The sequence below is a fragment of the Anabaena sp. FACHB-1391 genome, assembly GCF_014696755.1.
Taxonomy (GTDB): domain Bacteria; phylum Cyanobacteriota; class Cyanobacteriia; order Cyanobacteriales; family Nostocaceae; genus Dolichospermum; species Dolichospermum planctonicum.
The window spans coordinates 1-115,343 of sequence record NZ_JACJQS010000007.1 but is presented as its reverse complement, the minus strand read 5'-3'; the positions used below and the strand labels follow the sequence as shown (position 1 = coordinate 115,343).

Here is a 115,343-nt window from a genome sequence, read left to right as displayed (position 1 = left end):
TCTCAAAAATGTGCGGTTAGAAATTCGGGCTTTACAACCGCAATTAGTCGAGTGGAGACGACAAATTCACCAAAAACCAGAATTAGGTTTTCAGGAAAAAATCACCGCTGAATTTATTTCCCAAAAGTTGCAAAATTGGGGAATTGAACATCAAGTGGGAATTGCTCAAACGGGAATTGTGGCTATTATTAAAGGGGAAAAATCTACCCATGGTAAAGTATTAGCAATTCGGGCTGATATGGATGCTTTACCTATTCAAGAACTCAATGAAGTTCCCTATTGTTCTCAACGGGATGGGATAATGCACGCTTGTGGACATGATGGACATACAGCGATCGCTCTCGGTACAGCCTATTATCTCCATCAGCACCGTCAAGAATTGAACGGAACTGTAAAAATTATCTTCCAACCCGCAGAAGAAGGTCCAGGTGGAGCAAAACCCATGATAGCAGCGGGTGTACTGAATAACCCTAACGTTGATGCTATCATCGGTTTACACTTATGGAATAATCTGCCTTTAGGGACGGTGGGAGTCCGCCCTGGGGCATTAATGGCCGCTGTGGAATTATTCCGCTGTACCATTTTCGGTAAAGGTGGACATGGAGCAATTCCCCATCAAACCGTAGATTCTTTAGTGGTAGCGGCGCAAATAGTCAGTGCTTTACAAACCATTGTCTCCCGTAATATTAACCCCCTTGATTCGGCAGTTGTGACAGTAGGAGAACTCCACGCAGGGACGGCAGTTAATGTAATTGCTGATACCGCAAAAATGGGCGGAACCGTGAGGTATTTTAATCCTGATTTAGCAGGTTTTTTTAAAGAACGCATAGAAAAAATTATTGCAGGAATTTGTCAAAGTCACGGTGCAAATTATGACTTAGATTATATCCATCTTTATCCACCTGTGATCAATGATGCAGACATAGCTGCATTAGTGCGTTCAGTAGCCCAGGAAGTGATAGAAATCCCCATTGGTGTATTCAGTGAATGTCAAACCATGGGCGGGGAAGATATGTCATTTTTCTTACAAGAAGTTCCTGGTTGTTACTTTTTTCTGGGTTCTGCAAATGCAGAGAAAAAATTAGATTATCCTCATCATCATCCCCGATTTGATTTTGATGAAACCGCTTTACCTATAGGTGTGGAAATGTTTGTGCGTTGTGTAGAAAAGTTTTTTGCTTGAAAACTCCCAGAAGAAAAGAAGGTTTCTCTAGATATTTTACGTAAGTCCTAATTCATACTAAGTTCTGGAAGCAGAGCCAAAAGAATACCATTCCCAGTCTCCGACTGGGAACGAGAATAGTGTAAATATGTAAATATTTTATAAATTGCTAGTATTATAATTCACTTGTTACCTTAAAATACAAAAAAGTCTCATTTTAAAAGAGATAAGATGGCTGCTGGCTTTTATTTTGACAATTTTGAACCATTTATGCAATATCAATGGACAAGTGGTACAAGTAGTAATAGACTGGGAGACAATTCTTTAGGTAGCTTTTTATCAGATTTTCAACGGCAGATGCTGTTAAAATCATTACAAGAAAACTGCTCTCAATCCCAGCGTCAACGGATTCAAATTATGTTACTAGCGGACGAAGGGATAACTCAAGCAGAAATTTGTCAAATTTTGGGGTGTTGTCCCGCAACTGCTAGACATTGGATACACATAGCTCGTCAGGGAATGGCGCATCAATGGCAAGATAGTCGGATTGGTCGCCCTAAATCAGTTAGTGATGAGTATTTACGACGTTTAAAAGAATTATTATACAGTAATCCTCGTGATTATGGTTATATTTCTCAACACTGGACATTAAATCGCTTACATAAACATCTCTACCAAGAATTTGGCTTTAAAGTCAGCGATCGCCATTTTAAGCGAATTTTCAAACAAATGGGCTTATCTACTCGGACAAAATCCAGCCATAATCAACAAAATAGCCCAAAATCAGCCGCAGAACCCAAAATAGCCATTGCTGACCTTAAAAAAGCAAATACCGCCGATTCCTCCGAAATTATACTTATTAATTTTCACAAAGCAGTAAAAGATTCAGACATTTATGGCGCACAATATCTCCGCTCAATTAGTATCTCTGGAACAAATCAACAATACCTTGGGGTATTCACTGACCGCAGAAGAATTTTATCACTATCTTCCTGAACTTCAACCTATCAACCCTAAAGTCGGCAAATTCTGGACAGGAAAGAATGTTGAACCGGGTATTTACATTATCATTACAGGCAAAGTCAGACTACTAGATGATAACGACGAATTAATTACTACCCTAGAACCTGGAGCATCCTTTGGTGAATTTACCTTATTTCCCCAATCTCAATTTGCACCTTATGCAGCCAGAGCTTCAGCAAATTTACAGTTATGTTTCTTGCCAGAAAAGTTACTATTGCCCTTAATAGCCAAGTATCCCCAAATTCGAGAACATTTATGGCAGAAAGCATACTCCCCAGAAACGCAGATTATACAAGCAGATTATACACCGCTCAAACCAAACCCACCAGAGAACGACAATTCAAATTCAGATTCAACCCCCTATTTCACCTCACAATCAAAAGAATCAAAAATTAATAAAGCTTATTTTCCCAGTCCCAGACAACGGGTGGGGCATTTATGGCAAAGAGTGACAGGACGCTATCCATTCTTTGCTCAACAGAGTGGTTCTGACTGTGGAGCAGCTTGTTTAGTCATGGTATCCCGGTATTGGGGGAAACGTTTTAGTGTAAATCGTCTCCGTGATATTGCCAATGTAGACCGCAATGGTGCATCCTTACGAGGGTTATTAACAGCAGCAGAAAGTCTAGGTTTTGCGACTAGACCCGTCAAAGCTAGTTTAAAGCAGTTAGCAAAGCAAAAATTACCCGCCATTGTTCACTGGGAAGGCAAACATTACATAGTTGTCTACGAAATTACCCCTAAATATGTAATTGTGGCCGACCCCGCTATTGGTCAACGTACCCTCACCCATAAGGAATTTAACCGCGACTGGACTGGTTATACATTGTTGTTACAACCGACAGCAATGCTCAAAGAAACGAAAGAGACATCTACACCTTTTTGGCAGTTTTTCGAGTTAATAAAACCCCATTCCTTAGTCATGTTGGAAGTATTTATCGCTTCCATATTTATCCAGATATTTGGCTTAATTACCCCCCTATTTACCCAATTAATTTTAGATCGGGTAGTGGTGCAACGGTCAGAACTGACCCTGACAACAGTAGGAATAGGATTGTTAATTTTTAGCCTTTTTCGGGTAGCCATGACCGGTTTAAGGCAATATCTTTTAGATCATACAGCAAATCGCATAGACTTAGCATTAATTGTCGGTTTTATTCGTCATACCTTGCGTTTACCCCTGAGCTTCTTCGAGACTCGTTATGTGGGTGATATTATTTCTCGTGTGCAGGAAAACCGCAAAATTCAACGCTTTTTATCGGGTGAAGCATTATCAATTCTCCTAGATTTATTCACCGTCTTTATCTATGTAGGCTTGATGTTTTGGTACAGTTGGAAAATGGCATTATTAGCTTTAATAATTGTCCCACCCTTTGCCTTATTAGCCTTAATTGCCACACCCTTTTTACAAAGGATTTCCAGAGAAATATTTAATGCAGTTAACCAAGAAAGTAGTTACTTAATAGAAGCTTTAACTGGTGTGCGAACAGTCAAAGCCACAGCAGTAGAACAAACAGTAAGATGGCATTGGGAAGAGTTATTAAATAAAGAGATAAAAACCAACTTTTCCGGGCAAGTTATCGGCAATCGTTTACAAATTTTTAGTAACACAATTGAAGCAATAGCTACCACAGCTTTATTATGGTTTGGGGCATATTTAGTAATTCATAATCAGTTAACTGTGGGACAACTAGTAGCATTTAATATGCTGCTGGGAAATATTATTAATCCCTTCCAACGGTTAATTGTCCTCTGGAATGAATTGCAGGAAGTTGTGATTGCAGTAGAAAGAATTAACGATGTTTTAGACACAGAACCAGAAGAAGATTTACAAAATCAATCACGGCAGAATTTACCACCAATTCAGGGGCATATTCGCTTTGAAAACGTCACATTTCGCTATCATCCAGAAAGCGATATTAATATATTAGAAAACCTCAATTTTGAAATCAAACCCGGACAAATGGTAGCCTTAGTGGGACGCAGTGGCTCAGGAAAAACCACCATTTCTAAATTAGTTATCGGCTTATATCCCCCCACAGACGGTAAAGTTTTAATTGACGGACAAGATATTACCAGTCTTTCCTTGCGTTCTTTTCGACAACAAATTGGTGTAGTTGACCAGGACACATTTTTATTTGGTGGGACAATTCGAGAAAATATCAGTTTAGGACATCCAGGAATACCTTTATCAGAAGTAATTGCAGCAGCAAAAATGGCTGGTGCTGATGAATTTATCAAAAAATTACCCATGGGTTATGAAAGCCAAATTGGTGAAGGTGGAGGTTTATTATCTGGTGGACAAAGACAGAGAATAGCCATTGCTAGAGCATTATTAGGTAATCCCAAATTATTGGTTTTAGATGAGGCAACTTCTCACCTAGATACCGAATCAGAAAGAATAATTCAACAGAATTTTAACACAATTCTCAAAGGAAAAACTACTTTAATAATTGCCCATCGTCTTTCCACCGTGCGAAATGCTGATTTAATTTTGGTACTAGATAGAGGTGTGTTAATTGAAAGTGGTACTCATGAAGAATTAATGGCTAAAAAAGGACATTATTTCTATCTAAATCAACAGCAATTACAAACATTAACGTAGGTTGGGTTGAGCCATAGCGAAACCCAACAATGATTTAATAATGATTATAGTTGGGTTTCTTTAACCCAACCTACAATAAATTCATACTAAGAAAAAGGTGCATCATGACAAGTACATTAAATGGGAATATCACAAAATCTGATGATAATTTATCACCAGAATTACCAGAAATTACCAATGAAGATTGGTCGGAAATTACCAAAGAATCACTTGATAGTTTACCCCAGGTTTGGACGCGAGGACTATTATATCTTTTAGTCTTAATTGTCTCCATAGTTTTACCTTGGTCTTTGCTATCTAAAGTAGATGAAACAGGTACAGGAAGAGGACGTATTGAACCTAAAGATAAAACCGTGAAATTAGATGCGGCTGTAGGGGGAACAGTTGCCGAAATTCAAGTTAAAGAAGGTGAAACAGTCAAAGCCGGACAAACTCTATTATTATTAGAATCGGCATTAGTCAAATCAGAATTACGTCAAGTTCAAGATAAATTGGAAGGACAATTAAACCGACTTTCTCAGTTAAAATCCTCCAAAAATCAGTTAATTGTCTCCTTAGCAACCCAACAACAACAAAATCAATCTCAACAATTAGAAAAACAAGCACAAATTGAGCAAGCACAACAGAATATTAATACCCTAAAAAATGCCTATCAATTTCAGAAAGAAGAAAGATTATCTCAACTTAATCAAGCGCGACAAACCCTAACTAATAGTCAAACTACTAATCAATTAGCAGAGAGTAGTTTATTAAGTAGTCAGCGAGAAGTAAAACGCTATAGTCAACTCAGACAACAGGGAGTAATTCCAGAAATTAATTTAGTAGAAAAGCAAGATATCGCTAAGGAAAAGCAAAAATTATATGCACAAAGCCAATCAGATATTCAACAAGCTAAGTTACGTTTAGCAGAACAACAAAGCAGTTATGAGCGAAATTTGCGCCAATCTCATGCCGATATTGAACAGGCCAAATTGCGACTGGGAGAACAGCAAAGAAGCTATCAAACTTTAACCCTTTCTGGTCAGTCAGCAGTGTTAAAAATTGCCGAACAGCAGAAAAGTTTAGATACAGATATTAGTTCCCTCAAATCAGATATTTCTCAAACTAAACGCCAAATTGATGCCTTAAAATTTCAGTTAGGACAGCGAGAAATTAAAGCTTCTGTCAATGGTATATTATTTCAACTACCAATTCAAAAACCCGGCTCAGTTGTGCAAATAGGGACAATGGTGGCCGAAATTGCTCAAGATAATTCACCCTTAATAATTCGAGCGCAAATGGCAACTACAGATAGTGGTTTTTTGCGGTTAGGATTACCAGTAAAGCTCAAATTTGATGCTTATCCGTTTCAGGATTATGGTATTATCTCAGGAGAGTTAATTAAAATTTCTCCTAATACGATAGAGATAGATACAGCTAATGGCAAAGTAGCCGCTTATAACTTAGAAATTTCTCTCAAAAAAAGTTGTATTCCCACTGCTAATAAATGTATTCCTTTGCGTCCAGGGGATACAGCAACCGCTGAGGTAATTGTCCGTCAGCGACGAATTATTGATTTTCTACTTGACCCCTTTAAAAAATTGCAACAAGGAGGAGTAAAATTGTAGAAAATTCATAGTAGTTAGTTAATAACACGAAAAACAAAATGAGGTATTATTACTGATGGACGATAAAATCAAACGTTCCCAAGGAAAGTTTGACCCTGTAAATGAGTCAAGGTACTGGCTACCAACCGCGTCTGAGGAACGCTGCAAAAAGATAGGAAAAAAAAGAGGCCTGAGATTAGTCGAAGTCATTGACACTCAAGCAGAAATTTTGCCAATAATTTGTATTTTTGAGGGATACCCAGATGAGTGAAGCAACACTTTCCATATCAATTACTGAATTAATCCCAATGTTGACTGCGATAGCGGAACGTAACTGGGAAAAATTCAAGGAAGTTGAGAAACAATTTGTCTTACGACACGGTATAGAGGAATGGGAAGAATTTTTTGCTTTCCGTCTCAAACCATCACTAGACAAGGATTCTGACCAATGGTTATTAGCGCATTGGTGTAGTGAGGGTATTATCTCGGTAAAAAATGTAGCTTGATTATCTCCTGTTCCAATACTCTGTATGGGAACAAGAAGGGGAAAAACAATTAATTCAGTCCCCTCCCCTTAATAAAGGGAGGGTTAGGGTGGGGTACAATTTATGTATTTAAGGAGCAAATTATGTCAGAAAGCATCACCATTACCCAATCAGATATTTTACAACAAATTAAATTATCCTGTAAAATACCTGAGTTAGTTGAGCAAATTATCAGCCGAAAAGTGATTATAAATGCTGCGGAAGAAGCAGGGATAAAAGTAGAAGTTGAAGAATTACAAAAAGCAGCGGATTTTCTGCGATTAAATAATGACATGACCAGTGCTAATGACACTTGGAAATGGTTAGAAAAACATAGTTTATCTATAGATGATTTTGAAGATATAGTCTATACTGGTGTAGTTAGTGCTAAGTTAAGCAAACATTTATTTTCTGATCAAATCGAACCTTTCTTCTTTGAAAATCAGCTAAATTATGCTGGTGTGGTTATGTATGAAGTTGTATTTAATGATGAGGATCTAGCAATAGAACTTTTTTATGCAGTCAAAGAAGGAGAAATGAGTTTTTATGATGTAGCTCACCAATATATTCAAGATGTAGAATTACGTCGTCAGGGAGGATATTTAGGAGTATTAAATCGTCGGGATTTAAAGCCAGAAATATCTGCTGCTGTCTTTGGTGCGAAACCCCCACAGGTAATTAAACCGATAATTACTTCTAAAGGGGTACATTTAATTTTTGTTGAGGAGATTATTCAGCCGGAATTGAATGATACATTGCGTCAGCAAATTGTTAGCGATTTACTATTAAGTTGGATCAAAAAACAAGTTAATCAAACAGAGATTAATGTGAATTTCGAGTGATTTAATCACAAAAATGAAAAATGTTCTCGTTCCCATACTCTGTATTTCTCGTTCCCATACTCTGTATGGGAATGAATTACGGAAGGCTCTGCCTTCATTGATACTAAGTCACGGAGGCAGAGCCTCTAGGTAGCATTCCCAGTCGGAGACTGGGAACGAGGGAACGAGAAAAAAATCCTTTTTTACACAGCAACAGACTTTCTTGATAAATTAGCACTAATTTCATCGCTACTGGGTAATGAAACTAAAGGACAACCTAATGTTTCAAAATCAAGGGTTTCAATTCCACGAACCCAAGGAGCAAAACGCCCTGGTATAAGTTTAAGCTGACCATCTGGCTGTAAAGTACCAACGTCATTACGTTCATCTGTAAGCGCTACTGTACATTTATTAACTTTTCCGTTAGCACGAATAACTAAAGAGTTAGGACGTGCAGCATAACAAACATATTCCGCTGTTGGACTACCATCCTGTGGTGATTTTAAATCATCACCAAATAATTTAGATTGAAGTATTTTATTAGCTGCTTCCTTCTCAGCTTCTGAAAAAATTTTGATTGAACTATCATTAGGTCCACCAAGATGCTCAATACTTTTAAAGAACATAGAGAACCTGGAATCAGGTAAAAATTCTCTTTTAATATCTTCCAACAAAGGATCAAAAAAGTTAAATGTATCTGGATTAAAATGAAGACGTAACAAGATAGAAACTGGTAATGAACTATCCCGTATTGCTAGTAAATTATTCCAAATTCGCTCAAATGTACTTTTACCATCTGCCCGAATCCGGCTCTGATCATGAATTTCCTTTGGTCCATCAAGGGAAATTTGGTAATGTGTAACCCCTACATTAGCTAAAGCAGAAGCAGTATTAATATCTAGTAAATAACCATTGGTTGTCATAGATCCTGAATAATGCAAATGAGAATTTTTCGCTGCTAAAGATGTAGCATATTCAGAGATTTCTAAAACAATATCCTTAGCAACCAGGGGTTCACCACCAAACCAGGATAGGTTTAAAAAATTCAACTTTGAAGATCGTTTGTCTAAAAGAGCTTTGATACCGGAAATTACTTCAGGTTTCATTCTCCCTATAGAAAAATCTTCATAGCAATAAATACAACGAAAGTTACATTGTTCTGTTGGTAAAATAATTAATTCAAAAGCTTTATCAGATATTAATCCCGCACGCACCAAGTTAGCTTGTTTTACAGTTTCTATTGTTGTCATTTGACAAATTCCTTATACAGCACTTTGCAATTTATTTTAGGTTGGGTTAAGCAACAGCGTAACCCAACAAATGCCTTGGGTTTTATGCTATTATTATTACCCTTTTTGTAGTACAATTACCGATGTTAAGACCGCTAGAACCAGAGTCACATTTACCGATGTTAACACCTCTACCACCAGTTATCATGTTAAGTTCTTCAGGCGTTAACTCTTGAAGCGCCCCTGCTAATGCTGGATCATTTACTAGTAATTCTCCATCTTCATTAATTTCAAAGATTTGAATATTAGCCATCTTCGTATTCTCCTTGGTTTTAAAAAGTCAAAAAATCTAGAAAACAGGAAATGTTGTACTTTTTTCATTTCCCGACTACATCCTATTCAAAATAAAAACCTCTGTCTAGAGATTTAGACAAAATAAAAGTGACATAATTGTTTTAGTTTTGTCACCTTCAATAGCTTGATGATAACAGCATTTTACGCACAAAAATCCGTAAATTTGGACTTTTAAGTTGAAAACATTACTAAAAAATAGACAATTACGGATTAAAAATAGCTAAAAAAAGGGACATAATTGTTGCACTACTGTAGGAATTTTGTCACTTTTGCCTATTAAATTAAATATAAACAAATCTCTAACTTATTTAATAATTTAGATATATGTATTAGCTCTTATAAGCACAAATTATATAAAATATGTAATTTATTTAACATAACTACTTAATCAGATGGTGGGTTACGCTGTCGCTAACCCACCCTACATATATTTTAAGACTTCAACAAGAGGATTAATTTAATTGCAACCAATTAAGTAAATCCGCCATACTGCTAAAATCTAGTAAAGCCTCGCTTAGATTTTCCAACTGATTAACAGAAAGAGATTGAATCCGCTGTGTTGTTTCCGGTGATAATTCACCCAATCGCTTTTTAAGCAGTTTTAAAATAACCAACCGTTCTCCTTCCTGTCTACCTTCCTGTCTACCTTCCTGTCTACCTTCTTGTCTACCTTCAAGTCGTCCTTCTTCTATTCCCCGCTCGTAACCTATGCGCTCACCAGTGGTAATATATCTCATAGTTCGCTCCTGCTCGAATTGTTTATACTCCGACCACAATTGATTTTCCAATGGTTTTGGTAAAATCATTACCCAGTCTATAAAGCGATACAGGTTACGAATATCTTGCTCTTGTAAGCCTAAATCGTATAACCTGCGAATTAAACTGAATTTCCAGATTTTGCGTTCTTGGGGATATGAGCGCGTTTGCTGGGTTTTCAAATGCGCCATAACCACTGTAGCAAAAGGATTCTTACTATTTTCTAACTCTTGCCACCGTTGTTCATAATCTAACAGTTTAATGCTACCAAATTCAAAATTTAACTTTGTCTGGGGATAATTGTAACCGTAATTACTCGGTCGCAATTCACGGTTGGTGTCACATAAAATCGCCAAGCTGATTGCGGGTTGACCAAAACTGTCAAAAATGCGAAAATTGTAGGTAAATATCCGTTGACCGAAATTATCTTCTTTTTTTCCCTGAATTTCTACATGGACTAATAACCACAATTGTTCACCCTGAATTTGCCAAACTTTGACTAATTGATCAGCATATCTCTTTCCTTGTTCGGCTTCACGGGTAATTTGTTGAAATTCTTTATCGAGAAATTCATAAGGACGTTCCCAGTTAATTAGTGCTTCGGTTTCGGGAAAAAAGAATTGCATTGCTTGGGGAAAATATGCGGTGAGAATTTCTTTCCATGGACTATCAAAATCAGCCCGTTTATGAATAATATTGGTCATGAATTAATGGCAGATGATTATTTATCTTACCTGAAATTCTTAGTTACTGAATAAAAGTTATATAATCTGAATTATAGATATGGCTATTCTCCCTGGTTTGTGAAGGGATTTTTTGGAACGAACCACAGAGGACACAGAGGACTCAGAGGTAGAGAAAAGGAGGTATTTATGTCTTATTTAGGATGGGTATATAAATAAAATAAACCTGAAAATTTAAAGATTCAGGTTTGTGGTAAAATTAAAGTGCTGTAAATTTAATCAGCTTTCACTCCTGACAATACCCGCTTCTTTCTCAATTCGGTCTAAAGCTCTTTTAGCCCTAAAAATAAGTCGCAAATAAGTAATCTGATTATCCCAACTCAAGCGAGGTAATAAGGGTTGTGAAATATCTGAATCAGTTTCAGATTTTGCAAAGGTATTTGAATCTTCTAATGCAATAGAATCGGGGGAAATATTGTTCATGATTCTCAACAGAATTTTAGTGGGAATTAACTAAAGATTTGCCTAACTCTGGTTCTTTTTCCCACCCTTTTGGCCATTGAATTAACTCAGCCGTAAAATGCAGTGGGTCATTTTCTATCCAAGGGGCATTAATAGATTCCTCAATTAGTGCAAATTCGCCATTATCAAAGGGATTTCCATTGGCTTGACGTTGCAGAAAAACACGCTCTCTAATGCCATTTTTTTCTTGGGTTAAGGCGCGATGATGACAGTAAGGATTATTACCTCTCTTATCAAAGAAAACATGGGCAGTCCAACTACAACCACCACGACAAAGTTCCGCAAATTCACAAGTTTTGCAAAAACCCCATAGGTGTTCTGTTCCCTTGGGAGTACCAGCACCAAGATTAAATCTCAGTTCCTCTGTTTCTTCAATAATTGTCCGCAGTGAATGGTCGCGGATATTACCTCCTGTATAAGCTGTTGTCGGTAAAGATGGGCAACCTTTGATAGCACCGTCCGCTTCAATACCTAAAGCCGAGAGTCCGGCGCTACATCCCTGCCAAAATGACCACGCATCCCCCCCGCGCAATAATCGCTCATAGGGTCCGTAGTAGCCAATATTATTTCCCGGTTGCACTTGTACACCTTCCTGCTTGGCTCGTTTTGCAACACGAGCAATCATTGGATATACATCCAAAAGTTCATAAGGTTGTAATAAAATCTCGCTATTATCCGCTGCATTCCCCATAGGTACGGTTAGTTGAATTTGCCAAGCGAAAATACCCGCGTCGCGGAGATGTTCGTAAATTTGGGGAAATTCTGGGGCTGAGAGCCGATTAATTTGAGTATTACAACCAAAGGGAATACCCGCTTCTTTGAGGTTACTCATGGTCTGAAATGCCCATTTCCATGAGCCTTGTTTACCGCGAATTTGGTCATGGGTAGCTTCTAAACCATCAACGGACACAGAAACTACTTGAATCCCTGCTGCTTTCATGCGGTGGGCTGTCTCTAAGGTGATACCATAACCCCCGGTGGTCATACCACAAATCATACCAGCTTGAGTAATTGCTTGGGCAATTTCTAACCAATCGGGACGAAGAAATGCTTCACCTCCAATAATAGTAACTTCTGTAATTCCTACTTCGGCCATTTGCTGGACTAAGTTAAGAGCTTCTGCTGTAGAAAGTTCATTTGTCCTGGTATGTCCAGCGCGAGAACCACAATGTTGACAAGCTAGATTACATTTAAGGGTAATTTCCCACACTGCATAGCTAATTCGGTGATAAGTCATGGAAATATCCTCAATCAATTTTGTGAGTAAAGGATGGATAAATTGGCTTTTTATCCATCCCTAAAAACTTAATTTTTCAGTTCAAAAATGGACATTTACCCTCACAAAGACCAAGTTTGAGGTTTACCAATAACAACTCCATACGCCGGCTGTCTAGGTGGCCATTTTTGTGGTGGCCACACGACTCCATATAATGGTTGAATTATTGGTCTAATTTTTTGCTTATTTCCAGTTATTCCCCCAAAAACGGCTGCTAATTCTTTTTCACTTAAATCTTGAATTTCATCTTCAGAATTAGCTGATTCTAAAAGTTGATAAGTGTATTCTTCGTATTCTTCTAAGGTAAAATCAAAGCCGGCTGCTTTAACTATTCGGCTACACTCTTCTTTATTCTCAGCAGCTTTGATTTGTTCACGAAAAGCTTCATTATCTGCCAGATATTCATAGAAAGACTTGACGTTTTCTAAAGACATATTTTTCTCCTTTGAGATATTGGTAAAATTCCTTAATTCAGATATTAAATTCATATCTTACACCTTCTCAAGCAGGGTAGGTAGAAAATCCCCATACTAGCCAATAATCAGCTTTTTAGGATCTTATTTTTCCCAATCAGATTATGGTGCAAAATATTCAGTTAACGAGCCGCTGGTGTGGCCACTTGAATTGACAATTCAGAAGCATTGTAATTATCCGTAATTACTTGCGGACAACGCATACAAGCCGCTTTCCCTTCCTGTTGCCACCAACGACAATCACGACGGATAGAACAGGGAGGTAATTCCTCTCCTACTGTCGGTAAATTTTCGACAATTCGTGTAGCTAAACCACAATTTTTCCCATCAAAATGTTGACAACCATTTGTGGCACAAGTTGAAGCTGTACGAAACACTTCCGCAGGTGTCACAGGACTAACTTTAGCTATTAATTCATCTGTGATAGGTTGAGGCTGTTTCAGATAAGCTACGCGAGGTTCTGCTACTGTTCCACCAATGATACCGAAAACAAAACTTTCCCCTGGTTCTGGTCTAGCACTAGGGCAAAGTGTAGTTTTTTCAGCAATTTCCTTCATCCATTTAGCCTCCAAATAAGAGTATTTTTATACCCGTCTTTTTGTTGGGACTGCGGTTTTCATACCCATCCAAGTAGGAAGGGGTAGCATACCCGCAATAATAGGAATAAGAATACCTTCACCCCTTCTCTTAACCTTACCAGTAGCTGTACCACCAGAAACGTTTTTAGCTTCTTCATCAGATACAGATGCTAGAGCCTCATTACGACGCGCTACTGCATTATTAACAGCACTATCAATTAGGTCGTTGATTTCAAGACGATGATTATTCATGTTAATTTGCCTCAGAGGTCTGTAGGTGAATTAATTTATTAAGGTTGTTATTTTTTATCCGCCTACTACATCTTATTAAAAATAAAAACATCCGTCTAGTGGTTTCCATGAAAATAAAAGTGACATAATTGTTTCAGTTTTTTCACCTTCAATAGCTTGATGATAACAGCATTTTCCGCACAAATATCCGTAATTTTGACCTTTAATGTTAATAAAATTACTCTAAATACAGATATTTACTGATCGAAATAGCCAAAAAAGTGAAATAATTGTTGCAATTTTGTCACTTTTGCCTATTAACTTAAATATAAACAAATGCCCGACTTATTGTAAGGATTCAGGCATTTCATTAGACTGGGAAAAGGTATAAATATCAAAAATTAAAAAATATTGATCAAAACTGGATTATCGCCTAAATTTATTTATACTTAGAAGGAAAAAAATAACCTTTATGCGGCCAACTACCATACCAAAAACCAATCTTCAGCCATCATTGTTAGACAAAGCCCTGAATCACTTTCAAGCTTGGGCAATAGAGAACCCTCAAAACCCAGTCAGCCGTACCTTTCTGCCTATAATCAGTTTTGTAGAGGGAACAATTGCCAATGATCCACCTTACCTGGATAGGAAAAGGCAAGTGCTGGGGGAGGCTTTTTGTTGTGCAGGGGAAGTAGTCTTAGGAGACTTTAAAACCCTAGAGACCGCCTTAACCTCACCCCAAGCCCGTGACTGGAGACTAGGAACTTCCATGCTTAGTTCTAGTCATGGTCCGGGAGTTGATCAAGGAGGTCGCAATGTTCTTTTAATTACTCTCTCAGACGCAGCCGCCGGCGGGGAAAATCATGATGCTTTCCGTAAGTGTGTTGATAATTACTTCTTTAATGAAGGCATGGTAATGCGTCAAAATGATCAAGTAGCACAACGGTTGTTCAATAAGTTAGCGGCTGATTATGTAGATAGAATTACCAATAATACTTTAGAAGAATTTTTCAATAATGATCAACGGGATTGGATGGGCTTTTTAGTCCGGTATCTTCACTACGTTATTTTTGGCATTAATCCTGATGATCAAGCAACAATAAGAATTATTACAACCCTACACTATACAAAAAGGGGAACATTATATTATTTTGCTGGCAGCAGTAGTTTAGAAAAGTTAAATATATGGGGATTTCGTCAAGTTCCTGAACTGGTAGAGCAAGTAGCGACGATTTACGAAAATTCTCCAGCCTTAGCTAATTTTCAAGAGAACGACCCTAAATATCATAAAATGACGCGGCGAGAACTTGCAAAACTGATGGTGTCTTTAATGAGTATTGCCGGGTTGCAAGGGCCGCTACACTTGGGAAAAACAGCCATGGGTTATCAACCCCTTCCTGCTTACCAAGGTCGTCAAACTGATAAAATTGATATTAAGAGTTATTGGGACAGGCTCGATCTTAATGATCGTCCTAGTATTCAACTTTTTCTGTTAGAATGCGCCCGTCTGTTTATGCCTGTAAGTGCCTCTCACCGAGTAGCGACAGAACCATTTACGGTGACATTGGCGGGTAAGGCGCGAACTTTTCCGAAAGGAACTAAAATTTTAATTCCTATGCTTTTGGGGATGTTAAGTGAAGATTTTTGGGGAAAAACTGCTTATGAATTTAATGCAAACAGAGAAAATCTTTGCCCTTTTCACATGGGTTTTAATTCCGTTGGTTCTCGTCATGCAGGCCGCATTTGTCCGGGGAAAGACTTAGCATTAGAAATGCTGACCAATGTTATTATTAGCGTGGGTAAAGCTCGTCGCTCTTACTTAAGCCAAATATCCTAGTCCATATCATAAATAAATATCATGCAGCCATTTCTACCTCAAAATGACCCAAACCCCGCACAACGCCAATCTTGTCTAGAGAAAGGCCGCAAAGAGTATCAATTCATGTATGATTTTTTGCCGCCTATGGCGATGCTCAAAAGCGTACCTCCCGCAGAGAATTTTTCTACTAAGTATATTGCTGAACGGACATTAGAGGCAGCAGAACTTCCTCTAAATATGATGGCTGTTAAAACTCATGCTATGTGGGATCCTTTAGATGAATTGCAAGATTATGAGGACTTTTTCCCAGTTTTGCAAAAACCTAATGTGATGAAAACCTATGAAACCGATGATTCCTTCGCCGAACAACGGCTTTGTGGGGTGAATCCGATGGTTTTACGTCAAATTAAGCAAATGCCAGCTAACTTTGCCTTTACCATCGAAGAATTACAGGATAAGTTTGGCAATTCTATTAATTTAATCGAAAGATTGGCAACAGGAAATCTATATGTCGCTGATTATAGATCCTTGGCGTTCATTCAAGGTGGCACTTATGCCAAAGGAAAAAAGTACCTACCAGCACCTCTAGCTTTTTTCTGTTGGCGCAGTTCGGGCTTTCAAGATCGAGGCCAATTAGTCCCTGTAGCCATTCAAATCAATCCCAAAGCAGGTAAAGCCAGCCCCTTGCTAACTCCTTTTGATGACCCTTTAACCTGGTTTTATGCTAAGTCCTGTGTGCAAATTGCTGATGCTAATCATCATGAAATGAGCAGCCATTTATGCCGGACTCACCTGGTAATGGAACCCTTTGCTGTTGTCACCCCGCGTCAACTGGCTGAAAATCATCCTCTGAGAATATTACTCAGACCCCATTTCCGGTTTATGTTGGCTAATAATGATTTAGCTCGCAAGCGTCTGGTTAGTAGGGGCGGTTTTGTGGATGAATTATTAGCAGGAACTCTGCAAGAATCATTGCAAATTGTGGTAGATGCCTATAAAAGTTGGAGTCTAGACCAGTTTGCTCTACCTAGGGAACTTAAAAATCGCGGTGTAGATGATGTGAAAAACTTGCCACATTATCCTTATCGGGATGATGGAATTTTGTTATGGAATGCGATTAATAAGTTTGTATTTAACTATTTGCAGCTTTATTACAAGAGTCCAGCAGACTTGAAAGCAGACGGAGAACTGCAAGCTTGGGCGCGGGAATTAGTGGCTCAGGATGGTGGTAGGGTTAAGGGTATGAGCGATCGCATTGATACCTTAGAACAATTAGTTGAGATTGTTACTACTATCATATATATTTGTGGTCCGCAGCATTCGGCGGTTAATTTCTCCCAATATGAATACATGGGTTTTATTCCTAATATGCCCCTAGCTGCTTATCAAGCAATTCAAGAAAAGGGTGATATTAAAGACCGTCAAGCCCTCATAGATTTTCTACCACCTGCCAAACCCACAAATACCCAATTATCAACTGTGTACATACTTTCAGACTATCGTTATGACAGACTGGGATATTATGAAGAGGAAGAATTTACAGATCCAAATGCTGACCAAGTTGTGAATAAATTTCAGCAAGAATTGAGTGTAGTACAGAGAAAAATTGAATTGAATAATAAGGGACGTTTAGTAAATTACGAATATCTCCAACCAAGACTTATTCTCAACAGTATTAGTATTTAACTAATTGCAGAATAGACAAAACCCCATCTTGAATAATTAATTTTTAATAATATTAAAATGGGGTGTTTTATTCTTCATCATTCACTATTTCATCTTCCATATTAAACTCAATTCGATTTTGCAAAACAATTTCTTCAATTACTTGAATACCTCTTTTAAATTCCAAAACTTGATTAAATCGAAGCATTAGTTCGGGAATATTGATCACTTCTTCTATACATTTCATATATCTGCTAACTTAACATCTAAATCCAAATCTAATTTTTTACCATTTTTATTCTTAATATTATAGCTCTTGTCTGGTGATAAAAGTTTTTCTCCCTGATATTCTTGCATTCCCAAAACTCGTCTTAACCCAATTTTTAAATATTCTGCTTGAGATTCAATACTAATAGATTGTCTGCCTAAGCGTTTAGCTACAGCAGCAGTGGTAAAAGTTCCCGCAAAAGGATCAAGTATTAAGCTACCTTCATGACTACTGGCCAAAATAATTCTTTCTAACAATGACTCCGGTTTTTGTGAAGGATGATTTTCATACTCTTCCATGCGATATCTCACCCGAGGAAAATACCAAGCATTACCAGGGACTTTTTCTGTATTATAGGGAGTTGGTACTGATTTTCTGTAATCAATTAATTTACGTTCTGCGCCAGTTTTTGCGGCAATTTTGATATCGTCTGCATTAAAAATATAATTATTTTTATCTTTTACACAATGAAGAATAGGTTCATACATTGAACCAAAATATTTTGTAGCTTGCACTCCAGAGCTATCGTAATGCCAGATTATACGACTGAGAATAGTTAATTTTTTTCTCAGGTAAATGTCAAAATAAGGCATTGCTTGTGTACTTGTCATTACATAGATTGTGCCATTTGGTTTTAATGTGCGGATACATTCATCAAGCCATTTATATGACCAATTTACATACTCTTCTTCTGAATCCCATTTGTCATGAAAATTAGCAAATTTTTTACCTATATTATATGGAGGATCAACAAAAATTAAATCAATTGATTCTGAGGGAATATGATTTGATATAATGCTGACAGCATCACCGTGAAATATTCTATTTCCTTGATTTTCATAGAGTTGAAACATTATTTTTTTTAATGATGAAAATTCAGTGTTTAATCACGAAATTATATCATATATGGAAGGCAGAGCCTTCTTGATTTCATCCCCATACAGAGCATGGGAACGAGATAAAAGGAGATAAACAACCTTTAAGACTCCATTTCCGCTAATTCTAACCAACGTTCCGTGGCTACATCAATATTTTTCTTGAGGGTTTCCACCTGTTCATAAAGTTTTTGCACTTCGCTATAATTCCCCGCCATAGTTGCTAATTTCTTTTCTAATGCTGTTTTTTCCGCTTCTAATTTGGCAATTTTTCCTTCTAATTCTGCAAATTCCCGTCTTTCCCAATTAGATAACCTGCGGCGTTTTTTAGTCTCTATAACTGGAGATGTCACCTTTTCCACAATGACAGCCTTTGGTGTTTCCTGTGGTTGGGCTTCTTCAGCTTTTTTATAATCTAAATAAATAGAATAATTCCCTGGATATTGACGTAAACTTCCCCCTGCTTCCAAAGCGAAAATTGTATCTACTGTCCGATCTAAAAAGTAACGATCATGGGAAACTACAATTACACAACCATTAAAATCTTCCAGATAATCTTCTAATACTGCTAATGTTTGGACATCTAAATCATTAGTCGGTTCATCTAAAATCAAGACATTGGGCGCACTAATAAGAATACGCAATAGGAATAAACGACGTTTTTCTCCGCCAGAAAGTTTATGAATGGGTGCATATTGTTGATTTCCCGGAAACAAAAATCTCTCTAACATTTGGGAAGCAGTGATTTTAGTTCCGTCGGATATTTCAATAAATTCTCCTTCTTCTTTAATATAATCAATCACGCGCTGATCTTCATTCACAGCCGTTAACAATTCTTCTGAATGTTGGTTAAAATAACCAATATGAATTGTAGTCCCAATTTCTACAATACCAGAATCTGGTTTAACTCTGGCGGTAATAATATCCATTAAGGTAGATTTTCCTGCACCATTTCCACCAATAATACCAATTCTATCTTCTGGACTAAATTCATAGGTAAAATCCTTAATTAAGGTTCTACCATTGTAGGCTTTACTAACATTTTTGAGGTCAATAACTTTCTTACCAATACGACGACCAATGGTAGAAATATCAACCTTACCATTAAGTTGTTTAAACTCAGTATCTCGCAGAGCATGAGCGCGTTCAATTCTGGCTTTTTGCTTTGTACTTCTAGCTTTTGGTCCTTTTTTTAACCATTCTAATTCTCGTCGTAAAATACCTTGATGTTTCCGTTGAGTGCTAATAGCGGACTCTTCAGCTAAGGCCTTCTTTTCTAGATAATAGGAATAATTACCAGTATAAGTGTAAATATCACCGCGATCAATTTCGATAATTTTATTAGTAACTCTATCTAGAAAATAACGATCATGGGTAATTAATAAAAGTGCGCCACGATAGCGATTTAAATAACTTTGTAACCATTCTACAGACAGGGCATCAAGATGGTTTGTCGGTTCATCCATTAATAATAAATCAGGTTCTGATATTAAGGCTGCGGCTAAAGCAATGCGCTTGCGATATCCCCCTGATAATGTGCCAACTTTCACATCAAAATCAGCAATTCCTAGTTTTGTTAAAATGATTTTAGCGTTGGTTTCTACTTCCCATGCACCTGTGGCATCCATGCGCTGCATTACACTGGAAAGACGAGACATTAATTGACTATCATCGGGATAATGTGCCAATTTATCAGACAATTCTTCGTACTCTTTAACTAGGTGGATTTGTTCACCACTGTCAGCAAATACCTGTTCTAAAACTGTGTGATTTTCGTCTATATCTGGCTGTTGGGGTAAGTAAACAATTTTCGCACCGGAATTAACTAAAATTTGGCCGCTATCAATTGATTCTAAGCCGGCGATCATTTTTAATAAAGTTGATTTACCAGAACCATTAGTACCAATCAAACCAACTTTGTCATTAGTATCAAGACTAAAATTAGCATCTTTTAAGAGTTCTTTAATGCCAAAATCTTTTTTAACTGACTGTAATGTAACAATGCTCATATTATCTGGTAATTAGTGATTAAGAATGAGGTGGGCATTGCCCACCCTAAAGACGATTGTAAACGAAATTCTAGACAAATAAATCGAGGGGTAAATGTCCATACATTTCGTTAACTCCTCCCTCTTGATAGGACTGACAAGATACTAGCACTCCCCGATGATGACCAGAATAGGAATCGAGATAACACAAGCCATTTTTGCCATTTAATTTGATGTAAACTGGTCCTTCTGGTTGCGGTAAATCAGTTGGTGGTTGATAACCCAAAGCGCGAGAATAGGTTTTCATGGCTAAAATTCCCTCTTCGGCTGTATCAGCACAAATACCTAAAATTTGATAATCAGTCAGACTGGTGACAAAAATTAATGCCTCACGGGTGGGAATTTTCTCCGACGGTTTCAGAATGGGGGCGATATCCAGACAGTTGAATTTGTTGAGTATTTTCCTGGCTTCTGGCAGTGAGAGTTGCTGATAATTGGGAGTAGACATAATATGATTTGTCTAGTTTTACGTCTGGTTTAGGTTGTGGGAGTGAGATTTGATCACATTACTAGCATTTTTGAACAAAATCAAGATTGATATGACATATTCCGCTCTAAAAAAGCTAATAATTGCCGGTAAAATTAGCACATCTTGTTTCTAGGCAATGTCATTATACCGTTGATTAACGCTCTGGTTTTACTTGAGAATAATTTTGGCGATAATATTTTTCTAATATAATTGCTAAAACTGGAGTTTGCCAAATTAGTAGTTAACAATAATCGTCAAGGTTCGATGACGATAGATGCCAATTTATTCCTGAAGGAAGATAACTGTATCTATTATTTCAATTTTCATAACTGATTAACTTGATTATGTGGTAATATTAATTGTAAGTAATTAGCAATTAATAATTAGCAATTAATGTGAATATACCATTAAAATCTCCCCGCTTATCACAAAGACGTACAAATTCTGTACATCCTCTCCAGCGTTTATTTAAGTATGGACATAAGTATACTAAACAAATTCGGCTGGCCATTGGCGCTTCTATCTTGAATAAATTTTTTGATTTAGCACCACCTGTATTAATTGGGATTGCGGTGGATGTGGTAGTCAAGCAAGATAATTCTATCATTGCTGGGTTAGGTGTCAAGGATATTTATGGGCAATTCTTAATTTTATCCTTGTTGACGGTGATTACTTGGGTGTTGGAATCATTGTTTGAATATGCCTATAAATTATTATGGCGCAATTTGGGGCAGAATATTCAGCATAACTTAAGATTGTCCGCATATAAACACCTGCAAGAATTAGAATTAGCTTATTTTGAAGAACGTAGTACGGGGGGTTTAATGTCTATCCTCAGTGATGATATTAACCAATTAGAGCGGTTTTTAGATGTGGGTGCAAATGATATTATTCAAGTCACGACAACTATTATCATCGTTGGTGGTGCATTTTTTATTTTAGCTCCTAGTGTGGCTGGGATGGCAATTTTACCCATGCCTTTTATTCTCGGTGGTTCGATAGTTTTTCAGAAATTTCTCGCCCCTCGTTATGCTGATGTTCGGGAAAAAGTAGGTTTATTAAATAGCAGATTGTCTAATAATTTGAGCGGAATTACTACCATTAAAAGTTTTACTGCCGAAGATTATGAATCTGCTCGTGTAGAATTAGAAAGTAATGCTTATCGTCACAGTAATGCAGTAGCGATCGCCTTATCTGCGGCTTATATTCCCATCATTCGGATGTTCATTTTAATAGCTTTTACAATATTGCTATTATTCGGCGGTATGGAAACAGTAGCCGGAAGGTTGGCTGTCGGTGCTTATAGTTCTTTGGTGTTTTTAGTGCAGCTTTTATTATGGCCATTAACCAGATTAGGAGATACTTTTGATTTATATCAAAGAGCTATGGCTTCTACTAATCGAGTCATGGATTTATTAGATACTCCTATGACAATTCCTACGGGAAATATTGATTTACCTATAGATATGATTCGGGGAGCTTTAGAATTTAAAAATGTCAGCTTTGCTTATCAGAATAGAAACCCAGTTATCAAAAACTTATCTTTAGAAATTCCAGCGGGAAATACAATTGCTATTGTCGGTTCAACAGGTTCAGGTAAAAGCACTTTAGTTAAGTTATTACTGCGTTTTTATGAAGTACAAAATGGTAAAATCACTCTGGATGGAATTGATTTACAACAGTTAAATTTACGAGATTTACGCCGCGCTATTGGTTTAGTCAGTCAAGATGTCTTTCTATTTCATGGTACAGTGGGAGAAAATATTGCCTATGGTACTTTCACTGCTACTAATGAAGAGATCATCATGGCCGCGAAAATAGCAGAAGCTCATGATTTTATTATGAATTTACCCCAAGGTTATGAGACAATAGTAGGGGAAAGAGGACAAAAATTATCTGGAGGACAAAGACAACGAATTGCGATCGCTCGCGCAGTATTAAAAAATCCACCAATTCTGATTTTAGATGAAGCTACTTCAGCAGTAGACAATGAAACCGAGGCCGCAATTCAACGTTCCCTAGAACGAATTACGGTCAATAGAACTACTATAGCTATAGCTCATCGTCTTTCGACAATTCGCAACGCTGATTGTATTTATGTCATGGAACATGGTAAATTAGTAGAAGCAGGAACTCATGAACAACTGTTAGAAAAAAATGGCATTTACACCAGTCTCTGGCTGGTGCAATCTGGGTTAAAATAGAGAAAATTATCATAAAATAAAATTACCAATTAACGATCATGTTTAGTATTCCCCAACCAGAAACAGAAGACAATAAATGGCGCAGACAATTAGATAAATTTGTCAAAAAAAATCAGCCAGAGCTAGCTGCACTTTTTTGGGGGTTGTGGTTAGAAAATGGCAATAGTCAGGGAACTATCGGTATTGATTTCCAACCAACTCCCCATTTTGTCTATTGTCCCCAATCCGAAATAGAAAAGTTGAATGATAGAGTTGAAAATCGTCTCCAAGAAATTTTGGGAATTATTGATAATCATAAACCCGAAACAGAGGTAGTCATGATTGGAATTGGTAAAGGAGAAATTAAACTAATCCAATTCGCACCCAAATCATCACCAGAAGCCTGTTTTCATGAAATAGGAAAAGATGTAGATGGATTATTGGATTTACTAGAACAGCGATTAATTGAGCAAATTAGCGATCGCTAGAAGCATTGATTGTGCTATAATAGGTCAGAAAAAATACACAATAATTGAATTAATTTATGATTCACCATTTTTCTATTGCTGCTGAAAATCCCCAACATACAGCCGCAGTTCTCGCCGAAATCATGAACGGAAACGTCCTTCCCTTCGCTCCTCATTCAGGTAGTTACATGATGCTATCCCCCGACAAATACGGAACAGGAATTGAAGTTTATCCATTAAAAATTGTCATCCAACCTGGTGAAGGAGAACAAAGTTGTCAGTTTCAAGAAACTTCTCACCCCAACAATTTTACAGCTACTCATGCAGCCATTTCCGTTGATTCTACCCAAGAACAAATAGAAGCAATTGGTCATAGAGAAGGTTGGAGAGTTATCCGTTGTCGTCGTGCTTTCTTTGATGTGATGGAATTTTGGGTAGAAAATAGAGTCATGATAGAATTTCTCACACCAGAAATGACAGATCAATATTTAAAACTCACACAGTCAGACAACTTGCTTTAATTCAGAAAAAGTGCTACTACTAGAAAAATGATGATTTTGGCTCAAAGCTTAACTATTGACTCGGTTTTAGTAAATAACTGTATCCAGTTCACAACCTGGGGATTTTCCTCCCTCCTACTCGCGGAAATTGTCAGAGATGCTTATCATGCTTTGTGTCATCAAATAACATGGTTAGCGAAATGGCATAATAAACATCATGCTGTATATAAACGGGATTTAACTTTAATTTCCCAACAAGCCTACGTAGACTCCCAATTGTATCACGATATCGTCGAATCGGTGATACTAGTAATCATCTTAACAATAATTGCCTTAGTAGCCCATCAATGGGGGTTATGGTTAGGAGTTGCTTATGCTGTTACTTTTTTATACGGTGCATCCCTGCGATATTTCCAAGGAACAATAGATACAGACTACAATCATTTACCCGGACCATTAGACGCAATTCCCTCCGTTTGGTGGGTAAATAGAAGCTATCATTGGCGACATCATTTTGATGATGTTAATGCTTACTATAGTGGTGTTTTTCCCCTAGTAGATAAAATTCTGGGAACAGGGCTTTCTCTCAAAGGAAAAACCGTAGCTTTAACAGGTGCTTCTGGTGCATTAGGACAAGCACTAGTAGGCGAATTATTAAAGCATAACGCCAAAGTGGTGGCATTAACAACCAACCCGGAAAAAATTACAATTCAACCGCGGGTTAAAGTTATCAAATGGGAATTGGGTAATGAAGCACAACTACAGGAAAGTTTAGAAAAAGTTGATATTCTCATTATCAATCATGGGGTAAATGTCTATGGAAATAGAGATTCTACTGCCATTTATAACTCCTATCAAATTAACACATTTTCCGCCTTAGAATTGATAGATATTTTTTCTGCAACCGTCAGAGGACCCCAAGACAAAGCCACCAAAGAAATTTGGGTAAATACATCAGAAGCAGAAGTTTCCCCAGCCTTCAGCCCTTTGTATGAACTGAGTAAAAGAGCATTAGGGGATATTGTCACCCTCAAAAGATTAGAACAAAATTGTGTAATTCGCAAATTAATTTGCGGACCATTCAAAAGTCAATTAAACCCCTATGGTATCATGTCAGCGTCCCAAGTAGCAAAGGGAATTTTATTTTTCGCCAAACGAGATTTTAGAAATATTATCGTCACAGTCAACCCCTTGACCTATATACTATTTCCCCTCAAAGAATTTAGCACCTGGTTATACTATCGGATTTTTAGTAAAAGGATGAAAAGCGAATAATTATAAAAATAACATTGCTAAATAAAATCTAACAGTCTCCTTTCTCTCCACCTCTGTGTCCTCTGTGCCTGGAGTGGTTCGTATCAAATAAGATAACTAATGATTTGTGAAAATGATCTAATCTCAAAATAACATAGTATACTGGGGTTAGTCGTATTTAACCCCAGTTGGATGAGCGAAAACAATTGCACTTTCCGGTGTTATGAGGTACATATCTAGCGGGCAAGATGCCCGCACCACAAGAGTTTCATGATTCAACTTTGTACCTCATCAGAGCGGAAAACGCTGTAATTCCCTGGCTTCCTTGGAGATTTTCTGTGAATATTTAATGATTATAAATTATGATTCAGAGAAAAATATATTTTCTATCATTCACAAAAACCTATATTTCATAAAAAAACATCCTGTTAATCCTCTAATTCTGGATATCCTGATTCTGACCATTATTTCTCTTGAAAATCTTGACCATTCTCAACCATCTTCTTCCCCTGAATTACCTGCAAACTCCCACCAGCATATAAACTAGGTTGACCGACATCAAAACCATAATCTGTTAATAAACCGGGTAAATCTGTTTTCAACAATTCCCAAGCTGTCTCCGTTTCAAATAACCAGAAAAATACCGCTAACCCCGGCCAAAATAGGGGATTTGTTGGGGGGTGAAAATCTATCAAAGTAAAAACTCCTCCCGGTTTTAACACTCGATAAACCTCCGTAATGATTTTTCGCAGTTGTTCCGGCTGCATTTCGTGTAAAGCCGCGCTAGTATGTACTACATCAAATAAATTATCTGCAAAAGGCATATCTTCCGCAAAAGCTTGGATATATGTAGCCTTTGGTACATTTTTCTGCGATCGCTGTATAGATAATGGAGAAGCATCTAAACCGGTGACATGATTGGAAAAATTCACCAAAAATCTGGTAACATGACCACTACCACAACACAAGTCTAAAATCTGGGTATCTGCTTTTAGTTCTAAATTTTCTAAAGCTAGACGACGAAACCGGGCTTCACCCCCCACAGTGACAGCGGCTAACCGGGAGATGCTATCATATAACCATTGGTATCTGTAACTCAAATCTCGAAAAATTGTCGCCATTGTATTTTTCCTGCCGATAAAGCTTTATATTTAATTAAAGATATATTGTTAACAACTTTAGTAAAAAATCTGTAAAGATTGGGGGAAAGTAATTGCTATGGGTCGTATAGGGGTATTATTACTTAATCTTGGTGGTCCAGATAAACTCGAAGATGTCGGACCGTTTTTGTATAACCTGTTTTCAGATCCAGAAATTATCCGTTTACCGTTTCGCTGGATGCAAAAACCCCTAGCTTGGTTTATTGCTACCCGCAGACAAGAAACATCTCAAGAAAATTATAAGCAAATTGGTGGCGGTTCTCCATTGCGACGGATTACAGAAGAACAGGGAGAAGCTATTAAATGTCAGCTAGGTAAATTAGGACAGGAGGCTAATATCTATGTAGGAATGCGTTATTGGCATCCTTACACAGAAGAAGCTATTGCCCAACTTACCCAGGATAACATTGATAAGTTGGTAATTCTCCCCCTTTACCCGCAATTTTCCATCAGCACTAGCGGTTCTAGTTTTCGGTTATTAGAACAATTATGGAAGGAAAACCCCAAACTCCAAGGTCTTGAATATACGGTGATTCCTTCTTGGTACAAAGCATCAGGTTATTTGCAAGCCATGTCAGAACTGATCATTGGGGAACTGGAGAAGTTTCCTGATCCTGATCATGTGCATATATTCTTCAGCGCCCACGGTGTCCCTAAAAGCTACGTCAAGGAAGCAGGTGATCCCTACCAGCAGGAGATTGAAGAATGCACTTACTTAATTATGCAAACCCTCAACCGTCCTAATCCCCACACTCTGGCTTATCAAAGTCGTGTTGGTCCTGTAGAATGGCTACAACCTTATACAGAAGATGCACTGAAGGAACTAGGCGGAAAAGGGGTGAAAAATCTCGTAGTTGTTCCCATTAGTTTTGTTTCCGAACATATTGAAACACTACAAGAAATTGACATTGAATACCGAGAAATAGCTGAAGAAGCAGGAATACACAACTTTGGACGGGTCCCAGCACCCAATACCAATCCGGTGTTTATTCAAGCTTTATCTGACTTGATTATTGATGCCCTTAAACAACCCAACTTGAAACTCTCTCAAGTTACCCAAATGAAAAAAAGGGTGAGAATGTATCCTCAAGAACGTTGGGAATGGGGAATAACCACCAGTGCCGAAGTTTGGAATGGTCGAATCGCCATGTTAGGATTTATTGGGTTGATGATCGAGTTAGTTACAGGTAAGGGCTTACTGCACGTGATCGGACTGTTACATTAAACATCTTCAAAAAAAAGATTGTAGAGAAGTTCCATGGGACTTCTCTACCAGGGTTTTAGGAAACGCACATTTAATTTTCACCCCCATCTATAATCAATTCTAAATACCCAGTCGTTGATAAACTTGTTCTAAATGCTGGAGATGATGTTGCGGATCAAAACAAGCTTCTATCTCAGCAGTTGACAAGTTTTTAATGACGCGCGGATCTTTGGTAATTAAATCACGGAAGTTCCCTTCTGGTTTGTTCCAAGCGGTGTGGGCGCTTTCCTGAACTATGGAGTATGCTTCTTCGCGGTTCAGTCCTTTGTCAATTAAAGTCAATAATACTCTTTGACTAAAAACTACTCCACCATAACAGTTGAGATTCCGTGTCATGTTTTCAGGATAAACCAGGAGGTTATTCACCAGGTTAGTGATTTCGTGTAGCATGAAATGGGTTAAAATGCAAGCATCTGGTAAAATCACCCGTTCTACAGAACTGTGGGAAATATCCCGTTCATGCCATAAAGCGACGTTTTCTAAAGCTGCACCAGCATAACTCCTGACTAGTCGTGCCATTCCTGTTAACCGTTCAGAACGGATAGGATTACGCTTGTGAGGCATAGCACTAGAACCCTTTTGTCCCTTGGCAAAAAATTCCTCAACCTCTAAAACGTCTGTTTTTTGCAGGTTACGAATTTCTACAGCAAACCGTTCTATAGAGGCAGCGAGTAGCGCTAATTGTTGCACAAAGTCAGCATGAAGATCACGGGAAATTACTTGTGTAGAAGCAGTATCTGGTTTCAGTCCGAGTTTTTCACAAGCGATCGCTTCCACACGCGGTTCTATATTAGCATAAGTTCCCACTGCACCAGATATTTTCCCGACCGCGATGGTTTTCTTGAGAATTTGCAGCCGTTCTTGGTGTCGTAATACTTCCGCTAACCAGCCAGCCAACTTAAAACCAAAGGTAATTGGTTCAGCGTGGATACCATGCGATCGCCCAATCATCACCGTATACCGATGGGTTGTAGCTTTTTTGCGAATTGCTGCAATTACATCTTCTAAGCGTTTTAACAACAAGTCCAGACTAGCCACTAATTGTAAAGCTAAAGCAGTATCTAATACATCTGAACTAGTTAGACCTAAATGAATATAGCGACCAGCATCACCTACATATTCATTAACATTTGTCAAGAAGGCAATAACATCATGACGAACTTCCGCTTCAATTTCTAGCACCCGTTTGGGGTCAAAATTCGCCTTAGCCTTAATTTCCTCAACTGCTGCTGCTGGAATATAACCCAGTTCTGCCTGTGCTTCGCATACCGCGATTTCTACATCTAGCCAGGTTTTCAGCTTATAGGTTTCACTCCACAGATTGCCCATTTCCGGCAAAGTATAACGCTCAATCACATTTACAGGATCTAATACAACTGTCATATTTTACATTGTAAATTACCCCTTGTGGAAAATAGACAAGAGGGTTAATCAACAGAAGAATTTTGATCAGATGTTTCTTGGGGAAGTTCCTTAAATCCCAATATCTGTATGAGACTAAAGGAAGAAAAACATCTTGATTTTTATTCAAGTCTAGGAGGATTTATGCGTGCAGTGTTAATGGCAGGTGGGTCGGGAACGCGGTTGCGTCCTTTGACTTGTGATTTACCCAAACCCATGGTTCCGATCTTAAATCGTCCTATTGCTGAACATATTATCAATCTTCTTAAAGGACACCGGATTTATGAAGTAATTGCTACATTACATTATTTACCAGATGTTCTCCGTGATTACTTCCAAGATGGCAGTGATTTTGGTGTACAAATGACCTATGCTATTGAAGAAGACCAGCCTTTAGGAACGGCAGGTTGTGTAAAAAATATTGCTGAACTTTTGGATGAAACCTTTTTAGTGATTAGTGGTGATAGTATCACAGATTTTGATTTGACTGCGGCCATTGAATTTCATCAACAAAAACAATCAAAAGCGACTTTAATATTAACCCGTGTGCCTAACCCCATCGAATTTGGTGTGGTAATTACAGATACAGAAGGACGCATTAACCGATTTTTAGAAAAACCTTCCACCAGTGAAATTTTTTCTGATACCGTCAATACTGGAACTTATATTTTAGAACCAGAAGTTTTAGATTATTTACCAGAACACACTGAATGCGACTTTTCTAAAGATTTATTTCCCTTACTACTAGCTAAAAATGAGCCAATTTACGGTTATGTTGCCGAGGGATATTGGTGTGATGTAGGTCACTTAGATGCCTACCGTGAAGCCCAGTATAATGCTCTAGAAAGGAAAGTTTTGCTCAAAGTAAGTTATCCAGAAATTTCCCCTGGTTTATGGGTAGGACAAAATACTTATATTGATCCTACAGCCAAAATTGACACTCCAGCGGTAATTGGTAATAATTGCCGAATTGGTGCAAGAGTACAAATTGAAAATGGAACAGTGATTGGTGATAATGTGACAATTGGTGCTGATGCCCATCTAAAAAGACCAATTATTTGGAATGGAGCAATCATTGGCGATGAAGCCCATTTGTCAGCTTGTGTAATCGCTCGTGGTACTCGTGTAGACAAACGCGCCCACGTTTTAGAAGCGGCTGTAGTGGGTTCATTATCCACCGTGGGAGAAGAAGCGCAAATTAGTCCTGGTGTGCGAGTTTGGCCGAGTAAAAAAATTGAGTCCGGTGCTATTCTCAATATTAATCTGATTTGGGGAAATACTGCCCAACGGAACTTATTTGGACAGCGGGGAGTACAGGGATTAGCCAATATTGATATTACCCCAGAGTTTGCGGTCAAATTGGGTGCTGCCTATGGTTCAACCTTAAAACCGGGTTCAATAGTCACCGTTTCCCGTGATCAACGCAATGTTTCCCGCATGGTGACACGCTCTTTAATTGCTGGTTTAATGTCTGTAGGTGTAGATGTGCAAAACCTGGATACTACAGCTATTCCCATCGCCCGGACGGTGATCCCCACAATGTCCGTAGCGGGGGGTATTCATGTGCGAGTACACCCAGAACGCCGTGATTATATCTTAATTGAATTTATGGATTTTAAGGGCATTAATATCTCTAAAGCCCAAGAAAAGAAAATTGAGGGGGCCTATTTTAAAGAAGATATGCGTCGTTCCCAAAGTCATGAAATTGGTGATGTGATATATTCTAGCCAATTGATGGATCGCTACTGCAAGGCCTTTGAGAAATTATTGAATGTGGACACTCTGCGTAACAGTCGGGCAAAAGTGGTCATTGACTATGTTTACGCCGTGTCTGGGGCAATTTTACCGCAAATGCTAGATAAATTTGGGGCTGATGCGGTGGTATTAAATGCTAGTTTGAATAAAACGGCCATTTCTAACGCTGATCGAGAATTACTATTAACTCAATTAGGCCACGTTGTCGAGGCCGTAAACGCTAACTTTGGGGTACAAGTATCAGCTAATGGGGAACAACTAATTTTAGTTGATGAATCGGGTTTTCCCATTCGCGGTGAAATGTTAACCGCTTTAATGGTTGATATGATGTTAACTGCTAACCCTAGAAGTTCCGTCGTTGTTCCCGTTCATGCTTCTAGTGCGGTGGAATTAGTTGCCCATCGTCATGATGGTAATGTAATTAGAACTAAAGCGAATCCGACGGCTTTAATGGAAGCTTGTCAAAAAAATTCTCACGTGGTTTTAGGTGGTAGTGGGGAAACTGGGTTTATTTTCCCCCAATTACACCCAGGGTTTGATTCCATGTTCTGTATAGCCAAGCTGATTGAAATGTTAACCATTCAAGAGCGATCGCTGGCAACCGTACGTTCTGAATTACCCCGTGTGATTAATAGAAATTACACCCTTCGCTGTCCCTGGACTGCTAAAGGGGCGTTAATGCGTTATTTGGTCGAAACCCACCCCGCTCAAAATTTGGAATTAATTGACGGTGTGAAAATTCGTCAACCCTATGATGACAATTGGCTTTTGATTTTACCAGATGCCAGTGAGCCTTTGGTTCATCTTTATGTTAACAGCAGCGATCGGGATTGGGTTGATGAAACCCTCAGAGATTACCGTTCCCGTATTCAATATTTTGTCGAACGTGAACAGGAGAATTACAGATTGGATATGTAAGCGGTGGGATAATTTACAGCAAGTAGCTTTGAGTGAAGTACACCTTGTGCGGGCAAGATGCCCGCACCACAAGAGTTTTATTATTAATATCTGTACTTCATAATATCGGGAACTGCTGTATGTTCCGTGTCCAGACACAAAGGAGCAAAAACCCAAAGTTTGAGATTTTAAATCTTCTCATGGTTATTCCCTATTTCCTGGAATGATTTCGGCTTGGGAATACATGGACGGGAACAGAATATTTACTAGTTACGTCAAAATAGACGAGTTTCATCTAAAAATTACTTTTACACAACTATTGTCTGAAAAACTATAGTTGTTTTTTTTTGGCATCTATCTACAGTTATCAGGACATCTCCCCCTATGATCAATCATGTAATGTTCCGATATGGAACCTTAACGCTTTTTTCGATATTTACCCTGATGGGGACAATTGGCGTTAAGACTGTACTTGCATCATCAGCAGAAGAAGCAGCCAATCGCGTTTGTACTCAAGGCAGTGCCGCCGTTGTCACAGTTAAAATTGGTAACGCCCATGGTAGCGGTTTTTTAGTCAGTCAAGATGGTTTAATTATTACCAACGCTCATGTCGTAGATGGTAGTCCTAGCGTTGTTACTGTGGTATTTCAGGATGGTAAACAAGTACCCGCCGATGTGATCGGTTTTGCTAGGGGTGGAGTGGATTTAGCAGCCTTAAAAATCCAAAACCGCAGAAACTTACCATATCTAAGTTTAGCTCGTCCTGGGACTGCTAAAATAGGTTATCGAGTATTTGCGATTGGTAGTCCTCTTGATGCTGATAACCGTGATACCTGCACCCAAGGTAATATTAGCCGCATTCGTCCCGACGGAACTATTCAACATACCGCACCTTTAAATCCTGGTAATTCTGGTGGCCCCTTATTAAACAGCCTAGGGGGAGTTATTGGTGTCAATACTAGTGTAGCTTTAGCTCCCGTTATTGTTGGTGGTATACCAGTGGGTGGTATACCTGCTGGAACTGGTATTAACTTTTCTCAACCAGGAGAAAAAGTCAAATCTTTTTTAGCAGATATCAAACAACAAAAAGTTTCTCCTATCTCGACCCTCCCTAAAGCCGAAGAACCATCTATAAAAACTATTTCCCTTGACGGTCAAGTAATTAATAGTAGTTTAAATGGTAGTCCTGATTATTATATATTTTCAGGTCGAGGAGGTCAAACGGTTGTGATTGAAATGGATAGTCAAAAGATTAATCCTTTCTTAACCTTATCTCAAGTTATCGAATCTGATGCTGGGAAGAAGATTGAAAAAATTGTTGAAAATGATGACAAAGGAGCAGGTAATTTTAATGCTAGAATTGTGATCACATTACCAGCAGATGGGAATTATTTAATAACTGCCACTTCTTCCGAAAAGGGGGAAACTGGTAATTATAGTTTACGGGCTATTTCCAAATATGAGTAGGTTGGGTTGACGAAGGAAACCCAACATCCTTAAACAAACACCCTCTAACTGTGTTGGGTTTCGCTGTTGCTCTACCCAACCTACATTTTCACAATCAACATCATTTTTTTATTTTGTTGACGAAGGAAACCCAACATCCATTTTAATAATCAACATCATTTTTTTTATTCAGGGGAATCAAAAATCATGAAATTACAATCACTTTCCACCTTTTTAGGATTAACAACATTGACCTTAACCATGAGCATAAATCCTGGTTTTAGTCAAGATAATACGTCTGAAAATCAACCTAATCAAGTCACATTTTTGTGTCAAGAAATATTTGATCCAGCCAGTGGTGAAAAAGTTCCCGCTACCATTGCTTGGGTTCCTGAACGTCAAGGTCACGTACGGTTTATTGGTTGGAAATCTGAGTATTTTGCCAAAGGTGGCTGGGCTCCTCAAAAACGTTGCCAAGAAGTATCTAAAAAATTCCAGAATTTTTATGAAGCAGGTCGTTTAAACCGCTTGACAACGGGTAAAAACAATGGTTATTCTGTGGTTTGTGCTGTGGCAATTGATGAACAAAGTTGTAATGGTAACAATCAATTATTTACCCTAAAAAATAATAGTGACCCAGGATTAGTTCTGGAGCAACTTGTGAATATAGCCCAGGGTAAAAGTTCAGAACCACTTTGGCAAAGTTCAGGAAATAGTAAGTATTTGAATGTGCGTAAATATTTGCAAAATGCCCCACTTGTGAATATTAAAAAATAGCCATTTAGAAAATAGCTATTCTTGACACAAATAAAAACGATATCAACGGTGCGTTACGAATAAAGCTAACGCACCCTACAAATTACAAATCATCTACTAATCAATAAGTAACATGAACCGCAATCTTGCCATTATTTCCTCCTTATTATTCCTATCTTTCCCTCCCTTGACATTAGCAAATGTTCCCCATTCCTTAGCTCAAACAATTACCCCGGCTACCTGTAATATAAAACCCGATAACCCCGAAAGTGGAGAATATGATTCACCACAAAAACTCCAAACCCTTGCTAAACAAATTACAGTTAGAGTCATGGGTGATAATAACAGTGGTTCAGGAACAATATTGGCTAAAAAGGGCAATTCTTATTTAGTTGTTACCAACTCTCATGTTTTACTGGGAGTTAATAAAGTTCAAATTAAAACACCTGATAATCAAATCTATTCAGCCCAAATTTTGCCTAATACTAATTTTGGTAAACTAGATTTAGCTGTCTTGCAATTTACATCTAATCAAAATTATTGTCTACCTAAAGAAATTGCTAGTTTTGATATTAATACAGATACACCAGTTATAGCCGCCGGCTATTCTAGCAGCAAAGGGGAAATAGTATTTAGAACTGGAACAGTAAAACAAATAATTTCTCAACCTAGTTTAAAAGCTGGATATGAAATTGGTTATACCAGCGATATTGAACAGGGAATGAGTGGCGGTCCAATTATTAGTAGTCAAGGGTATTTTCTGGGAATTAATGGGATTAGTTCCTATCCTTTAGTCAATTCTGGTTATGTTTATACCAACGGAAAACGCCCCACAAATACAGAAATTCAAGAATTTAGAAAACTCAGTTGGGGAATACCCATTAAAACCGTTTTAGCTCAGGTAAGACCAGAAGTTCTCACCGCTTATAATTTACCTATACCAGATATTAAACAGCAAATAGCAGAAGTACCATTAACAGGGTGGTTAGGAGAATTAGAAGCAAAAGCTAAACAAATTACCGTCAGAATTGATAGCAGTAGCGGTAGTAATGGTTCAGGAATTATTATCGCTAAACAAGGAGATATTTACACCGTTTTAACTGCTGCTCATGTAGTTTGTAAACCACCAGATAAACCGGGAAAATGTGAGCCAAATACTTATAAAATCCTCACAGTAGATGGTAAACAATATCCCGTAGAACCCAGCACGATTAAATTAGAAGAGGGGGTAGATTTAGCAGTAGTTAAATTCACCAGTCGGGAAAATTATCAAGTTGCGACTTTAGCAAATTATCCCATAAAAGATGATGAATATATGTTCACTGCGGGTTATCCCAGGTTAGGAGAAAAATCACCTTGGCGGTTCACATTGGGACAGATTTATAGTAAGGAAACAGGATTATTACGAACTACCCAATCAGATTTTAACAATAACAGTTCGGGTACAGCCCAAAGTGCAGTTTCTTTAACAGGAGGATATGAATTAGTTTATAGTAGTATCACCTTTGGCGGTATGAGTGGGGGACCTGTTTTAGATTCCCAAGGGCGAGTCATTGGTATTCATGGCAGAACTGAGGGACAAGCTGCTATTGATAATAATAGTAGTAGTCAAGAAACTATCCAATTAGGTAATAGTTTGGGTATTCCGGTGAGTACATTTTTGGCATTAGCTACCCGACTGAATACCCAAGCCCAAAAGATAGAAACCACCCCAACACCAGAACTAAATCAACAAAAAGTTAAGTCTATTCAAACAGCGATTTTATCAGTAGATGTTTCCCAAGGCAATACTACCGCCAGTCAATGGTTAGAAAGAGGAAATCAACTGTGGCGGTTACGTCGTTATCCAGAAGCAATACAGGCTTTTGACGCAGCAATTAACCAAAAACCAAAGTTTATTCACCTGGCTTATTATGGTAAGGGTTTGGCTTTAGGTTCAAGTGGAAAATATCCAGAGGCTATAACTGCATTGCAGCAAGCGGTGCAATCTCAACCTGATTTTGTGCCGGCTTGGTATAATTTAAGTGTAGGCTATGCAATATCAAACCAACTGGACAAAGCCTTAGCAGCCATAAATCAAGCCATTCAACTCCAGCCCAATAATCCTAAGTTGTATAATGAGAAGTATGCAGTTTTAAGTGATTTAAAAAAATATAAAGAAGCAGCAGCAGCGATAAATAAAGCCATTGAAATCAGTCCCCGTGCAGCATTTTACAGCAACCGGGGAGTTGTCCGTGCTGATTTAGGAGATAAGCAAGGAGCTATAGATGATTACAACCTAGCTATCAAGATTAATCCTAACTATGCCAAAGCCTACTACAACCGGGGATATGTCCGTAAGGATTTAGGAGATAAGCAAGGAGCAATAGATGATTTCAACCTAGCTATCAAGTTTAATCCTAACTCTGCCTATGCCTACTACAACCGGGGATATGTCCGTAATGAATTAGGAGATAAGCAAGGAGCAATAGATGATTACAACCAAGTGATCAGGATCAATCCTAACTATGCTGATGCCTACTACAACCGGGGAAATGCCCGTAATCAATTAGGAGATAAGCAGGGTGCAATAGAAGATTACAACCAAGCTATCAAGATTAATCCTAACCTTGACCTAGCCTACAACAACCGGGGACTTCTCCGTTATGAATTAGGAGATAAGCAAGGAGCAATAGATGATTACAACCAAGTGATCAGGATCAATCCTAACTATGCTGATGCCTACTACAACCGGGGAAATGCCCGTTCTGATTTAGGAGATAAGCAAGGTGCAATAGATGATTACACCCTAGCTATCAAGATTAATTCTAACGATGCCCAAGCCTACAACAACCGGGGAATTGTCCGTAATCAATTAGGAGATAAGCAAGGTGCAATAGATGATTTCAACCAAGCTATCAAGATTAATCCTAACGATGCCTATGCCTACGTCGGACGGGGAAATGCCCGTTATGAATTAGGAGATAAGCAGGGTGCAATAGCAGATTACAACCAAGCTATCAAGATTAATCCTAACTATGCCCTAGCCTACAACAACCGGGGACTTGTCCGTAATGAATTAGGAGATAAGCAGGGTGCAATAGATGATTACAACCAAGCTATCAAGATTAATCCTAACTATGCCGAAGCCTACGGCAACCGGGGACTTGTTTATTATCAACTTGGTGACAAACAAAAAGCCAGAGAAGACCTGCAACGAGCAGCGCAATTGTTCATGGCTCAAGGGAATACTGCTCTTTATGAACAAATAATGGCTTTATTAAAACAGTTGTAGGGAGTTTCTTTGGTGATGTTAATTGTGATTTTGTCAGAATCAGGATGTCCAGGATTTAAGGATTAACAGGATGTGATTGTGAGATTTTCCCTCGTTCCCTGGCTCTGCTGGGGAATGTTCACGGGAGGCTTTGGATGATAACAATAATATTTTGTCAGAATCAGGATACCCAGGATTTAAGGATTAACAGGATGTAATTGTGAGATTTTCCCTCGTTCCCTGGCTCTGCTGGGGAATGCTCACAGGAGGCTTTGGATGATAACAATAATATTTTGTCAGAATCAGGATGTCCAGGATTTAAGGATTAACAGGATGTGATTGTGAGATTTTTGGTTTGTCTTTGCGTTTTTGGGTGAGATAAAAAGGCCAGCAGAATTGATTGTATAAAAGATTTGGATTTGATGTAGGGGTAGCGCCCCCGTGCCTACCGGTGTTTTTGGGGCAACTACGGGGGGTTTGCCCCTGCGGAATTTTGTCAGAATCAGGATGTCCAGGATTTGAGGATTAACAGGATGTGATTTTTTGATTGTCCGGGACTTACGCAAAATATCTCTCAAACCCTCTTAACTTCCTGTCCTTTGCGTGCTTCGTGGTTCATTCTTCCGTAATTTATGCGTAAGTCCTGAAATAGTATAACATAAGTCCCAAAGGGGATTTATCCCCTCTTGTAGCTTTCATCCCCGACTTAAAAGACCACCTCGAAAACTTTGAGGATTTTTAGGTGTCAATTCCGGGGTTTTCGGCTTATTTTCTTGATTTTCTTATAAAAATTTTCAGGAGGTGCGGTAGTGAGTATCCAAAATCTAGTAGAGCAGCCTACAATCTCTTCAGACATCCCCTTTAGTGCAGATAACTTCAATCAAGTCGTCATGTCCACTTATGGACGCTTTCCCTTGGCTTTAGAACGGGGTGCGGGTTGTCGTGTTTGGGATAGTCAGGGTAACGAGTATCTGGATTTTGTCGCGGGAATAGCCACTTGTACTCTAGGACACGCCCATCCAGCAATGGTAGAGGCTGTAACTAGACAAATTCAAAAACTGCATCATGTCTCTAATTTGTACTATATTCCCGAACAGGGTGCATTAGCTCAATGGATTGTTGATCATTCTTGTGCAGATAGAGTATTTTTCTGCAATTCTGGTGCTGAAGCTAATGAAGCAGCCATTAAACTAGCTCGTAAATATGGACATACGGTGTTAGAGATTGCTAACCCGATTATTTTAACTGCCCATGCGAGTTTTCACGGGCGGACTTTAGCAACCGTTACCGCTACCGGACAACCAAAGTATCAAAAGCACTTTGATCCTTTAGTTCCTGGTTTCCACTATGTCAATTATAACGATATTAGAGCAGTTGAGGCTGCTGTGACTGAGTTAGATGAAGGTAATTATCGTGTTGCAGCTATTTTAATTGAACCTTTACAAGGTGAGGGTGGAGTTCGTCCCGGAGATATTGCCTATTTTAAGCGATTGCGGGAGATTTGTGATGAAACCGGTATTTTGTTGATTTTCGACGAAGTGCAGGTGGGTATGGGACGCAGTGGTAAACTATGGGGTTATGAACATTTGGGAGTAGAACCAGATATTTTCACCAGCGCCAAAGGTTTGGGCGGTGGTATTCCCATCGGTGCGATGATGAGTAAGAAGTTCTGTGATATTTTCCAACCGGGAGAACACGCAAGTACCTTTGGTGGTAATCCCTTTGCTTGTGGTGTGGCACTGAGTGTTTGTGAGACCTTGGCAAAAGAGAATATTTTACAGAATGTCACAGAACAGGGAGCGCATTTACGAGAGGGATTAAAAGCGATCGCTCTTAAATATCCCCAGTATATCACAGAAGTGCGCGGTTGGGGTTTAATCAACGGCATGGAAATCAAAGCGGATATTCCCTTAACTGCTGCTGAAGTTGTGAAAGCTGCTATGGAAGCAGGTTTATTACTTGTTCCCGCAGGTCCCAAGGTTGTGCGGTTTGTGCCTCCCCTAATTGTCACAGAAGCAGAAATCAACCAAGCATTAAAAGCTGTAGAAAAAGCATTAGCTAAAGTAACAGCATAGGTAATTAAAAATTCGTAATTTGTAATTTTAAGAATTATCAATTACGAATTTTTCATCTTGTAAATTACAACAGATCAATTTGGAATAAATTAATCAAAAAAGGTAATAGGCAATATAATAAAGTATTATATGTTATATAACAATATACAGCAAGTAGCTTTGAGTGAGGTACACCTTATGCGGGCAAGATGCCCGCACCACAAGAGTTTTATCATTTTACCCATTACCAGCCTCAACAGATATGATAAGTGTTCAACCGGACATAATATGATCTCATAAACTTGCGGTATTTTACTGTAAAACAGTATAACTAGGTTTATTAACTACAAAAAATGCCGCAAGATCTAACTTTGATTCATAGCTTACTTCTCTTGAGTACGTCCTTTATTGCTGGTGGACTAAATGCTGTAGCGGGTGGTGGTAGTTTTATTACATTTCCGACTCTGATATTTACAGGTGTCGCACCAATTACTGCTAATGCTACTAATAATACTGCTCTGTGGATAGCAGCTATAGCCAGTGCAGGGGCTTATCGTCGAGATTTGAGTATCGAAAAACGACAATTATTACTACTGACTGGCACAAGTATAGTTGGTGGTGTTATTGGTTCAGTGGCTTTATTATATACATCACCGGATGTATTTAAAAAGATGCTACCCTATTTGTTACTATCAGCAACCTTAATATTTACATTTAGTGATTCTTTGAAAAGCTGGCTGCAACTTAGGACTAGAAATGATTTTTCTGCAACCCCACCTTTGTTTATTCTGCTAATTTCTCAATTGCTAATCTCTATTTATGGTGGTTTTTTTGGTGCTGGTATAGGCATTTTAATGTTAGCAACTTTAACCTTTTTAGGTATTAAAAATATTCACGCTATTAATGCTTTTAAAAGCTGGTTAGGAAGTTGTATTAATGGTGTGGCAATTATTCCCTTTATGTTCGCTAATTTGATTGCTTGGCATCAAGTTATTATCATGGCAGTCGGAGGTTCTTTAGGTGGTTATTTATGCGCTCATTTTGCTCGCAAACTAGAACCCGGTTTAGTACGAAAATTTGTCATAGTGGTAGCTTTTGCCATGACTACCTACTTTTTTATTCATGGTTAAGTAGGTAGGCATCATTAAATACAAATCATTAAATACAAGATGAGTAACCCCACAATAACTGTATAACTTGTGGGATAGACATCTTGCCTGTGCAAATATTAATTAAATATAAAACTACTAATTTTGTGGCTTTGATTACAGTTTTTTCCATCTGGTAACGCTTGAATACAAAAATAACCTATTTTTCCCAGATAATAAACAAGACTATCTCAAGGATTACACCATAGGGATCACCGCTAATCTAAAGCTAATCTAAAAAAGTTACATCTAAAGTAAATTTATATATCTGAAGCATGATGATAAGAATTATCAGGTTTAAGATGATAAAAGATATCAAGTTCACGACAATTAAACATTTTTTGTCAATTTTTCTCAAATCAAAAATTATAATTTTAGGGTTTTTAAAATGCAAGTATTACAAAAGATTCATTGCCCAAATTGCGGTAGTGCGGCTGAACGTCACTATATTGCTGATAGTCAAATTACGCGGACACAATGCCCTAGTTGCGACTACCTGATGATAACTTGCACTCGCACTGGTAAAGTCATTGAGGCTTATGCACCAGGTATTTATGCTAGGAAATAATTGACAATTTTTGACAATAATTGACAATTTTAATGACAAATTACCTTTTAGTTGTTCTCAATTGTCCACAAGCAGCGTTCGCTTCTAAACCGCGAGAATAACGGACACTAACAGCAGTATTCTGTTGTTGAAGAACGTTAACAAAGGCTTCTATGCGATCGCGGTTGGGTCTTTGATAATCTACTTCCTGAATGGGATTATAGGGAATCAAGTTAACATGACTTTGAAAGCCTCGTAAACGTTTTGATAATTCCAAAGCGTGTTCAGGTAAATCATTGACTCCAGCCAGAAGAATATATTCAAAAGTTACTCTACGTCCGGTTATTTCTACATATTCTCGACATTCTGCGAGTAAGTCTTCTATGGGGTAGGGTTTGGCACTGGGAATTAGTTGCTCTCGTAATGCTTGGTTAGGTGCGTGGAGACTGACAGCGAGGGTAATTTGTAATTGGTGTGCGGCTACTTGACGAATACGTGAGGGAATGCCTACAGTAGATAGTGTAAGCGATCGCGCACCAATGCCCACATCTTGATTAATAGATTTAATTGCTAAAATCACATTTTCCGTATTTAACAACGGTTCACCCATGCCCATAAATACCACATTACTAACCCGTTCTTGAAAATCTTCTTGAACAGTTAGGACTTGATCAACAATTTCCCCACGGGTGAGATTGCGCTTATAACCACCTTTACCAGTAGCGCAGAAATCGCAGCCCATGGGACAACCAACTTGAGTAGAAACACAGACAGTTAAGCGTTTATCGCTGGGAATACCCACAGTTTCCACAATTTCCCCGTCAGCCAATTTCAGCAGATATTTAACCGTATCATCAGGGGCAACAGAGCGGTAATGTAGAGAAGAACGGCCTATGGGAATATCTGCCACTTGCGAACGCCAATTTTTAGGAAATACAGAAATATCAGCCAGGGAGCGCGCTCCCTTATGATATATCCAATCATGTAATTGCTTACCCCGATAACTGGGCTGTCCCTGTTGCTGTACCCAAGCGGTTAACTCCGTTACCGAAGCGCCCAGGAGAGGAGGAAGAAGTTCAGATTTTACGGAGTTAGGTGAATCTACCTGAGATACAAGGGGCGTAGCAGACATAATAAATTACAAATTGATGCTAATTCCCCATTGTACTATATTGTTTTTGTTTCGCGCTAAGGGGCAAAGGAGCAAAGACCCAAAGCCAGAAATAGATTAAGGGACATCTAAGGTAATAATAGTAACTTCTGGCGGACAAAATAACCGTCCTGGGAAATAAGTTCCTAAACCCCGATTTACATATAATTGATTATTTCCTATTTGATGTAAACCTTCTGACCATTGCCAATGGTATAATATGGAATGGGTTTTCCGTAAAAATGGTAGTTTGCGCTTAATTTTCTTGGGGATTTTTTTCAATATTTTTGTGTAGTAAATTATTGCTGGTCCTAGACCCGGAATGACAATTTGTCCCCCGTGAGTATGACCAGATAATTGTAAATCTACTCGCCATTTTTGCAGTATTTCTGCTGTATCTGGGTTATGGGATAAGACAATACAAGGTGTAGTAGAATCGAGTTGGTTCATGATTGGTTCTGGGTTAAATTCTCGTGAATAAATATCTGCTAATCCTACTAAGGGTAATTTGTTTCCCAAGGGGTAAGCAATTTGATTCCAAAGCACTTTAATCCCGACGTTGTTTAAAGCATCTGTAATTTCTGGTTTGGAACTGGGAAAAGCTATATCATGATTTCCCAGAATAGCATAGACACCATGGCGACTTTGGAGATTTTTCAGTTTTGGTGCTAATTGATGAATTGGTTTTGCTTTTGCGTTCACATAGTCACCAGTTAAAATTACTAGGTCTGGTTTTGCTGCATTACTAATTGCGATCGCTTCTGTTAACATTTTCTCTGATAAAAGACCATCAGCATAATGAAAATCTGACATCTGTACCAGTTTTAATCCTACTAAGGATGGATGTAAATTTTTGATTTTTACGACTAATTTTTCTGTGCTTAAAGCTCCAGATAATAACTTGTGCATAACTAACTAATATTTATTATATTTCGTTTATCACTTAATATAAATACAATTCACTCAATTCTCAATCCTTATAGATCCCCGATTTATTTAATAATTATTAAATAATTATTTAAGAAGTTGGGGGTCTAATTTGGCCACCATTTCCGCACGGGTAGAAACTTCTAATTTGCGAAACATTCTTTTTAAAGCCTGTTTAACAGAATTTTGAGTAATCCATAATTTAACCGCAATTTCGCCATTAGTACAACCTTGGGCTACTAGTTTGGCAATTTCCAATTCTCGCGCTGTTAAGGGACAATTATCCACAGATAAAAAGGTTTTTGATTTTACCCGTAATGTGGCAATTTTAGCGGACAAATGCAGACAAACTGCACTTAAATCGGCTAAATCATTACTATCAAAAGGCAGATTTCCGGGGTCACGGGCAAAATTTAAAGTCCCCACTAATTGACCATCACAAACTATCGGGCCAGTCATTACGTGTTCGTGACGAGAACAGTAATTTTTCCAATCTTCGGGAGATAAAATTAACTGTTCATGGGTGGGAGCGTGACGTTCCATAACATAACGCCCAATGGGATTAGCTTCTAAGCAAACAGCGGGAATTTCGGGAATCTTGATTTTAGTATTTAACTGGTAATCTAGGAGATTAATACCCCAATGTTGAACCGCAAAATGTTCGCCAATGGTATCCATTAAAGCTAGTTTTAATTCTTGCTCATTTTGGACATTAGCGATCGCCTGGAAAATGGCGTGGAGTGTTTTAGCCATAAGTGTACCCATTTGGGGACTATGCGAACCTTGATAATTACTTCTATGCTAATACCAGCAAGAATAAAATGCTATTTTCACTTCCTATAGAGGATTTTTCCCCATGACAGTCACTCAAATCTCTGCTCAAGAACTTTTTCAGGCTGCTTACGAAAACCGTTATACTTGGGATGAAAATTTCCCTGGTTATACCGCAGATATTACTTATAAGCATGATGGCCAAGTGATCATAGGTCAAGTCCGAATTGATGCCAGTCTCAAAGCTGAAGTTCTCAATGTCGAGGACGAAGCGGCTAAAAAAGCCATTCACGGTCAAGCCTGGGAAATCGCTGTTCACCGTGTGCGTCGTCCCTTTGCACAAACTCACGGCGCAAATACTTTTAGATATGGTAGCACGGACGCAACTGGCGCAGTAGAAATTTTTGTTGGTGGTAAGTCAGAAGGAGATAAATACAAAGTGCGTAACAATGAAGTTTGCCACGTTCACCGTTTAATTCACGGTACTTTTGTAACTATTGACACCTTTACCAGTCATGATACAGGGGCAGGATATCTTTCTCATACTTATAATTCTGTGTACCATGACCCAGAAACCGGCGCACAAAAGGGTGGAAAAAGCGATTTTACTGATGAATATGAAAAGGTAGGTAATTATTATATTCTCAACCGTCGGGAAATTCGCACGGAAATAGCCAACAGTCTTTCTATTCAAGATTTTATCTTTTCTAACATTGAGTTGTTAGGCTAGATTTTTGAATAGTTAAAAGTTTTTAAGATAGGCATTTTGCCTATCCTAAAATCTCATGATTCAGCTATTCAGATCCCCGAATTATGGTAAGAAATCATAGTTTTGGCTATTTTATTTATTTTATTGGCAAACTCACGGTAAAAGTTGAACCAACTCCCACTTGACTATTAACTGTAATCTCACCTCCGTGTACTTCAACGCACTGTTTGACAATTGTTAATCCTAAACCACTACCAGGAATTATTCCTACATTTTCTCCTCGATAAAATGGTTGAAATACTTGTTTTTGGTCTGATTCTATAATCCCAATTCCCTGATCTTGAAATCTCAAAATTACGGATTTTTCCTGTTTAATTATTTCCAATAAAATCCTACCGCCAATACTTGAATATTTAATGGCATTATTGAGTAAATTACTGACAATATGCTTTAATAATGTTTCATCTCCCAAAAATTCAAAACAGTGTTCAGAACTGGTAAAAATTAAACTCAACTGTTTTTCTTGAGCAAATAATTGAGATTGTTCTACTAATTCATAGCATAATTTTTCTAAATCCAGTATCTGTGGTTGATAGCATAATTTACCTGCATGAGATTTACCAATTATTGAAGCTTCATCTAATAAATTGTAGACATTTTTAATCGCAGAACTAATAAGTTGTAAATGATTTATTTTGCCATCATTTGTTAATTCTGGATCACGCTTTTGTAGTAATCGAGCCGCTAAGAGAATGGTATTCAAGGGATTACGAATATCATGGGAAAGCATGGAAACAAATTCAGATTTAAGCTGATTACTTTCTTGGGATTTTAAAAGTTCTGTGGTTCTTTCTTCGACTTGATTTGCTAATGTTTGATTAACTTGATGTAATTGTTCTAAAAATTTTTTACGTTCTATAGCATATCTACAGGAACGCACCAATATATCTGGATTTACGTGCCTTTTAACTAGATAATCTTGCGCTCCCTGTTTCACTGCTTCAATGGCTAATTCTTCATCATTTGTGTTAGTCAGAACTATGATGGGATTACTAGGATTTTGCTGGAGTAACTGGGGTATGGAAGATAATCCTTGACTATCGGGAAGAGTTAAATCTAACAAAATTACGTCGTATTTTTCGTTGTTTAATTTGTTGATTCCCTCTTGGAGTTTTTGAACATGAACTAAACTGAAATTTTGAGATTTTGTCAGTTTAATAAACTCTTGTAATAACCTAGCTTCTGCTAAGTTATCTTCAATTAATAGGATTTTTAGTGTGGAAGTTGCAGTAATCATTTTCTGGTTTGACTCTGATGAGTTATGGGTAAGATAAACTTTTGTTAGATGAGTTTTCAAGTTTTAAAAGATATATCAAATATAGCTTTATGCAACGGATATACAAAATTTCCGGTAAAAGCCATATAGCAAAAGACTTTTATTCCTCATTCTTGCTATAGTTTGATTCTAATGGTAAAGTCACGGTAGAAAACCAAAATCCCTCAATACTCTGGATGATTTCGAATAGCTGACTCAGATTACGAGGTTTGGTAATATAGCAGTTAGCGTGTAAGTCGTAACTATCGAAAATGTCATCTTCATTTTTTGAAGTGGTTAATACTATGACGGGAATGCGTCTTAGTCGAGGATCAGATTTAATTTCTGCTAATACTTCTCTCCCATCTTTTCTGGGTAAATTCAAATCTAATAAAATTAAATCAGGTCGTTGTGTGTTAGCATATTCTCCTTCTTGACGGAGGTAATTTATAGCTTCTACACCATCCCTAACTGTAACTACTTCATGAGGTAATGAACTGGTTTTTAATGCTTCTTGAATGAGACGAACATCAGCTTTATTGTTCTCCACTAAAAAGATTATTTTGTGTGTTTCTGCTATTTTAACGCTCACGATTACAACCTCTGACGGGAATTGTAAAGTAAAAAGTCGCACCTTGACCGAGTTGTGACTCTACCCAGATTCGTCCTCGATGACATTCAATGATTTTTTTACAAATAGCTAAACCCATTCCTGTACCGGGATATTCATCTCTGGTGTGTAAACGTTGAAAGATGATAAAAATGCGATCGCTAAATTGCGGATCTAGACCAATGCCGTTATCCTGAATTGAGAATAACCATTCATCTTCTAATCTTTCCGCACCAATATGAATTTTTGGTGGTTGACTACTGTGGAACTTAATAGCGTTACCAATGAGGTTTAAAAATAGCTGGATTAATTGTGTTTCATTGGCCATGACGGTGGGTAAGGGATCATGGGTAATGATTGCACCAGTTTCCGTAATCCGTTGACGTAAATTCTTCAAAGCCCGATTTACAGCAGTTTCTACTTCCGTGACTTGAAAAACAATTCCTAATGTATCTACCTGGGAGTATGCGAGTACGTCATCAATTAAGGTCTGCATTAAACTGACTCCTTCGACAACATAACTAATAAACTCCTTTGCATCTGCGTCTATTGTTGCTGCATAGCGCATTTCCAAAAGTTGCACATAATTGGCTACTTGATTTAATGGTTCTTGCAAATCATGGGAAGCGACATAGGCAAATTTTCTCAATTCTGCATTAGAACGTTGTAAATTTTCAGCTAATTGGGCTAATTCATCAGCTTGACGGAGGACAATATTGATGATGGATTTTCGTAATTCCAATGCAGCTTTAATTTCTACATTTTGCCAGGGTAAAGATGTTAATTGAACTATTTCTTTCCATAAATCAAATGATTTACGCGGACACAACCGGACATTTCCCTCAGATTCATCAACTGAAAAAGCTTGATGGGGATTCCCACCCCAATTGACAGTTTGAATTATTTCTGGTCGAAACCACAATAGATAATTTTTCTGAGAAATGGGAATAGCTAATAACCCACTAGCAACGTTTTTCAAGCTAATCGCATCTGGATAAATCTGAGGTAAGGAATTTGTGGAAAATACCTCATCTTTGACATTATTTTTTAGCCATGCTACTAAAAAATTCAGTTCTTCTGCTGGAGGAGTATTACCAATTAGGGTATATTTTCCGCCAAAATAAACTGCTGCTCCCTCTGCATTAGTTAAATCTAGCAGATTTATTTGATTTTTGACTAAACCATCAATAAAGTTCTGTTCTTGAGACATATATTCAATCAATTGGGATTGAACTTGTTTCAAATTTATCTGATATTTGTAATCTTCTGTTTCTTCTTTGCCAGAAATTTCTGAAAATATAATTCTTCCTAAAAATTCACAAGCTTTCCGTAATTCGTAGGAAATATATTTGGGTGATTGATGATGACAAGCAATTAAACCCCAAAGTTTGTGATCCTTAATTAAGGAGATTGTCAAAGATGCACCTACGCCCATATTATGTAAATATTCTATATGACATGGTGCGGCACTTCTGAGAGTGGAATTAGTTAAATCAATGGGTTTTCCGCTAACTGGGTTAATCTTGGGGAAAATTTCTACTGATGATTGAACGTTTGTATCGGGAATAACTCTAATGGAATTTTCTAGAAATAATTGTCGTGCTGGCTGAGGAATATCTGATTCTGGATAATGTAATCCTAAATAAGACTCTAAACTATCTATTTTTTCTTCAGCAATTACAGAACCATGTCCATCATCACAGAATTTATATAACATGACTCTGTCAAATCCGGTTATTTTTCGGATTTCTTGGACAATAATTTGACTAAAATCACGGAGGCTTTTAGTTGTTTTTAATCGATTAATTGAGGCTTGAGTTAAATGATAAAAACTTAAAAAAGGAATATTCTCTTGAGATGCTGTCGGTTCTAATTCTAAGATTAAAAATCCTTGAGAATTTCGATAAAAAGTGGCATCAAATATTGTATATTCATCTCCTTGTTTCTTGATCCAAATTTTGGTAGGGTTAATAAAATCTAAATTTTCTTCTGATAACCAAAATTTGATTTTCTGTATTTGGTAAGGATCTAGTAAGTCTTCTAATTCCTGTTGTACCATATCTTCTGGAGATATGCCAAAAGTATTAAAAGTATTTTGACTAATTTGTAATATTTGTAAATCTGGCTCTTGTAAGACTAACAAAATCCCATGGGGCTGAATTTCACTAATCAAATGTATTTGCGCTTCTTTTGAGCCTGTGATATTAATATGCTGTTGCTTAACATTGATATCCATAAACCCTTCCTTCCATGATTTTGGAGCATAAAATATATAGATTGCATTTAAATTCCTCACACCTATAAAAATTTTTTTGATTTAGTACCTTTGACAGTGGTACAGTCTATAGGTACAATCGCTCTTGTCCTCTATTCTTACACAATTTAACTGTTTGTAACCTAATATATAGATAAGAAATGTAAAAGTTAATCTGATAAAAGCTACAGTATTTGTATAGTTATATTAAGCAATACCAAATAGAATAATATTGCCAGAATAATTGACCGCAAGACCGCACGCAAATTCATATTAGGTATTTCTATCAAATCCAAGAATTAAACCACATCCGCATTCTATAATCATCAGGAGAGAGGGGTAAACCTAGATAAATAGGTATCCAGAAAATGAAAGCAACTACAATTATAAAAGTTATAGTTACACCTAAAAACCGCAATGTGCGATAATAACTCAGTAAACATTGATCTACAAACCAAGCAATGGCTATGAATGTAAAGATTACGGCACACATATAATGATAGATAAAAGTACATCTTGTTACCTTTACCCAAGGGAGCAAATTAGCTCCATAATTTATAATTAGAAATAGACCAATCCAAGTATCAATGCTGAGATTTTTCGGGATAAATACTAGCTTTTTTTCTATTCCTGGCATAGTCATGTTGATCATCACCATACCAATTAAAAATATCATAGCAGCTAAACCAAACCACCATAAAAATGGATTACCCATAGCATGAACATCATAAATTATCTTACCAGTACCATCAGGTAAAGGTGGTCCAAATACAGGTAAGGGATCATGAATACTTTGAGCAGTTTGATAATAATAAGCCATTGGCCGGGTTAATAATGGCCATTTATACCATGCAGCACAATAAGGATGAACGCTAGGACTATTACCACCTAATTGCAGATGAAATTGTAAAATTTGTTTATGGACTTCAATAAATCCATATCTTTGATCAAGTTGGAGATGAGGAATCCAAATCAAACTATAAACGACTGCGGGAATAATTCCTAAATAGGAAAACATCTGCCAAATATTTATTTCTTTCAGGTTTTGTAATGGTGTTTTTCTAGTAAGAATCTGGGAATTATGGGAGGTGCGAAAAAAGTGTAAATAAGGAAATAAGGGGGTACGAGATGTAGAATCAAAAGACTGTAAGTAGTGAATTATCCAAACTGCTATCCATAAACTATAAGCACCTCCAAGAAACCACAAACCATTCCATTTAGTTCCCACGCAAGCACCAAAACTTATCCCCGAAAGCAGCAACCAAAACCAACGTTTTTGTTTTTGCTTCTGCAATGCTAATAATAATAACCATTGTCCTAGTAAACCAAAAATAACTATATATATATTACTTAAAGCATAACGAGATTCTACTAAAAATAATCCGTCACAAGCTGTAAAGAATCCTGCCAATAAGGCCAAACGATAACGATAACTTACTTGATAAGTTAATAAAGTCACGACTACGGGAATAAATGAACCTGTCAGAGCATTTAGCCAGCGATAACTCCCAGGGGATAATAAAGAACCTGTGAGACTATTTACAGCAGGTTCTCGGCTTATGGGAATATGATTACTAATCCAAATACCCAAGCCAATCAAATATTGACTGAGGGGAGGGTGAGCATTAAAAAATGGTGTGTGGGTCAGATAGTTATTACCAAATTTGGCAAAGTACACTTCATCAAATACTAAAGTATTAAATCGGCTTAATCCCCAAAAACGTAGGCTGAATGAAAAGATAAATATGCCGATAATTCCCAATCGAAACCAAGTTTTGTTCATGTTATTTGTGATTTTGGCGGTTTTTGAAATAGCAGTAGTTCAATACCATTATACTTAGAGGATGTTTTTAAATTTGTCAAGTTTGCGGAAGAACCGCTATGATAAATCTCTTTCCTGGAGAAAAAGTGCTATTGTAGTAAACAAGTTTTTCCTTATCATCCCTTGGTATTTGAGTTCAAATGTAGAATAATAGCTGTAGCCCAGCAATAAAATTTAATCTACTATGTCACAATTAGAACGATGGTTAAAAATGGCAGAAGATGAACTAACGGAGTATAGCACTGATGCCCGTAAAATGGAAAAACTCCGCCGTCGGATTAGTTTATCGTTATCATTAGCAGAACAACGGCAACTAAAAGCTGCGTTATTAGGTACAATGCCATCTAGCAAAATTGCAGAAATTGTAGAGGAGCAAAGACAAGTGGTGGCCTTACCATTTTGGGGAATTGCTGGTTTGGGTTTGCTGTTGGGGATTTCTCTGAATCAACCCATGGGCTTACTAGCAGCTATAGGGGGAACTGTAGCAGCTTTTAAAATTCAAAAATGGGGTTGGCAATTACAGGCAAATAGTCTATTATTACGAACATTAGAAGATATTGAAACCCGGATTTCCCAACCAGGTAATTAAGTACAAACAGCAGATTAATTGAGGAGCTAGACATTATGACAAAGTATGACTATATTTTCAAATCAAAAGAGAAAATAGCAGCATCATTGAATCCAGAAGAAGCGGTAGTAGCAATTGCTGTAATTACCACAGCAGTTGATTTAGGCATTGAAGATATAAATGGGGAAATTATAGCTGATATTCTCTGGGAATTTGAGATTTTTGATGAATACTCAGAAGAACAAATGTTAGAAACCGTGGATACACTGATAGAACTAGCCGAAGATGCTGGATTAGGATCTTTATTTAATGCTGCTAATGCTGCTATTTCTGAGGAGGTAGTATTAGATGGTTTTGCGGCTGGGGTGATTATGCTTTTAGATGCTGAAGATTTGATGATTCCTGCTGATAAAAAGACTTATCTTAAACAACTACAAATAGCTTTAGAATTGGAAGATGAAGAAGCAGAAGAAATTATTCAAGAGGTAATTGCCGCAGTTCAAACAGGAGATGAGGAAGAATATGATGAAGAATTTGAATCAATAATATTCAATGAATCTGGTGAACAATTTTATCAGTCACCTTTGGGAAATTTTACAGTTCCTATTCCTCTGGATTTTGAACAGGGAGGAAAAATTCAAACAGAAGAAGGAATGGTGAGTTTTTCGGATGATATGGGAACTTTATTGAGAATTGATTATTATCCTCTGTCTCTAGAACAGATTAAGGAGATCAGAACTCAAGGACATGAAACCTATCTTCATGAAATTATTGTTAATGAATATCTGCCCGAGACGATTATTTCTAATGTACCAGATGCTGAAGTTAAGCATAGAGAATATTGGCAAGATCCTTTAAAAAGATATTACTATGTATTAGTAAATATCCCAAAAGGTTCAACTATTTCTCAACAGGAAACTAACGGTCATGGCATAAGATTAGATGCCTATAGAGGATTATTGTCCTTTGTCAATAGTGAATGTTTGTATGTAGTTAGTAGCCAACGCAGCTTTTTAAATAGTGAAACGCTCGGTTCGGTGAAGGAAGAAGCTGAGAAAATTAAGAAAACTATTTTGGACTTTGTAGAAACTATCGAGTTTGTGGAAATCTAAATTATCAAGATTGGCGATCGCACCGAGCAAAATTGCGAGAAACTAAGAAGGGGTTTATAAAATCACAAAATCAGGAGAAGATCATGGCTTGGACTCAAGTTTTAGCTGCTAATGCACTGGCTACTGGTGCGCGAGAAGTAGTAAAAGTAGGCGATCGCCAAATCCTACTTTTAAATCACGAAAATCAGTTTTATGCTGTAGATAATACCTGCCCGCACTTAAAAATGTCCTTAAAAAACGGGAAAATCGAAAATGGGGCGATAGTTTGCCCTTTTCATCGTAGTGCTTTTGACTTGGGTAACGGTGAAGTCAAAACCTGGTGTCCATTTCCACCCGTAGTGGGTAAATTACTCTCAATGGTTTCCCCAGAAAAAACCCTGCCAGTATTTCCCCTCCGCGTCGAAGAGGGCAACATTTTGATTGATGTGCCATTCGCATAAATAGATAAATAGGTAGGCATAATTAAATATGAAGATGGGTGGGCTTCTAGCCCGCTCTAGCCTAGAATCAGAAAATATGACCCCAAGATCCCGCTAATCAAGCCATAGGACAATCAAAAATAAAGCTAAGAAATATTAACGAAACATAACTCAAGTCTGTTTCTCACCCATTTTTAGGCAATAATGGGAGTGTAAGAAAATAGATTTAATAAATAACTAGTTAACCGCTAGTAAGTAGAGGTGGAGTATGACGACCCAAGATTTTCTTATCCCTCATGCTTATACATACCTGCTGGTTAAAATCGGTGTCTTGATGTTAGCTTTGTTGTTGTGGTTCATATTTACAGCCGCACCCGTTATTTAATTCCATTCACTACTTAGAGATGTTCCCTAAAACGTCTCTATTTTATTAAGTTTTATGGATTTTTATCAAATCTAGCGGTGAAAGTCTTTTTGGAAATTAACGGAATTAGTCAACCAACCCCGGCGCCAAAAAAAGTATAGTAAACTTATCGCAACTAACGCCATTGCTCCCAAACACAGGGGGTAGCCCCAATACCAATTTAATTCAGGCATATTGTGGGGAGATTTTTCGGTATTAAAATTCATCCCATATACCCCTGCAATAAAAGTCAAGGGAATAAAAATCGAAGAAACCACCGTTAGTAGTTTCATAATTTCATTCATTTTATTACTAATTGCTGATAAATAGACATCCATTAATCCAGCTACTAATTCCCGATAAGTTTCCACTATATCCATAACTTGGACTGCATGATCATAACAGTCTCGCAGATAAATTCTCACATCATCACTAATTAATTCACTACCGTCTCTAATTAAAGAATTAATTGCGTCTCTTTGAGGCCAAATTGCGCGGCGAAGCTGTAATAATTCCCGCCTAACTTGATATATTTTTTGCAATGTTTTTTGATTAGGATTAACTATTACTTCTTCCTCTAACTCATCAATGCGTTCACCATAAAGTTCTAAAACCGGGAAAAATCCATCAATAATGGCATCTAATAAAGAATAAGCTAAATAATCGCTACCTTGTCTACGAATGATCCCTTTACCTTTATCAATTCTCATCCTCACTCCATCAAAACAATCATGTTCAGGTTCTTCCTGCACTGTTAATACATAATATTTCCCTAAAACTAAACTTACTTGTTCACTATAAAAACTGCCATTATTGTTATTAGGTACAACCATGTGGGCAATAATCACTAATTGATCTTCATAATCCTCAATTTTTGGACGTTCTATCATGTTCACAATATCTTCTAAAACCAGAGGATGTAAATCAAAAGATTGACCTAAACGGTGTAAAATATCTTTATTCCCTAAACCTTGAACATCCACCCAAGAAACGGATTCTGTATCCAAATAGTTAAGACACTCTTCTGGATAACTTATTTGTTTGCGAATCAGATCAGTTTGGTTATAGTCAATTAAAAAAATAATGGGTTGTTCAGCATTTTCATCAACAATGATTGTTCCTGGTGGAGTTCCTGCTTGGTGAAAAAACTCCTTATCGTGTGACTTATTGATCATCTTGGAAACTCGGCGAATTTTGTTAACCATAAATCTTCATTCCCTAGCTACTGATAATTGTAATTTTAACATAAAACAGGAGTCAACAGTAAAATCCTTACCTTTGGGTCTTGGCGTGAGGCGAATTATTCAAAAAAGATTCCAGTCATGGTAAACTATTAGAGTCAAAATTATTGTAGATTAAATAGCATTGCTTAATAAAAGTATGAACAGCAGTAAAGATCTCATTTTAGTTGTCGGTTCTACCGGTGGAGTCGGACAACTCGTAGTTAGTAAACTTTTAGAAAAAGGCTTACCCATTCGCATTCTCACCAGGAATGCAGAAAAAGCCAACAAAATGTTTAATGATCAAGTAGAAATTGCGATTGGTGATATTCGTGAACCCGACAGCTTAACAGCAGCCATGACAAATATTACTTCTATTATTTGTTGTACAGGAACTACCGCTTTTCCTTCTTCCAGATGGGAATTTAATCAAAATCCCAACATTATTGAATTAGGAATTACTCTATTCAATCCTCTATTTTTAGAAGATAAAGCTAAAAATACCCCTACTAAAGTTGATAATCAAGGTGTAACAAATCTGATATCATCCGCACCAAAAAACTTAAATCGCTTCGTCTTTGTTTCCTCCTGTGGTATTCTTCGCAAACATCAATTTCCTTTTAATATTCTCAATCTTTTTGGTGTACTTGATGCTAAAGAAAAAGGAGAACAAGCAATTATTAATTCAGGAATACCTTATACTATCATTCGTCCTGGACGTTTAATTGATGGACCCTATACATCCTATGATCTCAATACTTTACTCAAAGCTACAACCGCAGGTAAATTAAACGTTGTGTTCAAAACAGGGGATATAATTACAGGTGATTCTAGTCGTATTGACGTAGCCGCAGCTTGTGTAGAAAGTTTATTTCATCAAAGTGCTGTTAACAAAGTTTTTGAAATAGTAAATCAAGGAAATAGACCGGATACAATTGATTGGGAAAAACTATTTTCAGAATTATAAGTGTGCAAATTTTCAATAATTAGGTAAGGATAATGACCTTAAAATAGGCGCAACCTATCAATCTACAAGATTGGCGATCGCCAATCTTCCCTTAACCTCTATTACCGTTGTGTCCTTTGTTCATCAAACCATGAATTAATACTCAGAAGTCGGGTATATGGAAAAATGATCCTTTCTTTTAACAGGAGTTAACCATGACTATTTCCTTAGATAAAACCACCTACAGTCAATTATTAGTAGAATATCAACCCAAAGTTATCACCACCGAAGCAGAATATGATCAAGCATTAGAAACTGTGGAAAAATTAATGGCTGATCAACAGCGTACACCCGAACAAACTGCTATCCTACAATTGTTAGTCACTCTCATTGAAGAATTTGAAACTAAACCTACCCTATTGAAACATCATCTCCCCATGCAATGTTAGAACATTTAATGGATGCTAGGGGAATTAAACAATCTGATTTAGTAGGAGTTATTGGTTCTAAAGGTGTAGTTTCTGAGGTTGTGAATAGGAAAAGAGCAATTAGTAAAGCTCAAGCAAAAACTTTAGGAGAATTTTTTAATGTTTCTCCGGCATTGTTTATTTAATAGTAAAACTTGCTATTAGCTTCTCTATGTAAGCTAAAACATGAGAACCAGGCTCATCAATCAAAACAAATACAGTTGCAACTCTTTTTTTGAGATCCTGAGATGCTTGTTTATATAGATAATTATCTAAACTATCTTTACCACCGCAAAATTCAGTGGGGATATGCCTACGACATTTGATTTCTCTGTCTTATTTCTCTCGGTTAGTCTTCCGATAAAAAGTTAAACTTGAGAGTGTAACAAAACATCAGCAAAAACCTTTGTTGTTACACCCTCAAATCGCCCAAAACTATAAAAATACTAGAAAAATTTTAAAGAATCCAATCTTCCTAAAACAGTCATATCTTCAGCATCTAATTCTACAGGAATCCCACTGCGAATTAGTTCCGAAAAATTCTCATTAGGAACCATAATTGTCAATGCGTAGAGACGATTTTTACCAGTATTTCTAATCAAATGAGTCCCTGTAGGTGGAACTAACAAACTATCTCCAGCCTTGATATTTACCTTTTTACCATCACAAATTACAATTCCTTCTCCTTTGAGAATAAAAAACATTTCTACCGCCCATTCATGACGGTTTGGTGGTGTTTTTCCACCCACGTCAAAAATTTCCACACAACAAGTTAAAGAAGTATTAGCGCTTGTGGAATCAAAGATAATTGCTAATCGGTTAGAGTCATGGGGACTAATACGATATGCTTGATAATCTTGAGGAGATTTAATGACTGGAATTACACAACGAGTAGTGTACATATTCTTAATTATTAATTGCTGTCAAAATTGCCGAAGAATCAGTGACAAAACCGAAACATTGTTGAACATTATATAAAGTTGCTAACCAACAATATTCCGGTGAAGTTGTTGCAGTACAATCTTTAACTAAAATACAATCATATCCTAAAAAATTGGCATCAGACAAAGTTGATAAAACACACTGATCAGCATTTACACCAGCAAAGAAGATTGTAGTTATACCCAAATTTCGTAAAATACTATCTAAAGGAGTATCCCAAAATCCACTCATGCGATATTTATCAACCTGGATATCTTCTGGTAGTTGTTCCAATTCGGCCACTACCGCAGCAGACCAACTTCCCTTCATTAGTACCTTAGCACCATTGCTGGGCAAAGCATCACCTAATCCTACACCGTCCCCTGTGGGGTTGTATACGTGCAGTAACCCGGCGCTGATATTCAATAAATCGTGACGATTTCCCCAATTTAACCAAATTACAGGTACACCAGCAGCCCGAATTTGTGGTAATAATTGTTGCAGGGGTGCAATCGGTTGCTGGGCAGGGGTGACATCTACACCAATGTGTGCTAACCAACCATCAGGATGACAAAAATCGTTCTGCATATCAATGACAATGATAGCAGCTTTGGATAAATCGCAGCGTAGAGTTTTAGTTTCTGTTGCTAAAACAACTGGTTGCGGGGTCTTTTCGGGACGGGTAATATCCGCAAATGTTTGATTTACTTCCCAAGCATTTGGTAGAACTCCTAATTTCCGAAGGGGTAGATTCATAAATGCCAGTTCTTATCGTTGTTTAATTTATAGCTTGAAATTAGGTTAACTCGCATCTTGCACCTAGCGAATAACCCTACAGAAAAAAATCATAAATATAAAAATATCACAAGTTTGAGGAAGTGGTCAGTGAGGTCATAAAATACCTCACTGATTCAATTATGACCTATCCTTTACCAAGTCGCTTTCAGTAAATAGGAACGAGTTCCCGTTTGAGCTTGCCCCTCATTATTAGTATAGGTATAAGTACCAGTTGCAACAATATCCCCAAAATTATTAATGCTAACAGCATTATTCAGGGTGACAGTTGCACCGTTATAGGTTAATGGTGTAGTGATTAAATTATTCAAATCGCTCATCACGCCGCCATTCCAAACATAAGCATGGTTTATACCTGAAGCTAGTTGGGAAGCTCCAATCACTTGTCCAAATTCATTGATTCCGTTAGCTGAACCAGTGTTACCACCAAGGCTACCCAGGTCTGTGAAATTCCCGTCTCTCAGTAAAAATGCGTCACTCGTTGCAGTTGCTCCCGAACCATTACTGGTTGAGCCAATGATATGACCTGCATCATTGATATCCCGTAAAGTGGCTTTTTCTGCGCCAAAAGTGCCCAGGTTTTGCATTGTATAAGTACCACTAGTATTTTTTTGCCAAATCACGGCCGTATTCACAAACTGATCATTGAGAGTGTCATCGCTGTCTACGTAGCCAACTATCTGCCCCTTATTATTAATACCGCGTGCAGTACCACCATCACCTCCTAAAGTTGTCAGTTCTTGGATCAGTCCATTTTCTGAGTAAATAGCTTTATCCTGACCTGAGGACAGGATATTACGCCCCACAACCTGGTTTAAGTTGTTCGCATCGAATAAGTAACTTTCAAGACCACCAAAGTCATTGATAGTTAAGTTGTAATTATTACCATTCTTTTGCCAAACTAATGCTCGATCTGTTGCTTTAGGTATGGGTTGACGCACTTCGTCTGCCGTTCCCAAAATAATTCCAGAATTGCCAATTGTATTAACATTGGTTGTCAGCAAAGTGACAGTTGCGCCATTGGCGGCGCCAAAATCAGACTGTCCGTTTTTTATACCTGTATTAGTCAAGGCAGTTTGAGAGCCATTTTCCCAAATGAATCCTTGGCGGACATTATTTGTTTGAGTAACATTTGTTGTGGCGTTCTGGTTGATAAACGTTGCACCAGTATCATATCGCCCAGCAATTTGCCCAAAGTCGTTAATGGAGGCGGCTACCACTGTACCGTTAGTATTTGTACTTAAAGAACCCAAATCAGTAACATTATACCTATATAGAGGTATTTTATTTAACAAGGCTTGGGAACTCCTAGCTACACCCTTAAGGGTCGCCAGTAGATCAGTACCAGTTTTGACTAAGGTATCTGAACCTTGAGTAACAAATTGTAATGACTTGCCCAGTAAGCTTTCTCCCAAACTCACCTTATCGCTGTTGATATTAAACCCAAACACCGTGACAGAGCCGTTACCACCTTCAAGAATGATTTTATCTTGACCACTGCCTAGGACAATCCGATCATTGCCCGTACCTGCATTAATAATGTTATTACCATTACCTGTATAAATGATATCGTTACCATTGCCTGTATAAATGATATCATTATTATCACCAGCATAAATGGTATCATTACCATTACCAGTAATAACATTGTTAACACCTCCACCAGTAAAAATGGTGTTATTACCATTGCCGGCGTTGATGAAGTCTTGACCCGCTCCAGCATAGATTATATCGTTACCTGCTGCACTATTAATGATATTGTTCCCTTCTCCGGCAACAATTGTTGCTTGAGTATTACTGAAACTAGTAATTAAATCATTACCATTACCGTAAAACATCAACTCATTGGTATTTGGCATTAAGCCATAGTCACTTACAGGGTTTAAGTTCAAATTAAAACTCATAGCGTTAATTAGCTCCTTTTATTTGCTGTTAATGAGAATTACATTCAATAAATTTAAGCAAAATAGCTATAACTCAATTGATTATTTATATCAATTAAGTTTACAACTCTATGCTGCAAAACCTAACACCCTAGCTGAAACGGCAAATATCAGTAGGGTGACAAACCTAATGGAGAAGGCTCGTTAAAAATTAATTTCCTAGAAAGTTCTTCTCCTATTTAAGAAACATTAGCAATAATTGCTGTTGTTCAGCCTAGCACAACTAATAAAAAAATTCCTAATAAATAAATGTAAATTAATGTTAAGTATTTTAATAAATTAAAGTGGCTACAGCTATAAATATACTATACGTATACTATATTTATTCTTTACCATAAATATATGTAGACAATTCATATATAAATATTTATATACAAATCAAAGCAAATACAACGCAAGTGATGTACAAGAAGTTAGAATTAAACACAGATAAACACAGATAAACACAGATAATTTTGTACCTCATTAGACTAGGAAACGCTTCGCATTTTTGGTACGATTTTGTATAATATTACAGAACCAGATTATCAAAACTAGATTACACCTCGTCAAGCTATGTCAAGCTATAGAAATGGCATCTTTAGGAGGTGCAAAAGGTTTAAATATAGAAACTCAATTAGGTTCTCCTACCGTTGGTAAACAATCTGAATCTTGTCCACATTTTGTCCACGAAAATATTAAAATACCGAATATGGAGCGTGTTATTTCGTCCCTGGGAATCTGCATTTTTATCACCATATCCTATGCCCTTTCTGTTAACCGTAATGCTGTGCGTTGGCGGACCGTTGCTTGGGGGTTAGGATTAGAATTTGTTTTAGCTTTAGTAATTCTCAAAACTCCTTGGGGTTTGAATTTATTTAAATCTTTAGGAAATATGGTTGCTAATTTTTTAGCTTTTTCTGATGTTGGGGCAAAATTTGTCTTTGGTGAAAATTTCAAAGATCATTTTTTTGCTTTTCAAATTCTGCCAACAATCATCTTTTTCTCATCATTTATTAGTGTTCTTTACCACTATGGTATTTTGCAAAGAGTTGTCAACAGTTTAGCATGGGTAATGATGAAAACCATGAAAACATCGGGTTCTGAATCTTTGTCTTGTGCAGGAAATATTTTCTTAGGACCTACAGAAGCGGCACTTATGGTCAAGCCTTATGTAGCAAATATGACTCAATCCGAATTACACGCCGTTATGACTGGTGGTTTTGCTACTATTGCTGGTGGGGTATTAGGTGCTTATTTATCTTTTGGCATTCCCCCAGAACATTTAATTGCAGCTTTTTTTATGACTTCTCCTGTTTCTCTGATAGTATCAAAAATTATGTATCCAGAAACAGAAGTGTCGGACACTACTGGAAAAGTTAATATAGATATCAAAAGTAATTATGTTAATGTGATTGACGCAGCGACTTCTGGAGCAATTGACGGCATAAAATTAGCGGTGAATGTGGGAGTAATAATTATTGCTTTTTTAAGTTTATTGGCCGCTGTTAATGCTGGTTTAGGTTGGTTGGGAAAATTATCTGGTTATCCGCAATTATCACTAGAATGGATGTTGTCTTTTATTATGTTTCCTGTAGCCTGGTTAATGGGGATAACTTGGGCTGACTGTGGACAAGTTGGGGTTTTATTAGGTAAAAAGACGATTTTAAATGAATTTATCGCCTATTTGGATTTGGGAGAACTGATTAAAAAACAGGAAATTTCTCAACGTTCAATAATTATTGCTACTTATGCCTTATGTAATTTCGCCAATATTGGCTCAATAGGAATTACCATTGGTGGGATGACAGGAATCGCACCAAACCGTCAAAAAGACTTAGCACGTATGGGTGTAAAAACAATGATTGGCGGATTATTGGCGGGTTTTATCACTGCTGGAATTGCGGGAATGTTGATTTAATCAGAATAAAATTGCTGATAGACTTTAGCAGCATTTCTTAATTTTAAATTGGGTTTATGTGGGTTAATTCATGCTTCAATAAAAACCTGTTTTGTTTATTTAATATTATCGTAATATCAGAAAACCTAATAAAACTTGCTTAAATGCTGTTTCCGTTGCACCCTCAACTAAAATTGCTATTTTCATGGACGACCTCCCATTAAATTCATTGCCCAAACTTGATCTAAACTATATTCTTCTAGCCAATGTTCTAAATTAAAACTATCACCCCATCTCATAGTAGTTAGACCATCTTCAGCATCACAAACTAACACTTCTTCAGGTTTCAAAAATCTAATTAATCTATCGGAATGAGTGGCCACAATTAGCTGAGTTTTTTGTGATGCTTCCCGCATCATATCAGCCAGTAATCTTAATAATTCTGGGTGTAAACTAACTTCTGGTTCATCTATAAGAGTAACAGCAGTTAAACCTGGACTTTGCAATAATGTTATTAACCAAATAAACCGCAAAGTTCCCTCTGATAATTGGTGCATATAAATAGGTTTAGAAAAATTCTTATCTTTCCATGTCATTGTGATAGTTCCTGCTGCTACGGGAGGAAAACCCAATCTTTCAAAATCTGGAAAAGCAGCAGTTAGAGTATCTTCAATAATTTCAAATCGTTCTGGGTCAGTTTCTCGTAAATAATAAAGACAGGAAACTAGATCTTCACCATTAGCACCAGGTAGGCTTGTAGGACGCATTGATTGTGGTAAACGAACTGGACTTTTAGGAGCAACATTCAATGCACCGTAAAATGTACATGATGCTAATCTTTTACGTAGATTCTCAGGTTCTTGATACATTTTGGGAACTTGAGCAAGAGAAGTTTCCAAGGGATTATGATCCCAATTTGGACGTAATAATTTTTGATCTTCTGTACTAAAATACTTCACATCCAATCCAAGTGAATTAATATGCTTGAATGGTTCTAAAACCAAGGGATTATTTTCAGTTAGTGTTTCTAATGCAATTTCATAGGTGAAACCTTTTAGTGCAACTTCCAGTTGGTAATCAAGTGGTGCATACCCTGGTACGCTCATAGACAAAGAAATAGTTATACTATTGGCTCTATCACGGGTAATAATATCAGGTAGTCCACCTAATTCAGAAATTTTGTTTGCTAATTGAGCATTTGCTGATGCTGCTAAAAGTGAAAAAATTTCTAACAAAGAAGTTTTACCCACACCATTAGCACCAATCATGACTGTCAGAGGACGATCACGCATATCAACTTGTACATTAAACAAGCGACGATATCCTTCAATAGTTATCCGTTCAAATGAGTTCATAATCTAAGTCTTGCCAATGGTGATGAATAAATAGTATTTTATCATTTAACTAGTTTTTGCACGCTTTAATTTACGCTAAAAATGCCCATGATTACCAAAACAAAACACCTAATCATCTCCTTTATCTTCTTTGCTGCTATCCTCACCAGTCAAGCCGTATCAGCTACCATCACCCTGCCCCTCCGTAGTAAAAGGGGAATGGTAGTTTCTGCAAATTCTCTGGCCAGTGAAGCTGGACTTTTAATGTTAAAAAAAGGCGGAAATGCCGTAGATGCAGCAGTAGCTACAACCTTCGCTATTTCAGTAGTTGAACCTTTTTCTGCTGGTATTGGTGGCGGTGGTTTCTTACTTTTTCATTCTCAAAAAACCGGGGAAATTAAAGCTTTAGATTTTCGAGAACGCGCACCCATTAAAGCTACTAAAAATATGTATTTAGATGCTGAGGGAAAAGTGCGACCCGGCGCGAGTATTACTGGTTATTTAGCAGTAGCAACACCGGGGACTGTAGCGGGTATGTATGAAGTTCATCGTCGTTATGGTAAGTTACCTTGGCGAGAGGTTATGAAACCTGGAATTGCACTGGCTAAAAATGGTTTTATAATTAGTGATAGGGTTGCTTGGCGTTCTTCAGCAGCTTACGAAAACCGTAAACAAGCAATACTAAAAAACCCCGCAGCTAAAAAAATATTTACTCGTAATGGTGAATATTATCAACCAGGAGAAAAATTAATTCAAACTGATTTAGCTAAAACTTTAGAAGCAATTTCTGAAAATCCTCAAAGTTTCTACAGGGGAAAAATTGCTGAAACAATAGCCTCAGACATGAAGAAGAATGGCGGTTTAATTACTATTGAAGATTTAAAACAATATCAAGCAATCTGGCGCAATCCTGTATGTGGTAACTTTCGTAAAAGTAAAATCTGTTCTATGCCCCCACCATCATCTGGAGGAGTTAACTTATTACAAATGTTAAATATGATCGGTGACACAGACTTAAAGTCTTGGGGATGGCATCACCCCGATGCTATACATTTAATCATAGAAATAATGAAAATTGCCTATAGCGATCGCGCCGAATATTTAGGTGATCCTGATTTTGTTAAAGTTCCAATTTCTCAACTTATTAGCCCAGCTTATGCCCAAAAACGTCGTCAAGAAATTAACATGAAAATGGCAAGACCATCAACAGAAATTAAACCTGGACTGAAAACTTCAAAATTTCATGAATCAACAGAAACCAGTCATTTAAATGTAGTGGACGCAGATAGAAACGCCGTCAGTTTAACCTTCACAATTAACTTAGGTTTTGGTGCGGGAATTGTCACACCCGGAACAGGAATAGTTTTAAATAATGAAATGGATGATTTTGCAGTTGCACCAGGAGTACCAAACGCCTTTGGTTTAGTGGGTAAGGAAGCTAATAGTATAGCACCCAAAAAAACGCCCCTTTCTAGTATGACACCCACCATTATCACCGAAAATAATCGCTTGCGAATGGCTGTCGGAGCGCCAGGTGGTAGTACCATTATTACCCAAGTATTGCAAATAATTTTGAATGTTTTAGAATCCAAAATGGATGTTGGTACAGCGATTTCGGTCCCCCGCATACATCACCAATGGCTACCAGATGAATTGCGAGTGGAAGCATGGGGTTTAGATGCGTTAACCGCTGAAGACTTACGCCGACGGGGACATAAAATCAGGGAAACTCGACCTTGGGGTAATGCAAATGCCATCACAGTTACAGAAGATGATACCCTAGAAGCAGCGGCCGATCCTCGCGGTGATGGTTCTCCAAAGGGTTATTAATTCTCTTTTTGACCATAACCTAATTGCCAATTTTTTACTTCTTTGAGATCATTGATTTTACCTGTGAGAATAAACTTAATTGCAGTGCGTGTTTGTAAATATGCTTTTACTAAATAATGTCCCGGTTTAGCATTAATTCCAGCTATAGTTTGACTACGATTTGCTACAACTCCACAGAAGGTTTGATTGAATGGTAAATTAACTTTAATTAAAGGATCATGTGAATAATTATTTGGTAGCATAAACACAGCATATACATGATGTTGACCTAACCAAGGACGAACCACAACTTTCTTAGGATGAATATAATATTTTGTACTTTCACTAATCATAAATCCGTCATTTTTACAAGGAAAATTTGGTAATTTATGCCAGAAATTACTAAAGCAAATTATGATAACTAAAGTCAAAATAAACAGGAAATAAGGGATTTGACGGCTTCGCACTGCTAGATCCAACAACTATGTTTTTACTCATATTTTGATTTTACCAACTTGTGCTAAAAAATAAAGTGCGATCGCTTACGATACTAAATTATTACGATACTAAATTATATGGTGAAAAAGATTTTAGAGTTGAATTTAAGTATAAAATTTAACATACAAAATGACTAAGAATTTAATTTTCACCAAATTCAAAAAGTATGTTATAGTGTTGAATGTATATGCAAGGGCGCGTGGCTCAGTGGATAGAGCAACAGGTTCCGGTCCTGTGGGTCGGGGGTTCAAGTCCCTCCGCGCTCATTTTATTTGCAAGGCTAACCATAAAAGTCTATGCTTGCTTGAGTTAAGTCTTAATTTATGCTTAATTTGAAAACTCTGTTGAGTTTTAGGTTTGGTTTCACACAACTTTTCATGGTTTATAATGTCTTATTCCACTCAAACCCACAATAACTCAAATATTTGGGCGGTTAATACTGATTTAACTATTCTCCGTCATCAGCTACTAGATTTATTTTGTCAGCTTGCTTATCAAGAGGGTGATTTTGTTCTCTCTTCTGGACAACGTAGTTCTTACTATATTAACGGGAAACAAGTAACACTTCATCCCCAGGGTGCTTTAGCCATGGCAAGATTATTGCTACATATCTTACCTGAAGATACTCAGGCTGTAGCTGGTTTAACTTTAGGGGCTGATCCTATTGTATCAGCAGTGAGTGTAGTCTCTGTTTATGAAAATAGACCAATACCAGCTTTAATTATTCGCAAGGAAGCCAAGGGACACGGTACAATGGCTTACATTGAAGGTCCGAGTTTACCCCAGGGTGCGAAAGTCGTAGTTTTGGAAGATGTGGTAACAACTGGACAATCTGCACTCAAAGCCGTGGAACGATTACAGGCAGCAGGTTATACTGTAAATATGGTAATTTCACTGATAGATAGATTGCAAGGGGGTGGGGAGTTATATGAGTCTGCTGGGTTGCAATTTCAGGCTTTATTTACGATTCAGGATCTTCAGGAACGCTATCGAGAAGTTAAATCTACGATAGAGTAACGTGTATTGGTAACATGGTGTGGTGGGTGACGCTGTTGTTAACCCACCTCGGAAATTCTGGAAATCAGCTTGGTAAGCTCCTGATAATATTGTATATTTCCTGACTGGTAATAAAGATCAGCGGATTTGCGGAAATCCGTAATTGCGTTTAACTGATTCCCCAGTTGTCTATGTATATCCGCTCTGACTAAATAGGCTAGGGGATAACGTGGTTGTAAATGTATTGCTTGGGTTAAATCTGTTAATGCTGCTTTTAATTCTCCTAAAAGAAAGTAACTGCGACCACGATTAAACCAGTCTTCAGCTAAATTAGGGTTAATACTGATTGCTTGGGTATAATCAGATATGGCTTTTTTATAGTCATTCAGAGCATAACGGGCATTAGCGCGATCGCTATAGAATACAGCGGATTGGGGATACAATCGTAAAGCCTCAGTAAAATCACTGATTGCACCATTAAAATCTTTGACTGTATAACGAATATTTCCTCTGTGATAATAGGCGGCTAAAAAGTCAGAATCTATTGTTAAAGCCTGGTTATAGTCTTTAATTGCTGCTTGTATATTACCTAAAAACTTGTGAGCGTCACCTCGTTTGCAATATGCTGGAGCAAATTCTGGGGTGATTGATATTGATTGAGTATAATCTGCAACAGCACCGACAAAATCCTGCATAGCTTCCCGCACCGTTCCCCGTCCATAGTAAGCTGTAGCTAAAAGGGGATTAATTTGTAATGATTGATTATAGTCAGTAATTGCATTTTCATAATTTCCTAATTGGTGATGTGCATTAGCTCGAAAAGCATATACTATATCTAAATCAGGATTAATTTGTAATGCTTGATTATAATCGCTAATTGCTTGGTGATAATCCCCTAGATTGCCATAAATTAAACCCCGTTGATAGTAAACTTGAATATCATCAGGAACTATTGTTAATGCTTGATTAAAATCCTTAATTGCTTGGTGATAATTTTGGAGATGAGCATAAATTAAACCGCGATTGTAGTAAGCTGTAGCAAAATTGGGATTAATTTCTAGAGAACGATTATAATCATTAATAGCATTTTGGTATTTTTGCAAAGCATAATAACTATTGCCACGATTATGGTAAGCTTGAGCAAAATTAGGATTGATGTTTATAGCTTGGTTATAATCAGCGATCGCTTTTTCATAATTACCTAAAATATGAAAGATATTACCACGATTAATATACGCCATGGAAAAATTAGCAGATAATGCTAAAGCTGCATCAAAACTAGCAATTGCTTGTTGATAATTACTCCTACGATAATGATCTAAACCCTGTTGATGTAAAGTATTAATAACATTTTGATTCATAAATAAAGAGAGAATAGAGAAAAAATCTATAGCTGAGAATAGGCAACAGAGAACAGAGTTAAAAGTCCTGTGGTGTATAGTTTTTAGGTAAATTTTGGATCTCGTTCAAATACACAGCGCCATATTTGTCACCAATAAGCACACAAAATAGATTTTACCATAGATAGATCCCTGATTTCTCAAAGGATACTGCTGGCAAATAGGTGGTAAGACTCCTGCTAACCCACCAAAAAGCGAACTGCTTGCAGCAGCGCAACGCTTACGCACCTCCCACATCCCCCAAAAAGCGATTCGTATTAACTTCCAAAACTTTCCCTATTCAGTGCATAGCCGTAGTCTGTCGTATCGATCGCACCTTCCACATCCCAAAAAGCGAACTGCTTGCAGCAGCGCCTCGCTATCGCCCCCCACACCCCAAAAGCGATACCTTAGGTAAGCTTCGCTATCGCACTCCCACATCTCCCGATAAGATTGGCGATCGTACTCCAAGTTAGGTTAAGACCAAAATACTTTCTGTTTCACTGCTGTCAAACTGAATGATTGTGACAAAATTATCTGTCAAAATCTGCACAATTTTTGATGTAGGACTATTACCAATACGAAGAAAAATAAACTTAGGCGGATGACCATAAAGTAAACTACGTTGATGAAAATCAGAGTCTTTGGAAACAATCACAAAACTATTCGCTTTAGCATATTCCCATATAATTGCATCATCAGTATTTATCAGTGCTAAAGTCTTAACGTGTGCTGAATCGGGATATAGATCAATAATTTTATTAATAATCCGATCTGACAGATTTTCATCTAATAGCAGTTTCATAGTGCAGCGACAAATAACTTTTTCTCTCGATCAGCAGCAAAAGATAGACAGGCTCTAATATCTTCAGATGTCAGTTCTGAAAAATCTTCGAGAATTTCTGCTTCTGTCATACCACCTGCTAGATATTCCAAAATATCGTACACGGTTATACGCATTCCCCGAATACAGGGTTTTCCACTGCGTTTTCCTGATTCAATGGTAATAATGTCTTGGTAATTCATAATTAAGCTCTTCTTTTGAATCTTCAATCATTATATCCTAAGTTTTTAACCCAAACCCTCTAAAAAGCGATTTCTAGGTCGCACTTCGCTATCGCTCTCCCAATATCCCAAAAAGCAATACCTACGGTAAGCTTCGCTAACGCACTTTCCACATCCAAAAAAAGCGATTCCTAGGTCGCGCAACGCTATCGCCATTCCAGATCCCCAACAGCGAACTGCTTGCAGTAGCGCAACGCTTACGCACTTCCAGTATTTACTAAAAAGCGAACTGCTTGCAGCAGCGCTTGCGCTATCGCCCTTCCCACATCCCCCAAACAGCGATCCCATTTCCACATCCCCAAATGCGATCAACCTCTATAATTTACTATAGCTAGATATTGTGAATTTTGAGTTTAAACCAGCTATTTATATGATGGAACTTCTACTAACTCAGCAATGGAATCGCCAAGACGGAGAAAATGTTTCCCATTAAGAGTTAAGATTTTATCCGCTTCTATTTTTAAAGCAGAATAAGCGATTAAACTATCATAAATTGCTCCTCCCGTCAACCCTAAATTGACCATATTTTCTGTAGCTTGATAATAATCATCTTCAGTTAAAGAAATAATCTGAAATTCTTTGAGATTTTCCTGAATAAGCCTCTGAGTGATTTGAGGTGAAAAACGAGGTTGAGAAGGAAAAGAAGATATAACTGAGAACAATTCGGCTAAGGTATGAGTAATTATAAATCCTTCAAGTGAGGTTTTCACCTTTTCTAGCCATGACCAACAAGGAAAATGATGAGGATGTTTAACTAAAATAGCCGCAACTAAAACTGATGTATCAAATAATATTTTGACCATGAAATTACTTGATTCATTCTTTCATTTTTGAGTTCTTCAATTATTGAATTAGCATCTGTTAATAATTCCACATCCGAGACTAATACATGACCTTCATAGTAAAGTGATGGTTCTTCTTTGATGGGTTTTAAAATTAGTTTTCCGTCTTGAACTTATAATGATAGTTTGGATTCATTATTTAAACCTAACTGTTGTCTAATAATTTCAGGAATTTGCAGATGTCCTGATTGATTTAAGGTGACTAATTCCATAGTGTTTTTTCCAAAAAAGAGTAACTGTTTGTATTATAGCAGCGATCGCACCTCCACATCCCAAACAGCGAACTGACAAGTCAGCGCTTGCGCTATCGCCCCCTCAATACCAAAACTTAGTTTAGGATAGTGATTTGATAAGAGGTTGAGTAATAATTTTTCTGTTTTTAGCTACCTGTTTTTTCCTTAAATCTTGACAATTTTCATGCAAATCATAATTAAAAGATTTAGCGTGTTCTTCTCGAATTTTGTAAATTTCTTCTAATACTTCATCTTTCTACATAGTTAATCTCCCATAAGTTCATAAGGTGTACAAATTGTTGGTAGTTCATATCCAGATTGAATACTAATTTATGAGAGTTTTTTCTGGATTTGTGCGTTAGCAATATGTTTACAGTTCCATGTTAACAAATAATCTACTTGATAAACAGTGGCTAAGGCAAAAGGATTTTCTTAAGTTCAGGAGTAAATGATTTTGCCATATCACACATTCACTAGGATTTTACTAATCCGTTGACTAATGATATCGATTGAAATTTCTTGACCTGAATCACCTGAGATCACTTGATTCAGTTCTAAAAGCTCTGGAACCATAATCATGAGCTTCTGCTCTAGATATTCTAAAGAACTAGCTTCTGTTATTAAACCGGGTACATCTTCACTAGAGGCAGTCCAGACTTGAGCCTCTTCATCCCAGAAAGCATGGACTTTTAAAGATAATTCACTCATAAACGTACACCATGACACAACGATCGCATCCCCCAATTATACCTCCCATCCCAGGAACGATCGCTCTCAATAATTTATGTTGCCCCAATCGCCCCCACATCCCAAAAAAGGCGATTACTAGGTCGCGCTTCGCTATCATTCTCTAACGTTGTAAATCTAAATACACTCTTTCAAAAGGCTGTTTTCGATAACTGCGGTAAATATCAAAATCACTATCTAATGTAATAATTGATGAAATATTGAGCCGTTCAGAGATAGTAATTAATGACAAATCAGCAAAATCCCCTGGTAAGTCTGCATACTGTTGATTAAGTTCTCTAATGCGAGTAAAATCTTCTGGTATTAGAGGAATACAACGATAAAGTTTTTGAGCTAAATCATTGAGAAATTCATTTTGTGTCCGATAATCTCTACTCAAAAGATACATCACTTCGGTCACGCAAGGAATAGTTGTAATCAGTTCACTTGAACATTGTTCAAAAAAGTTACAAACGGATTTATGATAATTATCTTGCACGCTGTAGTAAGCAAATAAAATACTGCTATCAGTAAGAATAATAGGAGGATAATCATTCATTGATGATATTTTTGATGGCGGTTTTGAATATGCTCTGCAACGTCTTTTTTACGATTTTCTCGTAATGATAAATTAGGAGCAGCATCTTGTAATAGGTTTTCTGGATGTTTTCCTCGTCTTTGAGCTAGGGTTTGACGAGGTTTTATGGTTTGCCAATGTTGATAAATTAGTTTTTTTAGCAGTTCTTCAGAGGTAGTATTCTCTTGAGTAATGATTTCTGCTAGGTATGTTTCCGTTTCTCGATCTAGCTTGATAGATATCATTTTTGTTTTTTGCAATGGACTTATACATTTTATGTTCTATTATACCTCTAAAAATATGATCGCTCTCCCTCACATTCCCAAAAACCGAACTGCTTGCAGCAGCACTTCGCTTACGCACACTCCCACATCCTGAACAGAAAGGCGATCGCATGAGCTAATTAATCTTGCCAATTTTCTTTTGCTCTAGCAAAAATTTCATCTATAGTTTGATCTTTATATATTGTGCGAGAGATTTCTACATAATCAGTAGGCGTTTTGTGTAGTAAGTTCAAAAAACGTATAGCTGCGGCTGAACCAAGAGACTTATACAGAGCATTTATACCTTGTACTCTAATTTCTGTATCATCCATAATATTATTGATTTTCATAATTTTCATTCTTCCTAATATAGTCAATAGGGTTCATGATTGCTATCTCTAGCTGTAATTTTTGAGATTGCTTCCTCAAACTTTCATCACAAGTCAAGAAAAAATCAGCTTGAATATTAACAGCACAGGCCAAGTGTAAAGCATCTTTACTTGATAGGTTAGCCGACTGCTGAAATAAACGGGCTTGTTCTACTATTTCAGTTTTTGGAGCTACCTTTATTTTACACAAACTGATCATGCCCAACACTGCATATTTACGATCAATGAATGGACATAATTCGGTTTCATCTTGGTGCATAAAAGACCAAACTAGAGTTACCTGTTCTGTTTGAGCTTGAGTAAATATCTCTTGGCAAGCTACAGCCTCCATTTGGATTCTAACTTGTCTTGGATCATCAAAGCCACGCTGAAAGCAGTTATAGTCTAGATAAATGAGAGTCATGTTTCATGTTTAGCCACTGTACTACTGCTTTTTATATTACTGGTTATAGGGATCGCATTCCCACATCCCAAAAGCGAACTGACAAGTCAGCGCTTGCGCTATCGCCCCTGACATCCCTAAAAAGCGAACTGACAAGTCAGCGCTTGCGCTATCACACTCCCACACCCCAAAAGCGATCGCTAATTTCACAAGATGATAATTACCAAATCACGGAGCATTCGTAACTTTTAAAAACGGAGTCACGGCTAACTAATGTTGCATTTTCAACTTTGGATTGAGCTATAAGCATTCTATCAAAGGGATCTTTATGGTGCAGTGGTAAAGTTTTTAATTCCAAAATATGAGGAAGTGTTGCAGATATTAACCTGATATTATTTCGCTCCCACTGAATCTTTAGCATAAGTTCTAGATCGTCTCTGAGAGCAAAGCAAGTTTGCCTAGCTGAATTTTGATTTGCATTTCCCATAGACTGACAACGCTAATAATTACTTCATTATCAGGATCTTGAAGTAAGTGTATTGTGCTTTTAGGAATACACTCTGGATCGCTATGCCACCACATGAAAGCATGAGTATCAAGCAACAATTTCATGATTCTCCTAGCCAAAATTCATCGGGTAATGGATCGTCAAAATCAGCAGTAAATATGCAAGATCCTAAACCAAGTCCTGCTTGGCGTAGCTGTTTGGATGAGGAGTCTTGAGACTTTTGATTAATCTTTATTTCTACCCATTGCAATAGTTGTGTAGCTAGTTGGATTTGCTCCTGAATGTCTAAATTTTTAGCTTCGTTTAAGAGTTCTTTTAATGGCATATAGTTGGCTACCTTGCAAGATACTACTGCAATCATTTTAGCGCGATCGCACCAATTTCTAAAACCAACGATCGCCCCTTACATCCCTAAAAAGCGAACTGCTTGCAGCAGCGCCTCGCTATCGCCCTCCCATTCCCCAAAAGCGATCGCTTAGAGAAAAGGATTAATAATCTGTAATCCTTCCACTGTAAAACCGTGTTGCATATCCTCTGAATAGAGTTGATTCACATTAACTGATAGTGCACTGGCGATAATTAAACTATCCCAAAATGAGAATAAATATTTTGTTCTTAATGTGGATGCTGTTAACAATATATTCAAATCAAGTTCAATGATATGATGAATTTGATAAAAACCTTGAATAAGATTTTGAATTTGATTTTCAGAAAAATTTCCTTTTTTGATTAAGTTTACACAAACTTCATTGATTACCTGAGTACTTAAATAAAGTCCTGTTTGTGTGGCTAGATGGTTAGCAATTTGATGTTTTCGGATATCTTGACTCTGATTAAGTGCATATATCCAGATATTTGAATCTAAAAATGTCATTTTTTTATTCGTTTTCGTAAATTCCTTCTCGTTTCATTGGAGTTAATTTTTCTATATTTAACGGATGTTCTAATAAATATTGGAGGTAATTTACAGACTGTTCAGAAGTGTCTTGTTGAAGAGTGACTTTAACTATATTGGGTTGTTTTAACTGTTGTTGGTACTGTTCGGGAATTTTGATCATCCCATTTTCAATAGTGGTTTGAAATTCTACTGTAATCATATCTATTTTCCTAGTCTTTATTTGCTTGTTAGTTCTATTATACCTCAGTTTATTTCCTTTACCATTCCTGAAAGCATCAAAGCGATCGCCCCTCACATTCCCAAAAGCGAACTGCTTGCAGCAGCGCTTGCGCTATCGCACCCCCACATCCCCAAACAGCGATCAAGTTTTCACATTAATCACATCCACAATCACGACCAGCACCTCCAGCGCCTCCTGTTAATCCGCCAATACCAGCACTTCGTTCAGGGAATATATTCCCGACTGTTCGGACTGAGGCATTAGATGGAATAGATGTATTAGAAACTAAATATTCTCTCGCTCCACCTGATGTGTAACCACCTTCGATATATTTGTTGTTTACTCCAGGCGCTCCAGAATAAGTTCGTTTAAGACCATTCGGAGAAAACTCAATTACTGTAAAACTTCCTGTCTTGGAAGGATCAATTCCTAATCGTGAAGCAATTTGATTTGCATTTAAATATTTAATATCCTCAGCAGCAGCTACAAAAACCTCTGGATTACCTGGTTTTCCTAGTGTTGTAAGAGGTGTATTACTAGGAACAACTCGTGCTACCGTATTAGGAATGCCAGTTCTTCGTCCTAATTGTAATAATTTCCCTGCTTTACTTGCTAAACCCGCTCCTATTGCTCCTGTTCCAAAATCAAATAGAGCGTCATTTAAAGAATAACAAGATCCAGTAAGCTTTGATATAGCATAACCAAATAAGACACTTGTTGCTCCACCGATAAGAAGATTTGCAAACTCACCGCTAGGATCATTGGAATATATTGGACTATTCCCTACATAACCAAATAAGTTAGTGTTCCCACCATTAAATCCAATCGGATCTTCACTCAAAAATCTTCCCGTAGCTTGGTTATAATACCGCGCACGGTAATAATAAAGCCCAATCTCCTGATCAAACTCTCTTCCCGTAAACAGATAACGAGTATCAATAGCAGGATTACTTTCAGAAATTACCTGACCAAAGGAATCATAAACAAAATGATTCACCACTGCACCGCTATTATTCACCAAATCCCGAATCGTTCCCAAATGATCAGTTAAATGCCAGACCACATTACCAGCACTTTCCTGTGCCAAAACCTGATCAACACCTGCACCATGCAGATAGCGTTTATCTAAAACAGGCTGATTTGCACCCGCACCATCACTATCCACAAACTCTAACAGCACATTACTACGGTCATAGATAAACTGTTTCACCACTGCGGGAGTTGTATCTTGAGGATTGGTATCTACAGATTTAGCAATGCGGCGATTGAAAGCATCATAGGTGAACTCAACCCGTTGCGTCTCGTTACCTTCAGCGTCCTTATCAACCATAGCCACTAAGCGGTTACGATAATCCCAGGTCAACTCTTGCACCTTACCAGTAGCAATTTCTGTCTGCTTGGTTAAATTCCCTTCGTTGTCATACTCATAATTATATTTACCATCAGATAGTAGGCGGTTGCCTTGACCTGTTACATACCCATTCCCGTGAATATTTGAGGTGATCCGGTTGCCATTTGCATCGTAGGTGTAAGATTCATCTGGGTTGTTAGCATTACTGTGATTAGCACCTGTTAACTGGGCGCGATTATCGTAGGTGTAATCTGTCGCGCCATCAACATCAGTAATTTTAGTAATGCGACTCGCTGCATCATAAACATAGTTATGGAAAGCGACATTATTTGTACCGTTACTGTGGTTTAAATTCGTGAGACGATTGAGAGAATCATAGGTGTAGGTTGTGCCATTGACTAACTGAGTTCCTGTGAGGTTAGCATAGCGATTAATTGAGGTATATTGTCCAAGAGAATTGTAAGCAAAATCAACTCTTTTATCACTGACATTATTACCCGATTGAGTTAATTTAGTCAGGCGATTTAAAGCATCATAACTGTAGGAGTTATTGCCACCTGCCACATTATTAATCCTGTCAGCAACAGAGAGAACATTGCCTACTTTATCGTAGGAGTAATTAAGGACAACATTAGAAAAACCAGGAGTACCAGCATTATTTACAGACAATAAACGATCTCTATTGTCATAATTAAATGCTAAGGAACTAAACTTATCATTAACCGCAGTTTGGTTACTAGCTTTGTCGTAGCTGTAATTAATTACCTGATCAGTTCCTACCCATTTTTCCTGATTTAGACGATTGATGTCATCATATTTAAACTCAGTTCGGCGATTATTGCGGTCAGTTTTCGCAATCAAATTATTAACGGGATCATATTGATATTGAGTAGATTTTCCTAATGGGTCGGTTTCATTAATGAGGCGATCGCGTGCATCATAAGCAAATATAGTCTTATTATTTACAGGATCAGTAACAGAAGCCAGATTATTACTCAAATCGTAAGTAAACTTAGTGCTACCCAAATCAGGAGCGATTGTTTCAATCACCCGATTCCGAGCATCATATTTATTCTCAGTCTTATGTCCTAAAGGATCAACCACTGAAAGTAAATTACCCAAAGAATCATAACTATAGCTGGTCTTTTGGTTGAGTGTATCAATATTTTCAATCAACCGATTCAACTTATCGTAGGTATTCTGATTCACATTACCTACAGCATCAGTAGTTGATATCAAATTACCATCAGCATCATAGCTATAGGTAGTAATCGGAGAAGTTAAAGGACCATTGCCATCGGGGTCAGCTTCAATAATTTTCACTAACCGATTCAGTGCATCATATTCAAAGGTAGTGCGATTACTATTTTCATCAATAATTGCGGTTTGATTACCTGCTAAATCATATTCAAATTGGCGTTTAGCTTCGTCTGCTGTTCCCTTAGCGTAGATGATGGAAATTAAACGACCATTCGCATCATAATCACTATCAGTAATCCGTCCTAGAGGGTCAGTAATCAGGTCAACTAAGCCATTATTTGTGTAGGTAAATTGGGTAATAATATCATCATTGCCACCAACTTCACCCACTACCTGAGTTAGAGATAAAAGATTACCGTTATTGGGATCAATTTGATAAAGAGTTTGATGACCAAGTTCATCAGTCATGCTGGTGAGTTGGTTAAAAGTTGGATCGTAAGTATAGCGACGAGGTGTACGTTCAAAACTTATTATATTTTTAATTAAGTTTTGATTATCTGTCACATCATTTGTAGTCAGGAAAAAGTTGGTATCAAACATAACGGTTAGTTTGCCACCAAGAGCGTTAGGAAGATCATTGTCATCAAAGTAGAGTGTACTACCCCGATTTGCATTATCTACTGTCACAAATTGCCCTGTTCCTGGATTTGTCACACCTCCAGTTGCTACCCCTCCATAGGTGACATTGCCATCAGAAATCAGATTAGGACTATTAAAGGGCGATAAAACTTTTTGTACAAAAGCAGGTTCAACAAAATTCAGTGAACCACCACCAGCTAATTGAATCAGGTTTAAAATAGAATTATTGCGAGTAGCAAAATTGTTATTTTCACCTACTAATAATAAATCCCCTCCTCCCCGTAAGAATCCTAAATAAAGTGCTTGATCTGCTTCGCTTAGTGGATATGCATTGTCAACTCTATTATCTATAACTTGAGTGAATCCAGTTAAGGTATTGGGTACTGTATTAACAATTGTAGTTGTAATGCCAGCTTCTTCAAGTAATCCTTTTATAAAAGGTGTTCCATCAGTATTTAGACCATTACTGATAATTAAAGCATTTCCACTAGGAGAAATAAATGCGAGCGAATCTTGAATACTCAAGACATTACCATTATCATCATAAGTAAATGATGTAACGTTACCTCTGGCATCTGTTTGTCGAGTAACCAGATTATGTTCATTCCGTTGGACAGCAGGTAATAAACCAACTTCATCAGAAGATGATACTATTTGCCCGGCTTGATCAAGATTATTGACTATTTTCTTACCATTAGCATCTGTATAGGTAGATGCAGCATTTCCCAACTGAAAGGCAAGAGGCACATTTACGGGATCAATAGTTTTATTTGGTGCATATAAACCTTGCACTTGTACAGGATCAAAATCTAATTCTGAACCATCTTTACGAATAGCTCGATCTGCTCTTCCTGCAAAGTCATAGAATGTCTGTTCTTTATTTCCTCGCTTATCAACCTCAGAAATCATTAGATGATTAGGGTCATATTCCCAAGTACGACTTGTACCATCGGGATCTGTAATTTTGATTAAATTACCATTAGTATCGTAGGTTAATTTAGTGCTACGACCAGCAGGATCTGTTATTTCTGTAATTCTATTATTGCTGTAGGTAAAAGTAGTTTCTAAACCTACCGGATCAACCATTTTCATTAACCGGCGATTTTCATAGACATACTGAGTTTCATTACCAATGCGATCGCGCATTTTTGTTAACAGATTTTCCCCATTGAAACTATAAACGGTTTTATCTGTCATCGTGCAGCGGAAAGTACCATCAACGTTCTAAGGTGGAAAAATCGCCTACTGGTGATTTATAGCTATTATCTGCTTTCTTTTCAAACAATAACTCACTACCATCACCATCAATAATAATTACTGAATTATCAGCATTAACAAATATTTCCTGTAAACCAGCTAATCCCCAACCACTACCAAAAGCACTATTTACAGTATTAATATGTAGGAATTTACCCTTACTGGTAGAAGTAGAACCATTCAACTGATTATTATTTAATCGCATTAATCCAGTGGTTAAATCATAATCATAACGACCTGAATCTAAAGTTCTCAAATCTGCCTGTAGTGCAGCATCAATCTTCCCACCACCATTAGGAATTGACCAGAAATTTTCCCCGCCATTTAAGCCAAATTGACCGCCAACAAAACCGGGTACTTCTAACTTAAAATCACCCCGTTTAATTGTTAATTCAGCCATCAATCTCAAATTAGAATTATTCGGCACATTGTTATAACCAAAATGCAAAATTGGTCTAGCATCTGCTCGTTCTGAATCATAACGTAAACTGATAACGCAGATTTTCTGGTAATGCGGCCGGAGTAAGTTCTGTGGGAACTGTGGTAATACTTAATTGTCCTGTATAGGGTTGACCTTCTTGATTAAATAAACTATTAGCAAAAACCTTTACTGCTGAACCTTGTATAGCTGCACTGGTAACAGTTTGAGTAATTGTTGGGTCAATTGTTTGGGCATTACTAATATCAATTGGTGGTAAATAAATGGGACGATCAATAATATTTTTCACATTGGTATAAACATCATGTCCCAACAGTAAAGGCAGTTTTTCCGCAATAGATGGATAAACAATATTATTGACCTGTTGACCTGGTTCAATAATCAATGCTGCATCAGCAGATGGTACTTGATTTAAAGTCAAAATAAATGAACCATCTGCATTTGTGGTAGTAGAAATATCACCGATTTTAACTTTCACCCCAGCCAAAGGTTATTGTCCAACATTTTGAATTACACCGCTAATTCTGGTTGTTGTTTCCGTATCAGCAACGACAGCTAAATTAAATTTCTTACTTGTCACTTCCCCACCATCTCTAGCGACTAAGGTAAAATCATAACTGCCAATTTGTGTGGGGGAAGGTTTAAAAATTAATGTTCCATCGCTGTCTAAATTGCCTGTAGGTAGGTTTTGCTCACTTTCAAGGGCAAAATTGGCATTTTTCCCAAAAATCTCTTTAGATTCGAGTTTTAACTGCTGTCCTGGCATGACAGTTAACTTAGGTGCTAACAAATTATCCAGAACATAATTACCGACACTTCTACCAGTTGCTAACCCTTCCACATTAGCCGAATTAAAATGAATACCTCCATAAATGCGACTAATTCCTGCTTCATTAGCTGCATTTGTAAAGTTACTAAAAGTACGATAAATACCAGGAGTTCCTAAAGAATTAGTGGTAAAACTAACATTATTACCTAACAATCCTGTTAAGATAGTTTCCGCCGCACCGCTAAACGTACTATGTCCAGAAACATACTCTGGGAATGGTGGAGTAGTTAATAAAGGTGTCCAAGTAGCATCAGCAATAGTATTAGCATTACCATCACTATCTGCATTTTGAATAGCGGTAATTGGTCGCCAGAAATTATAATGATATTTAGCATCCCACGCTGCAATTCCCGCATCAGCTAAGGAAATATCTAATAATGCAAATAACCGGGCATTATCTACTAAAGAATTACCTTTAGTTGCAGCAACATTTTGGGCGATTTGATTCCAATGTCCAGATGGTGTAAATGTACCAGAACCATCAGCCCAGAATTTAGCAATTTGTGTTTGTTCCGCCGTGCGAGTGGTGCTATTTTTACTACCTAAATCTTTAACTTGATTAAATTCTGTGGTATATTCAGCACTGTTTAAAGCGGGTGTACCATCAGGACGGAATTGATCACCACTGGTTAACGCAAATGGTGTCACTTGTCCCCATTGTGGTAATAAAGCAGGAGCAAATCCTGGGGACGTTGGTTGCCATTGTCCGGGGTTAGTTCCTGGTGTATAAGTAATAGTATTACTAGACCCATCTCCACGTCTTAAAGTTAAAATATCATCAGCTACAGTGCATCCAAATGTCACACCATTATCTTCTGCTGTACCGTCGGTAATTTCTGCTAAGGAAGCGGTTAAAGCATTATCAAAATAGGATTTTTGTCCAGGATAGAGATTAATTAAAACTTGATGTGCTGCGCTTGCGGCTGCGGCTTCTGCTGATACAATTGTTGGTGCTGTACCTGTGAAGTGATAGTTTTTGTAAGTTCCAGTAATTGTGTTTATAGCATCAAAAACCGCAGTTTGGGTGATGGCCATGTTGCGAGAAGCTACTGGTGGTGTTGTCTTATCTTCATAAATGGCATTTAATAAAATCCCATTCCAATCTAATACTACATCACTGTTATCTTGTGCAACTCGTTTGATAATTGTGGTAAAGGTGCTGGTGTTTCCTGCTATATCTTGTGCATTAATAGTAAAGGAGTTATCCCCTAATATGAGAGGTACGTCAGTAAATGTAAATTTACCCGCATTATCAGCGCCAAGAATACCATTAGGAGTAAAGTATAAGCAAGATTTTCTATATAAAGATTTGTATATTTTTGTATTAAAAAATTTACTAGTGTGACTAATAACAATTGTCTGTAGATCACTGAGAAAATTGGGTATCTGAAATTAATTTTATCTGCGTTTATTTGCGGTCATTCCAGGTCAATTATTCTGGAAATTTGATACAGCTTTACCTTAATTCGGTATTACAGCCGATTTTAGGTTTATGAAGTACAACCCCTCCCCAACTCTCCCCTTGCGAGGAGAGGGTGGGCGAGTGCTATTTTTGTACCTCACAAAGTTGAAATCTGCTGTAATTCATAAGTACAGATTCATATTCATCCCTTCTAGACAAATCCACAATTTCACGTTCGTGATTATGCAAAGAAGTCAACATCAAATCATCCCGGTTTTGCCAAATTGCAAATATTTTTTCTCTACCATCATTTAAAGTTTTTAAATCAATTTGATAACCAGCATTTACTTGTTTTAACTTCAACCCCAATAAACCCAAAAGTCGGTTTAATATCTTAATTCCTGAAACAGCTTCTTTACCTCTAACTAAATCAATATCTAAAGCGCGTTTAATGTGTTTACTACTTTGCATAGCTACATTTTTCAACCAGATTAAATCAGGATCATTTTCATTAAATACGCGCTGTAATTCCAGAAATTGTAGCATTCCTAAAGCCCGCATAGCTTCCACCTTGAGTGTATAAGTTTTTAAATCTGGGAGAAAAACTTTACCTTCACCCCAAAATAATTGCTGATTCCATTCTTGCTGATCTTTAACATGAAAATATTCACTTTCATGAGTGAGATAATAATGAATTAATAATTGTCCATAATATCCTTTTTCATCCTGTAATTTCAGTTGGGGAGTAACCACAATTCCATACCTTTGTTTGAGGATATACTTATTAACTTGATGACGTTCTTCATGGGTGAGAGAATGTTTAGTTAATAGCTCTTCATATTCGATATAACCAATATCCCTAGCATTAGCCACAGAATTTGCGTTTGCTAGTTGATTTTGCTGTTTAATGTCTTTGATTTTGCCTTTAATTTCCTTGACTTTTTGACGACTTTGCGCCCAATCTTTTTGAACTTTGACAATTTCCAAAATTAAGCGTTTACGGTTTTCTAAATCACTAGGTTCAGTGGCGAAAAATGCCAAGCGTAAATCACGCAGAATGTTATTTTGTACTTCATCACTTCGCATTTGAATTTGATGTCCATCAGTTATCAATCCTTCTTGCATTGATTGACGATAGAGACGAATAGAAGCATTAACTCTTGCAGATAATTTTGCCCAAGTACGTAAATGAATGGGATCATAAACTAAAGGTAAATCCACATCTATTTTATGCAATGGACTTAGTAAAGCTAGGTTTTCCTTTTGATTTTCTTGATACCAATGAGATAGTAAACGATAATTTGTACTCCCACTTCCAATTAAGCCAATACCCCGTTTAGCACACCAAACAATGCGGGGAACATCATCCCTGACTCTTGCTAAAGCTTGACGGGCTTCTGAGTCAGGAATCACCCCTTGAAAAATACCATAAACTCGGTCAAAATGTTGAACATCAATACTAATTCCTGTTCCCAAACTAGGGGTAACAAAAACAGTATGATAATCTGTAATTTTCTGATTAATAGCCGCTATAAAATCAACGGCTGCGTGACCGGGTGTATTAGTGGTATGACTGCTAATTACTAAGGTTTCGGGAAATTCTTTTTTGAGTTTTTGCAACCGTTCTCTTAAATAATGCTCAATAGTTTCACAACTGTAACGACCAGAACGACTATCGGTGGTTACATAGCATTTACGTCCAGCAATTAGATCTAATTCTAATTGATGAATTAGAGGTGTGGGATTAGGTGAATCATAAAAAGTTGTATCCCAACCTTTTTCCGGTTTCCATTCATTGACAACTAGCCAAGGAGTTAATTTAATTCCTGCTAAAGTCTGTAAATACTCTAAAGATACATCTGATAAATCGGCATCTTGGGCAATTATTAAACCTCCATCTGTGATCACTGTAGAAATTAATTGTTGGAAAACTTGGAGAATTTTAACTCGTTTTTGTTTACAGGTTTCACTGTTGAGTAAATGCCATAATGATTGTTCAACTTCATCTAAAATTAATATTGCTCCTCGCCAATCTTCAGGTTTTAATTTCCAAATTGAATCTACACACAATCCTAAAGATGGTGTAATTGGTAAAGGATAAGTAACGGGTAATTCATCAGATTCTATACTCCATGTTTCATGTTCAATTCCCCATTTAATGCCGATTTTATCACATAAGAACCTTCCTAAGATGATTCTATGGGTAATTAATAAAACTGGTTGATTGCGGCTTTTTGCTTGTTGAACAATCCCTTGTAATGCGGTGGTTTTACCTGTACCTTTGGCTGATTTTACTCCCACTAAGCCAGATGTGGGAAAGGGAATTTTTTCCAAATAGGGACAGTTAACAGTAATTGCAGCGGGAATTGTTAACTCTGTGTGGGGTTTGCTTTTGGCAATGTAAATATCTAAATCTACACTTTGACGATAAATTTTATCAAATGCTATTGCTCCTTTGGCAATGATAAATTCATCAACTCCTTTTTCTTTTCCTGGAAGTTCTACAACTTTAACATGACAATTTTGTTGTTGCAATAAACAACCTAGTTGGGAAATGGCATTATTGACGGCGGCAATTTTTTTCTGTTGAGTTTCAAAATCAAAACAAATATGAAAGTCGCGTTTTGTGTTTGTGAATGCTGCTAAATCAGGTATTAATTGCCGACTGGTAACTTTGCCAAATTCATCTTTAATAACTCGATAACCGCTATTAATACCAGGAATAGCAATAGCAACGTATCCTTGGGTTAATAGTGCTGCGGCTTTTTTCACACCTTCACAAATGACAATGGATATCTTGTTTTTAATTACCCATTCCCAAAAACCTTCGGCTTCACCGTCATCATTGATGGTGATTTTTTCCGGTATTTCTAAGTTGTAAAGTTGTCCAACTTGTTGCCAAATTTCTAAAGATATGCGTAAACAAAATATGCGTGTGGCTGTGCTGGGAGGGTGTTCATATTTGATTGATTTACCTTTCTGGTTTTGTCGCGGTTGGTTGGGTTTAAAACATCCCCATTCCATTTTATGCCAATTGTTGAGGGGATCTAGTCCAGAACACCACCAACCACCTTCGGTAATATGGGTATAACGCTGTAACCATGCACTTTTAATCATCCCTGTGTTGGTGCGGGGGAGTTTGTCAGAAATCAGCAGGTATTCATAAGCATTTGTGCTTTGAAGCGATTTAAAGTTTAAACAAATTAAGTCTAAATTTATACCACTGCTCTTGACTAATTCTTCAAGGTGTTGCGGATGTAAAGAATGCAGATGCATAAGCTGAAGCAGCTAAGGAATATAAGGAAATTAAAACTTTAACATGACTGGGTTGATTTTTTATAAAATAATTTTCTAAATTTAAGTGTTATTTTTTTAACTTTGTTTATATAAATACTTCTGTGAATATATCAAGGTTTGGTTTTAGCCATGAAACTGTAAAAATAATAAATTTGTATTATAATTATATATACATATAATTTTTACTTATACGTATTGGCTATTCTTAGTCAGATAGATTTTATGATATAAATGATAAACATGAAAATCTCTGGTAGGTACATTTATGAAAAACCTTTATGGAGAAACTGATCCTAGAGATATTGCCATCTACTCCATTAGTGATGCTGCAAAATACTTACGTATTCCGGTAGGTACAATTCGCTCTTGGACAGTTTCAATCTCAAATGGTTCTAATTTCTCAAAACCACTAATTTTAACTCAAGATATTAAACCTAAACTCCTTTCATTTACTAACCTCGTTGAAATTCATGTTCTTAGAGCTATTCGTAAACACCACCAAATGCAACGAGACAAGGTAAGAATAGCTCTTGATTATATTGAGGAGAAGTTTCAAGTATTACATCCATTAGCCAGTGAAAAATTCTCAACAAATGGGGTTGACTTATTCATAGAAAAATATGCTTCTTTGTTTAATGCCTCAGAATACTGGCGAACAGATTTGAAAAGCACTTTCAATACTCATTTTCAACGCATTGAGTTTGATAAAAATGGATTTGCTATGAAACTTTTTCCCTTTACTGCTTCTCAAGAGGAAAATAACCCCCGCATTGTTGTAATTGATCCTAGAATTGCTTTTGGTCGTCTTGTGATTGCTGAGACAGGAATTCCTACCACTGTTTTGGCTCAAAGATTAAAGGCTGGTGAGTCAATTCAGGATCTAGCTTGTGATTATAAATGCGATCGCCTGAAAATTGAAGAAGCTATCCGCTGTGAACTACCTGCTGCATGAGTGAACCTGAATCAATTACCTTTTTTACTGATAGGTGCTTAGGTACAGGAACTGTTCCAGAAAAACTGCGCCATGCAGGTATTCAAGTTGAAATTCATGATCAACATTTTGGTCAAGGCACTCAAGATGTAGACTGGCTACCAGAGATAGGTCAAAGAGGCTGGGTTGTTTTGACTAAAGATGATAGAATCAGCAGAAACAAATTAGAAAGAATTGCTGTTGCTCGCGCTCAAATAAAAATGTTTATTTTAACTTCCCAAGGTTTAAAAGGGGAAGAAATGGCAGAAATATTTATCAAAGCAACTGAACAAATGCAAAGATTTGTTCGTAAGCATCCTGCTCCATTTATTGCTAAAATTTCTCGTGATGGCAAAATAACGTCTTGGAAAGACAGTCAGATGTTATTGGCAGAAATGCAGCAGTTTTAATTAAGTTTTAATTATATTAATTATAATATTAACAATGTCTAAATACTATAAAGCTTATAAAATCTCTCAATTAGCTGATTTCGTCCCCCTGTCGGTGGGCATTGCCCACCCGACAATACTAAAAATTTGTCAGCTATCATTTATGATGCTCATAGCAACTTTATCTATTCATTAATTTTGCCACAAATCTTAAACCAAATTCTTCTTCAAAAACTCCTTTTTTGTAATCTAAACTCCACATTTCTAACCCACATTCATCTTCAATTGATGAGGGAAATATCAACATCTTAAATTCTTGAAAATTGGGCTGATATTCACATTGAATATGAGCAATAGCACCTATTTGTCTTCTGTCTAAAGCTACTGCTAATCTTAACATCGCGCTGAGTTGATTAACCATTGTCCGATGTTCTTTGTGGAGTAGATTTCGATAGTTTTCATGCTTTTTCTTGGGTGGAGATTTGCGGTGATAACGGGCTATATTGGCGATAATTTCAATTTCGGTTTCGTTATATCCCAGTAATTCACTATTTCTGATTAAGTAGTATGAATGTTTATGGTGTGCTGAATGTGATACGTGATGACCAGAATTGTGTAAAACCGCAGCAGCCCATAATAATTGACGTTGATTTGCACCCCAATTATGTATTTGCGCTTGAGTTTGATCAAATATACTGAGGGCAAAAGCGGCTACACGATCGCCATGTTCTAAATTAGTCTGGTATTTTTTTGCAGTTTTTAATACACTGCGTTGACGAATGGAACTTTGAAACCTCAGCCTGTTATCAATGAATCCGTGAGCCAGCATCCAGTCTACAATCACACCTTCCCGGAGCGATCGCTCACAAACTGTTAAGGATTCTAAGCCTAACAAGGTCATAGCTTCCTGTAAAATTACTGCTCCTGCAAGTATTACTTCTGACCTTTTTTCTGGCATCCCCGGAATGGCAGCCCGTTCTATATTAGTCATTCTACGTAAGCGAGTTACCCAGGTGCGTAAATCCTGGAGACTGAATTGATACCCATTGAGAGTGGAAGGAACAAGGCCTAATTTTTCCCGTGCGTGAATGGTAGCAATGGTTTCTATTGTCCCGGATGTACCGATTAACCGGGGAAAATCGCCAATTTTCAGTTTTCCTTGCACCTCTTCTACAGAACGCTCTAACATTCCCCTAGCGTAAGCCTGTAGGTACTTAAATTCGGTTTCGGTGATCGGATCAGATTTGACTAATTCCCCGGTTAAGCGCACTGCGCCAATTTTGGTACTGGTGAGACTCCGGGGTTCTTCACTGTCTCCTAAAATCAATTCTGTTGAACCACCACCAATGTCAATAATGATGTGCGGTTGGTTATTAAATTCCATCCCCGACAATACACCTAAATAGATGCGACGGGCTTCTTCTGGTCCTGAAATCAAGTCAACGTTTAAACCTACTTGGGTTTCGATTTGGTGGAGAAACTCTTTACCATTAGGAGATTCACGCACAGCACTAGTCGCAACTGCAACTATACTGGTAACACCTAAGCTATAAGCAAGGGTTTTAAATCTGCCCAAACAGGCGATCGCTTTAAGCATCACGTCTGGTTTTAATTCGCCAGTAATTAAATTGCGATCGCCTAATCTTACGGTTTCTTTTTCCCGAGCAATCATGGTAAAAGATGGTAAAGCGGCTTCAATTTTCACTATTACGATATGTAGAGAATTTGTACCAATATCAATAGCCGCAATCATCTGATTTTCTGGAACTGATAGACTGGTGATATTTTCCCAGTTAGCCGAGACTAAATTCAGCATCTTGTTGTTCTTGTGAATAGATTAATAGGACTGTAGAACAAATAGCAAATAACGATATTCTATAAATGTAAAGATATGTTAAATCAGCAAATATGTTAAGGACACCAAAAACCAACCAACAACCATTATGGCTGACAATTACCCTACTACTACGGTGGAATAAACCTGAAGGTAGATTAATTCTCATGATTCCCGCATTGTGGGCGGTGTTTTTGGCTGCTGCGGGTAAACCACCTTTACCCCTGGTGGGAGTGATTATCATCGGTAGTATCGCTACTAGTGCGGCTGGCTGCGTAGTTAATGATTTATGGGATAGAGATATTGATCCCCAAGTAGAGAGAACACGCAACCGCCCCCTTGCATCTCGCGCCCTTTCCGTTCAAATTGGTATAGTGGTGGGGATGGTCGCCCTGGTCTGTGCTGCTATTATCGCCTTTTATCTTAACCCTTTAAGCTTCTGGTTGTCTGTAGCAGCCGTTCCTGTTATTGTACTTTATCCTGGCGCAAAACGGGTATTTCCCATTCCCCAATTGGTACTTTCTATTGCTTGGGGTTTTGCGGTTTTAATTAGTTGGAGTGCCGTTACGGCTAATATTACAGCACCAACTTGGTTACTTTGGGGTGCGACGGTACTATGGACTTTAGGATTTGATACTATTTATGCTATGAGCGATCGCCAAGATGATCAACGCATTGGTATTAATTCTAGCGCGTTGTTTTTTGGTAAATATGCCCCTACAGCGATCGCTATTTTCTTCATTGGTACTATTATACTTCTAGCTGGAGTAGGGTTATTAGTTAATTTACACAGTGCTTTTTGGATCAGTTTAATACTGGCTAGTATGGGCTGGATTTGGCAAATTATCCGCTTACAAAAGCCAGAAATACCTAATTCTGCTTATGGGGAAATGTTTCGTCAAAATGTCTGGATTGGTTTTGTAATTTTGGCAGGAATGATTATTGGTTTTTTGTCATAAAGGTCAATCAAACACAAAATAATTGACATCCTCAAGATATCAGATCACCCTCTTTCAAGAAAGACTAGCCAAACCCCTAATTATAGCGTTATGCACTTAAATAAGGTAAATCATAGTCCCCTCCTACCTTGTGGGGAGGGGGTTGGGGGTGGCTTTCTTATATCATTTGATTTCCAAATTGCGAATTACAGCATCTTGAATCATCTTGGTTTGCATAAATTCTTTCTTCTTTACCACCTTTTGTATATTCCTCTATCCGTTCAATACATTCTTGAATATTACTTAAATATAAACGCTCATCTTTCACAACGGTACAGCTTCACCTAATACTTTATCTCTAATTAATTCATTGTGCATACGAATAACCATCCTTTGCGTGAATGCGTTTACAAAACTTATGTGATATTCCTTGAATCAATCCATTTTTAGTATAAATATTGAAACTACCAGTTGAACGAATAGCCACTTTTCCCACATAAGTACCAATCTTTTTACCCGTGGTGACAACTGCTTTAGCGATATCGCCAGTTTGAAAACCAAAATGTATTTTTTCTCTCGGTACGTGCCTACTCGGAAAACCGTATTTGTCAGTTCGACAAGATTGTCTAGAACCGTGTCCGTTGGCTGTAATTAACAATGGCTTAACACCTTTGATATTGAGAATTGGAGTTGATTTACCAACACAAGCTGCGTCAATCCAGTGCGTTTTCTCTAGATTTTGCTCACTTCTATTAAACTTTGTTAACCCTCCTGAACCTGTTTCTACAGGTAATCCGGTTGCTTTTAGAACTTCTAGTAATGCAGTACGAGTTGTGTTTACTGCGGCTGCATCAGCCAGCGGTCTTTTGGCTTGCTTCAAGATTTTTTCTAACTTTAAAGGGTCTTTTTTGAGAAAATATTTGATGTCTTTCGTTCCCTTTTTGGTGTTACACTTTTCACAACTTAAAGTGAGATTTGTAATTGAATTACTACCACGCTGATATTCCTTACCTTGAATATCAGGATTAGTCATTAACTGCATATTAAACCTGACTAATTCTTGACTAATAGCCTCAATTGGTGCGAGTTTACGCAATCTTTCAACCCAAGTTTTGATATTCTCAATTCGACTTTGTAGGCTCGGCGCTAACCATCTTTCTGGACGGGTTCTATTCAAAAACCTTGGTTGTCTGTAACGAGTTTTTCTTGCACGTCTAGAACGTCTTAATTGGCTTCTAGAAGTTAAAGCATCTCTAATTGCAAAGCCTCTATGTTTTAATTCAGCAGCAAATACAACTTCGCCAGTTGAATCATTAACTAATACCATTCCCGTGAACTTTGCACCAGGGTCAATCTTTAATCTTAGGAGTGATATTAGTAAATCTGAGCGAGATTCTTTCAAGATAATTGTGAATGGGAATTGCCTATAAATTGCTGCTTTTTTGCTTCTCAATAACTGTCTAGCTTGCGCTGAATGAATTGGGTTTAGTGGCGTGAAGTTGGTATCTAAAACAAATACTTTGGACATAAAGTCCCTCTTTGCGGGTAATGTTAGCCTGGACAAAGATTTAAAGGCTTTTTACGCTAACAGCACTGGATTAACCCAATAAGCCTGTTTAACTGTTAACCTCACCAGCTACAAACTGGCTACGTATTTGTAGGTGAGATGACCTGAAAATCGTAGTGATTTAACACTTAGTCGGGTAAACTCTGGGCTTTTAAAGCCCCCACTTACCCTAAGGGAAGTGGTGGGTAATTTACGTAAATTATCAGGTTCAGCAATATCCACTTTTCGTCCTAGCAATGCTGCTAAATCCTGCATTAAACCAATATAATCAAATAAACTACTTTGTGGTTTAAGTTCTACTAAAAAATCTACATCACTATCTGCTGTTGCTTCACCTCTAGCGACAGAACCAAAAACCCGCAAATTATCAGCACCATATTTAGTGGCAATCTTTAATATTTATTCTCGAAATGGTAGTAATAATTCTTTAATTCCCATTTAATTCCCATAATTTATTTTTGAGAAACCTTAACTCTCTCTATTTTATGATATTACATCAGGAGTTGTCAATATAAAGATGAGATTTAGCAATGGATAAATTTAGAATAATACCGGAATATTATCAAAAAATATTGAATGAAATGAATATGTTTGATATTATGTCAGGATTTAGCAAAAGCTAAACCCCTACCCAATGCTTGTATTTACATCCTTTCTAAAACCTTAATTCCTAACAAAGATAATCCCAACTTCAGCGTTTTTGCAGTTAAATCACATAACATTAACCGCGAAGTTCTAGCAGGTTCTTCTGATTTGAGAACAGGACAATTTTCATAGAATTTGTTAAACTTATCGCTGAGTTGATACAAATAATCACACAACCGATTTGGTAATAAATCTTGCTCAAGATCATTGATTACTTGATCCAATTGTAATAAGTGCTTTGCTAAAGAAATCTCAGTTTCTTCTTGCAAAATAAAATGACTCTTGACTTCATAATCTTGCTTTTCAGAGTCTTTGCCAAAAACATTTTCAGTAAAATTTGCAAGTTGTCCGAGTAGTTTCTGTCTGTCAACTACCCTGAGTAAATACCTGTAAATAAACCAGCCACTATAACTAATACCTACCACTTCAAATAAAGGAGATAGTAATGGTATTTCATGAATTGCACCCAAAACATTCAGTGCTATTTTGCTGGATAATATTGCTCCTATACTTATTCCGAAAGGAACAATAATCTTCCTCCAGTTTGTATTAAACTGTAAATTGTTAATGACTACATTATTTGTGAGATTCTCAACTTCAATACCTGCTTTACGACCAATGCTTTTTATTCTTGCATAAGCATAGAGAAGATAAGGGGCTGTATTGCCTTTGAGAGATAACATTTTGTCATAACTAAAGACATAACTGCTGGTGCGATTTTGACTTAAATCAGCATATTTAACCGCACTAATTCCCACTACTTCGGCGACATTTTGCATAAACTCTTCCGTTTCTGTGCGTCCATCTTCTTGTAATCTCTTTTCTATGTCTGCACGAGCGCGGTTAATAGCTTCATCTAATAAATCTCGTAACCGCACAGTATCCCCGGAACGAGTTTTAAATTTTTTGCCATCTTCACCTAATACTAACCCAAAAGGAACATGAACTAATTCTACATCATCAGGAATCCAATTTGCTTTTTTTGCTACTTGGAAAAATTGGGCAAAGTGGTTAGATTGTCCTTCGTCTGTCACATAAATTATCCGCTTGGCTTTATCTTCTTGAATGCGATAACCTAAAGCTGCTAAATCTGTAGTTGCGTAGTTATAACCACCGTCTGATTTTTGGACAATTAAGGGTAAAGGATTACCTTCTCTGTTAGTAAAACCATCCAAGAAAACACATTTTGCCCCTTGACTTGATTCTAATAATCCCGTTGTTGCTAAATTTTCTACAACTTTTGATAATAAAGGATTATAAAAAGATTCACCTCTTTCTATTAATTGGATATTCAGTAAATCATAAATGATTTTAAATTCCTGTCGAGATTGTTCACATAACAATTTCCACGCATGAAGCGTATCTTCTGCACCTGCTTGTAATCTCACAACTTCTTGACGGGAACTTTCTTGAAAAACCGCATCTTCATCAAATCGTTGTTTAGCTTTGCGGTAAAAATTAACTAAATCCCCAATATTTAAAGCATTTGCGGTAGTGAGTGCTTCTGGATAAACTTCCCGCAAATAGGTAATTAACATCCCAAATTGCGTACCCCAATCACCAACATGATTTAATCTTAAAACATCATGACCACAAAATTCTAAAATCCGGGCAATGGAATCACCAATAATCGTAGAACGTAAATGTCCAACGTGCATTTCTTTAGCGATATTCGGACTAGAAAAATCCACAATTTGCTTTTGGGGATTTGTCGCTTTAGGTATTCCCAATCTAGAATCTAATTGAATAGCGTTAAGTTGTGCTTCTAAGTAAGATGTTTGTAATTTAAGATTAATAAAACCGGGTCCAGCGATTTCTGGAGGTTCACAAATATCAGATATATCTAATTTACTGACAATTTCCCCAGCGATAATTCGGGGTGGCTTTCCTAACTTTTTACTCAAGGATAAAGCTACATTAGCTTGATAATCACCAAATTTAGGATTACTGGCAGAAACCAAAATTGGATCTGTATTGGTGTAATCTGTACCAAAAGCAGCCACTAAAGCCTGTGTTAATTTTAGTTTTAGTTGTTCTTGTGTAGGGTTCATTATATCAATTGTATCTGCGTCGAAAGTGTTGTCATGCTTGATTATTTTAACTTAAAAATATAATCACTTAAAGATAATTCTGGATATTAAAACAATTATCTCAATAATTATACCATTTCTTTGTGAGCCTGGGCTGAATTTTTGATCTTTTATTTTTTTCTTCTTTTTTCTTTCTTCGCGTCCTTCGCTCCTTCGTGGTTCGTTTCTTATCTAAGTTGGTACATCTTGATAAGATAATTGGTATTATAACTGCCTAATGCTTTATATTCTTTCCTGTTTTTCTTGTAGTTTTAGCATTATTTCTGCGTGCATTTCGCGGGTAATGGGATAAAAGTACATTAACACTAAACCTGCTATTAAACAAACAGTTGGTATTGGTCCAACAGCGATACGAATAGCTAAAAGTGCTGATTCTGGTTGTACAGGTAAGGAACTTTGTCCAATAACAGCCTCTTTAAAACCATAAGCTTGTAAAGTATTACCGACTAAAAATAGCCCCAAAGCTAAACCAAATTTTTGCAGTAAAACCATGAAACCATAGAAAATTCCTTCTCGTCTTTGTCCGGTTTGTAATTCATCTAATTCAATAATATCAGGTATCATTGACCAGGGAATTAGATAAGCTGTAGAAACTCCCACACCTGCCATTATAGCCATTATATACATTAAACCAATTTGATCAGGCTGTAAGAAAAATAATCCACCAGCAGCAATAATCCAAGAACTCATGCCTAGAAAATAAACCAGTTTTTTACCAATTTTTTGACTTAAATAACTCCAAATAAATAACATAAATAAAGCCGTTCCTTGAACTGCAATCATGACCGTGGGGACATCTCCCTCTTTAAGTTTCATACAGTTAACGACAAAATAGGGAATAATACTGGCTGTGATTTGCACACCTAACCAAGAAAAAAGATAGATAGCAATTACAAAGAGAAAGGGTTTATTAGTAAAGACGATTTTTAGCTGTTCAAAAAACGAAATTTCTGCCTCTTTTGGTAATTGTATACGTTTAGCTTCAAAAGCCAAAATGCGATCGCGCACACCATAAACACACCAATACAAAGATGAAATAGAAATTACAGTACAAATTGCGGCTAAAACTAAATACTGTTGTTGGCGATCGCTAATTTGTGAGAAAATAATTTTTGATAAAATTAATGATAAAATACTGCCACCAATCGAAAACGTAAACCGAAAACTATTTAAACTAGTCCGTTCATCATAATCTTGAGTTAATTCAGGAGTCATAGCTGTATAAGGCAAATTCACAACGGTATAAAATGCCTGAGATACAATGCCAATCACTACATAATACCAAAATAAACACCAAACATTAATACTTTTATCCGCAGTAAATTGGGGGACAATCCATTGTAAGAAAAAGAAAACACCAAAAGGAATTGCCCCATATAAAAGCCAAGGTAGACGACGACCCCAACGACGGGATTGGGTTTTATCAGTCAACATTCCCACCACGGGATCATTGATACCATCCCAAATTTTGCCGATCATCAAAATACTACCTGCCAAACCTGCTGAAATTCCGGCTACATTAGTAAAGAAAACCATCATGTAAAAGACAGCAATATTTGCAGTAATAGCAGGACCCAAATCTCCAGCACCATAAGCTAGTTTGGTTTTTAAATCTAATTTTTTACTGGTTAGCGATTGGTGAAAATCCTTATTATCGGAATTATCCTTAACCATAAATTACACCCATATTAGTTGACAATTGATAATTATTAGCACACTTTTTTAGTCCTATGTCAGACCTTTACATTTCTTGGCCAGATTACCACCACAAAATTGAACAATTAGCCGTTAAAATTTATCAATCAGGCTGGGAATTTAACCAAATTGTCTGTTTAGCTAGGGGGGGACTGCGTGTAGGAGATATTCTTTCCCGTATCTACAATCAACCTTTGGCAATTTTATCTACCTCATCTTACAGCGACATGGGTAAACAAGAGAGAAATAATTTACTTATTTCCCGTCAATTAACCATGACTAGTGAAAATTTAGGTTCGCGGATTCTGCTTGTAGATGATTTAGTAGATTCTGGTGTCACTATTCAAAAAACAGTTACGTGGTTATACTCTTATGGACAATCCCCCATTGTAGAAGTTCGCACCGCTGTAATTTGGTATAAAGCTTGTTCTGTTGTTGTACCTGATTACTATACTGATTATTTGCCCGATAATCCTTGGATTCATCAACCTTTTGAACATTACGAATATATTAGTCCTGGGGAGTTGGCAAAAAAGCATAATTTAGTAGTCACATAATCTAAATATTATCCAGGATTTCTGTAGGGACGAGAATCGCTACCCATGGAACGTCTCTACTTTTCCGCTTTTAATTAAAACAGCCATAACCAAAGAGGAAGAGTAAATAACAAGACTATCATCCCCATTGCTAAAGCGGTGACAGCCAAATCACGATCTAAATCAAAAGTTTCTGCTATTACCAGTGTAGCTAAGGCTGGTGGCATGGCCATTTGCAAAACTATCACCTGCGCTGCTTTACCAGTGACACCAAAAAGGGAGAGGGTACTACCTAAAATCAGGGGAACTAGTACCATTTTAATGAAGATGCTACTCCCCGCTTGTGGTAATTTAGTCCAGGATTTTAATTGTGAAAATCTCATACCAATTAACATTAAGGATAAAGCTACTGTACTCCAACCCAATTTTTCTAACAAAAATACTACTGACTCAGGAAGCGCGACTTGACGCAACAGTAAGCCAAATCCAAAACTCCACAGCGCGGGGTTAATAAAAATTACCTTTGCTACTTGGATGCGATTTTGGATATTGTTGCCGAATTTAGCAGCTAAAACCACACCTAAACCATAAGCGCCAAAGAGTGAGCCTAACATATCATAAAATAAAGCCCAGGCAAAATATTCTTTACCTACCATTGCTAAAGTTATGGGAAAACCCAGATAACCTGTATTACCTACCATGGCTGCTAAAATCAGACTACCTTGAGTTGCTCTTGGGGGGACTGAGGTGGTGAAGTTGGCTTGTACTTTGATTCCTAGCCAGGCTAACAATGCCCCTATAAAAATGGCTAAGTGCGCTATTATTGGTGCAATCCAAATTTGTCCTGATAAGTCTGTTTGCAGTAAAAAACCAATAATACCAATAGGTACTCCCACCCAATAGAGAAATTGACCTATGTAAATGGAAGCATTACCGGGTAATTTACGTCCCAGTATAAATCCTATCAGGATTAATCCCACTAATCGGAGATATAGTTCTAAAATATCTATCAAAATTACACCTAAAATAATTAAGAATTAAAAATCCAAAAAACTCTGGCCTTTGACCTTCTTTAACCATTAAACACAAATAGGAGCAAAAACTTGAATAAAGCTGGGTTTCCCAAAAAACCACACAATTCCTCTCCTCACTCTGATGATGATATTCCCATAGCCATTCGTGATAATTCTGATGCTATAAGTAGTATAAAATTAAAAACACAAGTTGTAATCATCAGTGGATTTGCCGGATTTTTGCTGCTGGCTGTCTCTAGTGGTTTTTTGTTTTCCCTGACAACACCTAAGCAAACTGCTAATTCCGTGCCGGAAGCGATTAAACCTATATCAGTAGCTAATAATACTCCTGCTAAGGATGATACAGTCTTGGGACATTTCCCATATTCAGAAGCACCAGAGTCAGAATTAGCCCCAATTACGGCTGACAATAGGATCAGAATGCGAAAATCTGCTGCTGTCAAATTTCAAGCTATGGTACAAGCAGCGAGGAGTGCAGGAGTAATTTTAGTGCCAATTTCTGGCTTTCGTTCCGTAAAAGAGCAAAAGCAGTTATTTTTTGATATTGGCGCACAACGTAACCAAACTCCAGCAGAAAGAGCGTCTCTAAGCGCACCTCCTAATCATAGTGAACATCATACAGGCTATGCTGTAGATATTGGCGATGGTGCAGTACCCGCCACTAATTTACAAGCTAATTTTGAAAATACTAAAGCTTATCAGTGGTTACAAGCCAATGCTGCCAGATTTAGTTTTGAAATTTCCTTTCCTAAAGATAATCTTCAAGGTGTGAGTTATGAACCTTGGCATTGGCGTTTTGTGGGTGATAGTGATAGTTTAGAAACATTTTATAAAGCCAAAAATATCAAACCTATAAAAACACCATAAATGGAGATTTACAATAGTTAGGGCTTACTGAATAAACATCAAACCGGGAGACATCAATTATTTGCTTTTATTTGCTTTTGCCTAATTATTTAGTCATTTTTCTTGCCTTTTCCCACTTTTTCAGTAAGCCCTAAATAATACAGCACTTCCCGGTGTTATGAGGTACATATCTAGCGGGCAAGATGCCCGCACCACAAGAGTTTCATGATTCAACTTTGTACCTCATCAGAGCGGAAAAGGCTGTATTTATTTGGAGGGCGATCGCAGCAATCGCCCTGCTTCGATATAATAGTATAAATACTATCAACAAGTCTTGACTATGCAGATTAGTGAAGAAATTACAATCAAAGTGAGTCCTAACGTTGCTCAAGCCTATCAAAAAGCAACAGAACGGAAAAAGCAATCTTTGGCGGCGCTTGTTAGTTTATTTTTACGAGAGGATCTGAATGAGGAAGTTGATTTTCTTGGTAAATTGATGGATGAAATTAGTGATAGAGCAGTTTCCAGAGGCTTGACACCGGAAATTTTGGAGACAATTCTGAATGAATAATCTTCCTAAATATGTCTTAGATACCAATATTATTGTTAGTGCTTTATTATTTAAAAAGAGTCAACCGCTTCAAGCTTTAGATAAAGCTCGACATGAAGGAAATATTTTGATTTCTGAGGCGATTTGGCAAGAAATAATAGACGTTTATTCAACCAACCGAAAAGCGATCGCTTGAGTAAATATGATGTAGGATGGGTCAGAATCAAGAATCTGTTTATTTACATGATTTATGCAGTCTGACGCACCATACTATATTTATTTATGGTTTTGTGGAGGCGATCGCTACTTTATGCTTTACGCTAATGCAGAGGCTTGGGGTTTGGCAAAAATCATCCTCCCGGCGGAAGTTTGTAAGGCGCTGGTGACTACTACCCGTAATTCACCACCCACATAAGGGCTACCTTCTTCCACTACTACCATTGTACCATCATCTAAATAACCAATTCCTTGACTTGGTTCTTTACCTTCTTTGAGAATTTTCAAATCAAGATTATCACCAGGTAAATAAGTTGGCCTGACGGCATTTACTAAATCATTAACATTCAAAACCGGGACTTTTTGCACACTAGCAACCTTTGATAAGTTATAATCATTAGTCAGTAATGTCCCATTAATTTCCTGAGCAAAACGGACTAATTTAGCATCAACGTTGGGAGTGTCCTCATAATCCACAGGGTTAATTAAAATACGTTCCGGGTAAGTTTCTCGAATGCGGTTGAGAATTTCTAGCCCTCTTCTGCCCCTGACCCGTTTTTGGTCTTTGGTAGCATCAGCTACTTGCTGTAATTCCTGTAAAACAAATTGGGGAACAAGAATTAGCCCTTCTAAAAATCCCGTTTCTAGTAGTGTTTCAATGCGGCCATCTATAATACAGCTAGTATCTAAAACTTTGGTATTAGCAGGTTTAAGAGTTCCTTCTACTACCATACTTTCCACAGTATTGGGGTTAATTAACCTTAATAATCCCCGTCCATGGGTATCGGCCAAGTTCATGCCTGTAACAGAGAGGATAATACTGCCAACAACAGCTACAAGGGGTTTAATAAAGCTAAAATCTGGAGGAATGGGTAGTAAAAATAGAGGTGCTAACATCAAGTTAGCTAATAGTAGCCCAATTATTAAGCCAATAGACCGGGTTAAAATCGCTTCCAGAGGCATTTCCCGGACTTGTGATTCTAAACGACGGTATGTAGTTTGGAAACTTAGCCCTACAGCACCGCCAATAATGGCAGCAAAGACGGCTATAACTAAGCGTAAGGCCTCTACATTCGTGACTCCATTAAGAGTACCTGGGGAGAGTAGATCAGTGCTGAAATAACCTATCCCCGACGCTGCTAAGATAAATGAGAGAATAATAAAGACATCCAGCATGGTGGTGTTGTGTTCCTACAACGGTATTTATTTGATAAAGTAAAGTATGCTTGCTTCTATCCTGTTGGGTAAATTCAGAAATATGAAATCATATTATCTGATCAGACCGAGGAAATATGCCAACATTATAACTAAAGAGTTTTAACTGCATATTATTTTTATTTTTAGGCAAAAAGGCGAAAATTTTAGCAACAAACTCCTCATTTTCATGATTTTTAATATTCAAATCACATTCACCTCACAATTTTTAAAAGAATGACTCAACAAAATACTGGTTGGGAGATTCCTCGTTCTGCTTATGTACATATTCCCTTTTGTCGACGACGATGTTATTATTGCGATTTTCCCGTATTCGTGGTAGGCGATCGCTCGCGGGGTGAAAATTCTGGGACAATTAACGAATATGTTGAATTTTTATGTCAAGAAATCAGAACTGCGCCGGTTTATGGTCAACCCTTAGAAACAATTTTTTTTGGCGGTGGTACTCCTTCGCTATTATCAACAGAACAATTACAACGTATATTAACAACCTTAGAAAAGCGGTTTGGGATCACATCTAGGGTAGAGATATCTATGGAAATTGATCCAGGGACGTTTGATTTAGCACATATCGCTGGTTATTGCAGCTTAGGAGTAAATCGCGTAAGTTTGGGTGTACAAGCTTTCCAAGCAGAATTGTTGAAAACCGCAGGGCGATCGCATACACTGGTAGATATTATTACAGCTATAGAGTTAATCCATAAAGTCGAGATTCCCGAATTTAGCTTAGACTTAATTTCCGGCTTACCGCACCAGAGTTTAGAATTATGGCAAGATTCTTTAACTCAAGCTATAGCAGCAGCACCAACCCATATTTCCGTCTATGATCTTACCATTGAACCGGGAACAGTCTTCAACCGTTATTATCGGCCGGGAGATCATCCTTTACCCACAGATGAAACCACAGTTAAAATGTATCATCTAGGGCATAAAATGTTAACACAGGCCGGTTATGAACATTATGAAATTTCCAATTATGCCCAACCAGGACACCAATGTAGACATAATCGAGTCTACTGGGAAAATCGTCCTTATTATGGTTTTGGCATGGGTGCAGCCAGCTATACTCAAGGTAAACGCTTTACCCGTCCCCGCAAAACCCAGGAATATTACCAATGGTTAAAAGCCGGTGCTGTCATGGATTGTCCAGTCACTTCTGCAAATGATATATTATTAGAAACTTTAATGCTAGGACTACGGTTAGCGGAAGGAGTTAATTTAAATTCCCTAGCCGCTAAATTTGGTAATCATCAAGTTGAGAAAATTCAAAGCTGTTTGCGACCATACTTTGATCGAGGTTGGGTGAAAATTGTTAAAGAAAAGTTACGCTTTAGCGATACCGATGGTTTTATATTTTCTAACGTCATGTTGGCAGAATTGTTTGAAAAATTGGGAGAATAAGTCGAAGAGTACAAGTAGGTGAACGGGAAAAACCCGACACAAGTAACGAAAAGTAAAGTTGCCCAAAACCTGTAACCTGTTCCCTATTCCCTATTCCCTGTTCCCTGTCACCTGTCACCTGTCACCTGTTCCCTGTTCCCTGTTCCCTGTTCCCTGTTCCCTGTTCCCTGTTCCCTGTCACCTGTCACCTGTCACCTGTTCCCTGTTCCCTTTAAAATACAGGCTGCTCAAACAATAGTAACGCTAATATAAAATCCATAATAAAAATTGCCACCCAAGTAGTGACAACAGCGGTAGTTGCTGACTCTCCCACTTCCTTTGCTCCCCCTTGAGTTGTCAGTCCCCAACTACAGCCATTAACAGCAACTATAGCCCCAAAAATTAACCCTTTAAGTAAAATAATAAAAATATCTGATGGGACTAAAAACTCTCTCACTGATTCTAAAAATGTTTCGGGAACAACTTGATAAAACTGCATGGCCGCAAAAGTACCGCCCATAATACCTACAATTAAGGAAAAAATCATCATTATAGGCATCATTAAACAGCAAGCAATAACTCTGGGTAAAACTAAATAATCAATAGGGTCTGTTCTGAGTATATATAAAGCGTCAATTTGTTCTGTCACCCGCATTGCTCCCAATTCCGCCGCAAAAGCTGAACCAACTTGTCCGGCGATAATACTAGCAGTTAAAATTGGTGCTAATTCCCGACAAAATGCTAAAGCAAATGCACCGCCAACAGTATTTACAGCCCCAAATCTCACTAATTCCCTAGCAGTTTGAATAGTGAAAATCATCCCCGCAAAACCACTGACTAATAAAACTGGGTAAATTGCACCCGGTCCTGCTGTTACTGTATGTTCTAATATCTTGCGATAATAGGTTTTTCCGCGCAGAAAATGTAGTAAAATTTGACCTAACAACAGAAATGCTGACAAACACCGAATTAGCCAAGATTGCTCTAAATTTCTTTTTGGTTGCAAGTTTACGGCCACTAATTGAAACTAATTGAATTTTTGGACTTGGGAATTATGACAATTTAATTTTCTATTTTAATTTTCTATGAATAAGGTATTCCAATCACTAATTGCATTTCTTTGAGCAGTTAATAATTGCTGAATTCCTTGTTCGGAAAAATCTAAAATTTGATTCAATTGTTGACGACTAAAACTTCCCGCTTCCGCTGTTCCCTGAACTTCAATAATTTGCATTTTATGATTCATAACTACATTAAAATCCACCTCCGCGGACACATCCTCAATATAGTTCAGATCCAAATATGGTTCACCTTGTAATAAGCCTACAGAAACTGCTGCTATTTGTCTACATAAAGGCGATCGCTCTAACACCCCTTGCTGCAATAATTGAGATATAGCATGAGCTAAAGCTACAAAACCCCCTGTAATTGCCATTGTCCTCGTTCCTGCGTCGGCTTGTAATACGTCTGTATCCACCATTAGCGTCCGTTCTCCTAAAATCTCGAAATCTAAAGCAGCCCTTAAACTTCTGCCAATTAAACGTTGAATTTCCTGGGTTCTCCCTGATAATTTCATTAATTCCCGTTCCTGGCGTTTTTGGGTAGCTGATGGCAACATTCTATACTCTGCCGTCAACCAACCTTGACCAGTTCCCGCCAAAAATTTAGGTACTCCTTCAGCTACACTCACGGTACAAAGAACTTGAGTATCACCACATTTAGCCAAAACCGAACCAGGGGCAAAGCGGGTGAAATTAGGATAAAAACTATGGGGACGGAGTTCGCTGGGTTTTCTCCCGTCAGGACGTTGCCAATCCATTACAATTGCCTTTTGAATTTTTGCTTACTGCCTTATAATATTAACCGCATCAAGTCAGAATATTTTGCTATGGGAATCCTAAATACTGCTGTATGATGATTATGTCTTTTGATTTGTAAATTATTAAATTGAATTTAGTGAATAAAAGCATGAATCTTTTTCACGCAAAGGCGCAAAGACGTAAAGAGTAAAAATTTGAGCAATGAAATTTTTGATTTTTATACCTCAATTTAGTAACACCATTTTAGTAACACCATTTTATAGCCAGGTTTTCAACTTTGTCCTATGGTTGCCCAATTAGAAATTCCCGCTTCAAATTCAACTCTGAGCTTACCATATTCCGTAGCAGGATTAGTGCAAGTTTTCACCAGTTCTCAACGTAGCTTTTTTACAAGTGTCATGGCACAAGTGCTGAGAATTGCTGGACAAGGTACACCAGTATTAATAGTTCAGTTTCTTAAAGGTGGTATCCGTCAAGGACATGAACGACCCATTAAAATGGGACAAAACTTAGATTGGATTCGCTGTGATTTGCCTCGTTATATTGATAATTCCGATTTGGACGAAGGGGAAAAGCTTTCCCTAGAAAAACTTTGGCAATATACTCAACAGGTAGTTAATCAAGGCAAGTATTCTTTACTAGTATTAGATGAGTTGAGTCTAGCGATTAATTTCGGTTTAATTCCCGAAAGTGAGGTTTTAGATTTTCTTGCTCACCGTCCTCCTCATCTTGATATTATCCTGACAGGTTCTCAAATGCCAAAGTCTCTTTTAGAGATAGCAGATCAAATTACAGAAATTCGTCGCTCTCATCAACCTTAACTATTAAGATATTAAGATACTCTCATAAATTACTTTCAATTTTCTCTCAACCCGTGATTAAAAACGACATCTGGATTACCGAAATGGCTCAAAAAGGCATGATTTCGCCTTTTGAGTTTAGTTTAATTCGTAAATTGCAACCTGATCCATCTCAGATTCCCCAACCTGTAATTAGTTACGGACTTTCTTCTTATGGCTATGATATCCGTCTTTCTGCATCTGAATTTCGGATTTTTCGACACATTCCTGGTACTGTCATTGATCCTAAAAATTTTAATCCCCAAAATCTAGAGTCCACTCAGTTACATAGGGATGAAAGTGGTAGCTATTTTATCTTACCTGCTCATTCCTATGGTTTAGGCGTAGCCTTAGAAAAGCTCCAAGTTCCAGGGAATATTACAGTAATTTGTATTGGTAAATCTACTTATGCTAGATGTGGTATAATAGCTAATTTAACACCTGCCGAAGCGGCATGGAGGGGTCATCTTACCTTAGAATTTTCTAATTCTTCCAGCGCTGACTGTCGTATTTATGCTAATGAAGGTGTAGTACAATTGCTATTTTTAGAAGGTGAACCCTGTGCTGTTAATTATGAAACTCGTCAGGGTAAATATCAAGATCAGTTAGAGGTTGTGACAATAGCTAAGGTTTAAATTTAATTTAAAAAATAAACCATCAAAATAAACCATCATTATTTTTAATTTGTGTATTCTACCCTAGAGCAAAAATATCAACGTATTCAAAAAGAGTTAATGGCCGGGGCGCTGGCTTTGGCTTGTATTTTTTTAATTGGTACTTTATGGTATTGTTTGATTGAAGGCTGGTCATGGGAAGATGCAGCTTACATGACTGTGATTACCTTAGCTACCGTCGGTTATGGAGAAACTCACCCCTTGGGTAGTCGCGGTCGTTTGTTTACCATAGCCTTGATTTTCATGGGTGTGGTCAATCTTGGTTATATTGTCAATAGGTTTACAGCCGCAGTCATTGAAGGTTATTTTTTAGAAGGAATTAGACTGCGACAACAAAGGCGTTTAATGGAATCATTATCAGGTCATTATATCATCTGTGGATTTAGCCGCACCGGGCGACAGATTGCTAAGGAGTTTCAAGCTGAAGGTGTTTCTTTTGTGGTCATTGATTCAGAAATTGAATCCGCACAAAAAGCCCAGGAACTTGGTTATATTGTTTACCAGGGTGATGCCACATTAGATGATAGTTTACTCAAGGCTGGTATTCTTAAAGCAGTTTGCATTGTGGCCGCTTTACCTTCAGATGCGGAAAATTTATATACTGTCTTATCAGCAAAAACCCTGAATCCTGGTATTCGGGCGATCGCTCGTGCTAGTACAGAAGAATCATTACAAAAATTACAGCGTGGCGGTGCAGATGCCGTAATTTCACCGTATATTACCGGCGGTAAACGTATGGCCGCAGCAGCCCTCAGACCGCAGATTCTCGACTTTGTAGATGGGATTCTCTCAGGTGCAGACCGGGAATTATATATGGAAGAATTTTTACTAGATATAGCTCGGTGTCCCTTTATTGGTCAAACTCTACAAAAAGCTAAATTGCGATCGCAATCCGGGGCTTTAGTTTTGGCAATTCGCCGCCTTGATGGTAAACTCATTGGTGGGCCGACTGGAGACACGGTGTTAATGTCGGGAGATACTTTGATTTGTATGGGTACTGCTGAACAATTACGGGGTTTAAATCAACTTCTAGGTCCTATCAATTCCCAACCATTACGAAGACCAAAAAATAACTAAAATCAAACCCAATACTCGTTTTTATTAGCAGAATATAGATTATATCAACCACGAAGACGCAAAGAGCGCGAAGGAAAAGGGAAAAAATAAGTTGATCGTTAATAGTATAATTACTGTACAGCTTAACTTATAAAAATTATGAAACTAGCTTTCGTCGCGGCTACTATTTTTACATTCACTTTAGGACTTTACACTGAAGTCTTGGCTGTAACTGTAAAAACACCTGCTAAAAAACCTGTAACAACTACTAAAACACCTGCTAAAAAACCTGTAACAACGACTAAAACACCTGCTAAAAAGCCTGTAACAACTGTAGAAATACCCGTTATAACTGAACAAGCACCTGTAAAAATATTTATTACACCTATAAAAACACCTGAGAAAACACCTGAGAAAAAACCTGTGACCAATGTAAAAACACCAAATAATTTTTTACAATGGTGTGACCCAAAAGCCAAGTTACCGCAAGAGACGAGATACACAGTTGAAGTATTATTAAAAATTGCTGGGACAACAAACTGTACTCAAGCCAATCAAAGACTGATTAAATTGACTACTCTTGACCTATGGAGAAGTCAAATTAGTGATATCAAACCCTTATCAAGCTTGACTAATTTAACTGCTTTGAATTTATGGGAAAATCAAATTAGTGATATCAAACCTTTAGCGAACTTGACTAATTTAACTTCTCTTGACTTAGGAGGAAATCAAATTAGTGATATCCAACCCTTATCAAGCTTGACTAAGTTAACTACTCTGAATTTGTGGGAAAATCAAATTAGGGATATCCAACCCTTATCAAACTTGAATAATTTAACTTTTATCTCCTTGTGGAAAAATCAAATTAGGGATATCCAACCCTTATCAAACTTGAATAATTTAACTTTTATCTCCTTGTGGAAAAATCAAATCAGCGATATCAAACCCTTGTCAAACTTGACTAATTTAACTTCTGTCGACTTGAAAGAAAATCAAGTTAGTGATATTGAAAGTTTGTCAAACTTAACTAAATTAACTGCTGTTTATCTGGGAGGAAATCAAATCAGTGATATTCAATCCTTGTCAAAGCTGACTAAATTAACTGCTGTTTATTTAGAGAAAAATCAAATCCAAAATATTCAATCTTTATCTACTTTGGAAAATTTACGGACTCTTAAAGTTCAGAATAACCCGCTTATTTCTAAACAATGTCCTATGCAACCAGAATCTAATTGTCGTTTTAGTTTTTAGCAAATCACTAACAGGATGTTTGCAAAACATGATTAATGTATCAAATATTTTTAACCCCTCCCTAACCCTCCCCTTATTAAGGGGAGGAAACCGGATTTTCTTGTTTCCCCCCTTGATAAAGAAACCGGATTTTCTTGTTTCCCCCCTTGATAAGGGGGGACTAAGGGGGGTAACACAGGACACCACCTTTAAAACATCCTCTAAAGAGTTATAAATCACTAAAATTATGAAACTAAGACTAGTAGCGACCACCATTTTTACCTTGACATTAGGATTTTATACCCCAAAAGTCACCGCAGCACCCACAAAAACACCCAAAACCTTTACAGAATGGTGTCAACAAAAAGCCAATTTACCTCAAGAGACAAGACAAACAGTAGAAGTATTATTAAAAGTTGCTAAAACCCAAAATTGTAGTCAAGCTAATCAAACCCTGACTAAATTGACTGAACTTGACCTTTCACAAAATCAAATCAGCAATATCAAACCCTTGTCTAACCTCACTAAATTAACTTATCTTGGCCTTTCAGCAAATCAAATCAGGGATATCAAACCCTTGTCTAATCTGACTAACTTAACTACTCTTTACCTTTCACAAAATCAAATCAGCAATATCAAACCCTTGTTTAACCTGACTAAATTAACTTCTCTTTATCTGAATAAAAATCAAATTAGCAATATCAAACCCTTGTCTAACCTGACTAACTTGACTTCTCTTTACCTTGATAAAAATCAAATCAGCAATATCAAACCCTTGTCTAACCCGACTAAATTAACTTCTCTTGGCCTTTCAGCAAATCAAATCAGCAATATCAAACCCTTGTCTAATCTGACTAACTTAAATTCTCTTGACCTTCCGTTAAATCAAATCAGCAATACCGCAGCTTTATCTAATCTGACCAACTTGACTTATCTTGGTCTTTCAGCAAATCAAATCAGGGATATCAAACCCTTGTCTAACCTGACTAATTTAACTGAACTTAAACTTTCGGTAAATAAAATCAGCGATATCAAACCTTTATCTAACCTGACTAAATTGACCGAACTTGACCTTTCAGAAAATCCACTTATTTCTAAACAGTGTCCCCTGAAACCAGAGTCTATTTGTAAGTTTTAGTTTTCAGCAAATCACTAAAGAGTGACAAAATCATCTGCGTTTAGTCCTGAGTATATTCATCTTAGTAACGACAACATGATAAAATTACTGTAACTTCTTATCACTAAAATCATGAAACTAAGTCTAGTAGTAGTAGCGACCACCATTTTTACTTTGACATTAGGATTTTATACCTTAAAAGTGATTACTGAAACCACAAAAACACCCAAGACTTTTACAGAATGGTGTGAACAAAAAGCCAGTTTACCTCAAGAGACGAGACACACTGTAGAAGTATTATTAAAAGTTGCTGAAACCCAAAATTGTAGTCAAGCTAATCAAACGCTAATTAATTTTACTAAACTTGAGCTTCCGTTAAATAAAATCAGCGATACCGCACCTTTGTCTGCTCTGACTAATTTGAATGCTCTTTACCTTTCGGAAAATCAAATCAGCGATATCAAACCTTTGTCTAATCTCACTAATTTGAATGCTCTTTACCTTGCGGAAAATCAAATCAGCGATATCAAACCTTTGTCTAATCTCACTAATTTGAATGCTCTTTACCTTGCGGAAAATCAAATCAGCGATATCAAACCTTTGTCTAATCTCACTAATTTGAATGCTCTTTACCTTGCGGAAAATCAAATCAGCGATATCAAACCTTTGTCTAATCTCACTAATTTGAATGCTCTTTACCTTGCGGAAAATCAAATCAGCGATATCAAACCTTTGTCTAATCTCACTAATTTGACTATCCTTGACCTTCCGGTAAATCAAATCAGCGATATCAAACCTTTGTCTAATCTGACTAAATTGACTTATCTTTCCCTTTGGGAAAATAAAATCAGCGATATCAAACCTTTGTCTAATCTGACTAAATTAACTCAAGTTGACCTTGCGAAAAATCCACTTACCTCTAAACAATGTCCCCTGCAACCATCGTCTATTTGTAAGTTTTAGTCGGATTATATTTTGGTGAGTTATGGACTTACTAACGCACCCAGCAAATACTCAATTTCACTGAATATTACCAGACTAAAAATGTCAATTTGGGCAAAAATCCTATTCTACTAAATCATGTTTGATCGCAAACCTAACCAATTCAGCACGATTACTAGTTTCTGTTTTTCTCAATAAACTACTCACATATTTCTCCACCGTACGCGGACTTAAATGTAAATGATTACCAATTTCCACATTAGAAAAACCATGGGTTAAAAGGTCTAAAACCTCCTTTTCCCTGACAGTTAACGGTGTCAATACTTGAGATATCTGAACCTGAGTAGATACAGAAATATGACCATTTTCTGCCTTTGTATAAGTTAAATTACGGTTATTATCTTGGTAAATAAAACGACATTCCGATTGGATAATTTGCGATCGCTCTAATAAATTGCGAATAGCAGCGGCTAATTCTTCCAATTCAAAAGGCTTAGGCAAGTATAAATCACAACCAGATTGATACCCTAAAATTCGTTCTTGGATTTTAGTTCTCGCTGTTAATAAAATTATAGGTAATAAGCGAAACGCGGATAATTGACGAACACGACGCACCAACTCATAACCATTCATTAGTGGCATCATAATATCTGTCACTAGCAAATCAGGATGATACTTTTCTAGCGTATTCAAAGCATCAATACCATTATCAGCAGTAATTACATGATAACCAGATAGATCAAGATAATCACTAATGGCTAAACGTGTACCTATGTCGTCATCTGCGATTAGAATAGTCAAGGGCATGGACAGTACACCCCTATAATTTTTTTTACTGAGTAATGTGCCACAATGAGAAATATCAATAGACACTGGCAAGAATCGTCATCTCATCCTCCATACTATGACAAAAATACCTGTTAATGTCCCCTTAGTCAAGAATTTATAAAGAAAATCTTAAATTTTTAGAAATGCTTGACAAAACTTTACGTAATTGAGAAGAGAGTCAGGAATCAGGTTTAATTTACCCGCCACTGTGTGAACTACAATGAACAAAAGGACGTTGCTGATAGCCTTACGAAACCAAGAAAATATGGCTATACCATGGAAGGTATCAAAATCTCAAACTTGGCGGCTTTGCTTCTTTGCGCCTTGGCGCGAAATATACATGATGCAACCCAAATAAAAAAGTTAGTCTAAAAAATTTTTAGGCTTATTTATGAAAACTTAAGAAGATTGTCAATGAGTGATAAAAAGAGTGAAGGTTACAAAACAATTTGTGATAATCGTCAAGCGCGGTTTCGGTATGAAATCCTAGAAACCTATGAAGCGGGAATTGAATTGACGGGAACTGAGGTAAAATCAATTCGTGGAGGTAAGGCCAATCTCCAAGATGGTTATGCTTTAATTCGTGATGGTGAAGCATGGTTAATTAATGTACATATTTCTCCTTATGCTTCCAGTGGTGCATATTTTAATCACGAACCAAGACGAACACGCAAGTTACTACTCCATAAGCAAGAACTGCGTAAGCTAATTGGTAAGGTAGAACAGGAGGGTTTAACCCTAGTCCCGTTGAAAATGTACCTCAAACGGGGTTGGGTAAAGGTGGTTATTGCTCTGGGTAAGGGTAAAAAGCTACATGATAAACGGGAAAGTATTAAACGTCGTGATGATCAACGGAGTATGCAAAGGGCAATGAAGAGGTTTTAAAGGACACTCCTCCCCAACTCTCCCTTAGTAAAAGGAGGGAGAACGACAGATTATAGGTGGGGTGTTTTTTTAGCGGGCAAGATGCCCGCACCACAGGCGAATATTTGGTACTTTTTTTAACCCAACAAAATCAAAAGCTAGTTAAATATCTTTACTGTTTAGAAGGTGTTAAAGGTTGCCAAAAGCTGGCAACTAAGGCTACAGTAAACCACCAGAGGGTATTCACTTCAGGACGATAGAATACTGTATCAACTAGTCCATGAGATAATATACCTACAATAACAGCGATCGCCCCAATTAACCAAAATACTTGAGTATCTTTACTTTGTCTTAATTGTCGTAGCTGGGAGAATCCTGTATTCAAAGTGACCAATATTAACCACAGAAAACAAGTAAAACCTAAAAAACCAGTTTCGACGATTGTTTCTAAAAATACAGAATAGGCACTCAAAGCCGTAAAACGAGGCCTTTGATAGAGAGGATAAACATGATTAAAAGAATTGTGACCCGGTCCAATACCAATAATCGGGCGATCGCGGATCATTTGAAATACGGAATCCCAGACATTTTTGCGAAAGTTATTACTGCTGTCTTCTCTACCCGCGAATATACTGATAACTCTTTCCCGAAAAGGTTCAACAAAGATCATGCCTATTGCTAATATACCAACCACACTCCCCAGGAATATTGGTAAAGACCAATTCCGCCATATTAACATCATCTGGGGTGGTATTTTTATACCCCATAAATTCTCAACCGTGGAGTCACCAAAAACAAAAATCAGTAATACCGTCACCGTCAATAATCCCACCAATAAAGCAATCCAGCCACCCCGACTAAAAGTAAGAATTAGAGTTACACTATTGACAATAAACATCGTTAGTGCTAAACTTTTTTTTATCCAACCTGGCCAAGCAAAAATGGCGACAAAGCTGAAAATTACAGCCGGTAAAAGATATCCTGCCAGTAAATTAGGATTACCCAAATAACTGTAAACTCTGGTAGTCTTGGCTAAAGGAGATTCTGGGTCAACCCAAGTGGCTAAAGCTTTCGCACCAAAAAACCATTGTCGTATTCCATAGACACTGACAATGAGGGATATGTGCAAATAAAGGGTAATCAACCATGAGCGAAATCTGGGGACTCTTAAAACTCTAGCACAGAGAGCAAATAACAACAAATAAAGGGTTAAGGTTTGTAAATCACCCAAAGCAGCCTTTTTTACTGGTGATAAAGCTGTGGCTACCGCAGCAATAGCCCAATATAACAATACTAGCAGATGAATGGGAGTGAAGGAAGCAGCATTGGCTGTAAATTCCTCAGATAAAGTTAACAGCAACCATAAACCCACACAAGCCAGTAGTAATAAACCGATTAAAGTGCTAGAAACGAAGGGTGCAAGAGTATAAATGAGGCTAAGTAAGCCCACTGCAATTATATCTCCCCACCGGATCAGAATACTACTTTGTCGCCAAGGAAGCAAGGATCCCACCAGCAACCGATATAGGTAACTGCTAGACAAATATTCTTTAAGTGGTAAGGAAGATAAAGTCAATCTTTCCCAGACTAAATTCATGAAGAAAAAATAGAGAATTGAATTAGATGGAGTTTTCTACCCCAACTCATTGTAGACTAATCAATTTGAAAAATTTTTGTCATTGTTTACGGAGAAACCTGCCAAAGTTTAATTAAGTTATCTTCACTACCACTAACTAAAAATTTACTGTCAGCACTAAAAGCTAAAGAAGTAATAGTATTACCATTTGCTGTCAGTGTTATTATTTCCTCTTCTGTCGCTACATTCCATATTTTAATTGTGTAATAGCTTTTCTCCCCTAAGGTACTCCTTCCAGCACTGGCTAAAATTTTACCATCGGGACTAAAAGCAATAGTGTTAATATTATTACCTTCTAATGTGATAGTCGAAATTGGTGTTAAAGTTTGTAAATTCCATAATTTCAGAGTGCGATCGCGGCTAGAACTGGCTAAAATTTTACCATCGGGACTAAAAGCCACAGCTATAACTGTTTGTGAACTAGTAGTTAAAGTCTGAATTGGTTGTTCTTGATGAATATTCCATAATTTTATAGTTTTATCAAAACTACCACTTGCCAAAGTCACACCATTGGGACTAATATCTACAGAACGTACCCAAGATTTATGAGCGATTAAAGTGCGAATTAACTTACCTGTGATTAAATCCCAAACCTTGATAGTTTGATCATCACTAGCACTAATTAAAGTTTTTCCATCAGCACTAATAGCTAAACTATGAATTGCATCAGTATGACCAGTTAAAGTGTGAATTAATTGATTTGTTTGTAAATTCCAAATTTTGATAGTTTGATCATCACTACCGCTAACTAATATCTTACCATTAGCAGAGATAGCTAATGCGTTAACATTTTGGGAATGTCCCTCCAGACTGGTAATTTCTTTACCGGTGATCACATCCCACAATTTCAGATTACCATAACATTTACTATCAGCATTTTGCTGACAATCACCACCGCTAATAATCATTTTATCATCTGGACTCATTACCACAGATAAAACCTTACTTTTATGTCCAGAAAAAGTATTTACCAAAGACAAATATTTTTCAGTTTTCTGGGATTGATTCAAATTAAAAGAAAAATCGGGTTTTAATTTACGAAATTCTCGATAACCAAACTCTCCCAAAGTGAAAAAAATAATTAACCCAAACATAAAAATCAAATTTCGCAATAAAAATTTTTTCGTGTAATTTATCCGAGAATAATTAGCAGGTAATTTATTAATTTTACTATTAATTTTACTATTAATTTTACTATTAATTTTACTATTTGCTGCTGGGAGCATAAGAGTATGTTGTTTCATCAAATCTCTCATAACTTCATCCGCAGATTGATAGCGATTTTGTATTTCTTTTTGTAGTAGCTTATCCATAATTTCTACTAATTCTCTATTTAGGGGAAACCGTAAATATTTTTGCCAATTCTCTACCCAACTATAGCCATATTCCATCCATAATTGAAAAGGAGAAATCCCCGTTAGTAAATGAAAACAAGTAGCACCTAAACCAAACAAATCACTACCAGGATAAGCTTTTCCGTCTCTAATTTGTTCAATAGGAGAATAACCATGAGAACCAATAGAAGTACCATTTTTTCCCTGTACTCTTACCGTCAATTTTTTAGAAGAACCAAAATCAATTAGTGTTAATCTTCGATCAGATTGACGACGAATAATATTTTCTGGTTTAATATCACGATGAATTACCCCATGTTGATGCACAAATTTAATAACCGGTAATAAATCTAATAAAATAGACTGAATATCCCAATCTTTATAAACTTTTCGGGAATTTAATTCATCTAGTAGATTTTGACCATCAATAAACTGCTGAACTAAATATAAACAATTATTCTGTTGAAAATAGGCTATTAAAGTGGGAATTTGGGGGTGTTCTCCTAATTGTTGTAATCGCTTTGCTTCCTCTGAAAATAACTGAATTGCTTTTTTTTGTGACCAAGTACCTTGAAATTTTGGAGCTAATTGTTTAATGACACATAATTCGTTTAATTTATCAATATCTTCAGCAATATAAGTTCTTCCAAACCCCCCCTCATTAGAAAGTAACCGGGTAACACGAAACCGATTTCTCAAAAGTGTTACTAGAGGAGTTTGACAATTTTGACAAAATTGATAATTATCTGGATTTTGCGGATTTGAACAGTCAGGATTTAAACAGCAGATCATAATCTTTATAGCGCATCTGCATGATAAAATATATATAATATAAATCGAGATTCAATAGTAGCAATTAGTAATTTATTTAACTTGAAAATGTGGAAATTACCTTTCTCAAATACAGAAAAGCACAAAGGATGTATGATGGTCAATTTCCCCAATTCTATATCAACTCAAAGAAAAAAGAACGGCATTTTGCCATTTATTATCTTTATCAAGATACCCGACTTCTTTAAGAAATCGGGTATCTGAAATTCTCGACGTTCAATACTTGTGATATAGTATCTATATATTCTCAAGTCAGATTACCATAACCGGATATTTAACAATGTCTATTATTTTTGATAAATCATGTAAATAAATCATGTACAGACAAATTAAGAAATTAGTGGTGTTGCTTCTGACAGGTACAATGGTGACTTTATTACCACAGGTAAGTATAGCAGCACCAAAAGGTTTTCAGTCCCCTAGTGGTAATATTTTTTGTGAATTAATACCAGGAGTACCAGGGGAAATAAATATTTTACGCTGTGAAATCAGTAGTTCACTAAAACCCAAACCTCCTCAACCCTACCCCGGATATTGTCCACTTGAGTGGGGACAAGGTTTTTTATTACCTGAGAAGGGTAGACCAGAAATTTTGTGTATTATTGATACCATTGCTGACAAAAATAAACCTGTTTTGAACTATGGAAGTAATTGGAATTCAAGTGGTTTTAAGTGTGTATCTCAAAAAATCGGTTTAACTTGTACTAATAGTGATGGTATTGGCTTTTTTCTCAGTCGGGAAAAATGGTACGTATTTGGACTGTCTAGGCCTTAATTAAAAATCCCTTCCTCATATTTTATACAGCCTATTTTAGGTTTATGAAGTACACCCTTTACTTGGGCAAGTGGGCAAGGTAGAGTATTTTTGTACCTCACAAAGTTGAACTCTACTGTAAACTTGGTGCGTTACCTTGCGGATTTTATTTAATAGTTGATTTCATCATCTTTTAACGCTTTTAACGCACCCTACATACTTACTACTAATTTTGTATTTCTGGTCCAATAATTTTAATTCCCTGTTTTTCTTTTTCCGCTAACTCTAAATTTGATAACAGCAGTCTTTCTAAAATATCATCTTCTGGGTTGAATTGATAAGCTGACATTACCAGTTTATCCAGTTGTTGATGTAGTTTATAAAGTTGACTGCTCGGTTCGGTGAAAAATTTATTATATAATGTAGTGATTCCCCATTGTTTGGTTTCCATTTGTTGACTACGATGTTCATTTAGTTCTTCTGTTTTAGTGCGAATTTGTTGGACTATTTTTATATCTGCTGTTTGTGGAAATGGGAAGGTTTCAAAACAGGTTGTATTAGTGTAACGAGTTCTATCTTCTAAAGTCGAACTTTGCGCTTTTACCCAAACACGATGTACGTTAGATGTGAGAATCCCAAGGATATAAAAATCATCAGCAGCAATAACCATATTAGCTTCACAAGGTAAAATAGAAATATTCACAGGTGTAAAAATCATCCACTTAGCAATTTTTGGAATAGCAAAATAACAAGATAAAGAAGACATTGCTTGTCTCATAGCTGGTCTTTTTTCACCAAACTTCCACCAGTTAATTCTTCTTGCGTCTCTACGGTTTTTGTCTCTTTCTGGTTTCACTTTTTCTTTCACACGCTGAAAAGGTAATTGATATTCACTTGCTTCCTCTATTGATAAATTATTAAAATCAACTACCCAATCTAATTTTAAATAAGGATTAATTAAAGTTTTACCATCAATCATCGGTTTTAAAACATCTGCATTTTTAGAATCAATCTTTATCCATTCCCTAGCTTCTTCTTCAGAGATTATAAACCCCTTTCCACCAAGCGCACAAGACTCAAAAGAGAAATTTTTATTCGCTTCTAATTTCACAGCATTTGTAACCGATATCTCACTTTTTAAAGAAGAAGTAATAAACGGAACTTCAACACTATCTAAAAAGTTTTGTTTTTGCTCTTCCTTTGTCCAATTAACAATACTAACATGAACAGCAGCATCTCCAGACCAAATCTGATTAGAAATTGCGTCATGAATAATTCCACCATTACTAACAATATAATCTAAACTTGCTTTTCTCCCTGAAACCTGAGCAATAGAATTTGTCCCAACTAACCCTCCTCTTCCTTTATTACCTAATAAATCAGATGCTTTTCTAAACCAAAATACACAAAAATCCGGTTGTCCCTTTACCTCTGGGAAAGCTTGATATATCTTTTCTACATATTCATTTCCTAATTCTATTCTCATGTTTTTACCACCTAAAAACGGCGGATTTCCAATAATAGCATCAGCCTTGACCCATTCACCAAACAAAGCATCTTGACAAACAATATTATCATCCAAACTATCCAAAGGTAAAGCAGGTTCAGTCAAACATAAATCATCAATCGCAATTTTCCGCGCTATCATCAAAGTTACCCGCGCTAATTCCACAGCAAAAGGATTTGTATCCATACCA

At 37.2% G+C, this 115,343-nt stretch carries 108 protein-coding genes, 1 tRNA gene and 3 pseudogenes (1 of these 112 running past the window's edge); 51 read left to right on the top strand and 61 right to left on the bottom strand.

Annotated features, from left to right (window positions below):
• The 6 genes from H6F62_RS05345 to H6F62_RS05320 all read left to right on the top strand — a co-directional run.
• Nucleotides 1-1,183 carry the 3' portion of a M20 family metallopeptidase gene (locus H6F62_RS05345; RefSeq protein ID WP_190371511.1) on the top strand. Its footprint begins 35 nt before the window's first position, so only the last 1,183 of its 1,218 coding nucleotides appear in the window; its start codon lies off the left edge, out of view; the stop codon is at nucleotides 1,181-1,183.
• 210 nt (nucleotides 1,184-1,393) lie between these two features.
• The gene (locus H6F62_RS05340; RefSeq protein ID WP_242025907.1) at nucleotides 1,394-2,158 is read left to right on the top strand and encodes a helix-turn-helix domain-containing protein; all 765 of its coding nucleotides are present in this window, start codon (nucleotides 1,394-1,396) and stop codon (nucleotides 2,156-2,158) included.
• A complete protein-coding gene (locus H6F62_RS05335) occupies nucleotides 2,058-4,790 on the top strand; it encodes a peptidase domain-containing ABC transporter (RefSeq protein WP_190371510.1) in 2,733 nt (910 codons plus the stop codon). Before H6F62_RS05340 ends, H6F62_RS05335 begins: the two co-directional genes overlap by 101 nt.
• A gap of 104 nt (nucleotides 4,791-4,894) precedes the next feature.
• Nucleotides 4,895-6,397, top strand: a complete 1,503-nt coding sequence (locus tag H6F62_RS05330) for an HlyD family efflux transporter periplasmic adaptor subunit (protein ID WP_190371509.1) — start codon at nucleotides 4,895-4,897, stop codon at nucleotides 6,395-6,397.
• Nucleotides 6,398-6,639: 242 nt separating this feature from the next.
• Entirely contained in the window at nucleotides 6,640-6,882 is a 243-nt protein-coding gene (locus H6F62_RS05325; RefSeq protein WP_137906284.1) for a hypothetical protein, read from the top strand.
• Between the two features lie 122 nt (nucleotides 6,883-7,004).
• Nucleotides 7,005-7,742: a peptidylprolyl isomerase gene (locus H6F62_RS05320; protein WP_190371508.1), complete on the top strand. Its 738-nt coding sequence runs from the start codon at nucleotides 7,005-7,007 to the stop codon at nucleotides 7,740-7,742.
• A 182-nt stretch (nucleotides 7,743-7,924) separates the two neighbouring features.
• Here H6F62_RS05320 and H6F62_RS05315 read toward each other — a convergent pair whose 3' ends face one another.
• From H6F62_RS05315 to H6F62_RS05280, 8 genes are all read right to left on the bottom strand, one after another.
• Nucleotides 7,925-8,971, bottom strand: coding sequence for a radical SAM protein (locus tag H6F62_RS05315; protein ID WP_190371507.1), 1,047 nt, complete (start codon nucleotides 8,969-8,971; stop codon nucleotides 7,925-7,927).
• A gap of 82 nt (nucleotides 8,972-9,053) precedes the next feature.
• Nucleotides 9,054-9,263 carry a hypothetical protein gene (locus H6F62_RS05310; protein ID WP_190371506.1) on the bottom strand — a complete coding sequence of 70 codons (210 nt, stop codon included), beginning with the start codon at nucleotides 9,261-9,263 and terminating at the stop codon, nucleotides 9,054-9,056.
• A gap of 493 nt (nucleotides 9,264-9,756) precedes the next feature.
• Nucleotides 9,757-10,764 (bottom strand): DUF4351 domain-containing protein, encoded by a 1,008-nt coding sequence (locus H6F62_RS05305; RefSeq protein WP_190371505.1) that lies wholly within the window; start codon nucleotides 10,762-10,764, stop codon nucleotides 9,757-9,759.
• 258 nt (nucleotides 10,765-11,022) lie between these two features.
• Complete coding sequence (locus H6F62_RS05300) at nucleotides 11,023-11,226, bottom strand: hypothetical protein (protein ID WP_190371504.1); 204 nt, start codon at nucleotides 11,224-11,226, stop codon at nucleotides 11,023-11,025.
• Between the two features lie 16 nt (nucleotides 11,227-11,242).
• The gene (locus H6F62_RS05295) at nucleotides 11,243-12,502 is read right to left on the bottom strand and encodes a nif11-class peptide radical SAM maturase 3 (protein ID WP_190371503.1); all 1,260 of its coding nucleotides are present in this window, start codon (nucleotides 12,500-12,502) and stop codon (nucleotides 11,243-11,245) included.
• A gap of 101 nt (nucleotides 12,503-12,603) precedes the next feature.
• Complete coding sequence (locus H6F62_RS05290) at nucleotides 12,604-12,975, bottom strand: Nif11-like leader peptide family natural product precursor (protein WP_190371502.1); 372 nt, start codon at nucleotides 12,973-12,975, stop codon at nucleotides 12,604-12,606.
• Nucleotides 12,976-13,136: 161 nt separating this feature from the next.
• The gene (locus H6F62_RS05285) at nucleotides 13,137-13,571 is read right to left on the bottom strand and encodes a nitrogen fixation protein (RefSeq protein ID WP_190371501.1); all 435 of its coding nucleotides are present in this window, start codon (nucleotides 13,569-13,571) and stop codon (nucleotides 13,137-13,139) included.
• Nucleotides 13,572-13,598: 27 nt separating this feature from the next.
• A complete protein-coding gene (locus H6F62_RS05280) occupies nucleotides 13,599-13,844 on the bottom strand; it encodes a hypothetical protein (RefSeq protein ID WP_190371500.1) in 246 nt (81 codons plus the stop codon).
• A 451-nt stretch (nucleotides 13,845-14,295) separates the two neighbouring features.
• On the opposite strand from H6F62_RS05280, the gene H6F62_RS05275 reads away from it, so the two are divergent.
• Nucleotides 14,296-15,660 carry a cytochrome 450 gene (locus H6F62_RS05275; protein WP_190371499.1) on the top strand — a complete coding sequence of 455 codons (1,365 nt, stop codon included), beginning with the start codon at nucleotides 14,296-14,298 and terminating at the stop codon, nucleotides 15,658-15,660.
• Between the two features lie 21 nt (nucleotides 15,661-15,681).
• A complete protein-coding gene (locus tag H6F62_RS05270; protein WP_190371498.1) occupies nucleotides 15,682-17,328 on the top strand; it encodes a lipoxygenase family protein in 1,647 nt (548 codons plus the stop codon).
• 67 nt (nucleotides 17,329-17,395) lie between these two features.
• Here the strand turns inward: H6F62_RS05270 and H6F62_RS05265 are convergent, their stop codons facing one another.
• From H6F62_RS05265 to H6F62_RS05250, 4 genes are all read right to left on the bottom strand, one after another.
• Entirely contained in the window at nucleotides 17,396-17,554 is a 159-nt protein-coding gene (locus H6F62_RS05265) for a hypothetical protein (RefSeq protein WP_190371497.1), read from the bottom strand.
• Nucleotides 17,551-18,429 carry an adenine-specific DNA-methyltransferase gene (gene yhdJ, locus H6F62_RS05260; protein ID WP_190371496.1) on the bottom strand — a complete coding sequence of 293 codons (879 nt, stop codon included), beginning with the start codon at nucleotides 18,427-18,429 and terminating at the stop codon, nucleotides 17,551-17,553. The genes H6F62_RS05265 and yhdJ overlap by 4 nt, the downstream gene beginning before the upstream one ends.
• Nucleotides 18,430-18,554: 125 nt before the next feature.
• Nucleotides 18,555-20,459 (bottom strand): ABC-F family ATP-binding cassette domain-containing protein, encoded by a 1,905-nt coding sequence (locus H6F62_RS05255; protein WP_190371495.1) that lies wholly within the window; start codon nucleotides 20,457-20,459, stop codon nucleotides 18,555-18,557.
• A gap of 70 nt (nucleotides 20,460-20,529) precedes the next feature.
• Complete coding sequence (locus H6F62_RS05250) at nucleotides 20,530-20,946, bottom strand: DUF1824 family protein (RefSeq protein WP_028083460.1); 417 nt, start codon at nucleotides 20,944-20,946, stop codon at nucleotides 20,530-20,532.
• A 416-nt stretch (nucleotides 20,947-21,362) separates the two neighbouring features.
• On the opposite strand from H6F62_RS05250, the gene H6F62_RS05245 reads away from it, so the two are divergent.
• The 4 genes from H6F62_RS05245 to H6F62_RS05230 are packed head-to-tail and all read left to right on the top strand — an operon-like array spanning nucleotide 21,363 to nucleotide 25,392.
• Nucleotides 21,363-23,171, top strand: a complete 1,809-nt coding sequence (locus H6F62_RS05245) for an ABC transporter ATP-binding protein (protein ID WP_190371494.1) — start codon at nucleotides 21,363-21,365, stop codon at nucleotides 23,169-23,171.
• Nucleotides 23,172-23,209: 38 nt separating this feature from the next.
• Complete coding sequence (locus tag H6F62_RS05240) at nucleotides 23,210-23,638, top strand: hypothetical protein (RefSeq protein WP_137906271.1); 429 nt, start codon at nucleotides 23,210-23,212, stop codon at nucleotides 23,636-23,638.
• Nucleotides 23,639-23,694: 56 nt separating this feature from the next.
• Nucleotides 23,695-24,138, top strand: a complete 444-nt coding sequence (locus H6F62_RS05235; protein WP_028091432.1) for a hypothetical protein — start codon at nucleotides 23,695-23,697, stop codon at nucleotides 24,136-24,138.
• 30 nt (nucleotides 24,139-24,168) lie between these two features.
• Nucleotides 24,169-25,392, top strand: a complete 1,224-nt coding sequence (locus H6F62_RS05230) for a bifunctional sterol desaturase/short chain dehydrogenase (RefSeq protein WP_190371521.1) — start codon at nucleotides 24,169-24,171, stop codon at nucleotides 25,390-25,392.
• A 443-nt stretch (nucleotides 25,393-25,835) separates the two neighbouring features.
• Here the strand turns inward: H6F62_RS05230 and H6F62_RS05225 are convergent, their stop codons facing one another.
• The gene (locus H6F62_RS05225; protein WP_190371493.1) at nucleotides 25,836-26,492 is read right to left on the bottom strand and encodes a class I SAM-dependent methyltransferase; all 657 of its coding nucleotides are present in this window, start codon (nucleotides 26,490-26,492) and stop codon (nucleotides 25,836-25,838) included.
• Nucleotides 26,493-26,589: 97 nt separating this feature from the next.
• Between H6F62_RS05225 and hemH the strand changes: the two genes are divergently transcribed.
• Nucleotides 26,590-27,756 carry a ferrochelatase gene (gene hemH / locus H6F62_RS05220; RefSeq protein WP_137906269.1) on the top strand — a complete coding sequence of 389 codons (1,167 nt, stop codon included), beginning with the start codon at nucleotides 26,590-26,592 and terminating at the stop codon, nucleotides 27,754-27,756.
• A 99-nt stretch (nucleotides 27,757-27,855) separates the two neighbouring features.
• Here the strand turns inward: hemH and purB are convergent, their stop codons facing one another.
• Nucleotides 27,856-29,151 carry an adenylosuccinate lyase gene (purB, locus tag H6F62_RS05215; protein ID WP_137906374.1) on the bottom strand — a complete coding sequence of 432 codons (1,296 nt, stop codon included), beginning with the start codon at nucleotides 29,149-29,151 and terminating at the stop codon, nucleotides 27,856-27,858.
• Nucleotides 29,152-29,340: 189 nt separating this feature from the next.
• On the opposite strand from purB, the gene H6F62_RS05210 reads away from it, so the two are divergent.
• The 7 genes from H6F62_RS05210 to H6F62_RS05180 all read left to right on the top strand — a co-directional run bounded on the left by H6F62_RS05210 (nucleotide 29,341) and on the right by H6F62_RS05180 (nucleotide 41,073).
• Nucleotides 29,341-31,869 carry a mannose-1-phosphate guanyltransferase gene (locus H6F62_RS05210; RefSeq protein WP_137906268.1) on the top strand — a complete coding sequence of 843 codons (2,529 nt, stop codon included), beginning with the start codon at nucleotides 29,341-29,343 and terminating at the stop codon, nucleotides 31,867-31,869.
• Between the two features lie 363 nt (nucleotides 31,870-32,232).
• Nucleotides 32,233-33,315: a trypsin-like peptidase domain-containing protein gene (locus H6F62_RS05205; protein WP_190371492.1), complete on the top strand. Its 1,083-nt coding sequence runs from the start codon at nucleotides 32,233-32,235 to the stop codon at nucleotides 33,313-33,315.
• Between the two features lie 186 nt (nucleotides 33,316-33,501).
• Nucleotides 33,502-34,071 (top strand): COP23 domain-containing protein, encoded by a 570-nt coding sequence (locus H6F62_RS05200; RefSeq protein ID WP_190371491.1) that lies wholly within the window; start codon nucleotides 33,502-33,504, stop codon nucleotides 34,069-34,071.
• Nucleotides 34,072-34,183: 112 nt separating this feature from the next.
• The gene (locus H6F62_RS05195) at nucleotides 34,184-37,324 is read left to right on the top strand and encodes a tetratricopeptide repeat protein (protein ID WP_190371490.1); all 3,141 of its coding nucleotides are present in this window, start codon (nucleotides 34,184-34,186) and stop codon (nucleotides 37,322-37,324) included.
• 788 nt (nucleotides 37,325-38,112) lie between these two features.
• Nucleotides 38,113-39,378, top strand: coding sequence for an aspartate aminotransferase family protein (locus tag H6F62_RS05190; protein WP_137906264.1), 1,266 nt, complete (start codon nucleotides 38,113-38,115; stop codon nucleotides 39,376-39,378).
• Nucleotides 39,379-39,710: 332 nt separating this feature from the next.
• Nucleotides 39,711-40,487, top strand: coding sequence for a sulfite exporter TauE/SafE family protein (locus tag H6F62_RS05185; RefSeq protein WP_137906263.1), 777 nt, complete (start codon nucleotides 39,711-39,713; stop codon nucleotides 40,485-40,487).
• 406 nt (nucleotides 40,488-40,893) lie between these two features.
• Nucleotides 40,894-41,073 (top strand): replication restart DNA helicase PriA, encoded by a 180-nt coding sequence (locus H6F62_RS05180; protein ID WP_137906262.1) that lies wholly within the window; start codon nucleotides 40,894-40,896, stop codon nucleotides 41,071-41,073.
• A gap of 40 nt (nucleotides 41,074-41,113) precedes the next feature.
• Here the strand turns inward: H6F62_RS05180 and rlmN are convergent, their stop codons facing one another.
• The 3 genes from rlmN to H6F62_RS05165 form a co-directional block, all read right to left on the bottom strand.
• The gene (gene rlmN, locus H6F62_RS05175) at nucleotides 41,114-42,184 is read right to left on the bottom strand and encodes a 23S rRNA (adenine(2503)-C(2))-methyltransferase RlmN (protein ID WP_190371489.1); all 1,071 of its coding nucleotides are present in this window, start codon (nucleotides 42,182-42,184) and stop codon (nucleotides 41,114-41,116) included.
• 96 nt (nucleotides 42,185-42,280) lie between these two features.
• Nucleotides 42,281-43,111, bottom strand: a complete 831-nt coding sequence (locus tag H6F62_RS05170) for a metallophosphoesterase (RefSeq protein ID WP_190371488.1) — start codon at nucleotides 43,109-43,111, stop codon at nucleotides 42,281-42,283.
• A 105-nt stretch (nucleotides 43,112-43,216) separates the two neighbouring features.
• A complete protein-coding gene (locus H6F62_RS05165; protein WP_137906259.1) occupies nucleotides 43,217-43,882 on the bottom strand; it encodes a LuxR C-terminal-related transcriptional regulator in 666 nt (221 codons plus the stop codon).
• Nucleotides 43,883-43,985: 103 nt separating this feature from the next.
• Here H6F62_RS05165 and H6F62_RS05160 point away from each other — a divergent pair, with 103 nt between their 5' ends.
• Nucleotides 43,986-44,630 carry a DUF3386 domain-containing protein gene (locus H6F62_RS05160; RefSeq protein WP_137906258.1) on the top strand — a complete coding sequence of 215 codons (645 nt, stop codon included), beginning with the start codon at nucleotides 43,986-43,988 and terminating at the stop codon, nucleotides 44,628-44,630.
• 115 nt (nucleotides 44,631-44,745) lie between these two features.
• On the opposite strand, the gene H6F62_RS05155 is transcribed toward H6F62_RS05160, so the two are convergent.
• The 4 genes from H6F62_RS05155 to H6F62_RS05140 form a co-directional block, all read right to left on the bottom strand.
• Nucleotides 44,746-45,906: a hybrid sensor histidine kinase/response regulator gene (locus H6F62_RS05155; protein WP_137906257.1), complete on the bottom strand. Its 1,161-nt coding sequence runs from the start codon at nucleotides 45,904-45,906 to the stop codon at nucleotides 44,746-44,748.
• Between the two features lie 139 nt (nucleotides 45,907-46,045).
• Nucleotides 46,046-46,516, bottom strand: a complete 471-nt coding sequence (locus H6F62_RS05150; protein WP_190371487.1) for a response regulator — start codon at nucleotides 46,514-46,516, stop codon at nucleotides 46,046-46,048.
• Nucleotides 46,506-48,770: an ATP-binding protein gene (locus H6F62_RS05145; protein WP_190371486.1), complete on the bottom strand. Its 2,265-nt coding sequence runs from the start codon at nucleotides 48,768-48,770 to the stop codon at nucleotides 46,506-46,508. The genes H6F62_RS05150 and H6F62_RS05145 overlap by 11 nt, the downstream gene beginning before the upstream one ends.
• Nucleotides 48,771-49,074: 304 nt before the next feature.
• Nucleotides 49,075-50,571: a phospholipid carrier-dependent glycosyltransferase gene (locus H6F62_RS05140; RefSeq protein ID WP_137906254.1), complete on the bottom strand. Its 1,497-nt coding sequence runs from the start codon at nucleotides 50,569-50,571 to the stop codon at nucleotides 49,075-49,077.
• A gap of 223 nt (nucleotides 50,572-50,794) precedes the next feature.
• On the opposite strand from H6F62_RS05140, the gene H6F62_RS05135 reads away from it, so the two are divergent.
• From H6F62_RS05135 to H6F62_RS05125, 3 genes are all read left to right on the top strand, one after another.
• Nucleotides 50,795-51,199 (top strand): hypothetical protein, encoded by a 405-nt coding sequence (locus tag H6F62_RS05135; protein WP_137906253.1) that lies wholly within the window; start codon nucleotides 50,795-50,797, stop codon nucleotides 51,197-51,199.
• A 35-nt stretch (nucleotides 51,200-51,234) separates the two neighbouring features.
• Nucleotides 51,235-52,290 carry a tellurite resistance TerB family protein gene (locus H6F62_RS05130; protein WP_137906252.1) on the top strand — a complete coding sequence of 352 codons (1,056 nt, stop codon included), beginning with the start codon at nucleotides 51,235-51,237 and terminating at the stop codon, nucleotides 52,288-52,290.
• Between the two features lie 83 nt (nucleotides 52,291-52,373).
• Nucleotides 52,374-52,730 carry a Rieske (2Fe-2S) protein gene (locus tag H6F62_RS05125; RefSeq protein ID WP_137906251.1) on the top strand — a complete coding sequence of 119 codons (357 nt, stop codon included), beginning with the start codon at nucleotides 52,374-52,376 and terminating at the stop codon, nucleotides 52,728-52,730.
• Nucleotides 52,731-53,165: 435 nt separating this feature from the next.
• Here H6F62_RS05125 and corA read toward each other — a convergent pair whose 3' ends face one another.
• Nucleotides 53,166-54,317: a magnesium/cobalt transporter CorA gene (corA, locus tag H6F62_RS05120; RefSeq protein ID WP_137906250.1), complete on the bottom strand. Its 1,152-nt coding sequence runs from the start codon at nucleotides 54,315-54,317 to the stop codon at nucleotides 53,166-53,168.
• Between the two features lie 175 nt (nucleotides 54,318-54,492).
• Here corA and H6F62_RS05115 point away from each other — a divergent pair, with 175 nt between their 5' ends.
• From H6F62_RS05115 to H6F62_RS21310, 3 genes are all read left to right on the top strand, one after another.
• A complete protein-coding gene (locus H6F62_RS05115; RefSeq protein ID WP_190371485.1) occupies nucleotides 54,493-55,299 on the top strand; it encodes an SDR family oxidoreductase in 807 nt (268 codons plus the stop codon).
• A 194-nt stretch (nucleotides 55,300-55,493) separates the two neighbouring features.
• Complete coding sequence (locus H6F62_RS21315) at nucleotides 55,494-55,727, top strand: hypothetical protein (protein WP_306420153.1); 234 nt, start codon at nucleotides 55,494-55,496, stop codon at nucleotides 55,725-55,727.
• The gene (locus H6F62_RS21310) at nucleotides 55,721-55,891 is read left to right on the top strand and encodes a hypothetical protein (RefSeq protein ID WP_306420152.1); all 171 of its coding nucleotides are present in this window, start codon (nucleotides 55,721-55,723) and stop codon (nucleotides 55,889-55,891) included. The genes H6F62_RS21315 and H6F62_RS21310 overlap by 7 nt, the downstream gene beginning before the upstream one ends.
• Before the next feature lie 300 nt (nucleotides 55,892-56,191).
• On the opposite strand, the gene H6F62_RS05105 is transcribed toward H6F62_RS21310, so the two are convergent.
• From H6F62_RS05105 to H6F62_RS05095, 3 genes are all read right to left on the bottom strand, one after another.
• Nucleotides 56,192-56,647 carry a cupin domain-containing protein gene (locus H6F62_RS05105; RefSeq protein ID WP_137906248.1) on the bottom strand — a complete coding sequence of 152 codons (456 nt, stop codon included), beginning with the start codon at nucleotides 56,645-56,647 and terminating at the stop codon, nucleotides 56,192-56,194.
• A gap of 4 nt (nucleotides 56,648-56,651) precedes the next feature.
• Nucleotides 56,652-57,422, bottom strand: coding sequence for an isochorismatase family cysteine hydrolase (locus H6F62_RS05100; protein WP_137906247.1), 771 nt, complete (start codon nucleotides 57,420-57,422; stop codon nucleotides 56,652-56,654).
• Between the two features lie 173 nt (nucleotides 57,423-57,595).
• The gene (locus H6F62_RS05095) at nucleotides 57,596-59,365 is read right to left on the bottom strand and encodes a hypothetical protein (protein ID WP_190371484.1); all 1,770 of its coding nucleotides are present in this window, start codon (nucleotides 59,363-59,365) and stop codon (nucleotides 57,596-57,598) included.
• A 513-nt stretch (nucleotides 59,366-59,878) separates the two neighbouring features.
• Between H6F62_RS05095 and H6F62_RS20355 the strand changes: the two are divergent.
• Both H6F62_RS20355 and H6F62_RS05090 read left to right on the top strand, forming a co-directional pair.
• Nucleotides 59,879-60,053: pseudogene (locus tag H6F62_RS20355) on the top strand (amidohydrolase); the annotation flags it as partial.
• Between the two features lie 42 nt (nucleotides 60,054-60,095).
• Complete coding sequence (locus tag H6F62_RS05090; protein WP_190371520.1) at nucleotides 60,096-61,304, top strand: NupC/NupG family nucleoside CNT transporter; 1,209 nt, start codon at nucleotides 60,096-60,098, stop codon at nucleotides 61,302-61,304.
• Nucleotides 61,305-61,486: 182 nt separating this feature from the next.
• Here H6F62_RS05090 and H6F62_RS05085 read toward each other — a convergent pair whose 3' ends face one another.
• Nucleotides 61,487-62,638: an AAA family ATPase gene (locus tag H6F62_RS05085; protein ID WP_137906244.1), complete on the bottom strand. Its 1,152-nt coding sequence runs from the start codon at nucleotides 62,636-62,638 to the stop codon at nucleotides 61,487-61,489.
• Between the two features lie 81 nt (nucleotides 62,639-62,719).
• Between H6F62_RS05085 and ggt the strand changes: the two genes are divergently transcribed.
• A complete protein-coding gene (gene ggt, locus H6F62_RS05080) occupies nucleotides 62,720-64,447 on the top strand; it encodes a gamma-glutamyltransferase (protein ID WP_190371483.1) in 1,728 nt (575 codons plus the stop codon).
• Here ggt and H6F62_RS05075 read toward each other — a convergent pair.
• Nucleotides 64,444-64,779: a hypothetical protein gene (locus tag H6F62_RS05075; protein ID WP_228036413.1), complete on the bottom strand. Its 336-nt coding sequence runs from the start codon at nucleotides 64,777-64,779 to the stop codon at nucleotides 64,444-64,446. The two genes, ggt and H6F62_RS05075, sit on opposite strands and share 4 nt — an antisense overlap.
• A gap of 338 nt (nucleotides 64,780-65,117) precedes the next feature.
• Here H6F62_RS05075 and H6F62_RS05070 point away from each other — a divergent pair.
• Both H6F62_RS05070 and pyrE read left to right on the top strand, forming a co-directional pair.
• Nucleotides 65,118-65,190, top strand: a tRNA-Arg gene (locus H6F62_RS05070).
• A 121-nt stretch (nucleotides 65,191-65,311) separates the two neighbouring features.
• Entirely contained in the window at nucleotides 65,312-65,941 is a 630-nt protein-coding gene (gene pyrE, locus H6F62_RS05065) for an orotate phosphoribosyltransferase (protein WP_137906242.1), read from the top strand.
• Nucleotides 65,942-65,979: 38 nt separating this feature from the next.
• On the opposite strand, the gene H6F62_RS05060 is transcribed toward pyrE, so the two are convergent.
• On the bottom strand, nucleotides 65,980-67,281 hold the full coding sequence (locus tag H6F62_RS05060) for a tetratricopeptide repeat protein (protein ID WP_137906241.1): 1,302 nt from the start codon (nucleotides 67,279-67,281) through the stop codon (nucleotides 65,980-65,982).
• A gap of 242 nt (nucleotides 67,282-67,523) precedes the next feature.
• On the opposite strand from H6F62_RS05060, the gene H6F62_RS05055 reads away from it, so the two are divergent.
• Nucleotides 67,524-67,775: a hypothetical protein gene (locus H6F62_RS05055; RefSeq protein ID WP_137906240.1), complete on the top strand. Its 252-nt coding sequence runs from the start codon at nucleotides 67,524-67,526 to the stop codon at nucleotides 67,773-67,775.
• Here the strand turns inward: H6F62_RS05055 and H6F62_RS05050 are convergent.
• The 12 genes and pseudogenes from H6F62_RS05050 to H6F62_RS05000 all read right to left on the bottom strand — a co-directional run bounded on the left by H6F62_RS05050 (nucleotide 67,772) and on the right by H6F62_RS05000 (nucleotide 72,609).
• Nucleotides 67,772-68,104, bottom strand: coding sequence for a DUF5615 family PIN-like protein (locus H6F62_RS05050; protein WP_137906239.1), 333 nt, complete (start codon nucleotides 68,102-68,104; stop codon nucleotides 67,772-67,774). The genes H6F62_RS05055 and H6F62_RS05050 overlap by 4 nt on opposite strands.
• On the bottom strand, nucleotides 68,101-68,325 hold the full coding sequence (locus tag H6F62_RS05045) for a DUF433 domain-containing protein (protein ID WP_137906238.1): 225 nt from the start codon (nucleotides 68,323-68,325) through the stop codon (nucleotides 68,101-68,103). Before H6F62_RS05045 ends, H6F62_RS05050 begins: the two co-directional genes overlap by 4 nt.
• Nucleotides 68,326-68,726: 401 nt before the next feature.
• Entirely contained in the window at nucleotides 68,727-69,167 is a 441-nt protein-coding gene (locus H6F62_RS05040; RefSeq protein ID WP_137906237.1) for a PIN domain-containing protein, read from the bottom strand.
• Nucleotides 69,168-69,703: 536 nt separating this feature from the next.
• Nucleotides 69,704-69,859 (bottom strand): annotated as a pseudogene (locus H6F62_RS20830) (DNA-binding protein); the annotation flags it as partial.
• Between the two features lie 42 nt (nucleotides 69,860-69,901).
• A complete protein-coding gene (locus tag H6F62_RS05030) occupies nucleotides 69,902-70,147 on the bottom strand; it encodes a DUF1902 domain-containing protein (protein WP_137906236.1) in 246 nt (81 codons plus the stop codon).
• A 142-nt stretch (nucleotides 70,148-70,289) separates the two neighbouring features.
• Complete coding sequence (locus tag H6F62_RS05025; RefSeq protein ID WP_137906235.1) at nucleotides 70,290-70,724, bottom strand: PIN domain-containing protein; 435 nt, start codon at nucleotides 70,722-70,724, stop codon at nucleotides 70,290-70,292.
• Entirely contained in the window at nucleotides 70,721-70,987 is a 267-nt protein-coding gene (locus tag H6F62_RS05020; RefSeq protein WP_137906234.1) for a hypothetical protein, read from the bottom strand. The genes H6F62_RS05025 and H6F62_RS05020 overlap by 4 nt, the downstream gene beginning before the upstream one ends.
• Before the next feature lie 158 nt (nucleotides 70,988-71,145).
• Nucleotides 71,146-71,355: a hypothetical protein gene (locus H6F62_RS05015; RefSeq protein ID WP_039201908.1), complete on the bottom strand. Its 210-nt coding sequence runs from the start codon at nucleotides 71,353-71,355 to the stop codon at nucleotides 71,146-71,148.
• Complete coding sequence (locus tag H6F62_RS05010) at nucleotides 71,342-71,797, bottom strand: PIN domain-containing protein (RefSeq protein ID WP_137906233.1); 456 nt, start codon at nucleotides 71,795-71,797, stop codon at nucleotides 71,342-71,344. The genes H6F62_RS05015 and H6F62_RS05010 overlap by 14 nt, the downstream gene beginning before the upstream one ends.
• 199 nt (nucleotides 71,798-71,996) lie before the next feature.
• The gene (locus H6F62_RS21305; protein WP_347238698.1) at nucleotides 71,997-72,197 is read right to left on the bottom strand and encodes a type II toxin-antitoxin system VapC family toxin; all 201 of its coding nucleotides are present in this window, start codon (nucleotides 72,195-72,197) and stop codon (nucleotides 71,997-71,999) included.
• A gap of 5 nt (nucleotides 72,198-72,202) precedes the next feature.
• Nucleotides 72,203-72,388, bottom strand: a complete 186-nt coding sequence (locus H6F62_RS20825) for a hypothetical protein (RefSeq protein ID WP_236097038.1) — start codon at nucleotides 72,386-72,388, stop codon at nucleotides 72,203-72,205.
• The gene (locus H6F62_RS05000; RefSeq protein WP_137906232.1) at nucleotides 72,385-72,609 is read right to left on the bottom strand and encodes a hypothetical protein; all 225 of its coding nucleotides are present in this window, start codon (nucleotides 72,607-72,609) and stop codon (nucleotides 72,385-72,387) included. The genes H6F62_RS20825 and H6F62_RS05000 overlap by 4 nt, the downstream gene beginning before the upstream one ends.
• A 4-nt stretch (nucleotides 72,610-72,613) precedes the next feature.
• Here H6F62_RS05000 and H6F62_RS04995 point away from each other — a divergent pair, with 4 nt between their 5' ends.
• On the top strand, nucleotides 72,614-72,763 hold the full coding sequence (locus tag H6F62_RS04995; RefSeq protein ID WP_190371482.1) for a hypothetical protein: 150 nt from the start codon (nucleotides 72,614-72,616) through the stop codon (nucleotides 72,761-72,763).
• Here H6F62_RS04995 and H6F62_RS04990 read toward each other — a convergent pair.
• The 7 genes from H6F62_RS04990 to H6F62_RS04960 all read right to left on the bottom strand — a co-directional run bounded on the left by H6F62_RS04990 (nucleotide 72,760) and on the right by H6F62_RS04960 (nucleotide 83,795).
• Nucleotides 72,760-73,158: a PIN domain-containing protein gene (locus H6F62_RS04990; protein WP_137906231.1), complete on the bottom strand. Its 399-nt coding sequence runs from the start codon at nucleotides 73,156-73,158 to the stop codon at nucleotides 72,760-72,762. The two genes, H6F62_RS04995 and H6F62_RS04990, sit on opposite strands and share 4 nt — an antisense overlap.
• Nucleotides 73,159-73,162: 4 nt before the next feature.
• Nucleotides 73,163-73,381, bottom strand: coding sequence for a hypothetical protein (locus H6F62_RS04985; protein WP_137906230.1), 219 nt, complete (start codon nucleotides 73,379-73,381; stop codon nucleotides 73,163-73,165).
• Nucleotides 73,382-73,556: 175 nt separating this feature from the next.
• A complete protein-coding gene (locus tag H6F62_RS04980; protein WP_190371481.1) occupies nucleotides 73,557-77,789 on the bottom strand; it encodes a polymorphic toxin type 10 domain-containing protein in 4,233 nt (1,410 codons plus the stop codon).
• 19 nt (nucleotides 77,790-77,808) lie between these two features.
• Nucleotides 77,809-78,276, bottom strand: a complete 468-nt coding sequence (locus tag H6F62_RS04975) for a hypothetical protein (protein ID WP_190371480.1) — start codon at nucleotides 78,274-78,276, stop codon at nucleotides 77,809-77,811.
• 49 nt (nucleotides 78,277-78,325) lie between these two features.
• Complete coding sequence (locus H6F62_RS04970; RefSeq protein WP_190371479.1) at nucleotides 78,326-78,766, bottom strand: hypothetical protein; 441 nt, start codon at nucleotides 78,764-78,766, stop codon at nucleotides 78,326-78,328.
• A gap of 12 nt (nucleotides 78,767-78,778) precedes the next feature.
• Nucleotides 78,779-80,152, bottom strand: a complete 1,374-nt coding sequence (locus H6F62_RS04965) for a vanadium-dependent haloperoxidase (protein ID WP_190371478.1) — start codon at nucleotides 80,150-80,152, stop codon at nucleotides 78,779-78,781.
• Between the two features lie 511 nt (nucleotides 80,153-80,663).
• Complete coding sequence (locus H6F62_RS04960; RefSeq protein WP_190371477.1) at nucleotides 80,664-83,795, bottom strand: plasmid replication protein, CyRepA1 family; 3,132 nt, start codon at nucleotides 83,793-83,795, stop codon at nucleotides 80,664-80,666.
• 286 nt (nucleotides 83,796-84,081) lie between these two features.
• Here H6F62_RS04960 and H6F62_RS04955 point away from each other — a divergent pair, with 286 nt between their 5' ends.
• From H6F62_RS04955 to H6F62_RS04945, 3 genes are read left to right on the top strand one after another with little or no spacing between them, the layout of a single operon-like run.
• Nucleotides 84,082-84,768, top strand: a complete 687-nt coding sequence (locus tag H6F62_RS04955) for a DUF433 domain-containing protein (protein ID WP_137906227.1) — start codon at nucleotides 84,082-84,084, stop codon at nucleotides 84,766-84,768.
• Nucleotides 84,765-85,196, top strand: a complete 432-nt coding sequence (locus H6F62_RS04950) for a hypothetical protein (protein WP_137906226.1) — start codon at nucleotides 84,765-84,767, stop codon at nucleotides 85,194-85,196. Before H6F62_RS04955 ends, H6F62_RS04950 begins: the two co-directional genes overlap by 4 nt.
• Nucleotides 85,197-85,230: 34 nt before the next feature.
• Nucleotides 85,231-85,371 (top strand): hypothetical protein, encoded by a 141-nt coding sequence (locus H6F62_RS04945; protein ID WP_162501153.1) that lies wholly within the window; start codon nucleotides 85,231-85,233, stop codon nucleotides 85,369-85,371.
• Here H6F62_RS04945 and H6F62_RS04940 read toward each other — a convergent pair.
• Complete coding sequence (locus tag H6F62_RS04940) at nucleotides 85,357-86,991, bottom strand: Ppx/GppA phosphatase family protein (RefSeq protein ID WP_137906225.1); 1,635 nt, start codon at nucleotides 86,989-86,991, stop codon at nucleotides 85,357-85,359. The two genes, H6F62_RS04945 and H6F62_RS04940, sit on opposite strands and share 15 nt — an antisense overlap.
• 92 nt (nucleotides 86,992-87,083) lie before the next feature.
• On the opposite strand from H6F62_RS04940, the gene H6F62_RS04935 reads away from it, so the two are divergent.
• Nucleotides 87,084-87,968, top strand: a complete 885-nt coding sequence (locus H6F62_RS04935) for a 4-hydroxybenzoate solanesyltransferase (protein ID WP_137906224.1) — start codon at nucleotides 87,084-87,086, stop codon at nucleotides 87,966-87,968.
• Between the two features lie 157 nt (nucleotides 87,969-88,125).
• Here the strand turns inward: H6F62_RS04935 and H6F62_RS04930 are convergent, their stop codons facing one another.
• The 5 genes and pseudogenes from H6F62_RS04930 to H6F62_RS04910 form a co-directional block, all read right to left on the bottom strand.
• The gene (locus H6F62_RS04930; RefSeq protein ID WP_228036407.1) at nucleotides 88,126-88,275 is read right to left on the bottom strand and encodes a hypothetical protein; all 150 of its coding nucleotides are present in this window, start codon (nucleotides 88,273-88,275) and stop codon (nucleotides 88,126-88,128) included.
• 39 nt (nucleotides 88,276-88,314) lie between these two features.
• A complete protein-coding gene (gene iscB, locus H6F62_RS04925; RefSeq protein WP_190371476.1) occupies nucleotides 88,315-89,475 on the bottom strand; it encodes an RNA-guided endonuclease IscB in 1,161 nt (386 codons plus the stop codon).
• Between the two features lie 234 nt (nucleotides 89,476-89,709).
• Nucleotides 89,710-89,913: pseudogene (locus H6F62_RS04920) on the bottom strand (nucleotidyltransferase family protein); the annotation flags it as partial.
• Nucleotides 89,914-90,158: 245 nt separating this feature from the next.
• Nucleotides 90,159-92,210 carry an arginine--tRNA ligase gene (gene argS, locus H6F62_RS04915; protein ID WP_190371475.1) on the bottom strand — a complete coding sequence of 684 codons (2,052 nt, stop codon included), beginning with the start codon at nucleotides 92,208-92,210 and terminating at the stop codon, nucleotides 90,159-90,161.
• A 261-nt stretch (nucleotides 92,211-92,471) separates the two neighbouring features.
• Nucleotides 92,472-93,923 (bottom strand): MFS transporter, encoded by a 1,452-nt coding sequence (locus H6F62_RS04910; protein ID WP_190371474.1) that lies wholly within the window; start codon nucleotides 93,921-93,923, stop codon nucleotides 92,472-92,474.
• A gap of 56 nt (nucleotides 93,924-93,979) precedes the next feature.
• Between H6F62_RS04910 and H6F62_RS04905 the strand changes: the two genes are divergently transcribed.
• The gene (locus H6F62_RS04905; protein ID WP_190371473.1) at nucleotides 93,980-94,501 is read left to right on the top strand and encodes a phosphoribosyltransferase; all 522 of its coding nucleotides are present in this window, start codon (nucleotides 93,980-93,982) and stop codon (nucleotides 94,499-94,501) included.
• Nucleotides 94,502-94,575: 74 nt separating this feature from the next.
• On the opposite strand, the gene H6F62_RS04900 is transcribed toward H6F62_RS04905, so the two are convergent.
• Nucleotides 94,576-95,493 (bottom strand): AEC family transporter, encoded by a 918-nt coding sequence (locus H6F62_RS04900; RefSeq protein WP_137906219.1) that lies wholly within the window; start codon nucleotides 95,491-95,493, stop codon nucleotides 94,576-94,578.
• 90 nt (nucleotides 95,494-95,583) lie between these two features.
• Between H6F62_RS04900 and H6F62_RS04895 the strand changes: the two genes are divergently transcribed.
• The 3 genes from H6F62_RS04895 (at nucleotide 95,584) to H6F62_RS04885 (ending at nucleotide 97,106) form a co-directional block, all read left to right on the top strand.
• Entirely contained in the window at nucleotides 95,584-96,381 is a 798-nt protein-coding gene (locus H6F62_RS04895) for a M15 family metallopeptidase (protein ID WP_190371472.1), read from the top strand.
• A 319-nt stretch (nucleotides 96,382-96,700) separates the two neighbouring features.
• Nucleotides 96,701-96,931, top strand: a complete 231-nt coding sequence (locus H6F62_RS04890; RefSeq protein WP_028084193.1) for a hypothetical protein — start codon at nucleotides 96,701-96,703, stop codon at nucleotides 96,929-96,931.
• Nucleotides 96,924-97,106 (top strand): PIN domain-containing protein, encoded by a 183-nt coding sequence (locus H6F62_RS04885; RefSeq protein ID WP_190371471.1) that lies wholly within the window; start codon nucleotides 96,924-96,926, stop codon nucleotides 97,104-97,106. The genes H6F62_RS04890 and H6F62_RS04885 overlap by 8 nt, the downstream gene beginning before the upstream one ends.
• 119 nt (nucleotides 97,107-97,225) lie before the next feature.
• On the opposite strand, the gene H6F62_RS04880 is transcribed toward H6F62_RS04885, so the two are convergent.
• Nucleotides 97,226-98,302 (bottom strand): PIN/TRAM domain-containing protein, encoded by a 1,077-nt coding sequence (locus tag H6F62_RS04880; RefSeq protein ID WP_137906217.1) that lies wholly within the window; start codon nucleotides 98,300-98,302, stop codon nucleotides 97,226-97,228.
• A gap of 255 nt (nucleotides 98,303-98,557) precedes the next feature.
• On the opposite strand from H6F62_RS04880, the gene hemW reads away from it, so the two are divergent.
• The gene (gene hemW, locus H6F62_RS04875; protein WP_190371470.1) at nucleotides 98,558-99,742 is read left to right on the top strand and encodes a radical SAM family heme chaperone HemW; all 1,185 of its coding nucleotides are present in this window, start codon (nucleotides 98,558-98,560) and stop codon (nucleotides 99,740-99,742) included.
• A 211-nt stretch (nucleotides 99,743-99,953) separates the two neighbouring features.
• On the opposite strand, the gene H6F62_RS04870 is transcribed toward hemW, so the two are convergent.
• Both H6F62_RS04870 and rph read right to left on the bottom strand, forming a co-directional pair.
• Nucleotides 99,954-100,727, bottom strand: a complete 774-nt coding sequence (locus H6F62_RS04870) for an MlaE family lipid ABC transporter permease subunit (RefSeq protein ID WP_137906215.1) — start codon at nucleotides 100,725-100,727, stop codon at nucleotides 99,954-99,956.
• 69 nt (nucleotides 100,728-100,796) lie between these two features.
• On the bottom strand, nucleotides 100,797-101,540 hold the full coding sequence (gene rph / locus H6F62_RS04865; protein ID WP_137906214.1) for a ribonuclease PH: 744 nt from the start codon (nucleotides 101,538-101,540) through the stop codon (nucleotides 100,797-100,799).
• A gap of 285 nt (nucleotides 101,541-101,825) precedes the next feature.
• Between rph and H6F62_RS04860 the strand changes: the two genes are divergently transcribed.
• From H6F62_RS04860 to H6F62_RS04835, 6 genes are all read left to right on the top strand, one after another.
• On the top strand, nucleotides 101,826-102,362 hold the full coding sequence (locus H6F62_RS04860; RefSeq protein ID WP_190371469.1) for a P-loop NTPase family protein: 537 nt from the start codon (nucleotides 101,826-101,828) through the stop codon (nucleotides 102,360-102,362).
• 83 nt (nucleotides 102,363-102,445) lie between these two features.
• Nucleotides 102,446-103,015, top strand: a complete 570-nt coding sequence (gene dcd, locus H6F62_RS04855) for a dCTP deaminase (protein WP_199290888.1) — start codon at nucleotides 102,446-102,448, stop codon at nucleotides 103,013-103,015.
• Between the two features lie 51 nt (nucleotides 103,016-103,066).
• Nucleotides 103,067-104,131 carry a potassium channel protein gene (locus tag H6F62_RS04850; protein WP_137906211.1) on the top strand — a complete coding sequence of 355 codons (1,065 nt, stop codon included), beginning with the start codon at nucleotides 103,067-103,069 and terminating at the stop codon, nucleotides 104,129-104,131.
• A gap of 138 nt (nucleotides 104,132-104,269) precedes the next feature.
• Nucleotides 104,270-105,361 (top strand): leucine-rich repeat domain-containing protein, encoded by a 1,092-nt coding sequence (locus H6F62_RS04845; protein ID WP_190371468.1) that lies wholly within the window; start codon nucleotides 104,270-104,272, stop codon nucleotides 105,359-105,361.
• 226 nt (nucleotides 105,362-105,587) lie between these two features.
• Nucleotides 105,588-106,478: a leucine-rich repeat domain-containing protein gene (locus H6F62_RS04840; RefSeq protein ID WP_190371467.1), complete on the top strand. Its 891-nt coding sequence runs from the start codon at nucleotides 105,588-105,590 to the stop codon at nucleotides 106,476-106,478.
• Between the two features lie 111 nt (nucleotides 106,479-106,589).
• Nucleotides 106,590-107,420 carry a leucine-rich repeat domain-containing protein gene (locus H6F62_RS04835; RefSeq protein ID WP_190371466.1) on the top strand — a complete coding sequence of 277 codons (831 nt, stop codon included), beginning with the start codon at nucleotides 106,590-106,592 and terminating at the stop codon, nucleotides 107,418-107,420.
• 102 nt (nucleotides 107,421-107,522) lie between these two features.
• Here the strand turns inward: H6F62_RS04835 and H6F62_RS04830 are convergent, their stop codons facing one another.
• Nucleotides 107,523-108,206 carry a response regulator transcription factor gene (locus H6F62_RS04830; protein ID WP_190371465.1) on the bottom strand — a complete coding sequence of 228 codons (684 nt, stop codon included), beginning with the start codon at nucleotides 108,204-108,206 and terminating at the stop codon, nucleotides 107,523-107,525.
• A gap of 435 nt (nucleotides 108,207-108,641) precedes the next feature.
• On the opposite strand from H6F62_RS04830, the gene smpB reads away from it, so the two are divergent.
• On the top strand, nucleotides 108,642-109,112 hold the full coding sequence (smpB, locus tag H6F62_RS04825; RefSeq protein ID WP_190371464.1) for an SsrA-binding protein SmpB: 471 nt from the start codon (nucleotides 108,642-108,644) through the stop codon (nucleotides 109,110-109,112).
• A gap of 151 nt (nucleotides 109,113-109,263) precedes the next feature.
• On the opposite strand, the gene H6F62_RS04820 is transcribed toward smpB, so the two are convergent.
• Both H6F62_RS04820 and H6F62_RS04815 read right to left on the bottom strand, forming a co-directional pair.
• Nucleotides 109,264-110,688 carry an IctB family putative bicarbonate transporter gene (locus H6F62_RS04820; RefSeq protein WP_137906205.1) on the bottom strand — a complete coding sequence of 475 codons (1,425 nt, stop codon included), beginning with the start codon at nucleotides 110,686-110,688 and terminating at the stop codon, nucleotides 109,264-109,266.
• 86 nt (nucleotides 110,689-110,774) lie between these two features.
• Nucleotides 110,775-112,853, bottom strand: coding sequence for a serine/threonine-protein kinase (locus tag H6F62_RS04815; protein WP_190371463.1), 2,079 nt, complete (start codon nucleotides 112,851-112,853; stop codon nucleotides 110,775-110,777).
• A 355-nt stretch (nucleotides 112,854-113,208) separates the two neighbouring features.
• Between H6F62_RS04815 and H6F62_RS04810 the strand changes: the two genes are divergently transcribed.
• Nucleotides 113,209-113,667, top strand: coding sequence for a DUF6636 domain-containing protein (locus H6F62_RS04810; RefSeq protein WP_137906203.1), 459 nt, complete (start codon nucleotides 113,209-113,211; stop codon nucleotides 113,665-113,667).
• Nucleotides 113,668-113,872: 205 nt separating this feature from the next.
• On the opposite strand, the gene H6F62_RS04805 is transcribed toward H6F62_RS04810, so the two are convergent.
• A partial coding sequence (locus H6F62_RS04805; protein ID WP_190371462.1) for a class I SAM-dependent DNA methyltransferase occupies nucleotides 113,873-115,343 on the bottom strand: 1,471 nt, incomplete at its 5' end.

Excerpts from the sequence above, each read along its gene's own strand:
- H6F62_RS05225 (WP_190371493.1), bottom strand. The coding sequence starts at position 26,492 with ATGGCGACAATTTTTCGAGATTTGAGTTACAGATACCAATGGTTATAT.
- H6F62_RS21305 (WP_347238698.1), bottom strand. The coding sequence starts at position 72,197 with ATGCTAAAGATTCAGTGGGAGCGAAATAATATCAGGTTAATATCTGCA.
- H6F62_RS04990 (WP_137906231.1), bottom strand. The coding sequence starts at position 73,158 with ATGACATTTTTAGATTCAAATATCTGGATATATGCACTTAATCAGAGT.
- H6F62_RS05145 (WP_190371486.1), bottom strand. The coding sequence starts at position 48,770 with ATGGATATCAATGTTAAGCAACAGCATATTAATATCACAGGCTCAAAA.
- H6F62_RS05135 (WP_137906253.1), top strand. The coding sequence starts at position 50,795 with ATGTCACAATTAGAACGATGGTTAAAAATGGCAGAAGATGAACTAACG.
- H6F62_RS05185 (WP_137906263.1), top strand. The coding sequence starts at position 39,711 with ATGCCGCAAGATCTAACTTTGATTCATAGCTTACTTCTCTTGAGTACG.
- smpB (WP_190371464.1), top strand. The coding sequence starts at position 108,642 with ATGAGTGATAAAAAGAGTGAAGGTTACAAAACAATTTGTGATAATCGT.
- H6F62_RS05015 (WP_039201908.1), bottom strand. The coding sequence starts at position 71,355 with ATGAAAATCAATAATATTATGGATGATACAGAAATTAGAGTACAAGGT.
- argS (WP_190371475.1), bottom strand. The coding sequence starts at position 92,210 with ATGAACCCTACACAAGAACAACTAAAACTAAAATTAACACAGGCTTTA.
- H6F62_RS05105 (WP_137906248.1), bottom strand. The coding sequence starts at position 56,647 with ATGTACACTACTCGTTGTGTAATTCCAGTCATTAAATCTCCTCAAGAT.
- H6F62_RS05205 (WP_190371492.1), top strand. The coding sequence starts at position 32,233 with ATGATCAATCATGTAATGTTCCGATATGGAACCTTAACGCTTTTTTCG.
- H6F62_RS05325 (WP_137906284.1), top strand. The coding sequence starts at position 6,640 with ATGAGTGAAGCAACACTTTCCATATCAATTACTGAATTAATCCCAATG.
- H6F62_RS05085 (WP_137906244.1), bottom strand. The coding sequence starts at position 62,638 with ATGAACTCATTTGAACGGATAACTATTGAAGGATATCGTCGCTTGTTT.
- H6F62_RS05160 (WP_137906258.1), top strand. The coding sequence starts at position 43,986 with ATGACAGTCACTCAAATCTCTGCTCAAGAACTTTTTCAGGCTGCTTAC.
- H6F62_RS05140 (WP_137906254.1), bottom strand. The coding sequence starts at position 50,571 with ATGAACAAAACTTGGTTTCGATTGGGAATTATCGGCATATTTATCTTT.
- H6F62_RS05250 (WP_028083460.1), bottom strand. The coding sequence starts at position 20,946 with ATGTCTACTCCCAATTATCAGCAACTCTCACTGCCAGAAGCCAGGAAA.
- hemW (WP_190371470.1), top strand. The coding sequence starts at position 98,558 with ATGACTCAACAAAATACTGGTTGGGAGATTCCTCGTTCTGCTTATGTA.
- H6F62_RS05155 (WP_137906257.1), bottom strand. The coding sequence starts at position 45,906 with ATGATTACTGCAACTTCCACACTAAAAATCCTATTAATTGAAGATAAC.
- H6F62_RS05230 (WP_190371521.1), top strand. The coding sequence starts at position 24,169 with ATGATTTTGGCTCAAAGCTTAACTATTGACTCGGTTTTAGTAAATAAC.
- H6F62_RS05235 (WP_028091432.1), top strand. The coding sequence starts at position 23,695 with ATGATTCACCATTTTTCTATTGCTGCTGAAAATCCCCAACATACAGCC.
- H6F62_RS05285 (WP_190371501.1), bottom strand. The coding sequence starts at position 13,571 with ATGAAGGAAATTGCTGAAAAAACTACACTTTGCCCTAGTGCTAGACCA.
- H6F62_RS04890 (WP_028084193.1), top strand. The coding sequence starts at position 96,701 with ATGCAGATTAGTGAAGAAATTACAATCAAAGTGAGTCCTAACGTTGCT.
- H6F62_RS05050 (WP_137906239.1), bottom strand. The coding sequence starts at position 68,104 with ATGAAACTGCTATTAGATGAAAATCTGTCAGATCGGATTATTAATAAA.
- H6F62_RS04980 (WP_190371481.1), bottom strand. The coding sequence starts at position 77,789 with ATGACAGATAAAACCGTTTATAGTTTCAATGGGGAAAATCTGTTAACA.
- H6F62_RS05310 (WP_190371506.1), bottom strand. The coding sequence starts at position 9,263 with ATGGCTAATATTCAAATCTTTGAAATTAATGAAGATGGAGAATTACTA.
- H6F62_RS04945 (WP_162501153.1), top strand. The coding sequence starts at position 85,231 with ATGTCTAAATACTATAAAGCTTATAAAATCTCTCAATTAGCTGATTTC.
- H6F62_RS04950 (WP_137906226.1), top strand. The coding sequence starts at position 84,765 with ATGAGTGAACCTGAATCAATTACCTTTTTTACTGATAGGTGCTTAGGT.
- H6F62_RS05075 (WP_228036413.1), bottom strand. The coding sequence starts at position 64,779 with ATGATTAGTGAAAGTACAAAATATTATATTCATCCTAAGAAAGTTGTG.
- H6F62_RS05335 (WP_190371510.1), top strand. The coding sequence starts at position 2,058 with ATGGCGCACAATATCTCCGCTCAATTAGTATCTCTGGAACAAATCAAC.
- H6F62_RS04845 (WP_190371468.1), top strand. The coding sequence starts at position 104,270 with ATGAAACTAGCTTTCGTCGCGGCTACTATTTTTACATTCACTTTAGGA.
- H6F62_RS05030 (WP_137906236.1), bottom strand. The coding sequence starts at position 70,147 with ATGAGTGAATTATCTTTAAAAGTCCATGCTTTCTGGGATGAAGAGGCT.
- H6F62_RS20825 (WP_236097038.1), bottom strand. The coding sequence starts at position 72,388 with ATGAAATTGTTGCTTGATACTCATGCTTTCATGTGGTGGCATAGCGAT.
- H6F62_RS05210 (WP_137906268.1), top strand. The coding sequence starts at position 29,341 with ATGCGTGCAGTGTTAATGGCAGGTGGGTCGGGAACGCGGTTGCGTCCT.
- H6F62_RS05025 (WP_137906235.1), bottom strand. The coding sequence starts at position 70,724 with ATGAATGATTATCCTCCTATTATTCTTACTGATAGCAGTATTTTATTT.
- H6F62_RS05125 (WP_137906251.1), top strand. The coding sequence starts at position 52,374 with ATGGCTTGGACTCAAGTTTTAGCTGCTAATGCACTGGCTACTGGTGCG.
- H6F62_RS05000 (WP_137906232.1), bottom strand. The coding sequence starts at position 72,609 with ATGCCATTAAAAGAACTCTTAAACGAAGCTAAAAATTTAGACATTCAG.
- H6F62_RS05095 (WP_190371484.1), bottom strand. The coding sequence starts at position 59,365 with ATGAGTTTTAATTTGAACTTAAACCCTGTAAGTGACTATGGCTTAATG.
- H6F62_RS05265 (WP_190371497.1), bottom strand. The coding sequence starts at position 17,554 with ATGAAATGTATAGAAGAAGTGATCAATATTCCCGAACTAATGCTTCGA.
- H6F62_RS05315 (WP_190371507.1), bottom strand. The coding sequence starts at position 8,971 with ATGACAACAATAGAAACTGTAAAACAAGCTAACTTGGTGCGTGCGGGA.
- corA (WP_137906250.1), bottom strand. The coding sequence starts at position 54,317 with ATGGTTAACAAAATTCGCCGAGTTTCCAAGATGATCAATAAGTCACAC.
- yhdJ (WP_190371496.1), bottom strand. The coding sequence starts at position 18,429 with ATGTTTCAACTCTATGAAAATCAAGGAAATAGAATATTTCACGGTGAT.
- H6F62_RS05295 (WP_190371503.1), bottom strand. The coding sequence starts at position 12,502 with ATGACTTATCACCGAATTAGCTATGCAGTGTGGGAAATTACCCTTAAA.
- H6F62_RS04905 (WP_190371473.1), top strand. The coding sequence starts at position 93,980 with ATGTCAGACCTTTACATTTCTTGGCCAGATTACCACCACAAAATTGAA.
- H6F62_RS05060 (WP_137906241.1), bottom strand. The coding sequence starts at position 67,281 with ATGAATCAAAATGTTATTAATACTTTACATCAACAGGGTTTAGATCAT.
- H6F62_RS05130 (WP_137906252.1), top strand. The coding sequence starts at position 51,235 with ATGACAAAGTATGACTATATTTTCAAATCAAAAGAGAAAATAGCAGCA.
- H6F62_RS05090 (WP_190371520.1), top strand. The coding sequence starts at position 60,096 with ATGGAGCGTGTTATTTCGTCCCTGGGAATCTGCATTTTTATCACCATA.
- H6F62_RS04860 (WP_190371469.1), top strand. The coding sequence starts at position 101,826 with ATGGTTGCCCAATTAGAAATTCCCGCTTCAAATTCAACTCTGAGCTTA.
- H6F62_RS05280 (WP_190371500.1), bottom strand. The coding sequence starts at position 13,844 with ATGAATAATCATCGTCTTGAAATCAACGACCTAATTGATAGTGCTGTT.
- H6F62_RS05010 (WP_137906233.1), bottom strand. The coding sequence starts at position 71,797 with ATGACTCTCATTTATCTAGACTATAACTGCTTTCAGCGTGGCTTTGAT.
- iscB (WP_190371476.1), bottom strand. The coding sequence starts at position 89,475 with ATGTCCAAAGTATTTGTTTTAGATACCAACTTCACGCCACTAAACCCA.
- H6F62_RS05200 (WP_190371491.1), top strand. The coding sequence starts at position 33,502 with ATGAAATTACAATCACTTTCCACCTTTTTAGGATTAACAACATTGACC.
- H6F62_RS04935 (WP_137906224.1), top strand. The coding sequence starts at position 87,084 with ATGTTAAGGACACCAAAAACCAACCAACAACCATTATGGCTGACAATT.
- H6F62_RS04910 (WP_190371474.1), bottom strand. The coding sequence starts at position 93,923 with ATGGTTAAGGATAATTCCGATAATAAGGATTTTCACCAATCGCTAACC.
- H6F62_RS05240 (WP_137906271.1), top strand. The coding sequence starts at position 23,210 with ATGTTTAGTATTCCCCAACCAGAAACAGAAGACAATAAATGGCGCAGA.
- H6F62_RS05195 (WP_190371490.1), top strand. The coding sequence starts at position 34,184 with ATGAACCGCAATCTTGCCATTATTTCCTCCTTATTATTCCTATCTTTC.
- rlmN (WP_190371489.1), bottom strand. The coding sequence starts at position 42,184 with ATGTCTGCTACGCCCCTTGTATCTCAGGTAGATTCACCTAACTCCGTA.
- H6F62_RS05170 (WP_190371488.1), bottom strand. The coding sequence starts at position 43,111 with ATGCACAAGTTATTATCTGGAGCTTTAAGCACAGAAAAATTAGTCGTA.
- pyrE (WP_137906242.1), top strand. The coding sequence starts at position 65,312 with ATGTCTTATTCCACTCAAACCCACAATAACTCAAATATTTGGGCGGTT.
- H6F62_RS05290 (WP_190371502.1), bottom strand. The coding sequence starts at position 12,975 with ATGTCTTTAGAAAACGTCAAGTCTTTCTATGAATATCTGGCAGATAAT.
- H6F62_RS04830 (WP_190371465.1), bottom strand. The coding sequence starts at position 108,206 with ATGCCCTTGACTATTCTAATCGCAGATGACGACATAGGTACACGTTTA.
- H6F62_RS05180 (WP_137906262.1), top strand. The coding sequence starts at position 40,894 with ATGCAAGTATTACAAAAGATTCATTGCCCAAATTGCGGTAGTGCGGCT.
- H6F62_RS05115 (WP_190371485.1), top strand. The coding sequence starts at position 54,493 with ATGAACAGCAGTAAAGATCTCATTTTAGTTGTCGGTTCTACCGGTGGA.
- H6F62_RS05330 (WP_190371509.1), top strand. The coding sequence starts at position 4,895 with ATGACAAGTACATTAAATGGGAATATCACAAAATCTGATGATAATTTA.
- H6F62_RS04940 (WP_137906225.1), bottom strand. The coding sequence starts at position 86,991 with ATGCTGAATTTAGTCTCGGCTAACTGGGAAAATATCACCAGTCTATCA.
- H6F62_RS04985 (WP_137906230.1), bottom strand. The coding sequence starts at position 73,381 with ATGATTACAGTAGAATTTCAAACCACTATTGAAAATGGGATGATCAAA.
- hemH (WP_137906269.1), top strand. The coding sequence starts at position 26,590 with ATGGGTCGTATAGGGGTATTATTACTTAATCTTGGTGGTCCAGATAAA.
- dcd (WP_199290888.1), top strand. The coding sequence starts at position 102,446 with ATGGCTCAAAAAGGCATGATTTCGCCTTTTGAGTTTAGTTTAATTCGT.
- rph (WP_137906214.1), bottom strand. The coding sequence starts at position 101,540 with ATGGATTGGCAACGTCCTGACGGGAGAAAACCCAGCGAACTCCGTCCC.
- H6F62_RS04815 (WP_190371463.1), bottom strand. The coding sequence starts at position 112,853 with ATGATCTGCTGTTTAAATCCTGACTGTTCAAATCCGCAAAATCCAGAT.
- H6F62_RS04810 (WP_137906203.1), top strand. The coding sequence starts at position 113,209 with ATGTACAGACAAATTAAGAAATTAGTGGTGTTGCTTCTGACAGGTACA.
- H6F62_RS05305 (WP_190371505.1), bottom strand. The coding sequence starts at position 10,764 with ATGACCAATATTATTCATAAACGGGCTGATTTTGATAGTCCATGGAAA.
- H6F62_RS21310 (WP_306420152.1), top strand. The coding sequence starts at position 55,721 with ATGTTAGAACATTTAATGGATGCTAGGGGAATTAAACAATCTGATTTA.
- H6F62_RS05320 (WP_190371508.1), top strand. The coding sequence starts at position 7,005 with ATGTCAGAAAGCATCACCATTACCCAATCAGATATTTTACAACAAATT.
- H6F62_RS05020 (WP_137906234.1), bottom strand. The coding sequence starts at position 70,987 with ATGATATCTATCAAGCTAGATCGAGAAACGGAAACATACCTAGCAGAA.
- H6F62_RS05275 (WP_190371499.1), top strand. The coding sequence starts at position 14,296 with ATGCGGCCAACTACCATACCAAAAACCAATCTTCAGCCATCATTGTTA.
- H6F62_RS04885 (WP_190371471.1), top strand. The coding sequence starts at position 96,924 with ATGAATAATCTTCCTAAATATGTCTTAGATACCAATATTATTGTTAGT.
- H6F62_RS04820 (WP_137906205.1), bottom strand. The coding sequence starts at position 110,688 with ATGAATTTAGTCTGGGAAAGATTGACTTTATCTTCCTTACCACTTAAA.
- H6F62_RS04835 (WP_190371466.1), top strand. The coding sequence starts at position 106,590 with ATGAAACTAAGTCTAGTAGTAGTAGCGACCACCATTTTTACTTTGACA.
- H6F62_RS04955 (WP_137906227.1), top strand. The coding sequence starts at position 84,082 with ATGAAAAACCTTTATGGAGAAACTGATCCTAGAGATATTGCCATCTAC.
- H6F62_RS05045 (WP_137906238.1), bottom strand. The coding sequence starts at position 68,325 with ATGAATTACCAAGACATTATTACCATTGAATCAGGAAAACGCAGTGGA.
- H6F62_RS04880 (WP_137906217.1), bottom strand. The coding sequence starts at position 98,302 with ATGCTGGATGTCTTTATTATTCTCTCATTTATCTTAGCAGCGTCGGGG.
- H6F62_RS04960 (WP_190371477.1), bottom strand. The coding sequence starts at position 83,795 with ATGCATCTGCATTCTTTACATCCGCAACACCTTGAAGAATTAGTCAAG.
- H6F62_RS05100 (WP_137906247.1), bottom strand. The coding sequence starts at position 57,422 with ATGAATCTACCCCTTCGGAAATTAGGAGTTCTACCAAATGCTTGGGAA.
- H6F62_RS05340 (WP_242025907.1), top strand. The coding sequence starts at position 1,394 with ATGGCTGCTGGCTTTTATTTTGACAATTTTGAACCATTTATGCAATAT.
- H6F62_RS04840 (WP_190371467.1), top strand. The coding sequence starts at position 105,588 with ATGAAACTAAGACTAGTAGCGACCACCATTTTTACCTTGACATTAGGA.
- H6F62_RS05255 (WP_190371495.1), bottom strand. The coding sequence starts at position 20,459 with ATGAGCATTGTTACATTACAGTCAGTTAAAAAAGATTTTGGCATTAAA.
- H6F62_RS04965 (WP_190371478.1), bottom strand. The coding sequence starts at position 80,152 with ATGGCCATCACCCAAACTGCGGTTTTTGATGCTATAAACACAATTACT.
- H6F62_RS21315 (WP_306420153.1), top strand. The coding sequence starts at position 55,494 with ATGACTATTTCCTTAGATAAAACCACCTACAGTCAATTATTAGTAGAA.
- H6F62_RS05300 (WP_190371504.1), bottom strand. The coding sequence starts at position 11,226 with ATGAACAATATTTCCCCCGATTCTATTGCATTAGAAGATTCAAATACC.
- ggt (WP_190371483.1), top strand. The coding sequence starts at position 62,720 with ATGCCCATGATTACCAAAACAAAACACCTAATCATCTCCTTTATCTTC.
- H6F62_RS05165 (WP_137906259.1), bottom strand. The coding sequence starts at position 43,882 with ATGGCTAAAACACTCCACGCCATTTTCCAGGCGATCGCTAATGTCCAA.
- H6F62_RS05040 (WP_137906237.1), bottom strand. The coding sequence starts at position 69,167 with ATGGTCAAAATATTATTTGATACATCAGTTTTAGTTGCGGCTATTTTA.
- H6F62_RS05270 (WP_190371498.1), top strand. The coding sequence starts at position 15,682 with ATGCAGCCATTTCTACCTCAAAATGACCCAAACCCCGCACAACGCCAA.